The sequence below is a fragment of the Cellulomonas sp. URHE0023 genome (assembly GCF_000688475.1).
Taxonomy (GTDB): domain Bacteria; phylum Actinomycetota; class Actinomycetes; order Actinomycetales; family Cellulomonadaceae; genus Cellulomonas.
In genome coordinates this window covers 510,590-625,932 of record NZ_JIAN01000006.1, presented here as the reverse complement: position 1 = coordinate 625,932, position 115,343 = coordinate 510,590, and the positions used below count along the sequence as shown (strand labels likewise).

Below are 115,343 nucleotides of genomic sequence, written 5' to 3'. Positions count from 1 at the left end.
GAAGGCGGCGAGGATGGAGACGGTCACATCCTGCGTCCCGACGTTCTTCACCGTGAGCTTGCGTGGCCCCCCTGCGGCAAGCGCTGCCAGGACGTCCGTGTTGGCAACCAGAAGACTGCCCGCGACGACGAGCTTGGTGCCGACCGCAGATCCCTCCGGGGTGACCTCAACCTTTGCGGGGGACTGGTCGAGGTCGTTGCGCGCCTGGATCACCAGCAACGAGGCTGCACCCGTGGTGGGCAGGACCGAGACATCACCGGTGGCCGTCTTGGCCAGGGCGAGGCTGGCCACGACGTACGCGTCGGAGTCCACACGCGCACTCACCTTCACCAGCGGGCCGCCCTTCACGTTCACGGCGGTGGTGATCGTCACCTGCTCCATCGAACCCTCCTGCGATCTGGCTGGGCGACCTGTCTGACTCACCCGACCGTCGCTCGCGCGTGTCACGGGACGATCACCCGGTCGTCACGACGTCGACGCGACCGATCGCCGACGAGACCGATCGCCGACACGACCGATCACGGTGACAGCGACGTGACGCGCAGGGACACGCCCCCTTGACGCGGTTCGCACAGGATCGGTCCACATCGTGTTCGACGGGCCTCGGGGTCTGGCGACGTTCGAGGCACTAGGGGGACCGCATGGAGCCAGCGGAGGGTCGGTCCGGGCCGGCCGCGCGCGAGGGTGTGCGGCCATGATCGACCACGCCCTGGTCATCCTCCGCAACGAGCTCGACGCGTACCTGACGGCCGAGGGCAACTCGACACATGCCGCGCTCGGCAACGTGTGCGACATCGGCGTGTCCACGCTGCAGCTGCGGGAGAAGGTGCTGCTCTCGGTGGTCAACCTCCAGGAGGAGCGCACGCTCAAGAACACCCCCGCCTACGTGCGCGACGACGTCCGGATGCGGGTGCGCTACGAGAATCCGCCCACCTTCCTCAACCTGGCCGTGCTGGTTGCGGCGACCCACGCCGACTACCTCAGCGCGCTGCGGGCGCTGTCCCGAGCGCTGCTGTTCTTCCAGCACCGCAACGTCCTCACGCACGACAACGTCGCTCCGAGCTCGATCACGCAGGACGCACCCCCGCGTGACGTCGACCGGCTCTCCGAGTTCAAGCTGGTCCTCACCCTGTGGTCGCCCAGCTTCGAAGAGGTCAACGACATGTGGGGGATGCTCGGCGGCAAGCAGCTCCCCTTCGCGCTCTACTCCTTGCGCATGATCGAGCTGAAGTTCCGGGCGCCCCAGCGAGAGTCCGGCGTCATCACCGAGGTGGTCAGCGGGTTCAGCCAGAAGGTCACGGTGAGCTGACGTGGGAGAGCTGGTCCGCATCGGGTACACGCGGGTCCTCGACGTCCGCGTCCTGCATCACTTCTGGCTGGACGAGGGTCCGACCGACTTCGACAGGATCAGCGACCCGGTCAAGAAGGACGCGCGACTGCTCACCTACGACGTGCGGCGCCTGCTCTCGTTCGTTCCGAGCGTGGCCACGTCCGCCACCATCTCCGGCCTGCGCGGATTCTTCCGGACCACCGGGCTCGGGTTCCTGGTGGCTGTGCCGGACGACGCCACGCTGGCGATCGACTCGACCTTCGAGTTCTTCGTCGCCGTGGTCGCGCCGGACTACGCCAGCTACACCGCGCAGCCCCTGGCTCGCCCGGGCATCACCGATCCGACAGCTCGCTCTCTGAGCCCGCAGCCCACCGTCACCGTGATCGAGCCGCCGACCGACCCCGTCACCGGGTCGCAGCGGGTCCACCGGTACAAGGCGAACGTCCCCGTGCTCTCGAACACGACCGGGGTGGCACGCGGGTCGGGGGAGGCCGAGCGGCTGTACCTCTCCACCGACTACCCGAGCGCCGCCGCCGCCGACCCGGTCGAGGCTCTCGTCGTGGTGGGAGACGACCTCGGCCAACGCGTCGGTGATCCGCCCGACGCCCCCATCAACGTCCTGGGGGCACGGACCGATTTCCCGATCTTCGTCCACCAGGGCGACGTGCCGGCGATCAGCCCTCCGCCGGGGAGCAGCGGGGCACCGGCCTTCGGCATCGAGCTGACGGCCGACGCGCCACCGGACGTGTGCGCGGTGATCCGGCTGGTTCCGGTGCGGTCGGCCGGCAGCCCGTTCAACTTCGCGGATCAGGACGGCACCCCGCGCCCGCGGGTGTTCGAGGTCCACCTGCAGAACCGCCGGACCACCTGGCGGTACTTCAGGCGGAGCGACGGCCAGCCCATCCCGACCGCGACCGAGCCGCTGCCGCTCACCCACTTCGGCAATGCAGGAACGAAGCAGAAGCCGTCGAGCGCAGCGGTCACCGCCGAGCTCGACAACCAGAACCCGTCGAGGATCACGCGCTACGTGTCCGACATCTTCGTCTAGCCGAGCAGGAAGGAAGGCCATGGCAACGAGCTACAAGACTCCCGGCGTCCACCTCGAGGAGATCCCGAAGTTCCCTCCGAGCATCGCGCCGGTGGACACCGCCATCCCTGCGTTCATCGGCTACACGGAGCGAGCTGTCAGCAGGGACGGCAGCGACCTGACCCTGGTGCCGAAACGGATCGAGTCGCTCGTCGAGTACGAGCAGCACTTCGGTGGGCCAGAGCTCGAGACCAAGATCACGGTGACCATCGAGACGACCACCACCGCGACCGCGGGCGCTCCGGTCGGCGTCGCGGCAACAGCTGCGATCGACGAGCAGACCCGGTCGAAGCACATCCTTTACTACGCGATGCAGCTCTTCTACGCGAACGGCGGCAAGTCCTGCTACATCGTCTCGGTCGGCCCGTACCTGGGTTCCGTGGGCGCCGAGCTGGACGGCGTGGATCTGGGCAGTGGTCTGGAGCCGCTGTCGATGGTCGACGAGCCCACCCTGATCGTGGTGCCCGAGGCGCAGAGCCTGACCGTGGCGGCGGACTTCGGCACCCTGCAGAACAGCTGCCTGGCGCAGTGCGAGGACCTCAAGGACCGCTTCGTGATCATGGACGTGCACGGTGGCCTGGAGTCGATGTCCGACCCAGGAGCGGACTTCCTCGCAGCAGCAGCAGCCTTCCGCTCCACCGGACCGAACGACAACCTCAAGTACGGAGCCGCCTACGCGCCGAACCTCGAGACCACGCTCGACTACCAGTACGACCCCACGCGGGTGATGGTCACGGAGGTGCTGGACACGGTCGCCTCCCCGTCGGTGGCACTCGACAGCCTCACCTCGAACCAGACCAGCCAACGGGCCAAGGCCGCCATTCGTGCGCTGCCGCTCACGATGCCGCCGAGCGCAGCGATCGCAGGTATCTACGCGGCCGTCGATGCCAAGCGTGGCGTGTGGAAGGCGCCGGCGAACGTCGGTCTGAACGCCGTGGTCAAGCCCACGATCCAGTACACCAACACCACGAACGACGTGCTGAACGTGGATGTCACGGCCGGCAAGTCGATCAATGCGATCCGGCCTTTCGTCGGGAAGGGCACCCTCGTGTGGGGCGCTCGAACGCTCGCGGGCAATGACAACGAATGGCGTTACGTGAGCGTGCGGAGATTCTTCATCTTTGTCGAGGAGTCCACGAAGAAGGCGACGGAGCAATTTACGTTCGAGCCGAACGACGCTAATACCTGGGTCAAGGTCCAGGCGATGATCGAGAACTTCCTCACCACGCAGTGGCGGGCCGGTGCGCTACAGGGCATCAAGCCCGAGCACGCGTTCTACGTCGCGGTCGGCCTGGGCAAGACCATGACGGCCCTGGACATCCTGGAGGGCCGAATGGTGGTGGAAATCGGCATGGCAGCGGTGCGCCCGGCCGAGTTCTTGATTCTTCGCTTCTCGCACAAGCTCGCCGAGAGCTGACCCCGACGGCCGCGCCATGCGCCGCGGCCTCTAGTGAATGGAGGGCGACATGCCGCAGGAATATCCCATTCCCCGGTACCACTTCGAGGTGGACTGGGCGGGCACCATGATGAGCTTCACCGAGGTCACCGGGCTGGTGATGGAGCGCGAGAAGATCGAGTACCGGCACAGCGCGAGCAAGGACTTCAACAAGATCGCCATGCCGGGTCTCGTGAAGAACAACAACATCACCTTGAAGCGCGGAAAGTTCCAGAGCGACGTCGACTTCAACGACTGGTTCGACGACGTCGCCAACGAGCGCGTCGAGGAACGCCGCGACGTCACCATCAGGCTGCTGAACGAGAAGCACGAACCGGTTGCTGCGTGGACGGCCGCCCGGTGCTTCCCGGTGAAGCTCACCGCACCGGATCTGAAATCGGACGCGAACGAGGTCGCTATCGAGAGCATCGAGATCGCTCACGAGGGCTTGAAGCTCCTCCGGTGACGCTCTACTACCCGCCCTGGGCCTTCTACTACAAGGTCGAGTTCGGAAGCTCGAGCCAGCCGAACGAGGCCAACTTCCAGTCGGCCTCAGGCCTCAGCGTGGAGTACGACACCGAGGAGTACAAGGAGGGCGGGGAGAACCGGTTCACGCACAAGCTCCCCATCCGGACCAAGTACGCGGACCTCGTCCTGAAGCGCGGAATGCTTACCGGCTCGGACACCGTCCAGTGGTTCCTCGACGCCTTCCGGGAGCGGATCTTCATGCCCAAGCCGGTGAGCGTGATCCTCATGAACGAGAAGGGCGAGCCGCTCCGGACCTGGAACGTCGTGCACGCGGTGCCCAAGAAGTGGACCGTCAGCGACTTCAACGCCAGCGAGAGCGCGGTCGTCGTCGAGACGCTCGAGCTGACGTACCAGTACTTCACGGTCGCGTGAGGCCGACGCGGAGCGGGGGAGGACCACGGTGCCGATCGAGATCAAAGAGCTCCACATCCGCGTGTCGGTGACCGCGCCGGCAGGGACAGCGGCCCCGCCGGCCGGCGCCCCGACGACGACTCCGGGCACCGACGGCGCCTCCCGGCAGGCACTGGTGGCCGAGCTGGTCGAGCAGGTCCTGCAGGTCCTCGACGACCGAAAGGAGCGGTGAGCGGTGGCGGCGACCGGCAAGCTCGAGAAGATGCTGATCCTCGCCTTCGACTCGGCGCACGACGCGGAGGACGGAGGGAGGATCGAGGCCAAGGGCCAGTTCGAGGCCCTGATCAACCCTGAGACGTACACGCTCGAGTACAAGGTCAAGACGTCTGACGGCCAGGCCCAGGGGACCAGCAGCGCCCAGCCGAAGTTCGAGTACACGCTCCCCGAGGAGCTCGCCTTCGAGTTCCTCTTCGACAACACAGGGCTGATCGACGGCACACCGAAGCCGGACGGCGTCTTCGACCAGGTGAACGCGTTCCGCAACCTGCTCGTCGAGTACCAGGGCAAGACGCACGAGCCCTACCACCTGAAGCTCGTGTGGGGGAACCTCGTCTTCAAGGGCCGGGCGATCGAGGTCGGCATCACCTACAAGCTGTTCAACCCTGATGGTCAGCCCATTCGCGCGGTCGTACGGGTCAAGTTCAAGGGGTCGGTCGAGGAACGGAAGCGGGCCGCGCTGGAGTTCCGGCAGTCGCCCGACCTCACGCACCAGCGCACGGTCGCACCGGGCGACACGCTGCCCTACATGTGCTTCCAGGTCTACGGCGACCCCCGCCACTACCTGCGCGTCGCCGCCAGCAACGGCCTGGACGACTTCCGGAACCTCGAGGTCGGTCGGTCGATCCTGTTCCCGCCGCTCAAGCCCGAGGTGGTGCACCGATGACCGACACCACCGTGATCCCCACGCCGGCCAGCCCAGACGTGTGCTCGATGAGCCTGCTGATCGACGGCAGCGAGGTGTCGGGCGCGTTCTCCGTGCTCTCGGCGTCCGTGTCGAACGAGCTCAACCGCATCCCCTCCGCGTCCGTGCAGCTGCTCGACGGTGAGGCGTCCAAGCAGACGTTCGCGGCCAGCGACACCGACCACTTCGTGCCGGGCAAGGAGATCGAGATCAAGCTCGGCTACCGCGGAGACACCGAGACGGTGTTCAAGGGGATCATCGTGAAGCACTGCGTGCGCATCCGCCGCAACGGCACCCGGCTGTCGCTGGAGTGTCGGGACAAGACGGTGCGCATGACGAGGAGCTCCAGGTCGAGGTACTTCACGGACACCAAGGACAGCGAGATCCTCGACGACCTGCTCGACGAGTACCAGCTCGACGGCGATGTGGCGACCACCAGGCCGTCCCTCAAGGAGGTCGTCCAGTACGACGCCACCGACTGGGACTTCCTGATCTGCCGGGCCGAAGCCAACGGTCATGTGGTCGCCGTCCGCGACGGCACGGTGACGATCGGTCCGCCGTCGACGTCTGCCGAGCCGAAAGTGACGGCCACGTTCGGGACGACCGTGCTCGAGCTCGACGCAGAGATCGACGCCCGATGGCAGGTACCCGGCGTCAAGGCGACCGCGTGGAGCGCCACCGACCAGGAGCTCGTCGAGGCCGAGGCGTCCGAACCGTCGGTCACCGCCAGCGGCAACCTCTCGGCCTCCGACCTGTCCGACGTGTTCGGGGGCGACGCGCAGCTGGTGCGACACGGCGGGAAGCTCAGCGAGCCGGAGCTGCAGGCGTGGGCCGACGGGCTCCTGCTCAAGGGCCGGCTCGCCAAGGTGCGTGGCCGGGTGCGGTTCCAAGGCTTCGCCGGCGTCTCCGCCGGCGACGTGGTGGAGGTGGCCGGCATCGGCGAGCGCCTCGCGGGCCGGCAGCTCGTCGCGGGCGTCCGTCACTCGTTCAGCGACGGCAACTGGGAGACCGACGTCTCCTTCGGGCTCTCCCCAGAGCCGTACGCCGTCACCTATCCCGTGACGGCCACGCCTGCCGGGGGCCTGGTGCCGTCCGTCAACGGGCTGCAGATCGGCATCGTCACAGCGCTCAATGACCCTGACGGCGAGGGACGGATCAAGGTCCGTATGCCGCTGGTGAGCACCTCCCAGGACGGCGTGTGGGCACGGCTGGCCACCCTGGACGCCGGCGACGGGCGAGGCACCTACTTCCGTCCGGAGGTCGACGACGAGGTGGTCGTGGGCTTCTTCGACAGCGACCCGCGCTTCCCGGTGGTCCTCGGCCAGGTCCACAGCACCGCCAAGCCGGCGCCGGAGGCTGCCACGGACGCCAACGACCGCAAGGGCTACGTCAGCCGTTCGAAGCTGAAGCTGGCCTTCGACGACGACAAGAAGCTGGTCGTGCTCGAGACCCCGGCGGGCAACAGGCTGAGCCTCTCCGAGGACGGGAAGAAGGTCGTGCTCGAGGACCAGAACGGCAGCTCGATCACGCTCGACGATGGCGGCATCACCCTGAAGAGCGCGAAGGACATCACGCTGAAGGCGTCAGGGGACGTCAAGGTCGAGGGCACGAAGGTCCAGATCACAGGGCAGAACGTCAAGGCCCAGGGGCGGTCGGGCACCGACATCACGTCCAGCGGGACCTTGACTCTCAAGGGTTCCGTGGTCCAGATCAACTGAGGAGGCAGTGGTGTTCCCAGCCGCACGCGTGACCGACCAGATCGTGAGCACGGCAACCCAGGGCGCCCCGATGCCGATCATCCCTCCCGGGGTGTCGACGGTCCTGATCGGGAGCATGCCCGCGGCCGTCGTCGGCGACGGCTGCGGGGTCGACTCGATCGTCAAAGGCTCGGCGACCGTGACGATCGGCGGCAAGCCGGCAGCTCGGGCGACCGACCAGACAGCCGGCGGCGGAATCGTCCTGCCGCCCGGCGCCCCGACCGTGCTGATCGGCGGGTGAGATGGCGAACCTTCCGGAGAGCCCCGGTGACAGGCCGTTCCTGGGACGCGGCTGGTCCTTCCCACCCACGTTCGACCGCTCCGTCGGTGGGGTCAGGATGCTCGAAGGTGAGGACGACGTCGCCTCCAGCCTGCAGATCCTCCTGTCGACGTCTCGCGGTGAGCGGATCATGGTTCCGCAGTACGGCTGCAACCTGGACGAGCTCATGTTCGAGAACCTCGACACCCGTATGCGCACCCTGATGGAAGACAAGATCTCGTCCGCGATCCTGTACCACGAGCCCCGCATCGACCTGGAGCGGGTCGAGGTCGAGAACGACCCGACCGAGACGTTGGCGGGACGCGTCCTCATCGGCGTCACCTACCGCGTGCGAGAGACCAACTCGCGGTTCAACTTCGTCTTCCCCTATTACCGGGAGGAAGGCACCGACATCAACCTGACGACGACGGTCCAGCTCCTTCCGGACGTGCCATGAGCTGCGGGTGCTCGGCCTGCGCCGCGCAGGTGGACCCGCTCAAGCTGGTCCGCACGGGAACGGACCAGGTGCAGCGGTCCTTCGCGGCACCCGACGCGCCGGGCCTGCGAGTCGACGAGCGCCGGTCGGAACATGCCATGGTCTTCGCATCGGCCTATGCCGCCCACCTGCCGTTCCACGACCCCGACGGAGCCGAGGACGCCACCTGGGAGTCGTTCTTCACCGCCGACACCTCCGCGCGGTTCGCCGCTGCCGCCACGGAGGATGTCGCCGTCTACCGCACCACCGTGCAAGAGCTTCTGCGCCGGCTCGAGGACCCGGAGCTGCCCGCATCCGGGGCGGACATGAAGAGGGCGCTCGGCGCCGTCTTCGACTGCGTCGGCACGCTGGCACTGCGGCTCGACACGCTCGGGCAGCGTCTGGAGCGGGACGAACCCTTGCGTGCCACGCTGGCCAACCTGGTGCGGTCGCGGCTGAGCCCGGTGCTGCGGCAGCTGATCGGGTTCTATCTTGCCGGCGCCGCGCTCGGCGTCGTGGACCGCGCGGCGCAGCCCATCGAAGCCTCGCTCATTCTCGGGATGGGCATCGAGCCGTTCGACTCGCTCCTCACAGGCCCAGGGTTGTCGTCGGACTGGCCGCGCGGCGTCGGCCTGACCGGGTGGGGGAGCTACATCGCCGTCGACCTCTCCGAGCCCACAGGTGCCTACGGGGACGTCACGGACGACGTCGCCCGGGTCAATCACCTCGCCACCCACAACGTCTTCACCTCGGCCTGCGAGACCTTCCTCGCCGTGTACGCCCGGGCCGTCGACGACGCTGGCGCCGCGCTCCTGGCCAGCATCCACCAGAGCGGGCACCAGCCGCACTACGCACTCTTCCTCGCGTTCCTGCAGCTGCTCGACCACGCCCGCGCGGCGGTCAACACGTTCACGCAGAAGCATCTGGACTTCTACTACGAGCAGGTGCTGAGGCTCGGCAAGCACCCGGCAGAGCCGAGCCGGGCCCACGTCGTCGTCGAGCTGGCCAAGCACGTCGACTCCCATCTCCTGGAGTCGGGAACCCTCCTGAAGGCCGGTGCGGGCGTGCAGTTCAGCCTCGACCGCGACCTGGTGGCCAACAAGGCGACGGTGACCGCCCTGAAGAGCCTGTACCGCCATCGCGCCTCTTCGACGTCCGAGAACCTGCCCGAGGACGGCGGGCGGATCTTCGCGAGTCCCGTCGCTGACGACGTCGAACCCTGGCACCCGTTCGCGAAGCAGACCTACGCCGACGGCCGGCTGAGGTCGATCGACATGCCCGTCGCAGAGATCGGCTTCGCGATCGCCTCTCATTACCTGTGGCTCGCCGAGGGCACCCGCACGGTGACGGTGGACATCCAGACGACCACCGCCCTGCCGGACGACGCGTCCGACGGCCTGCAAGGCCAGCTCCGCTGCCGGCTGACCACGGAGAAGGGATGGCTCGAGGTCGACGTGCCGGAGGTGGCCGTGACCGACAAGCCCGGACTAGAGATCGTTCTCGCGGTCATGCCCAACGACCCTGCCATCACTGCGTACGACCCCAAGGTCCACGGCTACGGGTTCGACACCGCCCAACCCGTGCTGCTGGTCACGCTGCGCCACGACCGACGTCGGACCTCGTCGTACCCCGTGCTTGCTGCCGGCAGAGCGAAGTCGATCGCGTTGGCGACCCACGTGGAAGGCATCAAGACTCTGGTGCTGGCCAACGACCACGGCCCGATCGACCCGTCCACGCCGTTCCTGCCGTTCGGTTCGGCGCCCACGAGCAACAGCTCGCTCGTCATCGGTTCCAAGGAGGCGTTCCAGAAGTCGCCCACGGCGGTGGACCTCGAAGGCATCCTCATGGCCCGGCCGGTCGTGCATCCTGCCGGGAAGTCGGCGCCGACGATGTCCGTCGAGTACCTCGACGGCGGAACATGGCACTCGTTGCTCGACGCAGAGTCGATCGCTGTGTCGTCCGACGACGGAGGCGTCGAGAAGATGGCCGTCTCCTTGGGAGCCTTCGACCAGCCGCCGGTGACGACCCCGGACCTGACGCCGGGCACTCCCTACTCGCCCGCGAGCCGTGGTGGCTTCGTCAGACTCAAGCTCAGCGCCGGGTACGGGGTCGCCGCCTATCCCGTGAGCCTTGCCGCCTGGTTCGCCAGACCCGACGGCGCCCAGCCGATCGTGCCGGTCGTCCCGCTGCTCGGCTCGTTCACGCTCGGGTACGACGCCGTCCAGCAGATCGACCTCGCCGCGCCGTCGGAGGCTTCCGGGAGGTTCTTCCACGTCACGCCGTTCGGGTACGCCGAACAGAGCATGACGAACCCTTCGGTCGTGCCTCAGTTCGTCGCAGGTGCCAACGAGCCGTCGGAGGGCGAGCTGTACGTCGGGGTCGAGGGCCTCGTGCCCCCACAGAACCTCGCACTGCTGTTCCGGGTGGTGGAGGGAACCGCGTCTCCCCGCACCGTGAAGCCCGAGCACCACTTGCGGTGGAGCTACCTGCGCGGCACCCAGTGGGTCGGGTTCCCCGCCGACGCCGTCAGCGACCTCACCGACGGTCTGCTCGCCTCGGGCATCGTCACGCTGGCGCTCCCTGCGGACGCCACCACGGAGCACACCCTCATGGCTCGCGGCCAGCACTGGATCCGGATCGCGGTGGCATCGGCAACGGACGCCGTGTCCCATCTGCGTGGCGTGGCTGCCCAGGCGGTGCGGGCCACGTCCCGGGCGCCCGAGGAATCACCGACGCCGGCCGTCGACCTGCCGGCCGGAGCGATCAGCAAGCTCGAGACCCCGGACGCTGCTGTCAGGTCCGTCGGCCAGCCCGACGCGACCTTCGGTGGTCGGCCTGTCGAGGACGAACGAGCCTTCGCGACGCGAGTGAGCGAGCGACTCCGGCACAAGGACCGGGCGATCGCGCTGTGGGACTACGAGCACCTGGTGCTGGAGGCGTTCCCCGGCGTCTACCAGGTGCGTTGCCTCAACCACACCCTGTACGGGCCGACGTCGTGCGGCGCGGGCGAGTACCAGGAGCTCGCGCCGGGGCACGTCACCGTGGTCACGATCCCTGACTTGGCTGTGCCGGACCCGCGGGACCCGCTGCGCCCCTTCACGAGCCTGCGGGTGCTCCGCGAGATCGAACGGTTCCTGCGCGTGCGGATGTCGTGCTTCGCCCAGCTGCACGTGCGCAACCCCCAGTTCGAGGAGGTGAGCGTGGCGTTGCGGGTGCGCCTGCGGGACGGCTTCGACGAGACGTTCCACCATGACCGCCTCAAGCGGGAGATCGTCGAGTTCCTCTCACCGTGGGCGTACCGCGCGGGGGCCCGGCCCCAGTTCAACGGCACGGTGCACAAGTCGGTGCTGGTGAACTTCATCGAGGAGCGGCCCTACGTCGACTACGTCAGTGACGTCCGCCTGTACCGCAAGCTCCCCGACGCCGCGCCGGAGCACTTCCCCGAGACGGTCGTGGGTTCGACCGCCATCTCGATCCTGGTGTCGGCACCCGCTGACGGCCACACCGTCGAGGCGATCCCTGGCGGCGCTGCGGCCCTCGTCGAGGACTGCGGCTGCGAGGCGGTGGTGTCCTCATGACTCGCGTCCCTGGGGAGCTGCCCGCGGCGCAGGACTTCTACCGGCTCCGACGCGAAGGCGTCGGGCACATCGAGCAGGCCGGCAGCGACCACTGGACGGACTACAACACGCACGACCCGGGCATCTCGATCCTGGAAGCGCTGTCCTACGCGATCACCGACCTCGCGTACCGCACCGGCTTCCCGATCGAGGACATCCTCGTGTCCGCGGACTCGACGGCTGGCGGCGCGGACCCGTACCCCGACCAGACGTTCTACTCCGCCCGGCGGATCCTCACCGTCAACCCCACGTCGACTGAGGACTTCCGCCGGCTCCTGATCGATGTCGACCAGGTGCGCAACGCCTGGGTGCGGTGCATGACGTGCGGGTGCGACACGCCGCTCTTCGCGTGGTGCGAGGACGGGGAGCAGGTGATCTCCGACGACCCGTCCCGACGCAAGCACGACACGACGACTCTCTCGCGGATCGCGCCGCAGGGCTTGTACGACGTGCTGCTGGAGCTCGAGGGAGCCCCCGGACTGGGTGACCTCAACGATCGCAAGATCGTGCGCCGCCACAGCGTCCACGTGGACGGCCGGTTCCGACCGTTCACCATCGAGGTGCGGTTCCCGGCCTGGCCGCTGGCAGACCACGGCGAGCGCCTGAGGCTCGCCACGGACATCGCCCCGCTCGCCAAGGTCACGCCGGTCGGGCCGAACAACACCACCACCGGGGTCACGCCGGTCACCGACGACGAGCTGCGCCGCAACTGGTTCGACGTGCTCTACGTCGACTTCGACGTCGAGCTCTCCGACGGCACCACCATCCACATCGAGAACGCGTCCGTGCGGCTCTACGGCGACAGCTCGGTGCGTCGCCAGGCGACCGTGCCGGCTTTGCTCGACCTCCTCAAGGACCTCTCGCCGGACGGCTTCGTCGAGCCGTACCGCCGCAAGCTGGCGCTCACGGACGACGCAGTCGACGCCGCTCGTGGTGTCCTGGACGCTCATCGCAACCTCGACGAGGACTACTGCCGCCTCCGGCTCGTCGAGATCGACGACATCGCCGCGTGCGCGCAGATCGAGGTCGAGCCGGCCGCCGACATCGAGCTGGTGCAGGCGAGGATCTGGTTCGAGATCGAGCGCTACCTCGACCCGCCCGTCGACTTCTGGTCGCTGCAGGACCTCCGGGAACGCGGCGACACCGTCGACGCCATCTTCAACGGACCCGAGCTCAGCAACGGCTTCCTCACGGTCGACGGGCTGGCGGACAGCGCGCTGCGCACCGAGCTGCGCGTCTCCGACATCATCGACCGGCTCAGCGACATCGAGGGCGTCATCAGCGTCGCGAACCTCCTGCTGACCGCCTACGACGACACGGGCAGCCCGATCAAGGGAATCGCCGACCCGAGCTGGCCGAACGGTGCGCGGACGTTCGATCCGCAGCGGACCAGCGCGCAATGGCTGCTCTACCCGCCCTCGGACCACCGGACGCGGCTGCACCACGCGCTGTCGCAGTTCCAGTTCACGAGCCGAGGGCTGCCGTTCCAGCCCCGCCAGGACGAGGCCGAGGCGACCCTCGTCCAGCTGCACGGCAGCGCCGCGCGCCCGAAGCTGCACGTCACCGAGCTCGATCTGCCGGTTCCCGTCGGCACCAAGCGTGACCTGGAGTCCTACTACCCGGTACAGCACAGCTTCCCTCTGACCTACGGCATCGGCCCGGCCGGGTTGCCGTCTACGGCGACACCGCAGCGCCAGGCCCAGGCCCTGCAGCTCAAGGGATACCTGATGGTGTACGAACAGCTGCTGCGCAACGCGTACGCCCAGCTCGCCCACGCCGGCGACCTGTTCTCGATGAACCCGTCAGTCGACCGTACCTACTTCTCCGGGTCGCTGGACGGCGCATCGATCACCGACCTCAACCTCCTGGTCACGGATCTCGACCCCAATGCGCTCCAGGCGCTCGTCGAGTCCTTCGCCACGTTCAGCGAGCGACGCAACCGGTTCCTCGACCACCTGCTCGCCCGGTTCGGGGAGAGCTTCGGTGACTACGCGATGGCGCTCACCGATCTGGAGGGCCAGGGCCGGGCACGAGCCGACCTGATCCACGACAAGCTCGCCTTCCTCCGGGCTCTGCCACGGATCGGGCACGGCCGCGGCAAGGCGCTCGACCGGTCGATGGCACCGTGTGACCCCGACAACGCGCCCGGGCTCCACCAGCGGGTCACGCTGCTGCTCGGTCTGCCGGACTGGGCACTCTCCTATCGTGCGAACCGGTCGACGGGCGCCCCCGGCTTCGTTCACCGCCTCGATGCGGACGAGCTCGGCCATCCTGTCGCGACGTTCGACATCGCTGCGGCTGCCGGGGCTGCTCTGGCGGCGCTCATCACCGCACGCAACCTCGACGCCGCGGTCGACGACTGGTCGATCACGGGCACCGGCACGCGCCTGGAGCTGACGACCGTGGTCGCCGGCGACACCTCCACCGAGGTGCTTCCCGCCGACGACGTCGAGGCGGCAGCGCTCGTGCGCGAGCTCGACCGCGCCAAGCGCGGCCTGCTTTCCCAGCTGGTCGTGCGGGAGCGGTACACGCCGACGCCGTCCGGCCCGCAGTGGCGGCTCACCGTCGTGGACGGGAGTGGCGTCCACCTCGGCGAGACCGTCACGACGTTCCCCACCAGACGGCGCGCGACCGACTTCATCGCGGTGATGGCCACCTGGGCCGCCCACAAGCGTGCGATCGTCGTCGAGCACCTGCTGCTACGGCCCAAGTTCCCCGGCGACGCGTTGTACCCGGCGTGCGCGGAGCACGCGGACTGTGGAGGGTGCTGCGGCGGCTCCGATCCGTACTCGTTCCGCCTCACCTACGTCATGCCCGGTTGGACGGCGCCGTTCGCCACGAACCTGAACATGAGGGCCTACGCCGACAAGACGATCCAGGAGCAGACCCCCGCGCACCTGCTCGGCAAGACCTGCTGGGTGGGAAACGACGGATACATCACCGACCCGTGCGACCCGATGGTCGATCGGCTGGCTCGCACCCTCGCCGACAAGGTGGCCGACGCCGAGGACGCCTGTTCCTGCGCAGCCCAGGTCTACGCCGCCTACAGCGACGTCTTCACGCGGTGGCTCGATGCGCACCAGCTGATCCAGGACCTGCCGCAGGTGCTGGCGACGACCCTCGGCACACTGTTCGACGAGGAGGTCGAGCTGGGAACGGTCTCCTGCGCCGATGCGATGGACGACGACCTGCGGGCCGACGTCCAGGCCCAGCTCGTGGAGCACTTCGTCGAGATCGCGCGCCACGGCTACCAGTTCGAGCGGTTCGAGGACGCCTGGTGCGCCTGGGCCGAGGCAGAGGCTGTCATCGACTGGACCAAGGAGCAGCTCCAGGCGACCGTCGTCGAGCTACTGCGCCGGGGGACCCCACCGGAGACCGACAGCACGGTGCTCTGCGGGTGCGCCGCCGCGATCCTTGCCGCATGCGGAACCAGCTTCCGCGACTGGATGGAGACCAACCTCGCGGCAGGTACCGCTGTGAAGGACTTCACCGCCTTCGTCCCTCCCGCGCCCAGCTGCGCCGGTGCGGCGATCACCGACGAGCTTGCCGCCGAGATCCAAGCCCTTCTCGCGCAGCGCTACGCCACCTACGTCGAGGTCTCCTACCGCCTGCACCTCCTGGTCCGGATCCTCGGCGGCCTGAAGAACACCTACCCGCGAGCGACCCTCCACGACTGCGACGCCGGCTCCGACGTCAACCCCGTCCGACTCGGACACACCGCACTGGGGAGCAACTGACATGGACATCACCGAAGCGACGTACCCCATGTTCGAGGCCAACCAGGTGCTCACCAGCGCGCACCTCAACGACCTGTTCGAGTACCTCGACGAGCAGACCCGCCTGACCCGCGCCAACCTGGTCGGGATCGGCATCGTCTGCGGCTTGGACGTGTCGTTCGACGGAACGAAGGTCCGGCTCACCAAGGGCTGCGGCGTGACGTCGGAGGGCTACCTGATCCTCGAACCGGCCGACGTCACGCTCGTCGCTGTCCGGCCGTATGTGCTTCCGGTGGACTACGGCTACGCCCCGTTCGTCGACAACGCAGCACCACCCGTGCAGTACCCGTTGTGGGAGCTCCTCGAGGACGAGGACGAGACCGGCGGCGCGGTCCTGCTGACCGACTCGCTGCTCGACCTGCACCAGAAGGCCGTGGCGCTGTTCCTCGAGCTGCGCCTCGCGGGCCAGCGCACGTGCGCACCGAACGACTGTGACGACCGCGGCACCCAGGTCACCGCGACCCTGCGCCGGTTGCTGGTCGACGTCGCCGACCTGGACAAGATCATCGCCGCGAACCCGGTGCCAGGGCCCTACCTCGGCGCCGATCTCGCCGAACGGCTCCGGCTGCCCGACCTGCGCATGCCGCGCTTCGACGTCCCGAGCACCAGCCCGGTGGAGACCGCCCAGGTGCTGAAGGCTTTCCAGGAGACGTTCCGCACGCACAAGCTGGCCGCAGCGACCGGGGGCGCCCTCACAGCGCTCTACGAGGCGTTCAAGCCGTTGGTCGGCGACCTCTTCCCGACGAATCCCTTCAGCGCGTTCGTCACCCGGTTCGGCTTCCTCGACGGGACCCCCAAGACTCCCGGCCAGGTCCGTTTCCTGCCGTACTACTGGGACCTCTTCGACGACCTCCTCGCCGCCTACGACGAGCTGCGCTGGAAAGGCGTGGACCTGGTGTGCGCCTGTTGCCCGCCATCCGACCTGTTTCCTCGGCACCTGGTCGCCGGCGTCCTCGACACCCAGGCCGTGGACGGCGCCGCCTACCGCAACGCGTTCGTCCGATCGCCCGCCGTGGGCGACTGCGCGGAGCGCTCCCGTCAGGTGCGTCAGCTGTTCCGGCGGCTGGTCAGCATGGTCGCCAGCTTCCGCGAGGTGCCTGCCGACGACGGCATCCGGGCCACCCCGAGCCGTTGGGGCGACGTCCCCGTCTCGGCGAAGGCGATCCCCTTCTACTATCGCCAGGACGGCACGCCGCCCCTGTACGAGCTGTGGGACCCGGTCAAGACCGCGCGGCACCGGGCGAACCAGAACCTCAGCTATGCCGCAGGGGAGTACGTGCCGGCGCCACCCACCTTCGTGACAGACCCACTGCGCTACGACCTGGAGCCGAACAACTTCCTGCGCATCGAGGGCCACCTCGGCGTCGACGTGCAGACCGCCCTCACGTCACTGCTGACCTTGCGGAAGAGCCACCGACTGCCGTTCGAGGTGGTGGCGCTACGCACCGGGGCGTTCGACGAGAGCATGGCGCTCGACCTCCGCGCGGAGGACTGCCGGTTCCGGGATCTCGAGGCGTTGTACGACACGCTTCGGGCGGAGCTCGTGTGCTTCCTTGTCAAGCAGGTGGAGTACTTCTACTCCCTGCCGCTCCCCGTCGTACCCGGTGCGCCGGCCGAGGTCGCCGAGGATCCGAAGGTGCCGACCCTGGCCGTGCTGAGGAGGCACGACCCGGACTTCCGGGCACGGCAGGGAACGCTCGGCTTCACGATCGAGGCAGCCCTGAACTGGAAGCCGGGTCGGCCCTATCCGTGGTTCGCGGTTGCTCCCGGGGCTCCCGACCTGCTCGCTCAGGTCTTCGCCGTCGTCGGGGTGCTGTCCGACCTGTCGGTCCGGCTCACAGCGGACCTCCGCGAGCTCGACTTCGCGGCGATGGCCGGTCAGTACGGCCGACTCGTCGCGATCGCGTCGGCGATGGAGGAGCTCCGGCAGGCGGGTGCCATCGACGCACCCGGCTTGTCGGTCCGCTTGGACGACATCCTCTTCGGTTGCCGTCTGGACCCCTTCGAGTCACTCGTCGAGGAGTGGAGGCTGCGCCTGCGGGAGGCCAAGCAGGCGGAGTTCCTCGGGCACTTCCTGGCCGAGCACCCCGGCGTGCAGCACAAGGCCGGCGTGCCGCTGGGTGGCACGTTCATCCTCGCGTACCACGATCCGCCCGAGCCGACGTTCTCCGGCCCGGTGGTGCAGCCCGCGCTCGATCCCCTCACGTTCGGGGGCAACACAGGTGCGGAAGTCGTCATCGGGCCGGTTCCGCACCGGGCGGCGCTCGCGGAGGCACTCGTCCGGCTGCAGCGCAAGCCGGGGCTCGCCACCGACCCTGACCTCGACATCGCGCTGAGGGAAGTGACAGGGCAGGTCTTCCCGCCCAAGCGCGAGATCACGCGTCCGGCACGCGAGGTCTACGCCGCCACCGTTGCCGGACTGCCCGAGGGCACCGTCGTCGCCGACTTCTTCCTGCCGTACGTCTGTGGTCCGGGCTGTGCGACCGTCCAGTTCACCCTGCCGCCGACGAGGCTGCGCGTGACCACGAGCACCGCTTGCACCAACGTGGACGGGTTCGCCGCGGTCACCGTCGAGGCAGCCGGCGCCGCCGGATCTCTGTCGGTGCGGGTCGACGACCGGCCCTTCGAACAGCTTGCTGGTCCGCTGCTGCTGTCCGCTGGAACGCACACCGTCGTGGTTCGTGACAGCGACGGCGTCGAGTCGGTGCCGGAGACGGTCTCGGTACCGCCGCCCCTGGAGATCGTCGGGACCAGTGTCCAGGTCGACGATGCGGCTGGGACCTGGCAGGTGACGTTCGTGGTGGGCGGCGGCACACCGCCCTACCTCGCCGACCTCGGCGTCATCGTCGACACGACGTTCACCAGCCCGGCGCTCCCCGTGACCGATCGACTCACGGTCACGGTCACTGATGCTGCGCGGTGCACCATTCAGGCGGATCTCGAGTCGGGCGTCAGCCCGTGCGATCTGCCCTGCGACGGTGAGGCCGTCGGAGAGGGCTTCCGGTTCTGGCTACCTCAGGCGCAACGGAACCTTCCCATCAGCGGCTACACCGCCGAGGTCCGCAGCTTCGAGCTCATCGACCGCACCGACCCGGCGAACCCTGCCGGGAAGGTGTCCCAGCTCGGCGCCGACGTGGCGGGCCTCATCGAAGCCGAGCGCCCTCCCATGACGCCGGCGAGGTTCCGTGATGCCGTGAAGCGCTGGCTGACGGACATCAACCGGCTCGTCGCCGGCGTGCTCGGCTCCGAGGGCTGGCTGGTCCTTGCGTACAAGGAACCGGCCGGCAAGGGATCGACCGGCTCCCTGTTCGTGGATCGCCTGGCGTGCATCACGTTCACGTTCGATCTCGTCGTCTCGTGGGAACAGGGCGGGCACACGCGCAAGCAGCGGCTCGTGTACGACTCGCACGGCACGATGATCGAAGAGTCGGACTCCACGGCGTGGGTACCGGTCTTCGACGCCACGACGTCCAACAAGTGCCGCGGCGAGCGCCCGACGTCCGTCTGCGCGGGCACCGACCTGCAGGTCGAGATAGCCCGCGAAGGGGTTGCCCCGGATGTGATCGTGCTCTTTGCCAAGCTATCCGGGGGAGACCAGGCGGTAGCCCTCCTGTGGGAGGTCGACGACGGGATGCCCTCGATCGCCGGGGGCGAGACCGTGACGGTGACGTTCGACCCCATCGAGCCGGTGCACAGGCTGGTCCGCGTGACCGCGTACACGGAGCAGGGCTGCGCCGTGAGCCACGAGAAGCTCATCACCATCACAGAGCCCGAGGGGTGAGCCGGTGGCGCGGCAGGGCACGGTCACCATCAGGCGTCAGGTGCTGGAGGTCTCGCTCCAGGGCTCAGAGTCGGCCGGGCACGCCCTGCACCGCCGACTCTCCTCGGTGTGCGCGGGGGCGCTGCCCAAGGCGATCGAGTCGGCACTGGCCTCGATCGATCCGGGGAACGACTACCTGCGCCTCGACAGCATCTCGATCGACGTGGCACTGACGACGGTGGACGACCTCGAGACTGATCTTGCCGAGGCGGTGCGGCGCGAGATCGAGAAGCACGTCCACCTGTACCCCGTGAGCTCAGTCGGCGAGTCAGGGTCGGTGCCAGACGCCGACGTCGTCGAGCAGCAGACACCGACCCAGATGGCGGACCACGCCCTGGTCACGTTCCTGCGTACCGGACGACTTCCGTGGGCCCTGCACCTCCCGGAGGGCACGACGCTCGAGCAGCTCGTGCTGGACGTGTGGCGCGACGTCGGGGGCCACCGCGAACCGTCTCCCGCAGCACGGCAGGGGCTGGTCGCGGCGCTGGCCGCCACGCCCTGGGCCAGCGAGCGTCTGACCTTGCAGTTCACGCCTGCGTTCGTGCTCATCGTGCTCGGGAGCCTGTCACCTGAGCTCGTGGCCGGTGTCCAGGAGGTCGAGGCGGTCCTCCCGGAGGCACGTTCGGCGCAGACGGTGCGGCGCGCGTTTCATCGCACGGTTCGCGTCGTCGCGCTCCAGGCGGCTGCCGCGAGCCGGGTGCTGTCACCGGGCGCTCTGGCACGGCAGGCGTGGGTGGCGCTCGCTCCTGCCCAGCGCGCAGACCGTGACCTCGCTGCGGCCGTCGAGCGCCTCTGGCCCGCGACGGCCACGGACGACGTGGTGCCCGCGCCCACCGGTCCACGTGATCGGGCGTTCGCGGAAACCGCGGCGCAACCTGCGACGCAACCCGCGACGCAGGCCGATCGTGGCGAGGACCCCGGTCTGCTCGTCGACAGCGCGGGGCTCGTCCTGCTGCACCCGTTCCTACCCCGATTCTTCGAGACACTCGGCGTGGCGGTCGGGGACGACGTCGTCACCCCGGACCGGGGCCTGTGCCTGCTGCACCACCTGGCCACCGGCGAGGTCGTCGCACCTGAGCACCGGCTGACGCTCGCGAAGGCGCTGTGCGGGCTGCCCCTGGAGATGCCCAGCGCGGCCGATGTCGGCCTCACGGACGACGAGACCGCTGAGTCGGTCGCGCTGCTGGAGGCCGCGATCGGTCACTGGGACGCGCTGCGGGGCACCTCACCGGATGCCCTACGGCTGGAGTTCCTGCAGCGTCCGGGCGTCCTGTCGGTCACCGGTGACGGCGACTGGCTGCTGCGGGTCGATGCACGCACCGTCGACATCCTGCTCGACCAGCTGCCCTGGGGATGCTCCTACGTCCGGCTCCCGTGGATGGGCCGTCCGATGATCGTCGAGTGGCGGTAGGAGATGTCAACCGCCGCCCCGAAGAGCACGAGGTCGCACTCCGCGACGGTGGCGCGTTCGGGGAGCACCCTGGGCGGGTCTCGCAGCGCGGGCTTCTTCTCACCGGTCATGCGCACGTCGCGCCCGCCCGTGGGCGTGCAGCCAAGGCTCAGCGTGAGCCAGCCCACCGATCCGCTCGAGAGGGAGGCAGACCGCACCGCCGACAAGGTCGTTCGGATGCCTGACCCGCAGCAACGCGCGGCCGCCGCGCCCCCGGCGCAGCCGAGCGCGATGCCCGCAGCGGCGAGTCTTGTCCAGCGCTTCGCCGTGGGCCGTCCCGCCGCCGCGGCCAGCAGCAGGGCTGAGATCCAGCACGCAGCCACCGGCGGGCAGGCACTGCCCACCGACGTGCGGGCGTTCATGCAGCCCCGGTTGGGCGCTGACCTCAGCAGCGTGCGGGTCCACGCCGACGAGAGCGCTGCGAGTCTCAGCAACCACCTCAGCGCTCGGGCGTTCACCTACCGCGACCACGTGTTCTTCGGCCGCGACCAGTACCGGCCCGCGAGCACCGAGGGTCGCCTCCTGCTCGCTCACGAGCTCACCCACACCATCCAGCAGGGCGCCACACCGCAGCGCAAGGCCAGCCAGCCCGCACCCGAGGCGCAGCGCGCACAGACGACGCCCCAGGTCGCGTCCGGCCCGACCCCCGCCGTCCAACGTCTCGGGATGAGCGATGTGCTCGACTACTTCGCAGACAAGGCCAACTACATCCCGGGCTTCCGGATGCTGACGCTCGTGCTCGGGTTCAACCCGGTCAACCTGCGCCGCACGGACCGGACGGCCGCCAACTTCCTGCGTGCGCTGATCGAGCTGGTGCCAGGCGGCGCGGTGATCACCCGGGTGCTCGACACCCACGGGGTGATCAACCAGGCGGCGGAGTGGGTCGAGCAGAAGGTGAACGCGCTCGGAGACGTCGGCGGGCAGATCACCGATGCGCTCAGCCGGTTCGTCGACTCCCTCGGGTTCAGCGACGTCTTCAGCCTCGGGGACGTGTGGGACCGTGCGAAGCGGATCTTCACGGACCCGATCGGCCGCCTGGTCTCCTTCGGCGCGGGCGTGGTCGGCGAGCTGCTGAGCCTGGTCAAGCAGGCGATCCTGCGCCCACTGGCTGCCTTGGCCAACGGGACGGCCGGCTACGACCTCCTCAAGGCGATCCTCGCGCAGGATCCCATCACCGGTGAGCCGTTCCCGCGTACCGCCGAGACCCTGATCGGCGGCTTCATGAAGCTGATCGGTCAGCAGGAGGTATGGGAGAACCTCCGCCGGGGAAAGGCGGTCGAGCGGGCTTGGGCCTGGTTCCAGGGTGCGTTGTCCGGCCTCATGGCGTTCGTGATGTCGATCCCCGGACGGATCATGGCAACCCTGAGCTCGTTGACCTTCGAGGACGTGGTCACAGTCGTTGGCGCGTTCCGGAAGGTCGGCAGCGCCTTCCTCGACCTGGTCGGCCAGTTCGGGGGATGGGCGTTGAAGCAGGTGCTCAGCCTGCTCGAGATCCTCGTGTCCGTCCTCGCGCCGGGCGCCCTGCCCTACATCGCGAAGGCGAAGGCTGCGTTCGGGATCATCGTGAAGGACCCGATCGGGTTCGTGGGCAACCTTGTCCGCGCCGGGAAGCTGGGCTTCCAGAAGTTCGCCGGCAACATCCTGAGCCATCTGAAGACCGCGTTGATCACGTGGCTGGTCGGGCCCCTGGCACAGGCCGGGGTGTACATCCCGAAGTCGTTCAGCCTGCTCGAGATCGTCAAGCTGGTGCTGTCGGTGCTGGGCCTGACCTGGGCGAACATCCGCGCCAAGCTGGTGAAGATCATCCCCGAACCGGTGCTGGTGGTGCTGGAGAAGACGGCGTCGGTCCTCGTCACCCTGGTGACGCAGGGCCCTGCTGCGGCCTGGGCGGAGATCGTCACCGAGCTGACCGAGCTGAAGGACCAGCTCATCGGCCAGGTCACGCAGATGATCCAGACGGAGGTGGTCAAGGCCGCCGTCACCAAGCTGGTCATGATGCTCAACCCGGCCGGCGCTGTCGTGCAGGCGGTCGTCGCCATCTGGAACACGGTGTCGTTCTTCATCGAGAAGATCCAGCAGATCGGCGCCGTCGTCGCGTCCTTCATCGACTCGATCTCTGCGATCGCGTCCGGCCAGGTGGAGAACGCGGCGAAGAAGGTCGAGCAGACGATGGCCAGCACGCTGGTGGTGGTCATCGGCTTCCTCGCCAAGTTCGCCGGGTTGGGCGGGATCCCCGCCAAGCTCGTCGGAATCGTGAAGAAGATCCGCGCGCCGATCGACAAGGCGCTCGACAAGATCGTCGCGTGGCTCGGGAAGGTGCTCGACAAGCTGGTCGGCAAGGCCAAGAGCGCGGCAGGAAAGCTGCTGGCCTGGTGGCGCAAGAAAGTGCCGATCAGGGGCGCCGACGGGCCGCACACGCTGACGTTCACGGGTGAGAAGGGCGCGGCCAAGCTCGTCGTGCAGTCGAGCCCGACCGACCCCGTGAAGTTCATGACCCTGGTGGCAGACGAACGGAAGATCAAGGACAAGGGCGAGGACAAGGCCCGGACGAAGCCACTGGCCCAGACGGCGGGCCACACCACGGAGATCCGGCGCCTGCAAGCGACTCTCGGGAAGCTGGACAAGGACGACGGCGCCGCGGTCAGCGGCACGAACCGGAAACTTGCGAACACGGCATCCGGAGAGCTCGACGTCCAGATGACGCAGCTCGGAGCTCACTTCAGCACGACCTTTGCCGGTTGGAAGTTTGCGGATCCGATGGTCGACGAGTTCAAGATCCTTCGCGGCAGCTTCTCGGTCGACCACAAGCGGGCGATCGCCAAGGAAGCGACGCGCAACAAGCAGGGTGACCTTCTCAAGGCGAACTCCGACAACGAGGAGATCAACGTGAAGCCCGGGACCGCTCGCCGGCATGTCGTGTCCGCCTACGACATGCGTCGGCACTACATGGACGTCCTGAAAGGCAGAAGGGTCTCCGAGGCCAAGCTCTTGCTCGAGCAGCGCGGAACTAACTCGAAGGCCCGCATCACTCTGAAAGATCTGACGGCCCCGGCGGTCGTCGAGGCCGCCATCGAGCGGTACAAGAACTTCTTTGGCTACGCGAAGAACATCTTCCTGGGCGCCAGCAAGGAGAACAGCGAGATCCAGGAGAACCTCGACCAGGGCAACACGAGACTGGCCGAGAAGAAGCTGTGGGAGCACGTCGACCGCATCAAGCGCGGCTGGGCGCTCGACGGCGCCACGTTCAAGCTCTCCCAAAAAGGAAAGGACCCGGACCGGGAGTGAATACAGCGCAGCTTTCCGATCTCCTCGGCCGGCTTGCGGCCGTGGTGACTGAACGACTCGACGAGTCGCTGAACCCCGCAGCAGGTCCGGTGCGGGCACTGGCTGACCACGGGTTCGACGGCACGCACCTGGCCGACCTGACGGACGGCCCCGGTCCGACCCCCGCGGAGACCGTGCTGCTGATGCTGGCGCTCGCACCGCACCTGCATCCGGACTTCTTCGGGAGGCTGATCGCCGACCACCTGCCGGAAGGTGGCGACCTCCCCGAGTTCGGCGGGGTGCGCGGCGAGCATCACCGAGGCGTTCTGCCGACCGGCGAGACCGCGCAGTTCGTCCTCGCCGGCGACGATCTTCAGCGTCGGCTGGACGTGCAACGACTCCTGTCGCGCGAGCACTGGTTCGCGGAGCGCCACGTGCTCCGGCTGGATCCCGTGCGGGACGGGGAGCCGGTGATGAGTGGCCGGCTGATTCTCGACGCGGAGGTCGTCGAGCGACTCACCACGGGTTCGGTGAGCCTGCCCCGGTTCAGCACCGACTTCCCCGCAGAGCACATCGAGACCGAGCTCGACTGGGGCGACGTCGTGCTGCAGCCGGACACCCAGCGTCAGCTCACCGAGATCGAGCACTGGGTGCGCTTCAACGACACGCTGCTTGGCGACTGGGGAATGGGCAAGCGCGTGAAGCCGGGCTATCGGGCGCTGTTCCACGGCCAACCGGGCACCGGCAAGACCCTCACCGCGACGCTGCTCGGAAAGCACACCGGCAGGCCCGTGTTCCGGATCGACCTGTCACGCGTGGTGTCGAAGTACATCGGTGAGACGGAGAAGAACCTCGCGCGGCTGTTCGACCGCGCAGAGAACAAGAGCTGGATCCTGTTCTTCGACGAGGCCGACGCGCTGTTCGGCAAGCGCACCGAGATCCGTGACGCGCACGACAAGTACGCCAACCAGGAGATCGCCTACCTGCTGCAGCGGATCGAGAACCATTCGGGCCTGATCGTTCTGGCCACCAACCAGCGGGGCAACGTCGACGAGGCATTCCTGCGGCGCTTCCAGGCGGTGATCCACTTCCCTATGCCCAGGGCCGAGGACCGCTGCGACCTGTGGCAGCGCTCGTTCCCTTCGCAGGTCGTCGTGGCCGACGACGTCGACTGGCGCGACATCTCCACCCGGTTCGCCCTGACGGGCGCCGGCATCGTGAACGTCGCACACTTCTGCGCGATCGAGTACCTGGCCGACGCAACGCCGGCGGTGGACCGTCGTTTCCTCGAGTCGGCCATCGTCCGTGAGCTGGTCAAGGAAGGAAAGGTCGTGTGAGCGACACCGGAGGCGACTCGACCACCCGTGGCGGGCGCCCCGCGCTCACGATCGGACCACTGGTCGGCGTGGCGGCCGTCGCCTTGCTCGCTCTGGCGGGCCTGGTCGTTCTGTGGGCGAATGTCGACGACCTTGATGCGAAGGTCCTGTGGATGGAGGTCGCGAAAGCTCTGATCGCCATCATCGCCGTGGCGATCATTGGCGGAGTCGTCAAGCTTCTCCTGGATCGGTGGGGACGACAGCGCGACGAGCAGGCCGCTGCTGTGGCTCGTGACCAGGACAAGGTCGAGCACGAGCGCGCGTTCGTGCACGAGTCGATCGCGGAGCTGGAAAGCATTCGTAGCGGGATCGAGCACGCGCGCATCCTCATCGAAGCGCACCGCTCGTCCCTCTCGTACCGGGACCGCATGCAGGACGTCATCGCCCTCCGTGTCCGGCTGCAATCCCTTCGGCTTCGGCTCGAGGCACGCTGGGACGACTCAGATCAGTACGTGAGGCGGTTGGAGGCGTCGGAAGAGTACTTGACCGCTCTGATCAACGAGTACCGCGACGGCTACAAGCCGATAGCGGACATTCAGCGCTTGGACGAGGCGGTGGTGGCGGAAACCATCAAAGCCTACGCGGGCACACATCGCTCCTGGGTGCACGACATTGACCAGGAGATGATTCCGGCTCTCAACTGGAGCGCGTGGAAGCTTTTGTCGTCACAGGAGAAGTTTCCGCGCCTCTACGACTTTCGACGCGAGGGGCCCGAATACACGAGTGCTATTCACGCGAACTGTACAGAGCTTGCGAAGGACCTGCTCGAGCGCTTGGAACGGCCCCAGATGACGGGCGCCACGCCCATTACGCGCCCGACACCGGGAAATGCCGTGGGCGGCGCGCCCTGACAACGATGTCCTCGTAGTGTCGATCTCGCGTGACGGTCCTCCGCGGCGCAGGCTCACCCTGAGCGGGGGCATGGACGTTACAGTGCGGCCATGACCACGATGTCAACCCACGCGGCGCCCCATGAGGGTGAGCGGCCCGCGCCTGGGCTGCGACCACGCGCGACGATGCGTGACGTCGCCGCGCTCGCCGGTGTCGGGATCAAGACCGTCTCGCGGGTCGTCAACGGCGAACCCGGGGTGGCTCCCGCGACGGCGGAGCGGGTCAGCCGCGCGGCGCAGGAGCTGAGCTTCCAGGTCGACATGGTCGCCGGCAACCTCCGCCGGACGGGCAGGCGGACCCGCAGCATCGGCCTGGTGCTGGCCAGCGTGGACAACCCGTTCGCGGCGGCGATCCACCGTGCTGTGGAGGACGTCGCGGAGGCCCGCGGAGTAGCTGTCTTCTCAGCGAGCACCGACGAGCATCCGGATCGCGAACGTGCGCTCGTCGAGGCCTTCACCTCGCGGCGGGTCGACGGTCTGATCCTCACGTCCACCGGGGTCGACCAGCGCTATCTCCTGCGGGAGCTGGAGGCAGGGACCCCCATCGTGGCGATCGACCGACCCGCCGTGGGCATCGACGTCGACACGGTGGTGGCGGACAACGTCGAGGGCGCGCGCCACGCCGTCGAGCACCTCGTCGGCAGCGGACATCGGCGTATCGCGTTCATGGGCGACCTGGCGACGATCGCCACCGCGGTCCAGCGCCTCGAAGGGTTCCGGCAGGCGATGGCGGGTGCGGACATCCCGGTCGACGAGTCGCTGGTGGTCGAGGACCTGCACGACGAGGAGAGCGCGTTCAAGGCGGCGATGGAGCTCCTGATGCGCTCCGTGCGCCCGACCGCGATCTTCGCGAGTCAGAACCTCATCACGATCGGGGTGTTCCGGGCGCTGCGGACGCTGGGGGTGCACCACTCGATCGCCCTCGTCGGCTTCGACGACTTCTCGCTCGCCGACCTGCTCGACCCGCCCGTCACGGTCGTGGCCCAGGACCCGTTCGCCATCGGACGTGCTGCGGCCGAGCGGCTCTTCGGGCGGATGACCGACGGCGCCTTCCCACCGCAACGGATCGTCGTGCCCACCCGGCTCGTCGTGCGGGGTTCGGGGGAGATCCGACCACCCGTCGCGCGCGGGAACGGCTGACAGGGCCCTGACGCCGACCCTGCGACTTGGTTCATCGCTGTCGCGTCTGACAACGATGTCACGATTTGGTCTCGTTCAGACCGCCAACCCTTGACCGTTTCCCCCGGGGGAACTATCCATGGTCCTGACAACGTTGTTAGGCCGCCCCGGCCGAGTCATGAGGAGAGTTCAATGTCGAGATCTCGCATCCGCTCCGCCCGCCGCTCCCACCTCGCCGTAGCCGGCGCCGGCGCGTGCGTGTTCGCGTTCGCACTGACGGCCTGCTCCAGCTCCGACTCCGGCGACTCACCGTCGAGCTCGGACGACTCCGCGGTCGGCGTGTCGCTCATCGTCAAGACCACGAGCAACCCCTTCTTCGTCGCGATGCAGGAAGGGGCCAAGGCTGCGGCGGCCGAGAACGGCGTCGACCTGACGCTCGCGGCCGGCAAGGAGGACGGCGACGAGGACTCCCAGATCCAGGCGATCGAGAACTCCATCGCCAAGGGCGACAAGGGGATCCTGATCACTCCGAACGGCCCCTCCGTGGTCGACGCGATCGAGAAGGCCCGTGACGCCGGCCTGTACGTCATCGCGCTCGACACCCCGCCCGACCCGGCCGACGCCGTGGACATCACGTTCGCGACCGACAACCGCGATGCGGGCAAGCGCATCGGCGAGTGGGCGGCGGCAACGCTCGACGGTGACAAGGCCACGATCGCGCTTCTCGACCTGTTCAACGACAAGGTCGTCTCGGTCGACTACAACCGCGACCAGGGCTTCCTCGAGGGGATGGGCATCGACGTGGCCGACGGCGAGGCCAACGGCGACGAGGCCCCCACCGGCAGCTACAGCGGCGGCGACTACGAGATCGTCGGCAACGAGTCGACCAACGGCGCCGAGGACGGTGGTCGCACGGCGATGGAGAACCTGCTGTCCAAGAACCCGAACATCAACGTGGTGTACACGATCAACGAGCCCGCCGCGTACGGCGCCTACCAGGCGCTGCAGGCAGCCGGCAAGGAGAACGGCGTGATCATGGTCTCCGTCGACGGTGGGTGCGCCGGCGTCAAGAACGTGAAGGACGGGATCATCGGAGCCACGAGCCAGCAGTACCCGGTCCGGATGGCGCAGCTCGGGGTCGAGGCGATCGCTCAGCTCGCGACCGACGGGACGAAGCCGAGCACGAGCGCGGGTCTCGACTTCTACGACACCGGTGTCGCCCTCGTGACGGACAAGCCGGTCGACGGTGTCGAGAGCATCGACACGACCGAGGCCACCGACCTCTGCTGGGGCAAGTGAGTCCGGTGGCGAACAGCATCGCGCCCGCGGCCTCGGGACGGGGCCCCGCAGCCCCGCCACCCCAGGACCTCGCGACCGAGTTCCTCGACCGACGCAGCACGCTGGACAAGGTGAGGGGGACGCTGCACCGCTATCCGGCCCTGAGCCCTGCCATCGTGCTCGTCGCCTCGATCATCGTGTTCGGCCTGCTCAACGACCGGTTCCTCCAGCCGGGGAACCTCTCCCTGATCACCCAGCAGGTGGCCGTCGTCGGGACCATCGGCGTCGCGCAGACGCTGGTCATCCTGACCGCCGGCATCGACCTCTCGGTGGGTGCCGTGATGGTCCTGTCCGGGATGGTCATGGCCCAGACGGCGACGACGAACGGGCTGCCCGCAGTCGTGGCGATCGGGGTCGGCCTCGTGGTCGCCCTGGCGGCCGGGGGTGTGAACGGGCTCCTCGTCACTCGGCTCCGGCTTCCCCCGTTCATCGCGACGCTCGGAACGCTCAACGTCTTCATCGCGCTCACGCTCCTGTACTCGCAGGGCTCCACGGTGCGGGGTGGGGACATGCCGGCGCTGCTCACCTGGACGGGCACCACGTTCGACGTGGGCGGCGTGCGGATCAGCACGGGGGTGCTGCTGATGCTGGCGCTGTACGTGATCGTCGCAGCCATCCTCGGGCGAACCGCGTGGGGGCGGCACGTCTACGCGGTCGGTGACGACAAGGAGGCCGCGCGGCTGGCCGGGATCAGCGTCAACCGCGTCCTGATGAGCGTGTACCTGACCGCCGGCGCGATCCTCGCTCTGGGCGCATGGATCCAGATCGGGCGATCGAACGCGGCGAGCCCGAACGTGGGGGTCGACCTGAACCTGGACTCGATCACGGCCGTCGTCATCGGCGGGACGAGCCTGTTCGGGGGGCGCGGCACCGTGTGGGGGACGCTGCTCGGTGCGCTGATCGTCGGCGTCTTCCGCAACGGCCTGTCCCTCGCGGGGCTGGACGTGCTCTACCAGACGCTCGCCGTGGGTGTGCTCATCATCGTCGCCGTCTCGGTCGACCAGTGGATCAGGAAGGTGCGCAAGTGACTCTCGTCGACGGCGCGCAGACGCCGACCGCCAGCTCTGCACGTGTTCCTGTCCTGCAGGCTAAGGACCTGGTCAAGACCTACGGGCGTGTGGTCGGGCTCGACGGTGTGAGCCTCGAGCTCTACCCGGGCGAGGTCCTCGCGATCATCGGCGACAACGGCGCCGGGAAGTCGACGCTGGTGAAGTGCCTCACGGGGGCGGAGATACCGGACGAGGGGCAGATCATGCTCGATGGGCGGCAGGTCGCGTTCCGTCGGCCCCAGGATGCTCGGGCCGAGGGCATCGAGACCGTCTACCAGAACCTCGCGGTCTCCCCGTCGCTGGACATCGCGTCGAACCTGTACCTGGGGCGGGAGGTGCGCAAGCCAGGGATCCTGGGCTCGGTCTTCCGGGTCATGGACACGGCCGGCATGCGGCGCAGCGCCCGCGCCGAGCTGACAGACCTGGGGATCTCCACGCTCCAGGACGTGACGGTTCCGGTCGAGAACCTCTCGGGCGGCCAGCGCCAGGCGGTCGCCGTCGCGCGCGCCGCGGCGTTCGGGTCGAAGGTCGTGGTGCTCGACGAGCCGACGGCCGCCCTGGGGGTGCGGGAGTCCAACCAGGTTCTCGCACTGATCCGCACGCTGCGCGACAAGGGGATCCCCGTCATCCTCATCAGCCACAACATGCCGCAGGTGTTCGAGGTGGCCGACCGCATCCACGTCCAGCGGCTCGGCCGTTGCGCGGCGACGATCACCCCGGAGTCGCACTCGATGACCGAGGCTGTCGCCCTCATGACCGGAGCGGCCACGGCGTAGGCGTACCGCACCGGGCCCGCCGGGCTGCTCCGCGGGAGCCGCCCGGCGGGCCTTCTGGTGCGTCGGGCCGCGTGGTGTCGAGGTGCGGCGGCAGGCCCGGACGCCTCAGCCGCGACGCTCCGCCTTGCGCACCAACGACCGTGCCTCGTGAGGGTCAGGGAACGACGTCCGCGTCCGCACGGCATCCTCGAGGACCGAGCTCAGGTGCTGCGCGGCCAGGCTGATTCCGCCCAGGGCGACGGCCTCCGAGCCCAAGGTCGAGGCCACGACGGGCGGCGGCAGAGGGCAGATCGTGCCCAGCGTGTGCTCGAAGCGGGGGAGGAAGACGTCGGCGCCGGGGGCGCTGCCGCCGCCGATGACCAGCAGCTCGGGATCGATCGCGAGCGCCATGGCGGCGGCACCGGACGCCAGGTCGTCGGCGAACTCGTCGATCGCCGCGATCGCCGCCGGGTCTCCGGACCGGGCGAGCTCGAAGATCTGCTCGCGGGAGGGGCGTGGGCTCCCCAGGACGTCCTGCCCGTAGAGCTCGTTGAGCTCGGCCCACTTGAGCGCACGGATCTCACCGACCGTTCCGGCCGCGCCGTGCACGCCGCGGTGGACCTTGCCGCCGACGATGGCCGCGCCGCTGGTCCGGCGTCCGCACAGGATGTAGACCACGTCGGCGTGGCCCCGCGCAGCCCCGAAGGCCAGCTCGGCGTGGGCGCCCAGCGGCACGTCCCCTTCGACCAGCACCGCGCAGTCGAACTCGAGGGCGAACCTGTCGCGAAGGTTGAGGCCCACCCACCCCGGCATGCCCGTGCCGCCGAAGTGCAGCACGCGCCCGTCGGCCCCGATCGACCCGGGCGATCCCACGGTGACGATCCACGGAGCACCGCGGTCCAGCCCCGCGGCGCCGAGGAGCCGATCGCACAGCTCGAGGGTGGCGGCGATGCGGTCCTGCGCCGGGTCGGCCTCGGAGACGGACGCCGAGCTCTGCCCGAGCATGGCGCCCGTGAGGTCGGTCAGGACCGCGAAGACGTGGTTCGCGCCGACGTCGACCGAGAGGAAGCAGCCGACGTCCTGGGGCATCGCGTAGGTCACGGCAGGGCGTCCGACGCTGCGGACGGCCGGGGCGTCTGCGGCGCTGAGCCAGCCCATCGCGGTGAGGTCCGACGCGACGGCGTCGACGGCCGTGCGGGAGAGGCCCGACGACGTCGACAGGCCTCGCAGGGTCTGCGGCTGGGCCATGACGGACCTCAGGACACCGAGGGAGTTCATCCTGCGCAGCAGCGACCGGCTACCCATCGAGCCGGCTGAGGTGTCGACCATCGCCTCCCGGGACATTCCTGCTCCGATCCTCTTGCGTCTTATATCGCCACGTTGCATTATTAACTCCGCCAGCCCCACTGTAGTGGGGCTCACGCCCGGCCGCTGCACGGTTCGCCGGACACGTCACACCACGGATCGCGCCAATGACGGCCAGTCGGCTGGGCGCGGAGAGGCGCCCGATGACCGAGCTCTCATGGCAGCGCACAGCACCTGGGTCGCGCGCGGGTGCGTCGCCCGAGCGACGGCGCCGGCGGGGTGACGGACGGGTCGCCCTGTTCTTCATCGCGCCCGTCCTCATCGGCTTCGCCATCTTCTACCTGTACCCCACGGTGCGCGGCGTGTGGTGGTCGTTCACCGACTACAGCCTGCTGGCCAAGCCCGAGCCCGTCGGCTTCGAGAACTACGCCAACGTGCTGCGCGACCCGGAGTTCTGGAACTCGATGAAGGTGACGCTCTACTACGTCGTGGTGAACGTCGGCTCGCAGACGGTGCTCGCGCTCGTCCTCGCCGCGCTGATGCACCGGTTGACGCGCTCGGTGGTCCTGCGCACCACGCTCCTGCTGCCCTGGCTGGTGCCCAACGTGACCGTCGGCCTGATCTGGCTGTGGCTCCTCGACACCAACCTCGGGTTCGTGAACCACCTGCTCGGCTCGATGGGACTCGACACGGTGGGGTTTTTCACGGACCCGTCGCTGGTGATCCCCACGATCTCGCTCATCAACACGTGGGCGTACGTGGGGTACACGGCGCTGCTCTTCTACGCGGGGATGCTCCAGATCCCGCAGGACACGTTCGAGGCGGCGTCGATCGACGGCGCCGGCGAGCTGCGGACCTTCGCGCAGATCACGGTGCCGCTGCTGCGGCCGATCCTCGCCCTCGTACTCGTGGTCTCGTTGATCGGGTCGTTCCAGATCTTCGACACGGTCGCTGTCGCGACCAAGGGCGGACCCGTCAACGCCTCGCGCGTCATCTACTACTACATCTACCAGCAGGCGTTCACGTACTTCCACATGGGGTACGCGGCGACGATGGCGGTCTTCCTCGTCGTGCTGCTCGGAGTGCTCACCTTCATCCAGCTGCGCATGCTGCGCGCCTCCGAGTCTCAGATCGCCTAGGGGACCGACATGACCACGTCCGTGACCCTTCCTCCGGCCCCGCTCACCGGCGAGCCGACGTCACCGCCCGCCGTCCGGCGCCGGCCCCGCAGACCGCTGTCGCTCGGGCGGGCGATCGGGTGGAGCGTGCTCGCGCTCGCCCTCCTGGGGACGCTGTTCCCGTTCTACTGGATGGTGAAGTCGGCCCTCACACCGGCGTCGGAGATGATCGCGGACGCCGGAAGCTTCTGGCCGACGCACCCGACGCTCATCAACTTCCAGCGCGTCCTCGGACTCCTGTCCCCGGAGGAGACACGAGCCGCCGGGGGCAGCGGTGCGTCCATCAACTTCGCCCTGTACCTGTGGAACTCGGTCGTCTACTCGGCGCTCATCGGAGCCTTCCAGACGCTCTTCTGCGCGATGGGCGGCTACGCGTTCGCGCGGCTCAGGTTCCGCGGACGAGACGCCCTGTTCGGTCTGCTCATCGCAGCGCTGATGGTGCCCGGCATCTTCACGCTCCTGCCCAACTTCGTGCTCGTGCGCGATCTCGGTCTGCTGAACTCCGTGTGGGGCATGGTCGCGCCCTCGGTCCTCATGACGCCCTTCGCACTCTTCTTCCTGCGGCAGTTCTTCCTGAACATCCCCGCCGACGTCGAAGAGGCCGCGATGCTCGACGGCGCGGGGAAGATCCGCATCTTCTGGCGCGTCGTGCTGCCGATGGCACAGGGCCCCCTCATCACGCTCGGGCTGATCACGGTGGTGTGGTCCTGGAAGGACTACCTGTGGCCCTTGCTCATCGGCCGCGACGAGTCGGTGCGCACGGTCACGGTCGCCCTGGGCGTCTACCTGCAGCAGTCCCCGAACACCCAGCCGGACTGGACGGGTCTCATGGCGGCCTCGACCCTCTCCGTGGTCCCCGTCGCGCTCCTGCTGGTCTTCCTCGGCCGACGCATCGTCGAGTCGCTCAACTTCACCGGCATCAAGTGAAGACACCGGCCACTGCCCCCACCAGGTACACCCACGAAGGAGTGCGTGCTCACATGAGAAGCAAGAAGGCGCTGAACGGCGCAGGGATCGCCACGGCGATCGTCGTCATCGCGATGACGGCCGGATGCGGGTCAGGGAACGACGACACCGACACCAACAGCAGCGACGGCGGCGACGGCGCTGCGACGATCGACTACTGGCTCTGGGACGACGCACAGCTTCCCGCCTACCAGCAGTGCGCCGACGACTTCACCGCCGCGAACCCGAACATCACGGTCAAGATCAGCCAGTACGGCTGGGGCGAGTACTGGACGAACCTGGCGACGCAGATCGCGGCCGGCAGCGCCCCGGACGTCTGGGTCGACCAGGCGTCCTACTACCCGCAGTTCGTCGCCGACAAGCAGATCGAGGACCTGCAGCCGTACATCGACAAGGACGCCGCGGCGGTGGACTTCGACTCCTACGTGCCGGGCCTGGCGGACATCTGGGTCGTGGACGGGGCGCGCTACGGCCTGCCGAAGGACTGGGACACGATCGGCCTGGTCATCAACAAGGCGGCCGCCGCCGACGCCGGCCTCGACCCCGCCGCGCTGCAGGACCTGACGTGGAACCCCGACGACGGGGGGACGTTCGAGGACGCCATCGCCAAGCTGACCGTGGACGAGGCCGGGCACCACGGTGACGACCCCGCGTTCGACAAGAGCAACGTGGCCGTCTACGGCTTCCTGCCCGAGTGGGCGGACGGCTCGCAGGGCCAGAACCTGTGGGGCAACCTCGCGCACTCGAACGGGTTCTCCTACTCGGACAAGAACCCCTTCGGCACCGAGTTCCACTACGACTCGCCCAAGCTCGCCGAGACGATCGACTGGATGGCATCACTGGCCGACAAGGGGTACGCACCCCCGTTCGACCAGCAGTCGACACTGTCCCGGCTCGAGGTGCTGCAGTCCGGCACCGGAGCGATGACGAGCATGGGGTCGTTCAACCAGCTCATGTTCAAGGACGTCGCCGGCGACTACGCGTTCGCGCCTCTGCCGTCCGGTCCGGAAGGTCGCAGGTCCGCCATCAACGGTCTGAGCGACGCCCTGTACGCCGGCGGCAAGCACAAGGACCAGGCATGGGAGTGGGTCAAGTATCTGGCCTCGCCCGAGTGCCAGTCGGTGGTCGGAGCCACAGGCGTGATCTTCCCGGCGAACTCGGAGGCGTCTGACGCGTCCATCGCGAAGCGGGCCGACCTCGGGCTGGATGCGTCGGTGTTCCTCTCCTACGTCAAGGACGCGGACGGGACGTTCCTGATCCCCATCAACTACAACGGCAGCGAGATGTCCCAGATCGTCCAGGACGCCATCCAGAGCGTCGCCTTGGGCACCGATGACGCAGAAAGTGCGCTCAGTGATGCCAACGCCAAGGTGAATGCCCTCTTCAAGTAGGTCGGGAAACCAGAATGCTCACAGATCTCGCCAAGTTCTCCGGCGTCGTTCCGCTCGGAGACGTGTCCCTACCCATGGTCGCCAACGGCGCCCCGCATGCCCTCGGCGAACGGGAGTTCCTGATCCCGTCCGGGGACGTCACGATGGTCCACCCGTTCGAGACCACGGAGTTCTTCCGGCACGGATGGAACTCCTGGAGCCCGTCCGGTTGGAGACGGGTCGACGACGCACCGCTGCGCATCTACGGCAGCGAGCAGCGGCTGCTGACCGCCGACGACGCGAGGAACGACACACCGCACGCGCACTCCGGCAGCGCGGTCGGTGCCATCACGCTGCCGGACGGCGAGGTCATCCTCCTCGGGGCGCTCGGACTGGGCGCCCCGAGGGTGGGGGCCACCGGCACGACGCTGTGGGGTACCACCGAGGAGCTCGACGGCGAGTGGTACCTGGCGCGCGGACCGGAGACCGAGGTGTTCGCGCGCTACGCCGAGCTCGTCGCGGACCGGCTGGGCTCGCGCACCTCGTCGGCCGGACGCGTGTGGTGCAGCTGGTACTCCTTCTACGAGGACCTCGACGAGAACCTCGTGCGCGACACGGTCGACGGCCTCGCCGGCCTGCCGTTCGACGTCGTCCAGCTCGACGACGGGTGGGAACGGTCCGTCGGGGACTGGGAGGCCAACGACCGGTTCCCCACGGGGATGGCGGCGACGGCACAGCTGATCCAGAGCGCCGGGTTCCGTGCAGGGCTGTGGCTCGCACCGCTCATCGCGCTCCCGGACTCCGCGTTCGCCCTCGAGCGCCCCGACCTGCTCGTCCAGGGCCTGCACGGGCGTCCGCTCGTCGCGGGCTACAACTGGGGCGGTCCGTACTACGCGCTGGACACCACCCACGAGGAGGTCAAGGCGCACCTGCGCGAGCTGTTCAGGCGAGTGGTCGGGTGGGGGTTCACCTATCTCAAGCTCGACTTCCTGTACGCCGGGGCGCTCGAGGGTCTGCGGAACGCACCGGTCCACCGTGAGCAGGCGTACCGCGACGCGATCGACCTCATCCGCGACACGGTCGGCGACGACGTGTACCTGCTGGGCTGCGGCGCCCCGATCATCCCCTCGGCCGGAACGTTCGACGGCATCCGCGTCGGTCCGGACGTCGGCGCCTACTGGGAGAACAGCGAGCGCCCCGGAGACCCGACAGGCGTGGGCGCCAAGAACGCGTTCCTGGCGTCGATCCACCGTGCCTGGCTGCGGTCGGTCTACGAGACGGACCCTGACGTCGTGTACTTCCGGCGCCGCCGCAGCCTGCTGGACGACGAGCAGCGCCAGCTGCTCGAGGACGTCGCGACCATCCTCGGGTTCAAGTCGACCTCCGACCCCGCAGCGTGGCTCGCGCCGGACGAGATCTCCGACCTGCGCCGGTGGCTGGAGCGCGCAGAGACGGTGACCCAACGGGGCCGCTACGTGTTCCAGATCGACGACCGCATCGTCGACCTCGCGCCCTTCGTGGACTACAGCGCACCACCGAGCACCATCGCCAACTGAAAGGGAGGAAGGACATGACGACGTCGTCAGGTCGGCTCTGGGCACTCAGGTCGGCGGCCATCGCCGCGGCACTCGCACTCTCGATCGGCGGGGCCGTGTCCACGGCGACCGCCGGGGACCGTGCTCATCACGAGGACTGGAAGGCGCTGCGAGCCGGCGTGGAGCCCGACAGCAACCCGCTCAAGGGATTCATCCCGTTCGCGGGTGACTACCCGGGCTTTCCGCACTCGATGGAGTGGTCCTACTTCCCGCTCGACGCCGTGATGACCGGCCCGTCGACGTTCGACTGGTCCGCGGTCGAGGCGACCATCAACGAGGTCGCCGCCCGAGGGCACCAGACCACGATGCGGTTCTACCTCGACTACCCGCAGCAACCGTCCGGCATCCCACAGTTCCTCCTGGACGGTGGCCTCGTGACCCACGCCTACACGGAGTTCGGGAACACGACCAGCGTCATCCCGGACTACAACGACCCGAACCTGGTCGCTGCGCTCGACGCGTTCGTCGCAGCTCTGGGTGCCCGCTACGACGGCGACCCGCGGCTCGGGTTCGTGCAGGCGGGACTCATCGGGTTCTGGGGTGAGTGGCACACCTGGCCGTACAACGGCGACGGCCTGCCCGACTACATGCCCACCGAGGAGAACCAGCTCCGGCTGCTGGAGGACTTCGTCGACGCGTTCGACGCGACCGACATCGAGGTGCGCTACCCCAGCACGGCCAACGCCTCGCTCGACGTCGGATACCACGACGACTCGTTCGCCCTGACGACGAAGCCCAGCCCCTACGGCTGGTACTTCATGGACCAGATGATCGCCGCAGGCGCCACCGAGAAGTGGAAGACGAACTCGATCGGCGGCGAGCTGCGCCCGGAGCTGCAGGCCTGCATCTTCAGCGCAGCAGGGTGCCCCGTGATCCAGGAGGGGGGCGACAACGACTTCGCCGGGAGCGTCGCCGCCACGCACGCCAGCTGGCTCATCAACCACTACGCGTTCGCCACGGGCTACTCGGACGCCGATCGCGTGCGGGCCCTCGACGGCGCGCGCTCGCTCGGGTACTCGCTGCGCGTCACCCAGGCGAGGGTCGATCAGCCCCGCTCGCCGAGGCGCACCCTCGACGTGGGGATCGTCGTAGGGAACGTCGGTGTCGCGCCGTTCTCCTACGACTGGCCGATCACGGTCGCGCTCGCGGACGGTCGCGGCCGGATCGTCAAGCGGTGGACGACCAGCTGGAAGCTCGACCAGGTCCCTGCTGGTTCGGAGGTCCGCTTCGACGGCTCCTTCAGCTCGCGGGGCGTGCGAGACGGCATGTACACGGTGCTGGTCCAGGGGACGAACCCGCTCCCGAACGGGCAGCCGGTGAGGTTCGCCAACGCGGACCAGGACGGGGCCGTCGGAGGCTGGCTTTCCGTCGGCCGCACGCGCATCTCCGGCTGACCCGAGGACACGGCGGGGGAGTGGGACGCTGTGCGGCCCCACTCCCCGGCACCTCGGTGGCGAGGGCTCGGTGCACCCCGGACCCGTGGTGGTGGTGCCCGGTCGCGACCACTATGGAGGGGTCGGATCCGAGCGAGGAGAGGCACACACGATGAGCGTGTATCGAGTGATCGATGTCATCGGGACCAGCGCGTCGTCCTGGGAGGAGGCGGCCCGAGAGGCGATCAGCACGGCGGGTGGGTCGTTGCACGACCTCCGGGTCGCAGAGGTGACCAAGCAGGACGTCGTGGTCGGCGAGACCGGGGACCTGCTGTTCCGCACCCGCATCCAGCTGTCGTTCAAGTACAAGCCCGAGTAGGTCGCGCGCTGCCAGGTACGGCGAGCGGGTCGCTCACGCCGCGCGACCCGCTAGCCGGTGGCGTCGATGGTGCCGCGACGTAGTACGCGCCACACGGTCGGGAGCATGCGCCGGGAGGGGACACCCTTCATGATCCGGGCGATCTGCTTCCCGACGACGAGCACCCCGGCGAGGCCGACGATCGTCTGCACGACGATCAGCCAGATCAGCACGTCACGGCCGTCCAGACCGAACGCCTCCGCGATCACGGGCGCTGCCAGCCAGACGGGGATCCACCACAGGAAGACCAGGAACACACCTGTCCGCAGCCTCGTCGGTGAGACTGCGACCGCCTGGTCGCCACCGTCGTCTGACATCTCACCCCAGAGCTCTCGGGTCATCGCGTTTCCCACCGCGTGCGTGAGCGTATGCCCACCACGGCCCGACGAGCGGGCTGCGGCCTCGGCGATTCCCGGCTCGACTGCCCGGCGTCGCACGCTCGACCACGGCCCGTGCTCAGCGCGGGCGCGGGTCCTACACCACGAGACTGAGCAGCATCACGAAGATGAGCGCGGTCACCGACAGGACGGTCTCCATGACCGACCACGTGCGGAACGTCTGGCCGACCGTCATGCCGAAGTACTCCTTGACCAGCCAGAACCCGGCGTCGTTGACGTGGCTGAAGAACACCGACCCGGCACCGATGGCCAGCACGAGCAGGGCGACGTGCGAGGTGGACAGGTCGGCAGCCAGCGGGGCGACGATGCCCGCGGCGGTGATGGTCGCGACGGTCGCCGAGCCGGTCGCGAGGCGGATCAGGACGGCCACGAGCCAGCCGGCCAGCAGCGGGGAGATGGGCGCGTCGGCGAGCTTCTGGCCGAGGACGTCGCCGATGCCCGAGTCGACGAGAGTCTGCTTGAAGCCGCCACCCGCACCGACGATGAGGAGGATCCCCGCGATGGGTGCGAACGACAGCCCGACCAGGGTGCTCACCTCGTCGCGTGTGCGCCCGAGCGCGGTCCCGAAGGCGACGAGCGCCACCAGCGACGTGATCAGCAGCGCGACGAGCGGGGTGCCCAGGAAGACGAAGACCTCGCCGACCCCGGTGTCGTCCGCGCCACCGGCCTCGGCGATCGTCCGGGCGAGCATCAGGACGACGGGGAGCAGCACGACGGTGAGCGCGGTGCCGAACGACGGCCGCCTCGCGCCCTCGTCGTCGCGCGCCTCACCGAGGAGTGACTGCGGTGGCGGCAGCGGCACCCAGCGGTTCATCGGACGGGCGAGGAGGGGACCGCTGATCGCCACGGTCGGGATCGCGACGAGCAGCCCGAGGCCCAGGGTCACGCCGAGGTTCGCGTTGAGCGCGTCGATCGCGATCAGGGGACCGGGGTGCGGCGGGACGAGCCCGTGCAGGGCGGACAGGCCGGCGAGCGCAGGGATGCCGACGAGGATCAAGGAGACCCTCGACCGGTGAGCCACGAGCATCACGACGGGGATGAGCAGCACGACCCCGACCTCGAAGAACAGCGGGATGCCGATGATGAACGCGATGAGCGCCATCGCCCAGGGCAGGCGCTGGGCAGGGGTGTGCCCGAGGATCGTGTCGACGATCTGGTCGGCCCCGCCGCTGTCGATCAGCAGCTTGCCGATGATGGCGCCGAGGGCGATCAGCACGCCGACGCCCGCGACCGTCGTGCCGAGCCCCGCACTGAAGCTCGTGAACGCGTCCGGGTAGGAGATGCCTGCCGCGACGGCCAGGACCCCGGACCCGATCGTCAGCGCCAGGAACGGGTGGAGCTTGACCACGACGATGAGCAGGACGATCGTCGCGATGCCGATGAGCGCAGCGACGATGAGCCGCGTCTCGCTCACGTCCGGTGGGTCCACAGCCGCGACGAGCGCGCTGGCCGCCCCGATCATGACGGCACCCCGCGGGTGGCGAGGGCGTCGAGCACCCGCTGCGCCACGGCCTCGGGCGGCACGTCCACCGAGACGACGAACCCGTCCTCCGCGTCGGTCAACGGTTCGAGGGTCCGGTACTGCGACGGGAGCAGCTCGGGTGGCATGAAGTGGCCCGTGCGCAGCCCCATCCGGTCCTCGATGAGGGCCTCGGGCGCCGCGAGGTGCGCGAACTGCACGCGCCCCTGCGCCTCCCGCAGCACGTCGCGGTAGCCGACCTTGAGCGCCGAGCAGGTCACCACCGTGCTCTGCCCCTCGCGGGCGTGGGCGGTCAGCCAGTCGCGGATCGCTCGGAGCCAAGGCCACCGGTCGTCGTCGGTCAGCGGTGTTCCCGCTGCCATCTTCGCGACGTTCTCCGGCGGGTGGAACTCGTCGGCCTCGCCGAGCGGGCGGGCGAGCCGGTCGGCGAGGATCCGCGCCACCGTCGTCTTGCCCGAGCCTGCGACCCCCATGACGACCAGGTGCTGAACCTCTGCCACGTCGTCGCCCCGTTTCCCGTCGCGTCGGACGTGCGGCGCCCGCGACGGAGGTTGCTGCGGCCGTTCCCGTCGTCTCGAGGCGGCCGTGGTCACGTCGAGCGTGGCACCGCCGCGCGCCGCACGCATGTCGGGGCGGCGGCTCGTGCGCCCCGTCGCCCTCACACCGACCCGACCGGGCCCGGTCAGTGGGACCGAAGAGCGTCGACCAGCTCGGCCTTGGTCATCGACGACCGCCCGCTGATGCCGACCTCGGCCGCCCGCTTGCGCAGGTGCGCCACCGTCCAGTCGTCGTACGAGCCGGAGCGTCCCCCCTTGCTCCCGACCTCGCTCCGGCTCGACGCCGCGGCTGCGTTGGCGATCCGCGCCGACTTCTCCTTGCTGTTGCCCTCGTCGCGAAGGGACTCGTAGAGGTCCTTGTCCTTCACGCTCGGGCCAGGGTCGCGCTCCGGCATGGCACTGTCCTTCGTCCGTGTGCCCGCGGCCATTCCTCGACCTGTCACGAGCGTAGGTACTCCGCCTCGGCCTCGCGCGCGGACCGCACTCCGGTGGCGAGGTGCGGAGACCTTTGGCACGGTGTCTTGAACCCCACCCAGAAGGAGCTCGTCATGGCGTTGCCCAAGTACACCGTCCCGTCCCTGACCCCGCAGGAGGGCGCCGACGTCGCCGCGGTGCTCCAGCAGCGGCTCGACTCCCTGAACGACCTCGCCCTCACGCTCAAGCACATCCACTGGAACGTGGTGGGGCCGCACTTCATCGCTGTGCACGAGATGCTCGACCCGCAGGTCGAGGCCGTGCGGCTCATGGTGGACGCGATCGCCGAGCGCATCGCGACCCTGGGCGTCGCCCCCGTGGGCACACCGGGCGCTCTGGTGAAGAACCGCACGTGGGAGGACTACTCGATCGGACGGGACAGCGCGATCGCGCACCTCGGTGCGCTCGACGTGGTCTACGTCGGGGTCATCACCGACCACCGCAAGGCAGCGGAGGACACCGAGGAGACCGACCCCGTCACCAACGACCTGCTGATCGGGCACCTGCACGAGCTCGAGCTGTTCCACTGGTTCGTGCGCGCGCACCTGGAGTCCGTCGGCGGCGCGTTGAGCACCGGGTCCGCCACCACCGAGAAGGCGTCCGCGTCGAAGGCGGCGAGCAAGGACAAGGCCTGACCAGCGTGCAGCGCCCCTCGCACGTCTGGGCGCTGCACCCACGCTGACACGACCTACGCCTGGAGCGGGCCCCGCACGATGGAGTCGCCGGAGTGTGCGGGGTCCCCGTCGAGATTCTCCTGCGACACGTCGACCACCGAGTACTGGGTGAGGTCGAGCCCGTCGGGCACGTCGAACCGGCCCGACGCCCCCTCCAACGTGCCCAGGCTCACCAGGCCGCTGACGTCGGGCTTGAGCAGCCAGACCTCCTGGAAGGCGTTGCCGGACGGCACGCTGGTGGACAGGTCCACCACCAGCACCCGACCGCCGTCCGGCGACGTCTCCACGACGGCCGACCCGGCTGCGTCCCATCCGGGGAGCGGCTCGAGCGTCGCCGTGGCGAGCACCGTGGTCGACTGGCCGCGGTTGGCCAGCCACCAGGCACCGCCGCCACCCACGACGAGACCGACGGCCGCGGCACCGGCGACCCAGGACCAGCCGACCGGGCGTGAGCGACGCGGACGCAGGGGTACGACGTCGGCGAGCGGCTCGGCGGGCGGAGGCGGTTGGGGCGTCGACGCTCCGAGCGCGCGGGTGCCGGGAGCGAGCCTGAGCTCGTCGGCGACCCGGTCCCACACGGCGGGTGCGGGTGCGACGAGCCGTGCGCCCCCGGTGCCCGACCGCGCGAGCAGCACGACATCGCGCAGCGACTGGACCTCGTCGGCGCAGCGTCGGCACTGCTCGAGGTGGGCGTGGTCTGCCGTGGAACCAGCGTCCTCGCCGAGGGCGAGCAGCGCGAGCACGTCGTCGTCCACGTGCGAGTCATCGAACGACACCGTCGGCCTCCCATCTGGTCCGTAGTCGGGCGAGGCTGCGCCGGACGTGGCTCTTCACCGTGCCGAGCGGCAGGTCCAGCCGGCTCGCGATCTGGTCGTGGGTGAGGTCGTCGTAGAACGCGAGCCGCAGGATGGTGCGCTGCGGGTCGCCAAGCCGATCCAGCTCGTCGGCGATCACCACCCGGTCGACGACCCGGTCGTCGACGGTCGTCGTCACCTCCTGCGCCGACTCCGCGGACCTGTCGCGCAACCGCCGGTCACGGCTGCGCCGCTCGTGCGTGTCTGCGACGACGTGTCGCGTGATGCCGAGCAACCAGGCGGGCAGGCGGGCCCGGGCGGGGTCGAACCGTTCCCGGCTCCGCCACGCCTGGACGAAGACGAGCTGGGTGACGTCCTCCGCGTCAGAGATGCTCCCGAGCGACCGCAACGCGATCGAGTGCACGAGCGTCGCCCACCGTCGGTAGGCCTCCGCGAGCGCGCTCTCGTCGCCGCCGGCGAACGCGACGCCGAGCGCGTTGACTCCTTCGCCGTCCGGATCGCGGCCGTGCGGTCGCACAGTGTCCCCGGAGCCAGGCCCGGGTACGGTCACGGACGGCTCCTCCCACGTGTGCGCCAGTGTCACGTCGCTATCCATCGATCGGCTCGGCGGTGACGACGATGTTGTCCTCATAGTGCCCGATGTCCCGGCGGAACGCTCCGCCGCAGGTCACGAGCACCAACCGCGGGGCGCCGGTCCGCTCGAACCACTGCGCGACCGGTGCGGTGTCCTTGGCGACCTCCTGCCGGTCGACGACGCGGTAGGCGTGCTCGGTCCCGTCGCTCGTGGTGACCGTGAGGGTCGATCCCACGTTCAGCTCGCGCAGGCGTGCGAACGGCCCGATCCCGGTGAGCCGGCTGTCGACGTGCGCGGCCAGAACCGTGGTGCCTTGCGCATCGGACGGGGCCGGTCCGTACCGGTACCAGCCGGCGCGGTCCGCGTCCTCGGGGATCTGCATGGCTCCGTCCTCCTGGACGCCGACGGGATCCACGGCCATGTCCACCGAGACGTCCGGCACGACGAGCCGCACAGGTTCGGGTGCTGCGGCGGGTGGCGGTGTCGCGCCGAGGGCTGCGTCGCGGACGGGGACCGGCGGCACCGAGGGCGGGGGAGTCGGCCGTGGCGCCGCCGTGGAGGGCGACGGCACCGCGACCGACGGTCCGGGGGCTGGTTCCTGCGGGCTGCACGCGGTGGCGAGCCCGATCGCAGCGGCCAGGACGAGGAGCGCCCCGAGCCCCCTGCGGCACGCCGACGCCCGGGAAGGTGCTGGAGCCTTCCCGGGCGTCGGCCGACTGGTCGTCGACAGGGTCAGCTCGACCGGGTCGAGGCGCGCCGGGCGATGCCGAGGCCGATGATGCCTGCGATGGCCAGGGCGCCGACCGCGTACGGCCAGGCCGCCGTGTCGTTGCCCGAGACCAGGCCGACCTCGCCGGCGTTCACGCCGGAGGGACTGCCGTGCAGGCCGGTGATCGTCTGCGTCGCGAGCGCGAGCGTCGCGGGTGACGTGGTCGCGCTGCCCCAGGCGTAGACGATCGTGCTGGTGCCCTCGGCGACCGGCACGTCGGCCGGACCGAGCAGCGCAGGCGTCGTCGTGCCTGTCGCCGTGACGCTCGCCGAGACGGTGCCGGCCGGAAGGTTGAGCACCTTCTCGGTCGGGTTGGTGAGGTTGGTGATCACCGCGGTACCGCCGGCGAGAACGTCGACCCCGGGAGCCGCGGCGACGTGCCGGACGGTCAGCCGGCCCTGCCCGGCCGCCGTGGTGGAGATGTCGTTCGTGAACAGCGTCGCGGTCGGCTTGCCTGCCGCGTCGAGGTGCGCGACGGCCGTGTAGTTCTTGCCGGCCTCGAGGGCCAGGTCGACCGGCCCGATTGCGGGAGCGGAGGCGTCGACGGCGTCCGCGGCGGTGATGGCGACGGTGTACGTCCCGGCTGCCAGGTCCAGAGGACCTGCCAACGACCCGGGGGTGAAGTCGTCGAGCGTGCGCTCGCCGTTGACCCACACGTCGACTGTGAGACCGGGCACCCCGTGCAGGACGGAGAGCTTTGCGGGGTCCGCGGCCGATGCGGGCATCGCGGCAAGGGTGAGGAGTGCGAGGCTTCCGGCGGCGATGCCGGCGAACGTTCGTGCGCGCATGGTGCGTCCTTCGAGGACTGGCCCGTGAGTCCGGGCGGCCGATGTGCTGACACCCCTCCTTCGCACGTAGGCCTCTGCTCGGATGCACCTGGTGGACTCGTAGCTGTGATGCGCCTCAGGTGCGCAGTCCTGCCTTGCGCACGACTGCCACCGCCCGGGGGGCAGGCGGCGGCAGCGGTCCGTGATGCGCGGGGTTCAGTGGCGCGACTCGCGAGGTGACTCGTCGACGACGACGTCGGGGTCGATCCGGTCGGCCGTGCTCAGCCGTTCGTCGAGGTCGGAGCGGGCGCCGCTGGCCTCCTGCGCGTGCGCCCGAGCCTTGTTCTGGAGTGCGGCCGCGTCCGCGGCGCGGGCGTCCGCCTCGGCCTGCGCGAGCCTGGCTTCGGCGTCGAGGCGTGCCGCCTCGGCCTCGCGACGCTGCAGCTCGACCTGCTCGGCGGCGGCTTGCTCGCGGATCTGCTGCGCCTTGGCGCGCTGGGCTTCCTCGCGCCTGCGTGACCGTCCGCTGAGCGCCAGGAACGCGACCACGATCCCGATGAGCACGACGGCGGCGACGATGATCCAGAGAGTCTGGTCGTCCATTTCCGGCCTCCTTCGGTGGGCCCCCCGCACTTTTATTGGAGTGCGGTCCGGATGCGTCTGCAACCCGGGACGGCCGTCGAGGTCCCGTGCCATGCCTTCCTGCGGCGGCCTCAGCCCTGAGCGAGAACGGCCCGAGCAGCTCCTCGAGCGCGGCCGTGCGTCGTCGCGCCTCGCCCGCCAGCCAGCACGTCGGGCATGAGTAGGCCCACGAGCCGGCGGGGGCCTGGCCGACCAGACTGGACCGGTGATCGAACGCTACGACGGGCACATCCTGGGCCTGGCGACGTCCGACGGTCGGCGCGTGGTCGTCGGTCGCTGGCTCCGCTCGCCCTGGCCACCGTTCGCCGACGTCATGAGCGAGGACGCCGCCGGCTGGCGCACGCTGCTCGCCCCGACGCCCGCGGTCGCCGAGGAGATCTCGCAGACCTACGTCTTCGACGAGGTCGTCATCACCCCTGTGCGGCTCACGTGCGACCCCGCGGCTCGTGAGTGGCGCGTCGAGGCCGGACCGTTCGACGCCGTGGTGACCCTGGGCGGCAGGACCGCGCTCGGTGCGATGCTCACCGCTCTGCCACGCACGATCGCGCGGTCCCGGGCGTTCGCGACGGCGGCGGACCCCGTGGCGCGGGCTGTCTTCCCGGACGTCCGCACGAGGGGGACCGCAGGAGGCGGGCGGCGTGAGTGGTACGGCGCCCTGGGTCAGCACCGTGTGGTCGCCGTGCGCGCCACCTGGGACTCGGTGCCGTGCGGGGAGCTGACGGCGACCGTGCCGCCTGTGCGCTTCGGGTTCTCGTCCGTGCCCGGTCGTCCGACGGTCACCGCGGTGCGGACCACGATCAGCGGGGGAGGCTCGTCCAGAACGGTGGCTGGGTGAGGGCTTCGCAGCCTCTCAGACGAGCGCCGCGGCGTCGGCGCGAGCGCGGGACTCGAGGATCGCGGGAGCGTTCGCCTCGGACCACGAGCGCAGCGTCTGGACCGCGTCGAGGAGCGAGGTGCCCAGCGGGGTCAGCCGGTACTCGACGCGGGGTGGGACCTGCGCGAAGACCTGTCGCGTGACCAGCCCGTCGCGTTCGAGCGACCGCAGCGTCTCGGTGAGCACCTTGGGGGTGATGTCGGTCAGCAGACCGCGCAGCTCCGTGAACCGCAGGACGGACCGGTCGAGCGACAGCAGGATGCGCACGGTCCACTTCTCTCCGACGCGGGCCAGGACCATCCGGCTGGGGCAGGCGACGTCGAGGACGTCGTAGGGCACGGTTTCCACGAGGTGACCGACTTCCGTTGAAGTGACCAGTATCAAATCCATACTATCGGCGACGACGCAGATCAACCACGACAGACGGAGGTCCTCATGAACGTGCTTCTCACCGGTGCGACCGGCTACGTCGGCTCGAACGTCCTCACAGCACTCCTCGCTGCCGGCCACGAGGTGCTCGCCGTGACCCGCAGCGAGTCCTCGGCGCAGCAGGCCCGTGAGACCGGTGCGAAGGCCGTCGTGCACGATCTCACCGACACGGAGTGGCTGGTCGAGCAGCTCGGGACGGTCGACGCCGCGATCCACACCGCGGCGACGGGGGACGAGCAGGGCCCCGCGCTCGACGACGCCGTGGTCGACGCCGTGGTCACCGCGTTCGCGGGGACGGACAAGCGCTACCTGCACACGAGCGGCATCTGGATCTGGGGCGCAGGACGGGTCGCGGAGGACGGCCCGCTGGACCCGCCGGCGATCGTCGCATGGCGTATCGAGCGCGAGAACCGGGTGCTGAGCGCGGACGTCCGCGCGACGCTCATCGCGCCCGCCATCGTCTACGGGCACCACAGCGGAATCGTCGCGGGGGTGTTCGGTGAGGGCTCCCGGTCGCAGGACGGTGCGCTGCGACTCATCGGGTCCGGTGACCAGCACTGGACCACGGTGCACGTCGAGGACCTGGCCGACCTGTACGTCGCAGCGCTGACCGACGGTCCGCGGGGGCGGGTGGCGGCCGCGTCGGGGCACAACCCGAGCGTCCGCGAGATCGCTCAGGCGGTGGTCGGCGTCGACGGTGTCGTCCTGCCCGAGACCCCTGACGAGTCGCGGGCCAGGCTGGGCGCCGCTCTCGCGGACGCCCTGCTCGTCGACCAGCAGGCCGACGGTGCCCTCGCGCGGGCGACCTGGGGCTGGGTGCCGCGCCGCCCGAGCCTCCTCGACGACCTGGCGGTGTGAGGGCGAGACGCGTCTCACATGGAGCAGCCGTGGACGCCCGGGGCACGGAGCGCCGAACGTGCCCTAGTTTTGGGCCCGTGACTGCACCGAGCGAGGCCCCGCAGGGCATGGCCAACCACGAGGTACCCGAACCGCTGCGCAACGACGTCCGTGTTCTGGGCGAGTTCCTCGGTCGGGTGCTGCGGGAGGCCGTCGGCGATGACCTGCTGGCCGACGTCGAGCGGCTGCGCGAGCTGGCGATCCGAGCCCACAACGGGCCCGATGCCGAGGCGCTCGCGCAGGCCGAGGAGCTGGTGTCGGGCTTCACGCTGGCTCGTGCCGAGCAGGTCGCCCGGGCGTTCACGTGCTACTTCCACCTGGCCAACACGGCCGAGGAGTACCACCGGATCCGCGTCCTGCGCGAGCGTGAGGCGAGCCTGCAGCCGTCCCATCTCGCACCCGACGACTCCCTGCCGGCTGCGGTCGCCCAGCTGGCTCAGGAGGTTGGCCAGGACGTCGCGCGCCAGCGGCTGGCAGACATGGAGTTCCGTCCGGTCCTGACGGCGCACCCGACCGAGGCCCGTCGGCGAGCGGTCTCGGCGTCCATCCGGCGGATCGCGGAGCTCGTCGCCGAGCGGGACTCGCGCAGCGGCGGCGGCATGTCGCTCGCGGAGAACGACCGCAAGCTGCTCGGTGAGATCGACACGCTCTGGCGCACGGCGCCGCTCCGCGAGGCGAAGCCCACGGTTCTCGACGAGGTCCGCACGGTCCTGAGCGTCTTCGAGTCCACGCTCGCCGACACCCTGCCGGACGTGTACCGACGCCTGGACGACTGGCTGCTGGCCGACGCCGCGGGGACTACCGCACCCGCTGTGCGGGCGTTCGCGCGTCTGGGCTCGTGGATCGGCGGCGACCGGGACGGCAACCCGAACGTCACGGCCGAGATCACCCTGCAGGCGGCTCAGCTCTCGTCGGACAAGGTGCTCAGCGAGCTCGAGGCCTCCGCCCGGCGCACGGCAGGAGGGCTGACGCTCTCCGCCGACGACACGCCTGCATCCGCCGGGCTGGCTGCCCTCTGGGAGAGCCAGATCGCGCTCGACGGGGCGCTGGCCGAGCGCATCGCCGTCGACGCGCCGAACGAGCCGCACCGTCGTGTCGTGTACTTCCTGGCCGAGCGCCTGGCAGCGACCCGCAGCCAGGACGCATCCCTGGCGTACCCGGATGCGAGCGAGTTCGAGTCCGACCTGACCGTCGTGCAGCAGTCCCTGGCCGAGGCCGGGGCGACGAGGTCCGCGTTCGGCGAGCTGCAGCGGCTCATCTGGCAGGTGCAGACGTTCGGGTTCCACCTGGCCGAGCTCGAGGTCCGGCAGCACTCCCAGGTCCACGAGGGTGCGCTGGCGGACATCGCGAAGAACGGCATCGACGGCGAGCTGGAGCCTCGCACGCTCGAGGTGCTGGCAACGTTCCGCGCGCTCGGGGAGGTGCAGCGCCGGTTCGGCCTAGAGGCGGCTCGCCGGTACATCGTCTCGTTCACGCAGTCCCCGGAGCACCTCGCGGCCGTCTACCAGCTGGCCGAGATCGCGTTCGAGGGTGCGGACTTCACACCGATCATCGACGCGATCCCGCTGTTCGAGACCTTCGCGGACCTCGAGGCCAGCGTCGACATCCTCGAGGCGGCCCTGGAGTTCCCCCAGGTGCAGCGCCGGCTCGCGGAGAACGGTCGCCGCGTCGAGATCATGCTCGGCTACTCGGACTCCTCCAAGGACGTCGGCCCGGTGTCGGCCACCTTGACCCTCGATGCGGCACAGCGCCGGATCACGGAGTGGGCGCACCGCAACAACATCGTCCTGACCCTGTTCCACGGACGCGGTGGCGCGCTCGGGCGTGGCGGCGGCCCCGCCAACCGGGCACTCCTGGCGCAGCCGCCGGGCTCGGTCGACGGTCGCTTCAAGCTCACCGAGCAGGGCGAGGTCATCTTCGCGCGGTACGGCGACCCGGTGATCGCAGCGCGGCACATCGAGCAGGTCGCCGCGGCGACCCTTCTGGCCGGTGCGCCGTCGGTCGAGAAGCGCAACTCGGCCGCCACGGAGCGGTTCACCCCGCTCGCCGCGCGCATCGACGAGACGTCGCGCGTGCGGTTCCACAAGCTCGTCAAGTCCCCGGGGTTCCCGCAGTGGTTCGCGGAGGTCACCCCCCTGGAGGAGCTCGGCCTGCTGCCGATCGGCTCACGTCCGGCCCGTCGCGGTCTGTCGGTCGAGTCGCTCGACGACCTGCGTGCGATCCCGTGGGTGTTCTCGTGGTCGCAGGCGCGGATCAACCTCGCCGGGTGGTACGGCCTCGGTACCGCCCTGGAGGAGGTCGGTGACCTCGACGAGCTCCAGGCTGCGTACGCGCAGTGGCCGCTGTTCACCACGATGATCGACAACGTCGAGATGTCGCTGGCCAAGACGGACCAGCGGATCGCCGAGCGCTACCTCGCCCTGGGCGATCGTGCCGACCTCGCCGGCCAGGTGCTCGAGGAGATGGCGCTGACGCGCAAGTGGGTCCTGCTCATCACCGAGAGCGACGCGATCCTGTCCCGCCGCCGCATCCTCGGTCGCGCCGTCCAGCTGCGCAGCCCCTACGTCGACGCCCTCTCGCTCCTGCAGCTGCGGGCGCTGCGGACGCTGCGCACAGGTGCCGCGCCCGAGCAGGTCGACGACCTGCGGCGACTTCTGCTGCTCTCCGTCAACGGCGTCTCCGCCGGTCTGCAGAACACCGGCTGACGATCGCTGACGCCAGGCCCGGTTCCGACGTGCATCGTCCGGAACCGGGCCTACCGTCGTTGCATGACGAAGACGGCCCCCTGGTTCCCACCGCTCGCGAGCGACGAGCTCGACCACCTCGTCGGCGCCCTCGACCGGCTGCGCACGACGTTCCGCTGGAAGGCCGACGGCCTCGACGGCGCCGGTCTGGCACAGCACGTCGGTGCGTCCGCGCTGACGCTCGGCGGCCTGCTGAAGCACCTGGCCGCGGTCGAGGACACGACGTTCCGGTGGAAGCTCGCCGGACAGCATCCCGGCGAGATGTGGCACCCCGAGACCTGGGGGGACAACGACACCGAGATCCTGTCCGCCGCGCACGACACGCCCGAGCAGCTCTACGCGGCGTGGGACGGAGCGGTCGCCCGGTCGCGCGAGCGTCTCGACGCGGCCCTCGCCGACGGTGGCCTGGACCAGCGGGTGGCCGACGGTGACGGTGCGGGGAACCACGCCAGCCTGCGCCGGCTGCTGTTCGACCTCATCGAGGAGTACGGCCGGCACACCGGGCACGCGGACCTGCTGCGTGAGGTGGTGGACGGACGAGTGGGCGAGGACCCGCCCGTCGACTGGCGGCCGCAGTCCGGCGCGCCGCTGACCTGGATCCGCGAGTCGCCGGAGTAGGTCACGCGCCGGTCGGGCCGAACCGCTCGGTGCGGATGCGGTCCGGGTCGTGGCCGAGGTCGACGAGCGTGTCGGCGACGAGCTCCACGAACGGGGTCGGCCCGCAGACGAAGACGTGCGCGTTGAGGTCGGGCGGGAAGCACGCGTCGCGCAGGATGTCGGCGTTCACCCGGCCGATCGGTCCGAGAAAGCCGGGCGGACCCGTGCGTGTCCACACGCGGGTGACCGCGACACCGGGTTCCAGGGTGGCGAGCTCGTCGGCGTACAGGGCGTCACCAGGAGTCCGGACCGAGACCAGCAGCCGGAACGGGGAGACCGACGCGACGTCCCGCCGTGTCCGCAGCATCGACATCAGCGGGACGAGGCCTGAGCCTCCGCCGATGAGCTGCACGGGGTGCGGGTCGGTGGCGTGCCAGACGAACCAGTTGCCCACCGGGCCGCGGAGCTCGATCTGGTCACCGACCTGCAGGTCCTGCGTCAGGTAGGGCGACACCTCGCCGTCGTCGACCACCTGCACGGTCAAGGAGATCCGCTCGGACGTGACGGGTCCACCGGGCAGCCCCATGGTGCCGGCGGAGGCGAGCGAGTAGGAGCGCTGCGTGGAGTACCCGTCCTCGGCGGTCAACCGGACGTCGACGTGCTGACCGGCCATGGCGCCGCGCCAGCCCGGTACGTCGAGCTCGAGGGTCGCGGCCGAAGGTGTTTCGAACCGGCGGTCGACGAGCGTCCCGACGAGCCAGCTCAGGGCGTAGGGCTCAGTCACCCCAGTACCGCTGTTCCTTCCAGGGGTCGCCGTAGTCGTGGTAGCCGAGCCGCTCCCAGAACCCGCGGGTGTTCTCGGTCATGAGCTCGAGGCTGCGCACCCACTTGGCGGACTTCCAGAAGTACAGGTGCGGGATCAGCAACCGCGCCGGTCCACCGTGCTCGGGCGCGAGCGGTGCGCCGTCGTACTGGTAGGCGATCCACGCCTTGCCGCCCCGGAGGTCCGCGAGCGGCACGTTGGTGGTGTAGCCACCGTCGCAGTGCGCCATCGCGAACGCGTGGTCAGGATCGATCTCGACGTCCGAGAGGAGCGTGTCCAGCGAGATGCCACGCCACACGGAGTCGAGCTTGGACCACTTGGTGACGCAGTGGATGTCCTTGACCACGTCGTCGTGCGGCAGGTGCGTCAGCTCGGACCACGTCCACGTCTTGAGCGCACCGCCGTCGGCAGTGATCGAGAAGGTCCACGTGGACAGGTCGGCGCGGGGCGTCGGTCCGGCGGACAGGACCGGGAAGCCATGTTCGAGGTACTGCCCTGGTGGGATGCGAGGGTCGGTCTCGCGCTTTCCGCGGAAGCCGCGGGAGATGATCGCCATGCACGCTCCCAGTGCGTCGGAGAGTACCATCATGGCGGCTACCTGCACATATGCCAAAGGCCGGCCCGAGATGGGCCGGCCTCTGGTGAGGAGCTGGATCAGCCGCGCGAGTAGACGACGCGGGGGCCGCCGGACGACGACGCACCCGAGCCGCCGCCTGAGCCGCCACGACCGGAGCCACCCCGACGGCGACGCTGGCCCGACGGTGCGCCGGCCGACGCGCCGGCTGCTGCGGGCTGCTGCCTGCGCTGACCGCCCGACGAGGAGCCCGTTCCGGCAGCGGCCGAGGCCTGACGGCTCGACCCGTTGCCACGACCGGAACCGCGACGACCGCCACCGCCACCGCCGGAGGACTGCTGGGTGACGGGCGGCGCGATGTAGCGGACGGGCTCGGCCTGCTCGCCGACGAGCTTGGTCAAGGTGGCGTCGCCGGCGTTCACGGGCCTGGGGGTGGCCGTGATCTTCGCGGCACGCGTGAGCTGGCGGACGTCGCCGCGCTGCTCGGGGAGGATGACGGTGACGACGTCGCCACCCGAACCGGCACGGGCGGTACGGCCGGAGCGGTGCAGATACGCCTTGTGCTCGGCCGGCGGGTCGACGTGCACGACGAGCTCGATGTCGTCGACGTGGATGCCGCGAGCGGCGATGTCCGTGGCGACGAGCACGCGCACGGACCCGGAGGAGAACGCCTCGAGGTTCCGCTCACGCGCGGCCTGCGCGAGGTTGCCGTGCAGGTCCACGGCGGGGATGCCGTCCATGGTGAGCTGCTTGGCCAGCTTCTTGGCCTGGTGCTTGGTCCGCATGAACAGGACGCGGCGACCGGTGCCGGAGGCGAGGTGGTGGACCACTGCCTTCTTGGCGTCGGCGTCACGCACCTCGAACAGGTGGTGCGTCATCGCGGAGACCGGCGACTCGGCGCTGTCCACGGAGTGCTCGACCGGGTTGGACAGGTACCGCTTGACCAGCTGGTCGACACCCTTGTCCAGGGTGGCCGAGAAGAGCAGGCGCTGGCCGCGGGGAGGCGTCTGGTCGAGGATGCGCTTGACGACGGGCAGGAAGCCCAGGTCGGCCATGTGGTCGGCCTCGTCGAGAACGGTGATCTGCACGTCCTCGAGCGAGATGAGCTTCTGCTTCATCAGGTCCTCGAGGCGGCCCGGGCAGGCGACCACGATGTCGACGCCACCGTTGAGCGCGGACACCTGACGGCCCTGGGACACACCGCCGAAGATGACGGTGGTGTTGAGGCCGAGCACCTTGGCCAGCGGCGCGATCGTGGCGTCGATCTGGGTGGCGAGCTCGCGGGTCGGGGCGAGCACCAGCGCGCGGGGCCGACGAGCGACCTTGCCCTTGCCGGCGGCGGCGGTGCGCGCCACGAGCGGCAGGGCGAACGCGAGCGTCTTGCCGGAGCCGGTGCGGCCGCGGCCGAGCACGTCACGGCCTGCCAGCGAGTCGGGCAGCGTGGCGGTCTGGATGGGGAAGGGGGCGGTGATGCCCTGCTCCGTCAGAGCGGAGGACAGGGCGGTGGGCACGCCAAGTTCAGCAAAGGAAGTCATCGATGTCGGCCTCTCGGGCAGCGTTGTCATACGCACAGTTGGTCGGGGTCCGCCGCCAGAGCAACCAGAGCGGGTGCTCGGGGGACCTCCACGACGCGGGGCGCGCAGGTTCGCGCAGCCCGTGGTGCACCCACTGTCTCATACGCGTGTCTGAGAACGGGTTCGCGGTGGTGAGCGTCACAGGGTTGGATCGGGAGGAGCGCCTCTGCCGGGGCGTCTCGAGGGGAAGAGCAGGCATGACGAGCACGGTGATCGCCTCGGCGCACGAGCTGCGCAAGGTCTATGGCGCCGGTTCCACGGCGGTACGCGCGCTCGACGGGGTCGACGTCGAGCTCGCACGCGGTGAGCTGACGGCGATCATGGGGCCTTCCGGGTCGGGCAAGTCGACGCTGATGCACTGCCTGGCGGGCCTGGACAAGCCGACGTCGGGGACCGTCGTGGTCGACGGTGAGACGGTCAGCTCGATGTCGGAGCGCAAGCTCACCGCGCTGCGTCGCACGCGCGTCGGGTTCATCTTCCAGGCGTACAACCTGGTGCCCACGCTCACCGCGCTCGAGAACATCACGCTCCCGCTCGACATCGCGCGCAAGCCCGTCGACCGCGCGCACCTCGACGTCGTCGTCGCGACCCTGGGCCTGGCCGACCGGCTGAACCACAAGCCGAGCGAGCTGTCCGGCGGGCAGCAGCAGCGTGTGGCGTGCGCGCGGGCGCTGGTGAGCAGGCCCGCCGTAGTGTTCGCGGACGAGCCCACGGGCAACCTGGACAGCGCAGCGTCGGCGGAGGTCCTCGGATTCCTGCGACGCAGCGTCGACGAGCTCGGCCAGTCGGTCGTGATGGTCACGCACGACCCGACGTCGGCCGGGTACGCGCACCGCGTCCTGTTCCTCGCGGACGGTCGGCTGGTCGGCGAGCTGCGCGACCCCACGCCCGAGGCGGTCTTGGCGCAGCTCGCCAGCATGCGTGCGGTGAGCCCGTAGTGGTCCGCGTCGCGCTTCGGGGTGTGCGGGCTCACCTGGTCAGGTTCTGCTTGTCCGTCCTGGCCGTGGCTCTAGGCGTCGCGTTCGTGGCCGGCACGTTCGCGCTGCGCACGATGCTCGGTTCGACGTTCACGGACATCGTCGCGACGACGACGCTCGGCGACGCCTACGTGCGCGGCGCCGACGTGGTGGGCGGCACGAGCGAGCAGAACGTCATCGCCGGCAAGCCCCGCAACGCCGTCCCGCTGACGCTCGTGCCGCAGATCGAGCGTGTGGCAGGTGTCCAGGCGGCGATCCCGGACCTGTCCGGGCCGGTCGTGCTCGTCGGTGCGGACGGTACCGCGGTGCAGAGCACGCAGGCACCGAGCCTGGGGTTCGCGTACGACGCGCGCAGCCGGGCGACGGAGGTCGTCGACGGACGGGCGCCGACGAGCACGGGCGAGATCGGCGTCGAGACGTCGACCCTGCAGGCGTCGGGCTTGGCGCTCGGGGACGCCACCACGATCGTGGTCGGCGGCGAGCTGCGTCCGGTCACGGTCGTCGGCGAGATCGGCATCGGGTCCGCGCTCGCCGGGGCGACCGTCGTGTTCGTCGACCGTGCGACCGGGGAGGCCGCGTTCGCGCCCGACGGAACCGTCGACTCCGTGTCGGTGCTGGGTGACGCCGGCCTGACCGAGCAGGAGCTCGTGGACCGGGTCGCTCCGGTCGTGGAGACGGCCGACGCGCACGCCGAGGTGGTCACCGGCGACGCCATGCGGGACGAGGCCATCGCGAGCGTGCTGTCGCTCCTGGGCTTCATCACCACGTTCCTGCTGGTGTTCGCGGGCATCTCGCTGTTCGTCGGCGGGTTCATCATCGCCAACACGTTCTCGATGTGGGTGCGCCAGAGGACGCGCGAGCTCGCACTGCTCCGGGCCGTCGGAGCGTCCCCGCTGCAGGTGTTCACCTCGATCGTGCTCCAGGCCGCGATCGTCGGTCTGGTCGGCAGCGTCCTCGGCGTCCTGGGTGGCCTCGGGCTCGTCGTGGTGCTGCGCGGGGTGCTCGGTTCGGCCGGCATGGAGCTGGCCGGGCAGGTCCCGCTCGACGCGTTCACGATCGTCGTCTCGGTGCTCGTCGGGACGCTCGTGAGCGTGCTCGCGGCGGCCCTGCCCGCGCGCCGCGCGGCGCTCGTCCCGCCGGTCGAGGCCCTCCGCGACGAGGTCACCGTGCCCGAGCGGTCCCTGCGCCGGCGGGCGATCGTCGGTGCGGCGCTCGTGCTCGCCGGGGTGCTCGCCGTGCTGACGGCGCTGCTCGACCCGACGGCCGACCACGCGGGCGCGGTGCTCGGGTACGGGGCGGGCGCCGTCGTCGTCGGGGTCCTGGTGGCGTCCCCGATGCTGGCGCGGGGGATCCTGCGGGTGCTCGCGATCCCGTTCGACGGCTGGCGTCCGGTGGGTAGGCTCGCGCGCGGCAACGTCACGCGCAACCCGCGCCGCACCGCGAACACCGCGGGAGCGCTGATGATCGGCATGGCTCTGGTCGGCGCCGCGGCGGTCATCGCCGCGACGACGCAGGCGTCCACGAGCGCGATCGTGTCCCGTGAGGCCACCACCGACTACATCCTGCGCGGTGCGTCGCAAGGCCCCGTCCCGGCCCAGGCGATCGAGGACGTGCGCGCCTTGCCCGACGTGCAGGCGGCCGACACGTTCGCCCTCGCCTCCGTCCTGGTCGACGAGTCGCCGTTCGCGGTCACCGGCATCGACCCGGACGCGATCGGTCGCAGCATCGACACCGAGGTGGTCGAGGGGGCGTTCCAGGACGCGCTCGCGGCCGGTCAGGTCGCGGTTCAGCGCACCACGATGGACGACGAGGACTGGGCGCTCGGTGACAGGATCGCGGTCGTCGGGCCGACCGGGTCGGCGGACGTCACGATCGGGGCGGTCATCGACTCGCCGGCGTTCGGTGTCCCGCTCGTCGTCGGCCAGGCCTTGCTCGACGAGCTCGTGCCGACCGACCAGCAGCTCGTGACCACGGTGTTCGTGACCGCGGCCGACGGCGCCGATGTGGCCGCCCTGCGCGGCCAGCTGACCGCGACGGTCAAGCCGTACGTCGTGGTCGCCGTGATGGACAGCGAGGAGTTCGTGTCGCAGCTGGCCGACCAGGTGGACCGCGTGCTCGTGATCCTCTACGCGCTGCTCGCGCTGTCGGTCGTCATCGCGGTGCTCGGCATCATCAACACGCTCGCGCTGTCGGTCATCGAGCGGACCCGCGAGATCGGGCTGCTGCGCGCGGTGGGTCTCGGGCGCCTGCAGCTCGGCTCGACGATCACGGTCGAGTCCGTGCTCACCGCGGTGTTCGGGACGGTCGTCGGCCTCGCAGTCGGCGTGGCGCTGGCATCGACCCTGCCCACCGTGTTCTCCGACGTCGGGCTGCGCTCGCTCGCGATCCCCTGGGTGAGCCTGGGCCTGATGGTCGTGCTCGCGATCGTCGTCGGGGTGCTCGCAGCCGTGTGGCCGGCCATCCGTGCGGCGCGTCTGCCCGTGCTCGAGGCGGTCTCCACCGAGTGACGACTACCCTCGCAGGGTGAGCGACACCGGCTACGGCGACTTCGAGTTCGAGCGCCGGTTCTGGGTGCGGGACCTGCCCCGCGAGCTTCTCGACGCGTCCCCGGCGCTGATCGTGCAGAGCTACTTCCTCGCCGACGAAGGCTTCGCCATCCGGGTCCGCGTCCAGGCCACCACGGTGACCGGGCTCGTGCTCACCCCGGCGCTCGACGAGCTCACGCTCCTGGACGCCTACGCGGACCGCATGGACCTGTGCGCCATCACGGTCAAGGGGCCGATGAACGAGGGGACCCGGTACGAGGCCGAACGTGAGATCGACGTCTCGGTGGGGCTCGAGATGGTCCGTCGTGGCGGCTCGCGCGTGGCCAAGACCCGCCACTCGGTGTGGCTGGGCGAGGACGGCTGGGTGGTCGACACCTTCGCCGGCGCGAACGCTCCGCTCGTCGTGGCCGAGGTGGAGCGCGGGGGACCGGTGACCGACCTGACCATCCCCTCCTTCTGCGTCACCGAGGTCACGTCCGACTCGCGGTTCTCCAACGACGCACTGGCGGGCCACCCGTACGGCTCGTGGTCGGCGCGCTTCGAGGCCGAGCTCGCGTCCGACGGTCCGCGGTTCCTCCAGAGCCTCGGTCACAACCACCGACCCGATCCGGAATAAAGGTTGTAGCGTCAACCATTGAGGTGGGCATGTCGACCGCACCCACGCCCGGGCAGGGCGCCGCAGTCCCGCTCGCCCGCACCCCGACGCACGACTCGATCGCCGCCGGCACGGGAATGGATGCCGTCACGCTCCTCGTCGGCGACCTGGACCGGCAGCTGCGGTTCTACCGGGACGCGCTCGCGCTCGACGTCCTGGATGAACCCGGTGACAGGTTCGGCACCAGCCCCGCCTCGGTGACGCTCGGCCGTGGCAGCACGCCGCTGGTGGTCCTCCAGCACACGCCCGACCTCCCACCCGCCGCCCGAGGCTCCGCGGGCCTGTTCCACACCGCGATCCTGTTCGACGACGAGGCCGGCCTCGCCGCGACCCTCGCATCCGTGGCGCAGCGCGAGCCCACGTCGTACGTCGGCTCCGCGGACCACCTGGTGTCGCTGGCGTTCTACTTCACCGATCCCGAGGGCAACGGCGTCGAGCTCTACTGGGACCGCAGCCGGTCGCTGTGGAACCGCGACGCCGAGGGACGCATCCAGATGGACTCGTTGCGGCTCGACCCGAACGCCTTCCTGGGTCAGCACCTGACCGACGACCTCCTCGAGCAGCCCGGGGCCGGGGACGCCGTGGTCGGTCACGTGCACCTCAGCGTCGGTGACGTCCCCTCGGCGCGGGCGTTCTACGTCGACGCGCTCGGCTTCGACGTGACGGCGCAGTGGCACGGTGCCCTGTTCGTATCCGCCGGGGGATACCACCACCACCTGGCCATGAACACCTGGAACAGCGCGGGAGCCGGTCCGCGTGCCTCGGCGCTCGGGCTCGGTGAGGTGCGGATCGCCGTGCCCTCCGCCGACGACCTCGGAGCGCTCGCCGACCGCGTCGGCTTCGCTGGGTACCCCACCGCGCACGACGGCGAGACCCTGCGGTTCGAGGACCCCTGGCGCAACCTCGTCCGCGTCAGCGCGACGAGCTAGGGCCCCGCGTCCAGCTCCTGTGACCGCGTGCGGTGACGCGCTCGACGAGCGGACGGGCCCTGCGTTCGGCGTCGGCTGCGGACCGCTGCGCGAGAGCGTGCAGACGGCCGTAGGTGAAGGCCTCCTCGCCGTCCGCGACCGCCTGAAGACTCAGGCGGTAGAGCGTGTCCCTGCGCACGACGGCGTCGTGCTGCTCGCCCAGCACCCGTTGCAGGGCGCGTGCCCGCTTCGCGCTCTTCCTCGCCGGACGACCGAAGGCCGCCGCAGCCACCTCGCTGGCGTAGCGCGCGCGGCGGGCGGCCTTGCGCACCTCGTGCAGTGACTCGTCGAGCTCGTCGTCGGCCACGGTGCCCAGGGCGTCGACCGTGCGGTCCAGGCGTCGCCACGCCGAGCGCGCACCCGTGCGCAGGTCCCGCACGTGAGGCGGGGAGTCGGTGACCTCGTCGAGCAGCCGCACGAGATCGACCCACGCCCGCCCCAGCAGACCTCCGAGCAGGTCGAGCCCCGCCTGCCGGGCGGCCGTGAGGTCCTCGTCGATCCGCAGAGCGACGGGTCCCCGCACATGGTCCGGGTGCTCCGCGTCGAGGATCCGGCGCAGCGCGTGCAGCTCCACCGCCGGGTCCCGGGCGGCTCCGAGTGCGTGCCCGAGCTCCCGCAGTGCCGCGCGCAGCGGTTCCTGGTCGTCGCCGTAGGCGGCCAGGGCTGCCCGGATCCGCCGGGTGGCGGTCCGGGCGTCGTGCACCGCGTCGCCGTCCCCGGCGCGCAGCCCAGGCTCGCTGCGGACGAGCCGCCGGGCGTGACGGGCGAGGTACGCGCCCACGGAGTCGTCGGCGCGGCCCTCGTCGTTCTGCATCAGGACTCGCACGCACGCGTCATGGGACGAGCGTGCCAGGAGTGACGCGGAAGCGCGCCCCCCGGGCTAGCCCTCTCGGGGGAGCATCTGCTGGACCGCCCACCGGTTGCCGTCCGGGTCCGTGAAGAACGTGAACCGGCCCCAGGGGAAGTCCTGCACGGGCTCGGCCGCCACGCCGTTCGCGACGAGGTGGTCGTGCACGGCCTGGCTGTCGTCGACGACGACCTGGAGTCCTTGCACCGCTCCGGGTGCCATCGGCGTCATGTTCAGGTCGAGCACGATCGAGCATGCAGATCCGGGTGGTGTGAGCTGCACGAAGCGCAGGTTCTCGTCCACCGTGACGTCGTAGTCGTCGTGGAAGCCGACCTGGTCGACGTAGAACGCCTTGGCGCGGTCGATGTCGGAGACGGGGATGGGTACGAGCTGGATCTTCATGTCCATGCGTGGAGCATCTCGCCAGAAGAGGACATCCGCTGTCCTGTACGTACGCTCGAGCCATGACCCACGCCATCCGCATCGGAGTCCAGCTCCAGCCGCAGCACGCCGACTACGCCCAGATCCGCGACGCGGTCCGCCGGGCGGAGGACCTCGGCGTCGACGTGATCTTCAACTGGGACCACTTCTTCCCGCTCTCCGGCGACCCGGACGGCAAGCACTTCGAGTGCTGGACCATGCTCGGCGCCTGGGCCGAGCAGACGAGCGACGTCCAGATCGGTGCGCTCGTCACCTGCAACTCCTACCGGAACCCGGAGCTGCTCGCGGACATGGCGAGGACCGTGGACCACATCAGCGGCGGGCGGCTGATCCTCGGCATCGGCGCCGGCTGGTTCGAGAAGGACTACGACCAGTTCGGCTACGAGTTCGGGACCGCGGGCAGCCGGATCGCCGACCTGGCGCAGTCGCTGCCGCGGATCAAGGCCCGCTGGGCCGCGTCCAACCCGGTGCCTACGCGCGACATCCCCGTCCTGATCGGTGGCGGTGGCGAGCGCAAGACGCTGCGCGTCGTCGCGGAGCACGCAGACGCGTGGCACTCGTTCGGTGACGTGACCACCTTGGTACGCAAGAGCGCGATCCTCGACACCCACGGTGCCGAGGTCGGCCGGGACACCGCTGCCCTCGTCGAGCGCTCCGTCGGGGTCGGTGCTCCGCCGAGCGACGTCGCGGACGAGCTCGTCGCAGCCGGCGTCACCCTCTTCACGGTCGGTTCCAGCGGTCCCGAGTACGACCTGTCCCTGGTCGAGCAGTGGGTGACCTGGCGCGACGCGCGCAGGTGACGAAGCCAAGGCCCACGGCCGCGCCTAGGCTCGGGAGCGATGAGTCCGTCGAGCCGCGCTGAGACGAGGTGGGGTCGGCGGGTGCTGCTCACCCTCGGCGCGCTGCTGGTGGCGCTCGTCTTCGGGATCAGCACGGCGTCCGTCGAGAGCAGCCTGGGGCCGCACGAGGCACGGTACGACGTCACGACGGACGACACGATCACCGTGGACCTCGGGCCGTTGGGCACCCTGCGGATCGACTCGCCGCTGCCGCTCACGCTGGGCGTGCACGTGACCGTGCAGGAGATCCCGGCGTCCGTCACGCAGCTCAGCCAGGCGAAGACGCTCGAGGCGCTCAGCGGTGACCTGCAGTCCTACCTCCAGTTCTTCTCGGGACCCGAGGCCACCGTCCAGGACGTCGCGCGCGCCCTGCTGGTGGACGCCGCGCTGCGCGCGCTGCTCGCGTTCGGGGTGCTGGTCGGCGCGTGGTGGCTCCTGCGGGCCCTGGTCGGGGCGGCGCGCTGGCAGGAGCTGCGTGCGCGCGCCGAGCCGCACGGGCGTGCCCTGGCAGCGGGCACCGTGGTGATCCTCGTGAGCGCGATCGTGCTCACGTCGAGCGTGGGCTCCGAGGGCCAGCCGGTGGCGTCGCGGCAGACCTCACCGGTGTTCGACGGCACGCCGCTCGAGGGCGCGCAGGTCACCGGACGGCTCGGCGGTGTGATCGACACCTACGGAAGCCAGGTCATCTCGGAGCTGCGCAAGAGCCAGGAGTTCTACGCCAAGGCGAACACCTCGCTCGAGGTGGCCTGGGACGAACGTCAGGCGCTCATCGACGAGCAGAAGGAGCAGGGGGCCGGACAGGGACCGTCGGGCTCGTCCACGCAGTCCCCGTCGTCGGCGTCGGACGTCGAGGAACCGGCACCGTCCGACGATCCGGCGTCGTCCGAGGATCCGGCGCCGTCCGACGAAGCGGAACCTTCCGAGGAGCCCGCCTCGGACGACGACGACCTGCTGACCGTCGTCGTGGTCTCCGACCTGCACTGCAACGTCGGCATGGCACCGTTGATCCGCACGCTGGTCGAGCGCTCCGAGGCCCCGCTCGTCCTGGACGCGGGCGACACGACCGTGAACGGCACCTCCGTCGAGCAGTACTGCGTCACCACGTTCGCACGCGCGATCCCCAAGGACGTCGAGCTGGTGACGTCGCCGGGCAACCACGACTCGCGCGAGACGACGAAGTTCTACGCCAAGGCCGGGGCAACGGTGCTCGACGGGTCCGTCGTGACCGTCGACGGACTGCGGATCCTCGGTGACAGGGACCCGAACGAGACGCGGGTCGGTGCGGGCGGCACCGCCCAGGCGAGCACGGAGTCGGCCGCCGAGGAGAGCGAGCGGCTGGCCACGACCGCGTGCGACGACGACGACGGAGTCGACCTGCTGCTCATCCACACGCCGGCCGTGGGCGACGACACCCTGGACCAGGGCTGCTCGCCCGCGCAGATCTCGGGGCACCTGCACAAGCACGTCGGGCCGGCTCGGGTCGGTCGGGGCGTGCGGTACATCAGCTCGAGCACGGCAGGTGCGACTCTCGGTCAGCCCACGGTCGGACCCCTGCACGGCCCGGCCGAGATGACCGTGCTCCGGTGGGACAAGCGGACCCGCCACTTCCTCGACTACCAGCGTGTCGAGGTCCGGCCGGACGCGACGGCGAGCGTCGGGCCACGGCTGCGGTGGCCGTCCGTCGTCCCCCCGCCCTCCGTCCGGAACTCGCCCTGGGGTCCGGCGCCGGTCTGAGGCGACGGCCTGTCTAGGCTGAGCGCGTGAGCATCCCGACCACGCCCGAGCTGAGCGCCGTCACCCAGGACTACCTCAAGGTCGTCTGGTCGGCCCGCGAGTGGTCGGACCAGCCGGTGACCACCAAGATGCTGGCCGCCCGCCTCGGGGTCGGTCCGTCGACCGTCTCGGAGACGGTCCGCCGTCTCGCCGACAGCGGGCTGGTGACCCACGAACCGTACGGGGCCGTCGAGCTCACGGTCGACGGCGAACGGCACGCGCTCGCCGTGGTCCGCCGGCACAGGCTCATCGAGACGTTCCTCGTGGAGGTGCTCGGGTACGGCTGGGACGAGGTCCACGACGAGGCCGAGGTTCTCGAGCACGCGGTCTCGGACCTGTTCGTGGAGCGCATCGCCGCACAGCTGGGGCACCCGAGCCGCGACCCGCACGGGGACCCCATCCCGGCACCGGACGGGTCGATCCAGGTCCCGGCCGCAACGCTGCTTTGGGACGTGCTGCCCGGTGAGTGGGCGGTCGCGAGGATCTCCGACGCCGATCCCGAGCTGCTGCGGTACGTCGAGACCGTCGGGCTGGTGCTCGATGCGCCGGTGACGGTCGTCGAGCGGCGGACGGTGGCCGGGGTCATCTCGGTGCGGGTCGGCCCGGCGGGAGCCGACGGCCGCCGCAGCGTCGACCTGGGCGAGGTCGCGGCTCGGGCGATCTGGCTGGTCCCCGCACCGTGACGTAGGCTCGGTCCATCCACCGGAGTTGTCGACGACGCGTCTCCGCCTTGCTGTCGAATCGATTCGTTCCGGAGGATCCACGGTGCTCTCACCCGCACGCGCCCGCGCCGCGCTGTTCGCGCTGGCGCTCGGCGGCTTCTGCATCGGCACCACCGAGTTCGCGACCATGGGCATGCTCCCGGAGATCGCGACCGATCTCGGGGCGCCGATCCCGACCGCCGGCCACGCGATCACGGCGTACGCGCTGGGAGTCGTCGTGGGTGCACCGACGATCGCCGTGCTGGGCGCCCGGATGGACCGGCGCAGGCTCCTGCTCGCGCTCATGTCTGCCTTCGTCGTCGGCAACCTGCTCTCGGCGTTCGCGCCGACCATGACGTGGCTGGTCGGGTTCCGGTTCGTGGCCGGCCTGCCGCACGGCATCTTCTTCGGCGTGGGCGCCGTGATGGGCGTAGCGGTCGTAGGGATCGAGCGTCGCGGCAGGGCGGTCGCCGCGATGATGACCGGCCTGACGGTGGCGTGCGCGGTGGGCGTGCCGCTGACGTCGGTGGTCGGCGACACCGTGGGCTGGCGGTGGTCGTTCATCGGTGTCGGGGCGCTCGGGCTCGTGACCCTGGCGGCGCTCTGGGCCTGGACGCCGTCGCTGCCCGTCGCCGAGGGCACCACGGTCCGTACCGAGGTCCAGGCCCTGCGCAACCAGCGTCTGTGGATCGCGTTCGGTGCGGGCGCGATCGGCTTCGGCGGGATGTTCGCGGTCTACTCCTACGTCAAGCCGCTGCTCACGGAGGTGACCGGGCTCGACGTCGGCCTGGTCCCGGTGGTGCTCGCCCTGTACGGGATCGGCATGACGATCGGGACCGCCGTCGGCGGGCGCCTGGCTGACCGGTCCGTCCTGGGCACGGTGATCTGGAGCATGGTCGCGACGATCGTCGTCCTCGTCGCCATCGCGCTCGTCGGCTCGTACCCGGTCCCCGCGGTGCTCGCGCTCGTGATGCTCGGCGTGACGTCGCAGGTGCTCGGGCTCTCGCTCCAGACGCGGCTCATGGACGTCTCGCCGGCGGCCCCGTCGCTCGGTGCGGCCCTGTGCCACTCGGCGCTCAACCTCGGCAACGCCGCGGGGGCTTTCGTCGGCGGTCTCGTGATCGCCGGCGGCATGGGGTACCTGGCGCCGGCGTGGGTCGGTGCCGGGCTCACCGCGGCGGGTCTGGTCGTCGTGCTCGCGGTCGGCCGCGGGGAGCCGCCCTCGCTCGTCGGTCTGTCGGCACGGGCTCGTGCTGACGATGCCGCGCCTGAGCTCGCGCCGGCGCTGACCTCGCGCTGACCGACGGTCTGCCCGACGGCGGCTGGCCGTCGACCGTCCCGTGCCGACCGCCGTTCTGCCGCGGCCCCGGTAAACTCACCGGGTGACCTCGCAGGACGCCCCCGACAGCACAGCCACCACGACGTCCCTCGACGTCCCGTTCCGCTACACGGCAGACCTTGCGCGCGAGATCGAGCTTCGGTGGCAGGACGAGTGGGAGAAGCGCGGCACCTTCTACGCGGCGAACCCCGTCGGCGGCCTCACGGACGGCGAGGGCCGCAACGCGGACCCGTCCCAGCCGGCGTTCTTCGTCATGGACATGTTCCCGTACCCCTCCGGTGCCGGTCTGCACATCGGGCACCCGCTCGGCTACATCGGCACGGACGTCGTGGGCCGGTTCCGGCGCATGCAGGGTGACAACGTGCTGCACGCGCTCGCGTTCGACGCGTTCGGTCTGCCGGCCGAGCAGTACGCGGTGCAGACGGGCCAGCACCCGCGCACCACCACCGAGGCGAACATCGTCATCATGCAGCGACAGCTCCGGCGGCTGGGGCTCGCGCACGACTCACGTCGCTCGTTCGCCACCATCGACCCCGGCTACGTGCGCTGGACCCAGTGGATCTTCCTGCAGATCTTCGACTCCTGGTACGACGAGACGGCACCGCGGCCCGACGGTGGCACCGGCCGCGCCCGTCCGATCGCCGAGCTCGTCGCCGAGTACGACTCCGGCGCACGCGGGACCGAGTGGGCCGGCCTGGATGCCGTCGAACGCCGGCGCGTCCTGGACACGCACCGCCTGGCCTACGTCTCCGAGACCCCCGTGAACTGGTGTCCCGGCCTCGGCACGGTGCTGGCCAACGAGGAGGTCACCTCCGACGGGCGCTCCGAGCGCGGCAACTTCCCGGTGTTCCAGCGCAGCCTGCGGCAGTGGAACATGCGGATCACGTCCTACGCCGACCGCCTCGTGGACGACCTCGAGCACATCGACTGGCCGGACAAGGTCAAGGCGATGCAGCGCAACTGGATCGGTCGCTCCTCGGGTGCGCGCGTGCGGTTCGCGGTGCAGGGCGGCGAGCAGGTCGAGGTGTTCACCACGCGGCCCGACACGCTGTTCGGCGCGACCTTCGTCGTCGTCTCCCCGGAGCACCCGCTGCTGGACGAGGTCCCGGCGTCGTGGCCCGACGGCACCAAGGACGTCTGGACCGGTGGCCACCGTAGCCCTGTGGATGCGGTGGCGGCCTACCGCGCGGAGGCCGCGTCGAAGACCGCGATCGAGCGGCAGGCCGATGCCGGCAAGAAGACCGGCGTGTTCACGGGCCACCTGGCCACCAACCCGGTGAACGGTGAGCTCCTGCCCGTCTTCACGGCCGACTACGTCCTCATGGGCTACGGCACGGGCGCGATCATGGCGGTCCCCGGCGGCGACGTGCGCGACTTCGCGTTCGCCGAAGCGTTCGACCTCCCCGTCGTGTACACGGTCGACGCACCGTCGGACACGCCTCCCGGCGCGCGCACGGGCGACGGCCGGACGATCAACTCGTCGAACGAGGAGATCACGCTCGACGGACTGTCGGTGCCCGAGGCGAAGGCCGCGATCACCGAGTGGCTGGCCGCACGCGGCGTCGGCGAGGGCACGATCACCTACCGCCTGCGCGACTGGCTGTTCAGCCGTCAGCGCTACTGGGGTGAGCCGTTCCCGATCGTCTACGACGAGCACGACCTGCCGCTGGCCATCCCCGAGGCGGCGCTGCCCGTCAACCTGCCGGACGTGCCGGACTACGCGCCACGCACGTTCGACGCCGACGACGCGCACTCCACCCCCGAGCCGCCGCTGGGCCGGAACGACGACTGGGTCAACGTCACGCTGGACCTGGGCGACGGGCCCAAGGTCTACCGTCGCGACACCAACACCATGCCCAACTGGGCCGGCTCCTGCTGGTACTACCTGCGCTACCTGGATCCGACGAGTGACGTCACGCTCGTCGACCCGGCGCTCGAGCAGTACTGGATGGGACCTGGCCACGGGGAGCAGGAGCCCGGGTCGATCGGCGGCGTGGACCTCTACGTCGGTGGTGTCGAGCACGCCGTCCTCCACCTGCTGTACGCCCGGTTCTGGCACAAGGTCCTGCACGACCTCGGGCACGTCGCGAGCGGCGAGCCGTTCCACAAGCTCTTCAACCAGGGCTACATCCAGGCGTACGCCTACACCGATGCCCGCGGGGTCCACGTGCCGGCCGACGAGGTCGAGGAGACGCCTGACGGCTTCGTCTGGCGCGGCGAACCCGTCAACCGTGAGTACGGGAAGATGGGCAAGTCGCTGAAGAACATGGTGACGCCCGACGACATGTATGCCGAGTACGGCGCCGACACCCTGCGCGTCTACGAGATGTCGATGGGTCCGCTCGACCTGTCGCGTCCGTGGGAGACGCGTGCGGTCGTCGGGGCCCAGCGGTTCCTGCAGCGCCTGTGGCGCAACGTCGTCGACGAGGGCACGGGCGCCGTCGTCGTGACCGACGAGGCGCCGTCCGACGAGACGCTGCGGTTGCTGCACCGGACGATCACCGACGCCACGGCGGACTTCGCGGCCATGCGGGTCAACACCGCGATCGCGAAGCTCATCGTGCTGAACAACCACCTCACCACCTTGCCGACGACACCCCGGTCCGCCGTCGAGGCGCTCGTCCTCATGACCGCACCGGTGGCGCCGCACGTCGCCGAGGAGCTCTGGCAGCGCCTCGGGCACGATGCGTCGCTCGCGTACGCGCCGTTCCCGGTGGCCGACCCGGCCTACCTCGTCGAGGAGACGGTCACCTGCATCCTGCAGGTGCAGGGCAAGGTCCGGGGTCGCCTCGAGGTTCCGGTCGACTCCTCCGACGACGACCTCCGCGCTCTCGCGCTCGCCGACGCAGGCGTGCAGCGGGCCCTCGACGGTCGTGACATCCGCACGGTCATCGTCCGGGCGCCCAAGCTCGTCAACGTGGTGCCGGTCTGAGCCGCCGACCGCAGCCCGTCGCGTCCGTCGCCGTCGTCACCGACTCGACCGCATCGCTGCCCGAAGGGGTCGCCGAGCGCTGGGGGATCGGGGTGGTACCGCTCGGCGTGGTCGTGGACGGTGTGGAGCACGTCGAGGGTGTCGACCTGCTCTCGTCCGGGCTGCTCACGGCGCTCACGCACGGTTCGCGCAAGGTCACCACCTCGCAGCCGCCCCCCGCGGCGTTCGCTGCCGCCTACCAGCGTGCTGCCGCGGCGGGCGCGCGGGAGATCGTCTCGGTGCACCTCTCCGGCGAGCTCTCGGGCACCGTGCGCGCGGCGCAGCTCGCTGCGGGGTCCTCGCCCGTCCCGGTGCACGTCGTGGACTCGCGAGCGGTCGGCATGGCGCTCGGTTTCGCGGTGGTCGGCGCCGCCAGGCTCGCGGCGACACCGTTGCCACCGCACGCAGCACCGACGGGTCTGCTGGCCGGTGCGCGTTCGTGGTGGCACGACCGGCAGCGGGTCGAGCCCGTCCGGCCGACCGCGGACGACGTCGCGTCGTGCGCCCGACGCACCGCCGAGTCGGCGCGCGTGTGGTTCCTGGTCGACTCGCTCGAGCACCTGCGCCGCGGTGGCCGGCTCAGCGCTCCGGCTGCAGCGCTGGGCACCGTGCTCGGCCTGCGGCCGATCCTCACGCTGTCCGACGGTGGCGTGGCGCTGCTCGAGAGGGTTCGTACTCGGCGGGCCGGACGCGACCGCCTCGTCGCGCTCGCGCTGGCTGATGTGTCGGCTCGGTCCTCGGCTCGCGTCGCCGTGCACCACCTCGGCCAGCCGGAGGTTGCGCAGACCCTCGCGAACGAGCTCGTCGCAGCCCTCGGTGACCGGCTCGTGGAGGTCGTCGTCAGCGAGTCCAGCGCGGTGCTCGCCGCGCACGCGGGTCCGGGGGTGCTCGGGATCGTCGTCGCCGACGCGTGAGTCCGGCGCAAGCCGTCGCGTGACGTAGGTGCGCCGCCGGTCGAGCCGACCACAGCACCCTGCACAGCGTGCGGTGCGTGCAGGCGGCCCCCTGCCGACCAGCAGCCTCCTACGGTCACAGGGTGCCTCGAGACCGCGACCTGACCCGGACGGTCCAGCGGCGACTCGACACGCTCACCTCGCGGCACGTCGGGGCTACCCGGCCCGGGTGGGTTCCTGTCCTCGACGGCCGCGCGGCGCCCGGAACCACGTCGGGGCCGGTCCCCGAACTCGGTCCACCGTCGGTGCCACCAGCCGCGCGGAACGCGCCACCCCCGCCCCCCGCGCTGGTGCCACCAGCCGCGGGGAACGCATCGCCCCCGCCCACCGCACCACCGGAGACCCTGGTGCCGGTTGCACCGGTGGCACTCAACCCGCACATCGGACACCCGGCGGAGCGCACTCCCGGAAGGTCAGCCGGTGGGGGCATCTGGCCGCCTCTGCCAGGTCTCGCCGGCACGGGAGCCGCGGCCCCCGAGCCACGGTCCATGGCCGCGTTGCGCGTCGCCGCAGACGGCTACAGCGCCTCCCACGGTGCGCCGCACACCAGGCATCCTCGACGTCGGATGCGCTGGGCGCTGTCGTGGCGGCTGGTCGGTGTCGCGGGAGCGGCCGTGCTGCTGCTCGCAGGGGGCGTCGCGCTGCGGGCGGCTTCGGCGGCACCGGGGCCGCCGGTCGTACTACCGGTGCCGGCACCGGACGGCACGCCGACAGCAACGGCGGCGGCGACGGCGACGGGCGAGCAGACGCTCGTCGTCGTCGACGTGGTCGGTGCGGTGGCCGCGCCAGGCGTCGTGCGACTTCCCGCCGGTTCTCGGGTGGTGGACGCGGTCGCTGCCGCGGGCGGCCCTACGCCTGACGCGCAGGTCAGCACGCTCAACATGGCCCGGGTCCTGGTCGACGGCGAGCAGATCGTGGTGCCCCAGCAGGGGCAGGATGCCGTGGTCGGGGGAGTGCCCGCGGAACCGTCGGACGACCGCGTCGACCTGAACACCGCCGACGAGGCCGCGCTCGACGCGCTTCCGGGGATCGGACCGGTGCTCGCCCAGCGGATCGTGGCGCACCGCGACGACGGGCCGTACGCGTCGGTCGACGATCTGGGCGACGTGAGCGGTATCGGACCGACGTTGTTGGACCGCCTGCGCGACCTGGTCCGAGTGTGACGACTGAGGTGCTCCACCTCGATCCTGCGGCTGATGAGAGCGACGACCACGACCCGCCCGTCACGGTCGACCTCCGCCTCGTCGCACCCGCCGCCGGCGCCTGGCTCGCCGCGCTCCAGGTCGTGCGCGCAGAGCCCGTGGTCGCCGCCGTCGGCTCAGGAACCTGCGTGATCGTCGTGATCGTGGGTGCGCTCGTCCGCAGGCTGACCGCCGGGGACCGGGACGTGCACCGGGCCCCACGGAAGCCAGGAACCGGCCCCGCTCAGAGGCACCGGGACCTGCGGCACGCTCTGGCTGCGACGTGTGCGCTCACGCTGCTGACGGTCGGGGCGGTGCTCGGTACCGGGGCCACCCAGCTGGCTGCTCGCTCCCACGGCGTGCTGCCTCAGATCGCGGCGGCGGGGTCCGTCGGCACGTTCACCGGTCGGGTCCGCGAGTCTGCGCTCCTGCCGCCCGCGTGGCCGGGGGCACCGGCGCGAGCCCGGTGCACGATCGCGGTCGACACGGCCTCCGGCGGGGGACGGGCCTCGGACGCCGTCGGCCAGGTCCTCGTCATCGGACCTCCTGCGCTGGCAGAAGCACCGTACGGTGCGCGCGTCCGGGTCGTCGGGCGGGTGCAGGAGGGCGCACCCGGGGACCGGGTCGTCGCGGTTCTGCTCACCAGCTCGGATCCGGAGGTCGTCGCCGAGGCACCGCGGTGGGATGCGCTCGCGACGAACGTCCGCGAGGACGTCGCGGGGCTCGCGGCCCCGTTGCCGGGTGACGCCCGTGCCCTGCTGCCGGGAGTGACTGTCGGCGACACGAGCGGGGTGACCAGCGACCTCGCGGCAGACATGCGGGTCGCGGGCCTGACGCACGTCACCGCCGTCTCGGGTGCGCACTTCTCGCTCGTGGCACTGCTCGTCCTCACCCTCGCGACCGCTGTGCGACTCCCGCGCGGCGTGCGCGCCGCGCTCGTCGTGGCGGCGATGGCCGCCATGGTGCTGCTCGTCCACCCGTCGCCGAGCGTCGTGCGTGCGGCCGCGATGGGGCTCGTCGCCGCGCTCGGGCTGCTCGTCGGCCGGCCGCACCGCGCACCACCGGCACTGTGCGCTGCGGTCGTCGTCCTGCTGGTGCTGGACCCCTGGTTGGCCGGCGAGCTCGGCTTCCTGCTGTCCGTCCTGGCGACCGGTGGCCTGGTGCTCCTGGGAGGCCCGTTCGCGCAGCGCTGGTCGCAGCGGTGCGGACGGACGGTCGCTCAGGCTGTCGCCATGCCGGTCGCCGCCCAGCTCGTGTGCGCGCCGGCGATCCTGCTCGTGACGCCGAACGTTGCGCTCTACTCGATCCCGGCCAACCTGCTCGTCGCACCTGCCGTCGCGCCGGCGACCGTGCTCGGGCTCGCCGCAGCGGGCCTCGCGTCGTGGTGCCCGTGGGGTGCCCAGCTGCTCGCGCTCGGTGCGGGTGCGGCGTGCTGGTGGATCGGAGCGGTCGCGCGGCTCGTGGCGGCAGCCCCTGGGGCGCAGGTGACGTGGCACCCCGGTCCAGCGGGTATCGCGCTGGCCGCCGGCGCGAGCATGTGCACCGCACGGCTGCTCCTCGCCCGCCGGCGTCGGTGAGGTCTGGCAGGCTGTGCGCGTGCCTCCTGCAACTCGGTCCCCCAGAAAGGGCCCAGCACCCAAGACGGCAGGTGTCTCCTGGGACGCCGTCGAGCTCGCACCCGTACTGCTCGTGAGCGGTGCCGAGGGCCTGCTCGCCGACCGCGCGGTGGAGCGGGTGGTCGCCCTGGCGAGGGCCGCAGACCCGGGCGTCGAGGTGACCCGGCTCGACGGTGCCGACTACGTGGTCGGGACGCTCGGCGTCGTCGCGAGCCCGTCGCTGTTCGCCGAGGACAAGGTCGTGGTCGTCGACGCGCTCGAGAAGGGCCCCGACGAGCTCTTGTCGGATGTCACCGTCTTCGTCACCGCACCACCGCCGGGCGTCGTGCTCGTGCTGCGGCACGGGGGTGGAGTTCGCGGCAAGAAGCTCCTGGACCTGCTGCGCTCGACCGGTGTGCCCACGGTCGCGTGCGACGTCATCAAGTCGGACTCGGACAAGAGCGCGTTCGTCACCGCCGAGCTCCGGCGGGCGGGGCGTCGCGCCGACGCTGCGGCCGTGCGCGCGCTCGTCGACGCGGTGGGCAGCGACCTTCGCGAGCTCGCGGCCGCGTGCGGACAGCTGGTGGCAGACACGTCGGGGCTGATCGGCGCCGACGTGGTCGAGCGCTACTACGGCGGGCGGATCGAAGCCACGGGCTTTCGGGTGGCAGACGCCGCCGTCGCAGGAAACGCGGGGCAGGCGGTCGCGCTGCTGCGCCACGCCCTGGCGACGGGCGTCGATCCTGTGCCCATCGTCGCAGCGCTCGCAGCCAAGCTCCGGGTGCTCGCCAAGGTCGCTGCGGTGCGCGGTCGTGGTGCGGGTGCTGTCCGGGATCTCGGGCTCGCCCCGTGGCAGACGGACCGTGCCGTGGCTGACCTTCGGCGATGGACCCCCGAGGGACTCGCAGGTGCGATCTCGGCTGTCGCGCAGGCGGACGCGGAGGTCAAGGGCGAGGGCCGCGACCCCCAGTTCGCCGTCGAACGGGCCGTGCTGCGTGTGGCGGCGTCCGTCGGGAGCTGACCCGTCAGTCCGTCAGCGTGATGGCGGGCCCGAGGACGTCCCCCTGCAGCAGCTCGAACCCGAGCGCGAGGCACTCCTGCACGAGCGTGTCGTTCCAGACCCGCTCTGCGACGAGCAGTGCTCCGTGGCGGCGCGCGAGCTGCACGATCTGCGGGCCGGCTCGGGCGACGTCGCGGACGTCGATCTTCACGTAGTCGGCGTACGGGAGCATCGCGACCTGGTTGGGCTCTGCCGCGAAGTCGTCGATCGCGATCTTGTAGCCGAGCGCTCGGAGCCGGCCCAGTCCCTCGAGAACGTCGTCGTCGGCTGCGACGGACTCGACGATCTCGAGGACCAGGCGGCCCGCATGAGCAGGAAGCGGGCGGTCGTCGACGACGAACGAGCGGGTCACGTTGACGAACGCGGGGTGGTGGTCGCCGGGCGGACCGTCACCGAAGAGGACGTCCAGGACGGATGCGGTCGCGACGTCCTGACGGTCGGAGCGCCATCGGTCGACCTGCGCCGGCAAGCCGTTCGCGGACCGGTAGAGGAACTCGTTCCCGAAGAGCCGGCCGTCCGACGTCCAGATCGGCTGACGCGCGATCGGCAGCCTCGCGGGACTGCTCGGGGACAGTGCGTGCACGGACACACCCGATGAGAGGGCCGTTGAACGCACCTATGACGCCGTTCACCCGATCGGACGCATCGGGTATGACCGGGTGTGTCGACGAGGACGGGCCCGAACGGCTAGTGGTTCACGCGTGGCGCGCCGGCGCGGTCGAGGATGCCGGCTCGCTCCAGCAGGTTGCCCTGGAAGAGAGTGAAACCGAGGTCGCGCGCGTGCCGCAGCGTGTCCGCGCTCTCGACGAACTCAGCCACGAGCAGCGCGCCGTAGGACCGGGCGAGGTGGACCACCGGCGGCCCCTCGACGTCGAGGTCGCGGACGTCGATCTTGACGAAGTCGGCGTGCGGAAGGAGGCGTCGCTGGTTGGGGTTGCTGACGAACGACGGCACCGCGATGCGGAAGCCTTGCTCGCGCAGGCGCCGGACCCCGGCGATCACGGCCGGATCGATCGTCACACCGTCATTGATCTCGATGACCAGGCGATCCGGTCGGCTCGGCACGGGGAGCTCGCCGACCAGGTACGCGCGGGGGCAGCGGACGAACAGCAGTCGCCCGTGGGCGACGTGCTCGAGGTCGACGCGGCCGAACGTGGCGCCCAGGACGTGTGCCGTGGCCCGCTCGTGCTGGTGCGCGTTCCACGTGGTCGCCGTGGCGGTGTGCTGATCGGGGGAGCGGAAGGACAGCTGGTACGCGAACGGTCGGCCGTGCTCCGAGAAGATCCCCTGTCGGGCGACGAGCACCGGTTCGCGGGCGATGCGCTGCGACCACTCCTGGCGAAGAGCCAGGGGGATGGCGTCCTCCACGGCGGCCGCGAGCTCCGCGAACCTTCCGTCGGCGTCGTCCGGTGTCATGCGTTCTATGACATCACAAGTTCGAGCCTATGAACGAGGAAGGGTGGGTGGAATTCTCCTGAACAGGCGTGGGACCCCGGTCGGACGGGTGTCAGTACGGCCAGATTCACCCGATCGCCTCACGAAACGGGCATACAGGAGTCCCCGTCCGCGGACATCCGTCATCATGGTGTTGACCTGACCCCTTGAGTTTTTGACAGGAGAACCATCGTGTCCCGTTCCCTCAAGTCCGCCCTGGCCGTCGTTGCGGTCGCCCTCACGATCGGTGTGTCCGGCACCTCCGCCGCAGTCGCTGCCGATTCAGGGATCGTCTACACCAACGGGGGCGCCACGGGCTGCTGCCGGCTCCCCGTCTGAGCTCGCGACCCGCGACGGGCGCCCCTCTGCCCATTGATCACCCCGACGGGGTGGTGCATCGCGAGAACGTCACACATACAATGACTGACCATGACCACGATTGCTGACCGGGTGCGCGACGCCCGGCTCGCTGCGGGGCTGTCACAGACCGCACTTGCCGGGTCCGCGTTCTCCCCGAGCTACATCTCCTTGATCGAGGCGGGTCATCGCGAACCGACCGACTCCGCCCTTGCTGTGCTCGCCATCCGACTGGGCACAACCCTCGAGTTCCTCAAGCACGGCGAGGACGGACCGAACGAGGCGCGAACCCGGCTCGAGATCGACTACGCGCGGCTCGATCTGACCCAGGGCGACGCCCCCGGCGCCCAGCGGCGACTTGAGGCGCTCGACCTCGACATCGTCTCGCCCGCGCTCCGCGTCGAAGCCCTCACCACGCTGGCTCGCGCCCATGAGGGTCTCGGTGACCTCGAGTCCGCCGTCGCGATCCTGGAGCCGCTGCTCGAGGATGCACGCAGCCGGTCGCACCACGTGGAGTCCGCCAAGCTGGCCAACGCGCTCGTCGCGTCCTACCTCGAGGCTGGTGACCTGCACCGGGCCGTGGAGGTCGGTGAGCACACGCTCACGGACCTGGAGAGCGCAGAGCTCACCGGCACGGACGGGCACCTACGCCTGGCGTCGACGGTCCTGTGGGCGTACGTCGAGCGTGGAGACCTCCTCTACGCGACGCACCGGGCCGCGGAGCTCGTGCGCCTCGCCGAGTCGCTCGGGACGCCGCGTGGCCGGGGCAGCGTCTACTGGAACGCGGCCCTCGTGGCCGAGCAGCGCCGCGACTACGAGCTGGCGCAGCGGTACACCGAGCGCGCACTCGCGCTCCTCTCCGAGGGCGAGCCGGATCGCGACCTTCCGCGGCTGCGGCTCAACTACGCCTGGCTCCTGCTGCGCTCCGAGCCGGCGGAACCGAATGCGGCGCTCGAGCAGATCGAGCGTGCGGCACCTGACCTCGCGGTGCTGGGTTCGGAGCTCGAGATGGCGCGCGTCGACGTCGAGCGCTCCCGGGCGCACCTCCTGCTGGGGGACGTCGCGGCCGCCGAGGAGTTCGCGACCGCTGCGCTGACGCGACTGGGCGAGCCCCCGCGCGTCGAGACCGCCATCGCGCACCTCGCACTCGGGGACACCCTCCATGCACGGGGTGACCTGGAGGGATCCGCACGCGCCTACCGCCTGGCGGCCGACATGCTCGGCATGATGTCCGCGTCGCGGCAGTCCGCGGCGGCGTGGCGTGACCTCGGGGACCGGTACAGGCTCCACGGCGACAACGCTGGTGCCGCCGAGGCGTACGACCGCGCGCTGCGAGAGGCGGGTTTCCGGCCGACCGTGCCGCTGACCTCCTGGGAGACCTGGTCGCTGGCCTGACCGGACCGCACAGCACAGATCTGCACAGCACGAAGGCGTCCCCGCTGAACGGGGGCGCCTTCGCTTTTCCCCCAGCGGTCGGGGCCGCGACGACCGGCGGCATCGACGAGGTCCCGGGGACGACGAACGGGGCCGACCCGAAGGTCGACCCCGTCCGTGAAACTCAGAGCAGGCTCAGAGTGCGGCGACCGACTTCGCGAGCGCCGACTTCTTGTTGGCCGCCTGGTTGGCGTGGATGACGCCCTTGGAGACGGCCTTGTCGAGCTTGCGCGAGGCGGAGACGAGCGCCGTGTTGGCGGCGTCCTTGTCGCCACCGGCGACGGCCTCACGGACGCGGCGGATGTGCGTCTTGAGCTCGGACTTCACCGCCTTGTTGCGCAGGCGCGCCTTCTCGTTGGTGGTGATGCGCTTGATCTGGGACTTGATGTTGGCCACGTAGGGACTCTCTTGTGCGTTCGCCGAAGCGATCTGACAGGTCTAGAGGGCGCACACAGCTCCGGGACTGGGGCGTGGGGACACCCGCGGAGAGGAACTGGGCTTGTGCCCGCCGACCCGGGCGGACACGCGACTGGCAATACTACCAGGCCAAGGCCCCCAGACCGAAACTCCTCACCACCCCTTGCACCGCCGGAGCGCCACGGCGACCTGGTCGAACAGTGCCCGGTCCATCACGGCACCCTCCCGGCGGAACGCGGTCGGGTGCAGCTGGACCACCCGGTCGAGCCGGATCTCGCTCGGGCGACGCTTGGCGTCCCACGGCCCCGAACCGATGTCCATCCAGACGCGGCCGCGGCGAGCCTCACTGGCCGTGTTGCGGGTGTGGTCCTTGCTGGTGAGCATCAGGCCGAGCACCGCGCGGCCGTTGCGGGCGATCACCAGGACCGGTCGGTCCTTGCCCTGGGAGGCGTCTTCCTCGTACGGCACCCAGCCCCAGACGATCTCGCCAGGGTCTGCGTCGCCGTCGGGCCGCGGTGCGTACACCGGACGCACGACACCGCCGTGGTCGGGCAGGACCACGCGCCCGACCGATGGCGCCGCAGCCGTCGGGTGCGGCGCCCCGCGGCCGGTCAGCCGGCCCAGGAGCCTGTGCAGGGCCGTCCACCAGGTTGCGCGGGTCACCCGCAGAACCTATCGGGCACGGATCGCGCGGCCTCTGCGGTTTCCGTGCAGCGTCGAGCGGCGGCGAGCCCGTGCCTCACAGATCCGCTGGTCGGCTCCCGCGGTGCGTAACGCGCCGTTATCACCGGGCGGATACTGTCCGCACCATGGCGGACCTGTTCGACGACTACCCAGCGGGCGCAGCCTGGGACGAGATGATCGGCGCCGACGGCGGTTCGCGCGCCGCCTACAAGGGCGTGCACACGGCACTGTCCGAGCTGAGCGCAGGTGAGCTGCGCGGCCGCGCCGAGACGTTGGCCCGCTCGTACCTCGCGCAGGGCGTGACGTTCGACTTCGCCGGTGAGGAGCGCCCGTTCCCGCTCGACGTCGTGCCACGCGTCGTCGCCGGTGACGAGTGGGAGCAGGTCGCTCCGGGTGTCGCCCAGCGGGTGCGTGCGCTCGAGGCGTTCCTCGCGGACGTGTACGGCCCGCAGCGCGCGATCGCCGACGGCGTCATCCCACGGTCGGTCGTCGTGTCGTCGACGAACTTCCTGCGCGCGGCGCGGGGAATCACGCCGCCCAACGGGGTGCGGGTGCACGTCTCCGGGATCGACCTGATCCGCGACAGCCTCGACGGCTGGCGGGTGCTCGAGGACAACGTGCGGGTGCCCAGCGGCGTGAGCTACGTGCTGTCCAACCGGCGTGCGATGGCCCAGACGTTCCCCGAGCTGTTCGCGGCGCTGCGGATCCGACCGGTCGCCGACTACCCGCGTCGGCTCCTGGCCGCGCTGACCGCGGCAGCGCCGCACGGCGTCGACGAGCCGACGGTGGTCGTCCTGACGCCTGGCGTCTTCAACAGCGCCTACTACGAGCACTCGCTGCTCGCGCGGATGATGGGCGTCGAGCTCGTCGAGGGACGGGACCTGTTCTGCGCCTCCGGCAGGGTCTGGATGCGCACCACCCAGGGTCGACGCCGCGTGGACGTGATCTACCGCCGGGTCGACGACGACTACCTCGACCCGGTCGTGTTCCGGAGCGACTCGTTCCTCGGCAGCCCTGGTCTCATGACCTGCGCGCGCAACGGCACCGTCACGATCGCCAACGCGGTGGGCAACGGGGTTGCCGACGACAAGCTGGTCTACACCTACGTGCCGGACCTGATCCGGTACTACCTGTCCGAGGAGCCGATCCTGCGGAACGTCGACACCTGGCGGCTCGAGGAGCCGGAGGCGCTCGAGGAGGTGCTCGACCGGCTCGACGAGCTCGTGGTGAAGCCCGTCGACGGGTCGGGCGGCAAAGGGCTGGTCGTGGGTCCGAGGGCGTCGCAGCACGAGCTGGCGGCGCTGCGGGTGCGGCTCCGGGAGGACCCCCGCGGCTGGATCGCGCAGCCGGTGGTCCAGCTCTCGACGATCCCGACGCTGATCGGCGACAAGCTCCGGCCCAGGCACACCGACCTGCGGCCCTTCGCGGTCAACGACGGCGAGTCCGTGTTCGTCCTGCCCGGCGGTCTGACGCGCGTCGCGCTGCCGGAGGGTGAGCTGGTGGTCAACTCCTCGCAGGGCGGCGGCTCCAAGGACACCTGGGTGCTCGGCGGTGCCGTGCCGCGCCGGGCGGTCCGCCACGGGTCCGACCTTCCCCAGTCGGTCGCACAGGACGAAGCGGTGCCGATCGACTCGAACCCGAGCGACGTGCGCGCCCAGGTCATGCAGCAGCAGCAGGGACGGTCGTTCCCCGCCACGTCGTCGAACGAGCCAGGAGGTGGTCGCGCGTGCTGAGCCGGATCGCGGAGTCGCTCTTCTGGATCGGACGGTACGTCGAGCGGGCGGACGACACGGCACGTCTGCTCGACGTGCACGTGCAGATCCTGCTCGAGGACCCCTGGGCGGAGGAGGACCTGGCCTGCCGGTCGCTGCTGTCGGTCATGGACCGGCCCGCCGAGCCGAGCCACGTCCTGGTCGGCCGGGAGTACGTGCTCGACATGCTGGCGTACGACCGCTTCGCGCCGTCGTCGATCGCCGGCTCGCTGGTCTCCGCGCGGGAGAACGCCAGGCGCGCCCGCGAGACGATCTCGACCGAGCTGTGGGAGTCGCTCAACGCGACCTGGAACCAGCTGCCGTCGCACATGCGGCCGGCTCGGCCGCACGACTACTTCACCTGGGTGCGGGAGCGTGCGGCCGTCGTCGCGGGGATCACCGACTCGGCCACGTCACGCGACGACACGTGGAACTTCATGGTGCTCGGCCGCTCGATCGAGCGTGCCGACATGACAGCGCGCCTGCTGACGACCCGCGCGCTCGCGGGCTCCGCCGGACCGAGCTGGACCACCCTGCTGCGCTCGTGCGGTGCGCACGAGGCGTTCCTGCGGATGTACCGCGGCGCCGCGTCCGACGAGCGCGCCGCCGGGTTCCTGCTGACCGACCAGCTGTTCCCGCGCTCGATCGTCTTCGCGCTGAACCAGGCCGAGGCGTGCCTTGCGGCGCTCGAGCCGTCCGCCGACCGGGCCACGGTGGACGATGCGCGACGGCACATCGGCTACGTCCGGACCAATCTCGAGTACCGCCCGCTCATCGAGGTGCTCGACGCGCTGCCCAAGGAGATGGAACGCGTGCAACGAGCGTGCTCTGCGGCGTCGGACGCGATCCGGGGCCGGTACTTCCCGAGCGGCTCCGCCACGAACTGGGTGGGTGAGGCACTGTGAGCGCCCGAGCATTCGCACCGGAGGAGGACCGATGAGTCGGCTGCGAGTGGTGCACACGTCCACGTTCCAGTACGCCAGCCCGGTGCGGGCGTCCTACAACGAGGCGCGGATGACGCCGCTGACCCAGCTGGGGCAGACGGTGCTCGAGTCCAGGATCGACGTGCACCCGAACACGGGATGGTCCGAGTACCGGGACTACTGGGGCACCGCGGTCTCCGCGTTCGAGGTGCTGATCCCGCACGAGTCGATGATCGTCACGGCCGAGCACCTGGTCGAGGTGGCCGAGCGGCAGCCGGTGCGCAACCCCGCGGGCTGGGAGACCTTGCACGGTGCCGAGCTCCGCGACCGCCTCGCGGAGTTCCTCTCGGACACGCCGACGACCGCGCCTCCCGAGGACGTCGTCGAGCTGGCCAGGCGGGTCGCGGCCGACCTGCCGCCGGCCGAGGCTGCGCTGGCCGTGTGCAACGCGCTGCGCGACCAGGTCGAGTACATCCCGGGAGCGACGACCGTGCACACGCCGGCCTCCGAGGCGTGGGGCAAGCGCGCCGGGGTCTGCCAGGACCTGGCGCACCTGACCTCGGGTGCCCTTCGTTCGATCGGCATCCCCGCCCGGTACGTCTCGGGTTACCTGCACCCGGACGACGAGGCCGCGATCGGCAGCACCGTGAGCGGCGACTCCCATGCGTGGGTCGAGTGGTGGGTGGGCGAGTGGTTCGCGTACGACCCGACCAACCGCGCGATGGTGGGCGACCATCACGTCGTGATCGCGCGCGGACGCTCCTACGACGACGTGCCGCCGCTGCGCGGGATCTTCGCAGGTGCCGGCACGCAGGAGACGTCCGTCACGGTGGAGATCACACGGGAGGCCTGACCCGTCGCCGTCAGGGAGTCAGCGAGCGGCCCAGAGCGTCGTCGAGCGCTGGACGGTCACCGTCGACCCGCAGGCCCGGGTCGTCCGGCGTGCGGCGACCCCAGAGCAGGAGGGCGAGCTCGCTCGCGGTCCCGTGCACGCGCACGGCCGGTTCCGTGCCGCCTCCGAGGAGCCACGCCCGGTCGCCGTCGGTCGCGTGCAGAGCGACCGGTGCCTGCAGCGGCTCCATCCGGCCCATGCGCTCCTGCCTGGGCTGCATGACCGTGACGACCTCGTCGACGCTGTCCGCCCAGACGGCCGTCTCGACCGTGAGCTCGAGCCCGCCGGCCGTGCGCAGGTCCCACAGGTGCACGAGCGTCTCGTGGGTCTGCCGACGGTGCCAGAAGGACGCCGGCCCGTCGCCCAGGAGAGTCCACGACACAGCGTCCGGCCCCAGCTCGTCGAGCGTGTCCCGCAGCTCGGCGGCGCACGCGGCGTAGAGGTCGGTCAGGACGAACGGTCCCCCTCCCAGCGGCGTCTCCTGCCGGCGACTCGCCTGTGCCGCAGCCCAGTGGTGGATCTGGGCCACGTGCACCACCAGGTCCTTCACGCGCCAACGACCGCACCACGGGACGCGCGTCGTCGGGTCCACCGCGGGGATCGTCGCCAGGAACTGGGCCTGGAGGTGGCCGAGGACCGCTCGATGATCCAGGGCTGCCGGGGGCGCTGCGGCATCGGAGTCAACGTGTCGCGTCGTCATGGGACCATGGTGGTACCGACCGCACGTGACCCGACAGGGCGACGACGGTCACCGTTCGTCGCGACGGCGCCAGCAGTGCCCTCGAGCGCCCCGCAACTCGATCTCAGGAGCCAGTCAGCTTGTCCCCGATCCCCGGTGCCGCCGCCTCGTCGCGCATCCACCCTGCGGCGACGCCGCCGGAGCTGCTGCGCAACTTCTGCATCATCGCGCACATCGACCACGGCAAGTCGACGCTGGCGGACCGCATGCTGCAGCTCACGGGCGTGGTCGACGCGCGCGCGATGCGCGCGCAGTACCTGGACCGGATGGACATCGAGCGTGAGCGTGGCATCACCATCAAGTCGCAGGCGGTCCGGATGCCGTGGGGCGTCGGCGAGGACGCGTTCGCGCTGAACATGATCGACACGCCCGGGCACGTCGACTTCACGTACGAGGTGTCCCGGTCGCTCGCAGCGTGCGAGGGGGCCGTGCTGCTGGTCGACGCCGCGCAGGGCATCGAGGCGCAGACGCTGGCCAACCTGTACCTCGCGCTCGACAACGACCTGACGATCATCCCGGTGCTCAACAAGATCGACCTGCCGGCCGCCCAGCCGGAGAAGTACGCGGAGGAGCTGGCCAAGCTCATCGGCGGCGACCCCGAGGACTGCCTGCGCGTCTCCGGCAAGACCGGCGCCGGCGTCACCGAGCTGCTGGACCGCATCGTCGAGCTCGTCCCCCCGCCCACGGGCGACGCGGACGCACCGGCGCGCGCGATGATCTTCGACTCCGTCTACGACACCTACCGCGGCGTCGTGACCTACGTCCGCGTGGTCGACGGCAACCTGAACCCGCGCGAGAAGATCGTCATGATGTCGACCCGCGCGACGCACGAGCTGCTCGAGATCGGCGTGATCTCCCCGGAGCCGGTGCCGACCAAGGGCCTGGGCGTCGGCGAGGTCGGCTACCTGATCACCGGCGTGAAGGACGTGCGCCAGTCGAAGGTCGGCGACACCGTCACGAACTCCAGCAAGCCCGCCGCCGAGGCGCTCGGCGGGTACTCCGACCCGAAGCCGATGGTGTTCTCGGGGCTGTACCCGATCGACGGCACCGACTACCCGGTGCTGCGCGACGCGCTGGACAAGCTGAAGCTCAACGACGCCGCGCTCAACTACGAGCCCGAGACGTCGGTGGCCCTCGGGTTCGGGTTCCGCGTCGGCTTCCTCGGCCTGCTGCACCTCGAGATCGTGCGTGAGCGGCTCGAGCGCGAGTTCGACCTGGACCTGATCTCGACCGCTCCGAACGTCGTCTACGAGGTCACGCTCGAGGACAAGAGCATCGTCACGGTGACCAACCCCAGCGAGTTCCCGTCCGGCAAGATCGGTGCCGTCAACGAGCCGATGGTCAAGGGCACGATCCTGGCGCCGAGCGAGTTCATCGGCGCGATCATGGAGCTCTGCCAGACCAAGCGCGGCGAGCTGCAGGGCATGGACTACCTGTCCGAGGAGCGCGTCGAGCTGCGCTACGTCCTGCCGATGGCGGAGATCGTCTTCGACTTCTTCGACCAGCTCAAGTCCAAGACGCGCGGCTACGCGAGCCTCGACTACGAGCGCATCGGCGACCAGGAGGCCGACCTGGTCAAGGTCGACATCCTGCTGCAGGGCGAGACGGTCGACGCGTTCAGCGCGATCGTGCACAAGGACAAGGCGTACGCGTACGGCGTGATGATGACCGCCAAGCTCAAGGACCTCATCCCGCGCCAGCAGTTCGAGGTGCCCATCCAGGCGGCGATCGGCGCCCGGATCATCGCTCGCGAGACCATCCGTGCCATCCGCAAGGACGTCCTGGCCAAGTGCTACGGCGGCGACATCACGCGCAAGCGCAAGCTCCTGGAGAAGCAGAAGGAGGGCAAGAAGCGCATGAAGACGATCGGTCGGGTCGACGTGCCGCAGGAGGCCTTCATCGCCGCGCTCTCCAGTGAGCCCGCGGGCAGCGCCGGCGGCAAGGACGCGAAGAAGAAGTGAGCCCGGCCCTCCCTGAGGGAGATGCCGCACCGGACGACGGCCGGCTGCCGCCGTCGGCGTTCGAGGGCGTCTCGGACCGCACGTTCGGGGTGTACCTGCACGTCCCGTTCTGCACGGTGCGCTGCGGGTACTGCGACTTCAACACGTACACGGCCACGGAGCTGGGCGGTGGCGCGAGCCAGAACGCCTACGCGGACACGGCGCTCAAGGAGATCGCGCTCGCCGCGCAGGTCCTCCCGCCGCGGGCGGTGCAGACGGTGTTCGTCGGTGGGGGCACGCCGACGGTCCTGTCCGTCCCGGACCTGTCGCGCATGCTCGCCGGCGTGCGGGACGCATGGGGGTTCGCCGACGACATCGAGGTGACCACCGAGGCGAACCCCGACTCCGTGACGCCGCAGTCGCTGCAGGCGCTCGCTGACGCAGGCTTCACGCGCGTCTCCTTCGGCATGCAGTCGGCCGTGCCGCACGTGCTGGCGACCCTCGAACGAACCCACGACCCGCGGCGCATCCCGGACGTCGTGCGCTGGGCGCGCGACGCGGGTCTGGCGGTCTCGCTCGACCTCATCTACGGGACGCCGGGGGAGTCGGTCGACGACTGGCGCACGAGCGTGGAGACCGCGCTCGACACGGGCGTCGACCACGTCTCGGCCTACGCTCTCGTGGTCGAGGCGGGCACCCGGATGGCCGTGCAGGTGCGGCGCGGCGAGCTGGAGCTGCCTGACGGCGACGACCAGGCGACGAAGTACGAGCTGGCGGACGACCTCTTCGAGTCCGCAGGGCTGCACTGGTACGAGGTGAGCAACTGGTCGCGCACGCCCCAGACGGCGTGCCGGCACAACCTCGCCTACTGGCGGGGCGACGACTGGTGGGGGATCGGACCCGGGGCGCACAGCCACGTCGGCGGAGTGCGCTGGTGGAACGTCAAGCACCCACGCGCGTACGCGGACCGGCTCGACCGCGGCCTGAGCCCCGCGGCCGGTCGTGAGACCGTGACCGGCGAGAGCGCAGTCCTGGAGCGGCTCATGCTCGGCGTACGGCTCTCGACCGGTCTGCCGCTCGACGTGCTGCCCGCCGGGGCGCGTCGCGGGGTCGCCGGACTGATCGCGGACGGTCTCGTGGACGGTTCCGCTGCTCTGGGCCGGGACGCCGCCGTCCCGCGGCTCGTCCTCACCCGCCGTGGGCGGCTGCTCGCGGACGCGGTCGTCCGGAGCCTCGCTGGTTGACGGTCGTCTGTGTCGACATGCCGGGTTTGGGTGGGGTTCCTTGACACGGGTGATCCCCTTCGGTTCGCTGGCGCCTGGGCGACGACCGCCCGTGACCAGGGAGGCCACGCATGAGCGAGAACCCGGGCGGAACGCCGCCGACAGATGGCGAGCCCGTCACGCCTGAACCACAGCAGCCCGTGCAGCCCTCCGAGCCGCCCGCAGCACCACCACCGCCACCCGCCCCGCCTGCGGCACCTCCGGCGCCACCCGTGGCGCCGCCGGTCGCCCCACCCGGCCCGCAGTACGGCGCCCCTCCGGCGCAGCAGTACGGCGCGCCGCCAGCCCCGCCGTACGGTCAGCAGGCGCCCGGCGCGTACCCGCCACCCGCGCCGCAGTACGGCCAGCCGGCCCCCGGCTACGGTCAGCAGCCGCCAGGTGCGTACCCGCCGCCGCCACCCGGCTACGGCCCCCCCGGGGCCTACCCCCCGCCCGCGGGCGGGTACGGGGCGCCGATGGTCCAGCCGTCGCCGATCGGCGAGTCGTTCTCGTACGGGTGGCAGCAGTTCACGCGCGCCGGTGGCCTGTTCATCGGCGCCGCGCTCGTGTGGTTCCTGATCTTCATCGTGGCCTCATCGATCGTCGCCGCGGTCTTCGGCGGGCTCGACAAGGTCTTCCGGGTGTCCTCGGGCGGTCGGATCGGGTTCTCGCTCGGGTTCGTCGTGCTGTCTCTGGTCGGCTACCTGATCGCGTACCTGATCCAGGCGATCTTCATCAAGGCGGCTCTGGACGTCACCGGGGGCCGGCAGGTCGGCTTCGGTGACTTCTTCCGGTTCGTGGACGCCGGTCCCGTCGTTCTGACGGCCCTGATCCTGACGGGCATCTCGGTGGTGCTGGGCCTGGTGCCGGTCCTCGGGGGACTGGTCTCGATCGTCGTGAACTTCCTGCTGTTCTTCACGTTCTGGTTCGTGATCGGCAAGCAGCTCGCACCGGTGGACGCGATGAAGTCGAGCTACCAGCTCATCACGGCCAACCTGTCGACCACGATCCTGTTCTACCTGCTCGCTCTGGCGATCCTCATCGCGGGCGCAGCCCTGTGCGGCATAGGTCTGCTGGTCGCGGTCCCCGTCGTGCTCCTCGCGACGGCGTTCCTGTTCCGTCGGCTGCTCGGTGACCCGATCGCACCCCCCGTCTGAGAGCAGGACCACGGCGCCCGGTCCCCGACTCCTCGGGGGCCGGGCGCCGTCACGACGTCACGAAGTCGATGAGCTCCTCGACCCGACCGAGCAGGCTCGGCTCCAGGTCGGCGTAGCTGCGCACCGAGCGCAGGATGCGCTGCCACGCCCGTGCGACGTCTGCCTGGTCCGCCGCGGGCCAGCCGAGCTCGCGCAGGATGCCGTGCTTCCACTCGGTGCCACGTTCGATGGTCGGCCAGGCCGTCAGCCCGATGCGCTCGGGCCGCACCGCCTGCCACACGTCCACGTACGGGTGCCCGAGCACGAGCACGGTGCCCGCAGGGGCGAGCCGGACCGCCTCGGCGGCGATCCTGCTCTCCTTGGCGCCGGCCACGAGGTGGTCGACGAGCACGCCGACGCGCCGTCCTGGGCCCGGCGCGAAGTCACGTATGGCGTCGGGCAGGTTGTCCACACCGTCGAGGAGCTCGACGACGACCCCCTCGATCCGCAGGTCGTCGCCCCAGACCTTCTCCACCAGCTCCGCGTCGTGCTTCCCCTCGACCCAGATCCGGCTCCCGCGGGCGACCCGCGCCCTGGCGTCGTGCACGGCGACCGAGCCTGATGCCGTCCGGGTGGGCTTGGCCGGTGCAGTCACGCGAACCGGGGCGGTCAGCGCGACGGGCTCACCGTCCAGCCAGAAGCCGCGGCCCAGCGGGAACGTCCGAGTACGCCCACGCCGGTCCTCCAGGACGACGACGTGGATGCCGCCGGACTTCTCGACCCGCACGACTGCTCCCACCCAGCCTGTGGTGACCTCCTCGACCACGAGGCCCGTCTCGGCAGGCTGGGGCCGGCTCGTGCGTGCGGGTCGGTGGTGGGCCGAGCCCGTGGCCGGGCCGGAGCCCCCCAGGACGTCGGAGCCGTAGCGGTCAGAACTCACCCCGGAAGCGTAGGTGTCCGACGTGGGCGCGTCGCGAGGCACGCCGGTTCCGCTCTGGGCGGACCGCCCGACGGTGTCGGCGGCGCGGCGTAGCATTGGCACTCCCGTCCGGGGAGTGCTACCCGGACGCTGACACGCGTGCGGGAGGAGGCGAGATGAGCGACGACAGACGGCTGGACGTGCTGCGGGCGATCGTCGAGGACTACGTCGCCACCCGGGAGCCCGTCGGATCGCGTGCTCTGGTCGAGCGCCACTCGCTGGGCGTCTCGCCGGCGACGATCCGCAACGACATGGCCTCCCTCGAGGAGGGCGGGTACATCGCCCAGCCGCACACGTCGGCGGGGCGTGTGCCCACCGACAAGGGCTACCGGCTCTTCGTCGACCAGATCTCGAGCGTGAAGCCGCTGTCCAGCCCGGAGCGGCGCGCGATCGGCACGTTCCTCGAGAACGCGCAGGACCTCGACGACGTCGTGGACCGGGCGGTGCGACTCATCGCGCAGCTGACCCAGCAGGTCGCCGTCGTGCAGTACCCGTCCCTGCGTCGCTCGGCGCTGCGGCACGTCGAGCTCGTGCCCGTGGGTCGCCGGCACCTTCTCGTCGTGCTGATCACGGACACGGGACGTGTCGAGCAGCGCACGATCGAGCTGGACGCCGACGTCGACGAGGCCGTGGTCGCGCTGCTGCGTGCCCGCCTCAACGTCAGCGCAGCAGGGCGCCGCCTGTCCGAGCTGCCCGTGGCGCTCGCCGACCTCGCACCCGCCTTCAGCCCCGCCGACCAGGGCCTCGTGCGCGGCGTCGTCGCGGTGCTCGAGGAGACACTGGCCCAGGAGAGCGAGGAGCGCGTGGTGCTCGCGGGGACCGCCAACCTCGCGCGTGCGGGCGGAACCGACGTGCGGTCGATCGGGCCCGTGCTCGAGGCGCTGGAGGAGCAGGTGGTGCTGCTGCGGCTCCTCTCGGAGATGGCCGAGGACACGCAGGCGGTCACCGTGCGGATCGGCCGCGAGACCCAGCACGACGGTCTCGTCGAGACGAGCTTCGTGACCACCGGCTACGGCGACGAGGGAAGTGGCTCCGTGGCACGCATCGGCTCCATCGGCCCTCTGCGCATGGACTACCCGGCCACCATGTCCGCGGTGCGCGCCGTCGCGCGGTACCTGACCCGGATCCTGGCGCAATGAACAGCACTCCCACCGGAAGCGAGCAGATCCTCCCGTGACCGACTACTACGAGATCCTCGGCGTGCCACGCGACGCGACGCCCGACCAGATCAAGAAGGCGTACCGCAAGCTCGCTCGTGAGCACCACCCGGACGTCTCGGGCGCGGAGGCAGGCTCCGAGGACACGTTCAAGGACGTCTCGCGGGCCTACGACGTGTTGGGGAACCCCGAGAAGCGCCGCGCGTACGACATGGGCGGCGACCCGTCGGCGCCCGGCGGCGGCATGGGTGGCGGCTTCGGCTTCCAGGACATCTTCGAGACGTTCTTCGGTGCCGCGACCGGGGCCGCGCAGCAACGGGGCCCGATCCCGCGGGCGCGGCGGGGACAGGACGCGCTCGTACGGCTCGACCTCGACCTGTCGGAGGTGACGTTCGGCGTGCACCGTGAGGTGCCGGTGGACACCGCCGTCGTGTGCCCCACGTGCTCGGGCACCTGCTGCCGACCCGGTACGTCACCCCGCACGTGCGAGGTCTGTGGCGGCCGCGGCTCCGTCCAGCGGGTCGCGCGCTCGTTCCTCGGCCAGGTCATGACGACGCAGCCGTGCGCGGTCTGCCACGGGTTCGGCAGCGTCATCCCCGAGCCGTGCACGGAGTGCTCCGGCGAGGGGCGGGTCCGGTCCCGCCGCACCCTGAGCGTCGACGTGCCCGCGGGTGTGGACACGGGAACACGCATCAAGCTCACGGGCCAGGGCGAGGTCGGCCCCGCAGGCGGACCGGCGGGTGACGTGTACCTCGAGGTGCGCGAGCGCAAGAACGACACGTTCGTCCGCCGTGGGGACGACCTGCACGCGACGCTCGAGGTGCCGATGACCGCTGCGGCGCTCGGCACCGTGCTCACGCTCGACACCCTCGACGGACCGCGTGAGGTCGACCTGCGTCCCGGGACGCAGCCGTCGCAGATCGTGACGCTCAAGAACCTGGGCGTAGGGCACCTGCACGTCGGTGGCCGCGGCGACCTGCACGTGCACGTCGACGTCCAGGTCCCGACCGCGATGGACGACGAGCAGGTCGAGCTGCTGCGCAAGCTCGCGGCGCTGCGTGGCGAGGAGCGGCCCGAGTCGCGGTTCGCCGGGTCGAGCACGGGCGTGTTCGCGAAGCTGCGCGACAAGCTGGCCGGCCGCTGAGCGGCCCCCTGCATGAGCGCGCCCGTCTTCATCGCCGACCACGGCAGCCTCCGGGATGTCGTGCCCGGTGGTAGCTACCTGCTCGACGGCACCGAAGGCCGGCACGCCGGCGTCGTCCAGCGGCGTTCGCCAGGTGAGCGGGTGGACGTCGTCGACGGCCACGGGACACGTCTGATCGGCGTCGTCGAGGCGGTGACCGGCGACGGTGTCGTCGTCGCCGTCAGAGAGGTCGTGGTCGAGACGGAGCCGTCCGTCCTGCTCGTGCTCGTGCAGGCCCTGGCCAAGGGCGACCGCGACGAGATGGCGATCGAAGCCGCGACCGAGGTCGGCGTCGACGCGGTGATCCCGTGGCAGGCGGAGCGCTCGATCGTGGTCTGGCGCGGGGACCGTGCCGTCAAGAGCCGGTCGCGCTGGTCGAGCACCGTGCGGTCCGCCGCGAAGCAGTCGCGCCGCGCCCGGGTACCGGAGGTCGAGCTTCCGCTCGACGGCCGAGGCCTCGTCGAACGCGTCCGGTCGGTCGTCGACGCCGGCGGTGTCGTGCTGGTCCTGCACGAAGAGGCGACCGAACCGATCGCGGACGTCACGCTGCCGGAGCAGGGGGAGTGCCTCGTCGTCGTGGGCCCGGAGGGCGGGATCGGCGAGGTCGAGCTGACACGGCTGACGGACGCGGGAGCGACCGCTGTCCGGTTGGGTCCGCACGTCCTGCGCACCTCCACCGCAGGGCCCGTCGCGGTTGCGGTCCTGGCGCAGCGGCTCGGTCGCTGGGCATGACCGGGATGTTGTGGGCGAGGGCTCGTAGACTGCTTCCTTCACGTTCTCACCACTGTTAAGGAGCGACTGGCGCACGCCGAGCTCATGGCCGAATCCACACCCGCAGCCCGCGCGCACGGTGCGCCGGCTCGCGTCGAGCACCGGATCACCGTGCCGTCGGACATCGCCATGGTCGAGCTGCTCGGCCCGCAGGACGAGGTCCTGCGCGCGATCGAGGCGGGATTCACCACCGTGGGCATCCACGTACGTGGCAGCGAGGTCAGGCTGGAAGGTCCGGTCGGTGACGTCGCGCTCGTCTCCCGGCTCGTCGACGAGCTGGTCGAGATGGCCGCGGGTGGGACACCGCTGACGCCCGACATCGTGACCCGGTCGGTGACCATGCTCACGGCCGCGTCGACGGCTCGTCCGGCGGACATCCTGTCGTTCAACATCCTGTCCAGCCGCGGACGGACGATCCGGCCCAAGACCTCCGGGCAGAAGGACTACGTCGACGCGATCGACCGGCACACCGTGACGTTCGGCATCGGGCCCGCCGGCACCGGCAAGACGTACCTCGCGATGGCCAAGGCCGTGCAGGCGCTCCAGGACCGCAAGGTCCAGCGCATCGTGCTCACGCGTCCCGCGGTCGAGGCGGGGGAGCGCCTCGGTTTCCTGCCCGGCAGCCTGTCGGACAAGATCGACCCGTACCTGCGCCCGCTCTACGACGCGCTGCACGACATGGTGGACCCCGAGGCGATCCCGCGGCTCATGGAGGCGGGGACGATCGAGGTCGCACCGCTCGCCTACATGCGTGGTCGCACCCTCAACGACGCGTTCATCATCCTCGACGAGGCCCAGAACACGACCGTCGAGCAGATGAAGATGTTCCTCACCCGCCTGGGGTTCGGGTCGAAGGTCGTCGTGACCGGCGACGTCACGCAGGTCGACCTGCCGTCGGCCACCACGTCGGGTCTTCGTGTCGTCGAGCAGGTGCTCTCGGGCATCGACGACGTATCGTTCTGCCGCCTCGGGTCTTCCGACGTCGTCCGGCACCGGCTGGTCAGCGAGATCATCGACGCGTACGCACGCTGGGACAGGAGCTGAGATGAGCGTCGAGGTCAGGAACGAGTCCGGGTACGACGTGGACCTGGCGGAGTTCGCCTCGCTCGGTCGGTTCGTCATCGACGCGATGCACGTGCACCCCCAGACCGACCTGTCGGTCACCCTGGTCGGCACGGACGCCATGACCGACCTGCACGTGCAGTGGATGGATGAGCCCGGCCCGACCGACGTGCTCTCCTTCCCGATGGACGAGCTGCGGCCGGGCAGGGAGGGCGAGCCGACGCCCGCCGGTCTGCTCGGGGACGTCGTGCTGTGCCCGGAGGTCGCCGCGCAGCAGGCGCGCACCGCGGGGCACTCGACCGAGGACGAGCTGCTGCTCCTCACGACGCACGGGATCCTGCACCTGCTCGGCTACGACCACGTCGAGCCGGACGAGCACAAGGAGATGTTCGACCTGCAGCGCCAGCTGTTGCTGAGGTTCCTGGCAACCCGATGACGGACGCCCCGGTCGCCCTGCTCGTCGTGCTGGCGGTCCTCGGCATCGCCGCAGCCGCTGCGCTCTCCGCGGGCGAGATCGCGGTCGTGCGGGTGTCCCGGGCAGCCGTCACGGAGCTCGTCGCCGAGCGTCACCCCGCGGCCGGACGAGTCCGCGCGCTCACCGAGCACCCGAACCGGGTCGCGGCGGCGGCTGCGTTCGTGCGCTTGTTCATGGAGATGACCGCGACCGTCTGCATCACGCTCGGCGTCGGCTCGGGCGAGCTGCCCTGGTGGGCGGTCCTGCTCGTCTCCGTCGCCCTGTGCGGCCTGGTCGCCTTGCTCCTCGTGCGGGCCAGTCCTCGCACGTTCGGCCGGCGGCATCCCGTCAGGACCCTCGCGGCACTCTCGAGGCCGCTCGTCGTCGTGACCGCGGTCGCGGGCCGGCTGGGCGCGGTCGGGCGGCCGACCGTCGGCTCCGTCGAGGAGGAGGAGGACGAGCTGCGCGACATGGTGCAGAGGGTGAGCGAGTCCGACGTCATCGAGGACGAGGAGCGGGAGATGTTCCGCTCGGTGCTCGAGCTCGGCGACACGCTCACCCGTGAGGTCATGGTTCCGCGCACCGACATGGTCACCGCGCCCGACGACACCCCCGTGCGCAAGGCGCTGGCTCTCCTGCTGAGGTCCGGGTTCTCGCGGGTTCCCCTGACCGGCGAGTCGGTCGACGACCTCAGGGGTGTCCTGTACCTGAAGGACGTGGTCCGACGGCTGCCGATGGCGCCCACCGGACGCTCCAACACCAAGGAGCAGCAGGCCGTGCTCGACGCGCCCGCCAGCTCTCTGGCCAGACCGGCCGTGTTCGTACCCGAGTCCAAGCCGGTCGACGAGCTCCTTCGTGAGCTCCAGGACGGGTCGTCGCACATGGCGATGGTGGTCGACGAGTACGGCGGGATCGCGGGTCTGGTCACGATCGAGGACGCACTCGAGGAGATCGTGGGCGAGCTGACCGACGAGCACGACCCGACGGCGCCCCTGGTCGAGGACCTCGGCGAGGGGGTCTACCGCGTCCCGGCCCGCCTGGGGCGCGACGAGCTGGGCGAGCTGTTCGGCCTCGAGGTCGAGGACGAGGACGTCGACACGGCCGGCGGTCTGCTGGCCAAAGCCTTGGGTAAGGTTCCACTGCTCGGGTCGGCGGGGGACATCCACGGGCTGCACCTCGTCGCGGACCGCGTCGAGGGGCGGCGCCGCCGGCTGGCCACCGTCCTGGTCAGCCAGGTCCTGCCCGAGTCCGACAACGAGCACGAGAACGAGAACGCGGCCTCTTCGCCCAGGTCGCACTCGTCCGACAACAACGGAGCGACCCGATGACCTTCCGATCCGGCTTCGCCTGCTTCGTCGGACGCCCCAACGCCGGCAAGTCCACGCTCACCAACGCGCTCGTCGGCCAGAAGGTCGCGATCACGTCCGGACGCCCGCAGACGACCCGGCACACGATCCGTGGCATCGTGCACCGCCCCGACGCACAGCTGATCCTCGTGGACACCCCTGGGCTGCACCGGCCGCGGACGCTTCTCGGGGAACGGCTCAACGCGCTGGTCAAGGACACCCTCACCGAGGTCGACGTGGTCGGCTTCTGCCTGCCGGCCGACCAGCGCGTCGGCCCGGGCGACCGGTTCATCGCCGAGCAGATGAGCGAGCTCGCGCGCGACGGCCGGGGCACGCCCGTGGTCGCGATCGTCACCAAGTCCGACCTCGTCGGCAAGGGCAAGCTCGCCGAGCACCTCCTCGCGGTCCAGGGACTGGGGGACTGGGCGGACATCGTGCCCGTCTCGGCGGTCGGCGGCTACCAGGTCGAGGTGCTCGAGAAGGTGCTCATCGGGCACCTGCCCGAAGGTGCGCCGCTGTACGCGGAGGGCGAGCTGACGGACGAGCCCGAGGCCGTGATGGTCGCCGAGCTGGTCCGAGAAGCCGCGCTCGAAGGGGTGCGCGACGAGCTGCCTCACTCGCTCGCGGTCGTCGTCGACGAGATCGTGCCGCGAGACGAGCCTGCCGCGAACGGGGTGCCGATGCTCGATGTGCGCGTCCACCTGTTCGTGGAGCGCGACAGCCAGAAGGCGATCATCATCGGCAAGGGTGGTGCCCGGCTGCGTGACGTCGGCAGCGAGGCCAGACGCGGGATCGAGGCGCTGCTCGGTGCGCGGGTCTACCTGGACCTGCACGTCAAGGTGGCCAAGGACTGGCAGCGCGACCCCAAGCAGCTCGGGAAGATGGGCTTCTGAGCATGCTGCGCTCGGGAGAGCGGTCGTCGAGAGCACCGGAGACCGTCAGCCGGCGCCGGACCGCGTACCGGATCACGGCGAGCACCGTCCTGGGTGTCGTGCTTCTCGCCGTGCTCGGAGCGGTCATGGGCCCACAGTGGGACCCGGTCCCGATGAGCGACCCGTTGACTGTGCAGACGGCCTCCACCGTGATCGGCGACGCGGGCGAGGTGGGCACCTACGAGGTCAAGACGTCGATCGTGACCGTCCAGCTCGAGGGCACCACGATCGACGCGCAGATCAGTGAGCCGGTAGGCCTGGCCACGCCGAAGCCGGGCGTCGTGTTCATCCACGGAGCGGGCACGGGGCGTTATGACGTCGCGTTCCTCGCCCAGGCGCATGCGCTCGCCGCGTCAGGCATCGTCGCGATGGTGCCCAACAAGCGGCTGGACACCTACACGACGCGGCACCGCAACTACGTGTCCATGGCCGACGACTACGACGCCTCCGTGAACCTGCTGCAGAGCTACCCGGGAGTGGATCCCTCGAGGGTGGGTCTCTACGCGGAGAGCGAAGGTGGCTGGATCGCCCCCGTGATCGCGGCACAGGACCCCGACGTCGGCTTCGTCGTGCTCGTGTCCTCGCCCGTCGTCCCGCCCCGGCAGCAGGCGGCGTTCGCCGTCGACTCCTACCTGCGCAACACGGGCGTTCCGCACGGGGTGTTCAGGGCGATCCCGCGAGCGGTCGGGATGTCGTTCCCCGGTGGTGGGTTCGAGTACGCGGACTTCGACGTGACGCCGTACCAGCGCAGGATGCACCAGCCCGTCCTCGTCGTCTACGGCACGGGCGACGCCTCGATGCCCCTGATCCAGGGCGCCCTGCAGGTGATCGACGACACGGCGCTCGCCCAGAACAGTGACGTGACGGTCCGGTACTACGCCGGCGCGAACCACGGGATCCGGGTCGGCGGCGTCGTCGACAGCGACTTCTTGCGGGACCTGTCCGGGTGGGTGCTGGCGTTGCCGGCCACGGCTGCCTCCGAGCCGCGGATCGCGGGTGACCAGCCCACGCAGACCTACCTCGCGTCACCGGTCCCGCAGCCGCGGTGGAACGGTGACGTGGCGCTCGCACTCATCGCGATCGGTGTGGCGCTCATCGTTCTCGGCCCGCTGGCCGTCGGCATCGCCCGGGGTGTGGAGGCCGCGGTCGACGGCGCCCGACACGGCCCTTCGCTGCCGGGTCCCAGGTTCGCGCGCGGGGTGCTGCCCCGGCTCGTCGCCGTCGGTGGTGGCGCGATCCTCACCGTCATCGCCCTGGGTTGGTACGTCATCTCCGTCGCACGGCTCGCCCTGAACTACGAGCGGAACGACCTGGTGGTCCAAGGGGGCTGGCTGCTCGTCCGCCTGCTCGGCATCGCGGTCGTCCTGGCAGTGGTCCTGCTCGTCCGGAGGTACAGCTCGGCGCGGTCGGCGGGCGTACGACCGGCACCGGGCGTCCTGCGGACCCTCGTCCTGTGGGGTGGCGCCGTAGGCTCAGGGATCCTTCTGGTGGCGCTCGCATACTGGGGTGTGTACCAGCTGGGCATCTGATCGCACGGCGGCCGCTGGTGGTGGTACCGGAGGCTCAGGTAAGGGACGATGTGCGCCGATGATGACAGGAGGCACCTGATCGGGGTGCCACCTGGTCGCGCCGAGAGCGAGGGGGAACGCAGGTGCGGACGTCGTGGGGTTCGGCGACTGATCGTGGCCTCGTGCGCGACGTGAACGAGGACGCGCTCCTGGCGTACCCGCCGGTGTTCCTGGTAGCAGACGGCATGGGTGGTCACGACGCGGGCGACCTGGCGAGCCGTATCGCGGTCGAGGAGTTCGCGCAGCTGGCCGGCCAGGCCGCGGCGAGCTCCGACGACGTGCACGCGTGCTTCGTGAGAACGGCGGCACGGATTCGCAGCGAGTTCACCGGTGGGCGCCAGGGAGGCACCACGGTCGCGGGCGTCGCCGTGACCGAGCACGACGGCGGCTCGTACTGGTTGGTCTTCAACGTCGGTGACTCGCGGGTGTACCGGTGGGACGGCGACGAGCTCCAGCAGGTGAGCGTGGACCACTCGGTGGTCCAGGAGCTCGTCGACCTGGGTGAGATCGAGGTCGCCGAGGCCGAGACGCACCCCGAGCGGCACGTGCTGACCCGCGCGCTCGGCACGGGAGAGGCGCCGGAGCCTGACTACTGGCTGCTGCCCGCGGGCCTGCGCGACCGGTTCCTGATCTGCACCGACGGCCTGACGCGGGAGCTGCAGGAGTCGGCCCTCGAGGAGGTACTGGTGTCCACCAGCGACCCGCAGGACGCCGCTGCCCTGCTCGTACGGCTCGCCCTCGAGCACGGTGCGCGGGACAACGTGAGCGCCGTGGTGGTCGACGTCGCGACGTCGACTGGCGCGGACGAGGACGTGCACATCACGGTGCCGCGGGTCGACTCCGACCTCGGTCCGCACCAGTGGGACGAGATGCTCAACGGCGCGACCGTCCCGCGGTTCTATGCTCCGGGCTCGTCGCCGAGCGGTGCGCGTACGTCTTACGAGGAGGACCCGTCATGAGTGTTCCCGAGTACTCCGCAGGCGACTGGACGGCGATCGTGCGACCCGGGTTCGTGGCGCTCCTCGGCCCGACCGCGGCCGACTCGACCGTCCGCGACCTCTGGCAGGCGACCGGTGAAGGCGTGTTCGCGGGCCTCGCGCTCCTGGCCCGCGACGGATTTGCCGGTCTACCTCCCTTCGCGCTCGTGTCTGTCGACAAGCGCCGGGTGCACGCTGCCCTGCGCGGTGATGTCGAGGTGGTCCTCGACCTGGACGGCCGGCTCGAGACGCTTCGGTCCGGTGAGGTCAGCACGTGGACCGAACGCGTCCTCGAAGGGGTCACCTCGGTCGCCGTGCAGGTCGACGGTGCGGCAGCCCACGCCGCGAGCCTTCCGGTGGCGGACGGCGTCGTGCGCGCCTCGTGCGTCCGCATCTCGCTGGCGGTCGCCGACGAGGTGGTCGAGGTCGTCGAGGACATCGACGTCGTGCCCGCTCAGGTCGTCGAGAACATCGACGTCGTGGCTGCTCAGGCGGTCGAACCGGTCGAGCAGGGGCCGCGCACGAACGTCTTCGACTCGCCCGTCCTGGCGCCGTCGTTCGCGGACGAGCGCGTGGGTCTGGTGCCCGTCGCAGAGGGCGAGCCGGAGCCCGGGCCGGAGCAGGCCGACGGTACCGGCCCTGTGCCGGTCGTACCCGTCGCCGGCGACCATGGCGACCCGTCAGGTGTCGTCGCGGCGGCGGAGGCGTTCCTGTCGCACTCCGCGTTCGAGGAGAAGCACGGCACCGGGTCGCAGAACGTCCCGCTGTCTGGTGCCTCGCTCGACGACCACGACGGCCTGACGATCCTGTCCGCGGACCTGGCAGACATCCGTGACCAGCTGCCGTCGTGGGCTGCGGACGACGCGCCGGGACCGTTCCGTGCACCGCAGCGCGCCCCGATGCCGGCGAAGCTCGTGCTCTCGACCGGCCTCGTCGTGCCACTCGACCGGGCCGTCCTGCTGGGCCGCGCACCGCAGGTCGCGAGGGTCTCCAACCGTGAGCTCCCGCGCCTCATCACGGTCCCGAGCCCGCAGCAGGACATCTCACGCACGCACGCCGAGGTGCGCGTCGAGGGCGACCACGTCCTGGTGACGGACCTCGACTCGACGAACGGCGTCCACGTCGCCCGACCCGGTGAGGGAGCCCGTCGCCTGCACCCGGGTGAGCCCAGCGTGGTGGGTCTGGACGAGCTCGTCGACCTCGGGGACGGCGTGACGTTCTCGCTGGAGCGGGGTTCGTGACCGCACGCCGCGAAGCCTCGACCCCGCCGCGCCTGCCGGGGTACGAGCCCGTCCGCGTGCTTGGCCTGGGTGGCTTCGCGGACGTCTTTCTCTACGAGCAGCAGCTTCCGCGACGCGAGGTCGCCGTCAAGGTGCTGCTCGCAGGGAGCCTCGACGACGACGTGCGGTCGCGGTTCCAGACCGAGGCCAACCTCATGGCCCAGCTGTCCCACCACCCGTCGATCGTCACGATCTACCACGCGGCGATCGCTGCGGACGGTCGTCCGTTCCTGGTGATGGAGTACTGCTCGCGGCCAGGTCTCGCGGACCGCTACCGGCAGGAGCGGATCTCGGTTCCCGAGGCGCTGCGCATCGGGATCCGCCTCGCGTCCGCGGTCGAGACCGCACACCGTGCCGGGATCCTGCACCGCGACATCAAGCCCGCGAACGTCCTCACCACGGACTTCGGCTGGCCCGCGCTCACCGACTTCGGCATCGCCGCGACCACGGGCCAGGGCGGTGGCGCCACCGTGGGCATGTCGATCCCGTGGTCGCCCCCCGAGCTGCTCGGCGAGCACCCCTCGGGTGACGAGCGCTCCGACGTGTACTCCCTGGCTGCGACGATCTACTCGCTGCTGGCCGGCCGCACACCGTTCGAGATCGCCGGTGGCCGCAACAGTGCCCAGCAGCTCGTGGCGCGGATCGAGCGCTCGCCGTTGCCCCCCACGGGTCGCGACGACGTGCCGCCGGCGCTCCACCAGGTGCTGGACAAGGCGATGGCGAAGGTGCCGGCACGCCGGTACGACAGTGCCGCCGCGGTGGCGCGCGCCCTGCAGCAGGTGGAGAGCGACCTGCGCCTGCCCGTCACGCCGCTGGACCTGACCGAGGACGCCTTCGCCGGTCCGCAGCGCGAGCAGGGGCCGCAGACCGGTGGACCGCAGGGTGGTGGCGAGGACGACGCGACGCGGCTCCGCTCGATCGTGAGCGTGACCCCGCAGGAGGCGCCCGCGGTCCGGGAGCCGCAGCCGACCGTCGACGCGGTCCCCGGCGAGGACGACGCCACGCGGGTGCGTTCCATCACGACCGTGCCCTCGACGCCGTCGGCAGCCTCCCCGGGGCGATCCCCGCTTCCCACGTTCATCGCGCCGCAGGAGCCGGTCACCACCGACGACGTGACGGCTCCCGGACGCCGGCGCACCGGTCCGCTGGTGGGCGTCGTCTCGGGTCTGGTCGTCCTGGCGGCCGTCGTGACGCTCGGTGCGGTGGCGCTGCGCGACGACGCACCCGACGAGCGACCGAGCTCCGGGTCGGAGTTCAGCCCGGCCCCGGCACCCACGGCGATCGACGACGTCGTGCCTGCACCGCACTCGCTGCAAGGCACGCGACAGCCCGACGGCACCGTGGTGTTCACCTGGCAGAACCCCGACCCCCAGGAGGGGGACAGCTACCTCTGGGGCGTCCTCGAGGCGACGGGCGAGCCTGAGCTCGAGCTCATCGACGTGCCGACGGTCACGGTTCCCTCCGACGGCTCGGCCGAGGTCTGCATCCAGGTCGCGATCGTCCGCGCCGACCGCCGGTTGTCGGCGAGCCCGGCGCAAGGCTGCGCCGCGTGAACGTCGCCAGCCTCCGCCAGAAGGCCACGGCGACTGCCGCGGTGGTCGTCGTCCCCGTCCTGGTCGCCGTGCTCGCACTCGTCGACCAGGGCTTCCCGCTCGCGCGCCTCGACCTCAACGACGGAGCCGTCTGGCTGACCGCGACGAGCCAGAGCCAGCTCGGCCGGTACAACGCCACGGTCGAGGAGCTCAACGGGGGCCTGGTGGCGGACGGCACGGACTTCGACGTCCTCCAGGACGAGGGCGACATCCTGCTCGTGGAGCAGGGGCAGGTGTCGGTCGTCGATCCCGCGTCCGTCACGATCACGACGCAGGTTGCGACCCCGGGGGCCACGGTCCGCATGGCCGGCGGGACCGTCGCCGTCGCAGACGCGGACGGCAACGCCTGGGTCCGGGCGATCGGCGACCTGGACGGACTTCGGATCGGCACGGACGCGCCGGACCTCGAGCTCGGCTCAGGGGGCAAGGTCGTCGTCGCCCAGGGCGGAGCGGTTCTCGGGGTGGCAGCCGACGACGGCGCGGTCACGCGCGTCGACCTCTCCGGTGGGTCGGTCCAGTCCTCGTCCGTCGGCACCCTCGGGACCGGGGAGGTCGACCAGGTCACCGCGGTCGGCGACCAGCCCGTGACTCTCTCCGGGAGCACGGTGCGCACGTTGCACGGCGCGGTCGAGGTGCCGGGTGACGGTCTGCGCCTGCAGCAGCCCGGTCCGGCGTCCTCGGTCGTCCTCGTCGCCAGCACGACCGCGCTCATCGAGGTTCCGCTCGACGGCGGCGACGTGGTCGAGCACCCGACGGATGGGTCGGGAAAGCCCGCCGAGCCCGTCCGGGTGGGCGCGTGCGCGCTCGGCGCGTGGGCGACCGGCAACGGGTCCTACCTCGAGCTGTGCGACGGCGCGAAGGCGAAGGTGAGCGACCTCGAGGGCATGTCCAGCTCGGACGCGCTGGCGTTCCGGGTCAACCGGCAGGTCGTCGTGCTCAACGACACGCTCCGGGGCCGGCTCTGGCTGCCGCTTCAGGACACCGACCTGCGCGTGCCCAACTGGAACGAGGTCGTGCCGCAGGAGGACCCCGAGCAGACGGAAGACCAGTCCCAGAGCACGGACACGACGCAGGAGCTCGTCACGGAGTGCTCGAACGAGTCGGCGCCGCCGACCGCCGCCGACGACGCGTTCGGGGTGCGGCCGGGTCGCGCGACGATCCTGCCGGTCGTCGACAACGACTCGTCGTCCGACTGCGGCATCCTCTCGATCTCCCAGTTCGACCAGGTGCCACCCGAGTTCGGGACGGTGGCACTGATCTACGGCGGGCGAGCCCTGCAGGTCCAGGTCGCAGCCACGGCGGTCGGTTCGGCCGAGCTCACGTACACGATCAGCGACGGTCGCGGCACGACGGCACCGTCGACCGGGCACGTCGTGCTCACGGTCCATGACGAGAGCACGGATGCGCCACCGATCCAGGTGAGGACCGGCTCCCTGACCGTCGAGCAGGGCGGACAGGCCGACCACCAGGTCCTCGCGGACTTCGTCGACCCGGACGGCGACGACCTGCTGCTCATCGGTGCCGTCGCAGACCCGGCCGCCGGCTCGGCGCGCTTCCGGCAGGACGGGACCCTCACGTTCAAGGCGGACGGGCCGACGCTCGGGCGCACGCGCGTCACGCTGCAGGTCTCCGACGGCCGCACCACGACCGAAGGCGTCCTCGACGTCGACGTGCGCCCCGCGGGTTCGATGGCGCCGCAGATCGACCCGGTGTTCGCCGTCACCTACGTCGACATGCCGGTCACCCTGCACCCGCTGGACTCGGTGCGCAGCTCGTCGAGCGAGCCGCCGCGGCTCGCCGGCGTCGACGAGGTCGTCGGGGCGACCGTCTCGAGCGACCTGCAGGCGGGCACCTTCACGTTCAGCGCCGCGCGCGCAGGCAGCTACTACGTGCCCTTCCTCGTGACCGCATCACCGCAGCAGGCCACCGGGCTCGCGCGCATCGACGTGAAGGAGTGGCCCGAGACGGCCGAACCGCCGGTCGCGGTCCGTGACCGGGCGTCGCTGCCGGCCGGTGGCGAGGTCACGATCGACCCGCTCGACAACGACTCCGACCCGGCGGGCAAGGTGCTGGTCCTGCAGTCGGTCGAGGTGCCCGAGGGGTCGGGCCTGCGCGTCGCGATCCTCGACCACCACCTGGTGCAGATCCGCTCCGAGCGCACGCTGACCCTGCCGGTCGTGCTGCGCTACTCGGTCTCCAGCGGTCAGTCGTCGGCCGTGGGCGAGATCATCGTCCAGCCCGTGCCCGCGTCGACGTCGTCCCAGCCACCTGTCGTGCCCAACGTCGAGGTCGACGTCCGGACAGGGGGCGTCGTCACGATCCCGGTGCTCGACGGCGCGTTCGACCCGGACGGCGACCGCCCGGTCCTGGTGCCCGAGCTGGCCGAGCCGCTCGGTCCGGGCGAGGGTCTTCTGTTCGTGTCCGGGGACGTGCTGCGGTACCAGGCGCCGCCGAACCCGCTCACCGCGCGGGCGACGTTCTCCGTCATGGACGCGACGGGCAACGTCACGGCCGCCACCGTGACCGTACGGGTCCACGAGTCCGATGCCGGGACCAAGGCGCCGCCGCGGCCCCGCGACCTCACGGCCCGGGTGTTCGAGGGCGACAAGGTCCGGATCGTGGTCCCGCTGGTCGGGATCGACGCCGACGGTGACGGTGTGACGCTGCTCGGCATCGCGTCGTCCCCGTCGCGTGGCCGGGTCACCGCCGTCGGACCCGACTGGCTGGAGTACCAGGCGCTGCCTGACGAGCTCGACACCGACGAGTTCACCTACGCGGTCGAGGACTGGACCGGGCAGCGAGCGGTGGCCAAGATCCGCGTCGGCATCAGCCCGAGGCCCACCAGCGCCGCGCTGGTGACGGCCCGGGACGACCAGGTCACCGTGAAGCCCGGCCAGCGCGTCGAGGTGCGTGTCCTGGCCAACGACGTCGACTCGAGCGGTGGCGAGCTCACGCTCAACCCGCTCCTCGACATGGCCCCCGGGACGGACGCGCAGCCCGACGGGCGTCGCATCATCGTGCACGCGCCCGACGCGCCGACCGTGCTGCAGATCGGGTACACGGTCGAGAACAGCCGCGGCGGCCGGGACACCGCAGTGCTCACCGTCACGGTCGCTGCCGACGCGCGGGTCCTGCCTCCGATCGCTCGGGACGTCGTGGTGAACGCGCTGGACACGCTGGGGCGCACGGAGGTCAGCGTCGACGTGCTCGCGGTCGCGCAGAACCCCAGCGGCCCGCTGAGCGACCTGGTGGTGTCGGTGCCGGGCTCGCTCGCCGACGTGGCCTCGGTGGTCGGCGGCAAGGTCGTCGTGACGCTCGTCGACCACTCCCAGACGGTTCCGTTCCTGCTCACCAACAAGACGTCCACCTCCGCGGCGTCGTACGCGTTCATCACGGTGCCCGCGCTCGGGTTCTTCCCGCCGACCGCCCGACCCAAGGCACCGGAGCTCCGGGTCGCCTCGGGCGCCCAGCTCGTGATTCCTCTGGACGAACAGGTCCAGGTGGCTCCGGGCCGCACACCGACGGTCGCGGACCCCGCGGGGCTCAGCGCCACGAAGTCGGACCGCACGAGCCTGCTCAAGGACGACAGGACCCTGCAGTTCACGTCCGCCCCGGGCTACGCGGGCCCGGCGTCGATCACGGTCCCCGTCACGGACGCGTCCGGTCCCGCCGACGCGTCGGCGCGCACGGCGATCATCACCTTGCAGATCACCGTCTACGCGATCGACGACCACCCGCCGACGTTCACGCCGTCGACGATCGACGTCGCGCCCGGCGAGGCTCCGCTGCCCGTCGACCTGCGTTCGTTCACGACCGGTCCGGAGGGTGACACCGAAGACCCCTCGAAGGTTCGGTACTCCTACCAGATCAACTCGGCGGTGCCCGCCGGGTTCACCGCGACGATCGAGAACGGCAGCTTCCTGACGGTGTCGGCCGCCGAGACGGCGACCAAGGGCCGCACCGAGAAGCTCGCACTGAAGATCGGGTACGGCCGCAGCGGCTCGCTCGACCAGTCGGTCGACCTGCGGGTGATCGCCAGCACGCGGCGGATCGCCCAGGTACAGGACGTCCAGATCGAGGGTGTCGAGGGCAAGGAGAGCACCGTCCAGGTGCTCGAGAACGCGTACAACCCGTTCAGCGAACCCTTGACCGTCGTCGGGGCCACCGTCGAGACGCCCGGCGCCGGTACGGCAAGTGCCACGTCGAGCTCGGTGAGCGTCCGACCTGCCGCCGGATTCATCGGCCAGATGGTCACCCGCTTCCGCGTCCGTGACGTGACCGGTGACCCCGATCGTGAGGTCGAGGGCCGGATCTACACGGTCGTGCGGGGCAAGCCTGCGACACCGACGGCCCCGCGGATCGGTGAGATCCGCGACAAGACGGTCGTGCTGTCGTGGGATGCGCCGGACAGCCGCGGTGCACCGATCCTCGGGTACCGGGTCGTGGCCAACCCCGGGAACATCGTGCGTTCGTGCGTGAGCACGACGTGCACGATCGACAACCTGACCAACGACACCGAGTACACGTTCACCGTGGCCGCGCAGAACGTCGTCGACTGGTCCGACGCCAGTCTCGCCTCGGCACCCGCCCGGCCCGACGCGGTGCCCGGCCAGCCCGGCATGCCGGTGCTCGAGTTCGGGGCCGCCTCCGTGCGCGCGACGTGGACCGCGCCGGTCCAGACGGGATCGCCCATCACCGACTACACCGTGGAGATCTCGCCGACGCCCCCGTCCGGTTCTGCGAGCGTCTCGTCGGCGACGACGAGCTACACGTTCTCCGGTCTCAAGAACGGGACGGCGTACTCGGTGCGCGTCCGGGCGCATAACAAAGCGCCGGACCCCGGGCCTTGGTCCGACTCGTCGCTGCCGATGGTCCCGGCTGCTGCGCCGGACGCTCCGACGGTGGCTGCGTCGCGCAGCGAGACCGGCTGGTTCGGTGCGCCGCAGATCACGGTCGGCTGGAACCTGCCGGACGGCCACGGCGACGCGGTCCGCGGCTTCGAGATCTCGGTCGACGACGGGACGCCGGTCGGGCTCGACGCCGCCACGCTGGCGTACAGCTTCCCGGCGACCCGGGGGCACACCTACCGGATCGGGGTCCGTGCGCTCAACAAGGCCGGATCGTCGCCCTGGGGAACGGCCCTTGGTGAGACCTGGAGCCAGCCGACCGCACCGACCGCACCCTCGTCCGCGCCTGTGCTCAACGGCGCGCCCTGGGGAGCCGGCTCGGTGACCCTGGCGTGGGCGCCCCCCACCGAGACCGGGGGCGTCGGCGTCTCGATCGACCACTACGAGATCCAGCTCGACGACGCGGCCCCGACCGCGGTCGCCGGCACGGGGACGACGATCCAGAACCTCGTCGGCGGCGCCTCGGTGACGTACCGGGTGCGGGCCGTGAACTCCCGCGACCTCGCGGGGGACTGGCTCGACCTGCCCACGGTCACACCCGTGACGCGCCCTGCCTCCCCGGTGGTGGCGGTCACGACGGGTGGCGTCGACCAGGTGAAGGTGACCTACGCGCTCGGCGCGAACGGCGGGGCTGCGATCGACGGCCAGCAGGTCAGCGTCAACGGTGGCCCCTGGCAGGACGTGGCGATGGGCTCCGCCCTTCCGGCGACCATCGACACCACACCCCCGACGCACGCGGTCACGGTCGACTACCGGGTGCACAACTCCCAGGGCTGGAGCGAGCCGGGCTCGAGCTCGGCCCCGGTGGGTCTGCCGTCGGCGCCCGCGGCGCCTGTGCTCAGAGCGACCGTGAGCGCGGATGGCACGAAGGCCACCATCGCGTGGGACGCGCCCGACAGCCATCACCGCCGCATCACGGCCTACCGGTGGACCGTGACGGGTGATGTCGAGGCTGACGGCACGCTCCCGGAGGACAAGCTCACCTTCGATGTGGCCGTGACACCCGGCACCACCATCCACGTCGAGGTGCAGGCGCAGAACTCGCAAGGGTGGGGACAGCCGGGCGTGCTGGATGTCTCAGTTCCCTCGCCGTAGGTGCCGACACCATGAGCAGGACCGCAACCGACCATGACCTGTTGAACGACCACCTGGAGATCGCGCACATGGACCCCGAACAGAGCACCTGGTTCGCCGAGACCTTCGAGGCCCTGGTGTCCAACGTGGGGCTCGCGCTGCTCGGCAAGGACCACACCGTCCGGCTCGCGCTGACCGCGATGATCGCCGAGGGGCACCTGCTGCTCGAGGACGCCCCGGGCACAGGGAAGACGTCGTTGGCCAAGGCGCTTGCGGCCACGGTGCAGGGCAGCCACCACCGGATCCAGTTCACGCCCGACCTGCTGCCGTCGGACGTCACGGGCGTGACGATCTACGACCAGGGGACGCACCGCTTCGAGTTCCACCCGGGCCCGATCTTCGCGTCCGTCGTGCTCGCCGACGAGATCAACCGGGCGTCTCCCAAGACGCAGGCCGCGCTCCTCGAGGTCATGGAGGAGGGCAACATCACGGTCGACGGTGTGACCCACCCGGTCGGCCGTCCGTTCATGGTCATCGCGACGCAGAACCCGATCGAGCAGGCCGGCACGTACCGCCTGCCCGAGGCGCAGCTGGACCGGTTCCTGATCAAGACCTCGCTCGGCTACCCCGACCGGTCGTCGACGATCGAGATCCTCGCGGGCGCGAAGGACCGCACCACGAACCTGCAGGCGCGCATCACCACCGAGGCCGTGGGGACGATGGCGGACCTCGCGCAGACCGTGCACATCGACGACGTGGTGCTGGACTACGTCGCACGCCTGACCGAGGCGACTCGCGACGACCCGCAGACGGCGATCGGCGCGAGCATCCGCGGTGGTCTGGCCCTGGTCCGCACGGCCAAGGTCTGGGCTGCCGCGGCGGGCCGCGAGTACGTCATCCCCGACGACATCAAGGACCTGGCCCAGCCTGTCCTCGCGCACCGGCTCATCCTCGACACCGAGGCAGAGTTCGCAGGCGTGACCGCGGTCGACGTGCTGGCCCGCATCCTCGAGACGACGGCACCGCCTGCCCTGCGGGCGGCCTGAGCACCATGGGTCTGCGAGTCTCACCGGTCGGCTGGGCAGTGGCGGTCCTGTCCGTCGGCTGCCTCGTGCTGGCCCGCTGGCTCGGGTGGCTGGAGGTCGCGGCGATCGGCGCGGCCCTGGCGGCGGTGCTGATCGTCGCGGTGCTCATGACGGTCGGTCGCTCGCGGTACGAGATCACGCTCGACATGGCGGACCGGCGCGTCCGCGTGGGCGAGCGTGCGCTCGGTCGGCTGGTGGTGCGCAACATCGCACGACGCAGGTCCTTGCCTTCGCGCGTCGAGCTGCCTGTCGGCGCGGTCACCGCCGAGTTCTCGGTGCCCGCACTGGCCTCCGGCGTTGAGCACGACGACCTGTTCGCCATCCCCACGGCGCGACGTGCCGTCATCGTGGTCGGACCGGTGCGCTCCGTCCGGGGCGACCCGTTCGGGCTGGCGCGGCGCAGCGTGCGCTGGACCCGACCGGTCGAGCTGTTCGTCCACCCGCTGCTCGTCTCGCTGGCCGGAGCAAGCTCAGGACTCCTGCGGGATCTCGAGGGGCAGGCCACGCGTGACCTGTCGGACTCCGACCTGTCGTTCCACGCGCTGCGCGACTACGTGGCAGGCGACGACCGCCGGTACATCCACTGGCGGACGACCGCTCGGCGCGGCAGCCTCATGGTCAAGCAGTTCGAGGACACCCGGCGGACGCAGACGGCCCTGGCGCTGGCCACGGACCCCCGGGACTACGCCGACGACGACGAGTTCGAGCTGGCGGTCTCGGTCGTCGCCTCGGTCGGTGTCCAGACGCTCCGCGAGGAGCGCGAGCTCGCCGTCCTCGCGGGGCCTGGGACGCTCCGGGTGGAGACGCCACCGCTGCTCCTGGACGACTGCTCCGGGCTGCAGCTGAGCTCGAGCGGTGCCGGCATGGCGCTGCTCGGCCGACGCGTCGCCCGGGAGGCACCCGAGGCGTCGGTCGCGATGCTGGTGACGGGCTCGGTCCCCACTGCGGCAGAGCTGCGGCTCGGGTCCCGCCATGTTCCGACCGGGACGCGGACCGTCGTCCTGTGCTGCGAGCGTGGCGCCGACCTGTCGGTGCGCACGCGTGGCTCGCTCAGCGTCGCGACCCTCGGCGCGCTCGACGACCTGCCCCGCCTGCTGCGGCGGGTGACGGCATGACGACAGCCGCTCGCCCGCGCTCGCTGCGGGCAGGGTCGACGGACACCGCGGTGCTCGTCGCCATGCTGGGACTTGCCCTGCTGCCGCTGCTGTCGGTGTACGGCGAGCAGGCTGCGGTCCCCGCGCTCGTGGGAGGGCTGGCACTCGGCGTCGCGGTCGCCGGTGTCGGTGCGTGGCGCCGGTGGTCGGCCGTGACCGTGGTGGCGGTGCTGGTGCTCGTGTTCTTCGTCGCCGGTGGACCGTTGGCCGCACCGAACAGCACGATCGCCGGCTTTCTGCCGACGCCGAGCACGATCACCGAGCTCGCCAGCGGTCTGGCGTCGACGTGGAAGCAGATGCTCACGCTCCAGCCTCCGGTCGGTACGAGCGGGACGCTGCTCGTCGCGATGTTCTCGATGGCTCTCGCCGGCGCAGCCATCGCCGTCACGCTGGCCCTGCGGGCGCGCCGTCCTGCGGTCGCGGCCTCGGCCGCCCTGCTCCCGGTCGTCGCCGTCGTGGGTGCGATCGTGCTCGGCACCCGGACGCCGTCGATCCCTCCGGTCCTCACGGGAACCGTGCTCGCCGTGGTCCTGCTCCCGTGGGCCGCATGGCGGTCCGGTGGTCTGCGGGCTCGACGCCTGGTCTCGACCACGATGCTGCTGGTCGTCGCGGTCGCGGCGGGCACGTTCGGGGCGCCGGCGGTCGTGGCGTCGACCGAACGGTTCGTGGTCCGCGACGAGATCGTGCCGCCGTTCGACCCCCGCGACTACCCGAGTCCGCTCTCGGCGTTCCGGGACTTCGTGAAGCAGGACGCGGACACGCCGTTGTTCACGGTCGCTGGTCTGCCGGACGGCGCACGGGTCCGGCTCGCGACGATGGATCGCTACGACGGCATCGTCTGGAACGTCGCCGGTGACGGCTCTGCGGAGGCGTCGGGGGAGTTCAGGCGCGTCGGGGACGTGATCGAGACCAGCGCGCGCGGTCAGCAGGCGAAGGTGACGATCCGCGTCGAGGACCTTCAGGGCGTGTGGCTGCCGACCGTCGGGCAGGCGACCTCGTTCGACGTCACCGACCCGGCCGCGGCGAACGGCCTGCGGTACAACGACGCGACCGGTGCGGCCGTCGTCACCGAGGGCGTGCACAGGGGACTCACGTACGAGGTCGACGTCATCGTGCCGCCGGTGGCCGACGCGGAGACCGTCGGTCGTGCACCGGCCGCGGACATCGCTCAGCCGGCGCCGTCCGGCGTCCCGGACATCGTCTCGATCACCGCGGCCGACGTGGCGCGCGATGCCGGCAGTCCCGTGCAGATCGCATCGGCTCTCTCGAGCTGGCTCAACGAGCAGGGCTACTTCAGCCACGGCAACGTCGACGCCGGCGACTACCCGTCGCTGTCCGGCCACGGGGCGGACAGGGTCACGTCTCTGCTCGGCGCGGACGTCATGGTGGGCGACGGCGAGCAGTACGCGGCCGCGTTGGCGCTGATGGCGCGCGACATGGGGCTGCCTGCGCGTGTGGTGCTCGGCTTCGTGCCCTCGATCGACGCGGACGGTGAGTCGGCCGACGGCTCGACGACGGTGACCGGCAAGGACATCCAGGCCTGGGTCGAGATCGCCTTCCAGGGGTACGGCTGGCTCCCGTTCGACCCGACGCCGCCGCCTGAGCAGACGCCGCAGGAGAACGACCGGGAGAAGCAGTCCGAGCCGAACCCGCAGGTGGTCCAGCCGCCGCCTCCTCCGCCCGGTGACGTCACGCCGCCGGACGAGGACACGGAGCAGCCCCAGGTGGACGACTCGGAACCGACCGACGACGAGGCACCTCTGTGGCTTCGCGTGACGCGCCTCGCCGGTGTCGTCAGCATCCCGTTGGTCGTGCTCGTGTCCCCGTTCGTCGTGATCGTGCTGCTGAAGGTCCGTAGGCGCCGGCGTCGGCGGCGGACCGCGGACCCTGTGGCGCGGGTCGCTGGGGGATGGGACGAGCTTCTCGATGCTGCGCGTGACCTGCGGCATCCGACGGGCGGCCTGGCCACGCGCAACGAGTCGGCAAGAGCCCTCGCGGCGTCGTTCGAGGACGTGCCCGACGGAGCGCTCGTCGCGTCGCGGGTGGGTGCCCTGGCGCGGTCGGCCGACCGAGCGGTGTTCAGCCCGGCGACTCCGGCTCCGGAGCAGGTGGCCGCATACTGGTCGGACGTCCAGGTCGCCGTCGCAGCCATGGCGCACAGCGTGGGATGGCGACGTCGTGTCCGTGCGCGGGTCTCGACCGTCTCCCTGCGAGACGAGAAGCGGCGACGTCGTGCGGCTCGCCGCTCGACCGCCCGCCGGTAGCCCGCGGTGTCCGCCCACCCATGCCCGAACGCCCGCTCGATCTCGAAGGAGCACAGGTGAACGCCCGGTCCGCGCGCCTGAACGCAGCGCCGCCCGCGTCGATGGGCCGTAGGTTCGTCGCCGCGTCGCTCGACGTCGTCGCCTGGCTGGTCGCCGCCGGCTGGCTCGTGGTCGTCGGGGTGGTCGCGTGGGCCCGTGCCGAGCCGTCGACCGCCGCGTCCCAGGACGCCCTGCGGCTGGTGACGATCGGGATGGCCCTCACGGGCGGCGTCGTGATTGCGCACTGGTTGCTGCACGGACGGTACGGGTGGACCCTCGGGCGGCTGGCGATGGGCGTGCGTACCCTCGACGTCGAGACGCGTGAACCGGTCGGCCCTGCGCGCATCTTCGTGCGCACCGTGGTCGTCCTGGCGGGTGCAGCGGTCCTGCTGGTCGGCGCCGCGGTCGTGCTGGCCTCCCCGTTCTTGGACCGGACCCGCCGCAACCGCGGCTGGCACGACCGCGCCGCCGGCGACGAGGTGCTGGACGTCCGCCGGTCGGCCCTCGCGCTCGCCGAGCGGCCACCATGGCGCAGCCCGCAGCGAGCCGCCGAGCCGTCGACGCTGACGCGCGGGCCTGCGCCCCTCCCCGAGTGGGCTGCCACGCTCAGCCCCACGGCGGTCCGGCAGCCGTCCGCTCCGCCGCTCCTGCTCTCCCCGGTCACCCCGCGCCGCAGCAGCCCGGACCTGGACACCCGGACCATGCCGGTCGTGCGCCAGGGGCTCGCCTACGGCCTGACGCCCGAGCTCGAGCTGACCCGTCCGGCGGCGCCGCGAGCAGACCTGCCGGCCGTTCCGCCGCCGGCCACGGACCGCCCGGCCGCGGAGTTCGAGCTCTCGGACGGGCGCCACGTGAGCATCGAGCGGACTGCGCTCGTGGGACGCAACCCGGCCTCGGACGCCCCGGTGCAGCTCGTCCGGGTCGCGGACCCCACGCGCTCGGTGTCCAAGACCCACCTCCAGATCGGCGTCGAGCCGTCGGGCGTCTGGGTGGCGGACCGCGGGTCGACCAACGGCACGGTCGTGAACCTGCCCGACGGCGGTCAGGTCGTCTGCGGGGTCGACCAGCAGGTCCGCATCAGAGTCGGTTCGACGGTGGTGTTCGGCGACTGCTCGATGCGGCTGGTGCGAGTACCCACGACCGGCCCCACAGCCTAGAGGCGGCCTAGAGTCGGTTCATGGCGCAGCGACGCCTGGCCGAACGGCCGGTGATGCAGCTCGTAGGACTGGACGACGACGCGACGGTCGGGTCGGCGCCCGCCCGGTCCGCGCCCGAACGCCTGCACGAGGCGGCCGCGCACGTGCGGACCTGGGCGTCGCGCCGGCCGGCGACCGCCGGGGTGATCGCCGTGGTCGCGGTCGTCCTTCTTGCGGGCGGGGTGGCTGCCGGGCCGCACTGGCTCCTCGAGCGGGAGCGCGCCCGGGTGCTCGGTCCGGCGTCCTTCGTCGGAGCGGTCGACTCGTTGCGTTCGGTCCCGGAGGTGCCGTGGACGGCGGACGTCGACGGTGGCGTCGCTCCGGTGCTGGTCGGCGACGTGCTCGTGGTGACCGCAGGGTCCGTGGACGCGGGCGACCGCCGGGTCGTCGGCCTCGACGCGGTCACCGGCGCGACACGGTGGGCGGTTGCGCTGGGCGCTGACCCCATCCCTGACGCGGTCGCATGCCGGTCGGCAGGAACGCTCGTGACGTGTGTCGCCGGTCCGTCACCTGCACCGGACCCGCGCGGCCTCGCCCAGGTCCCGGACAGCCCCGTCGGGGTGTCGACGCTCTGGGCGATCGATCCCATGGACGGCGCGGTGCGGTCGCAGCACCCGATCAGCGGCTGGGTCCAGGCGACCGCGGCGGCCGGTGCGGACCTCGTGGTGGCGACCTACGCGTCCGGGCGGTTGGCGATCAGCCGGATCGAGCCGGTGACAGGCCGGCAGGTCTGGCACTCGCAGTGGTACGCCTCGGGCCGGACCAAGATCAACGGCCGTCTGCGCATGGTCGTCGCAGGCGGTCTGGTGCTGGTCTCGGGCGCCGACACGTCGGTCCTGCTCGACGAGGAGACCGGCGAGAGACCGGCGCCCTCGACCGAGCCCAGAGTCGACGAGACCCGGCTCACCGCGGACGGGACCCTGGTGCGCGAGCACTACCGGGTGCTCGACTCCGCGATCGTCGCGCGCTCCTCGTTGTCCTCGGGCCTCGGCGAGCCGTGGTTGACCGCGGAGGGTTCGGTGCTGCCCGTGGACGTGTCCGACGGGTCGTCGGCTCTCACGTTCACCTCGGACGGGCTGGGCGTCGACGGCGTCCGGGCCTACCGCGCTGGCGCCGACCAGCAGGTCTGGCGCACGACGACCAAGGCCACGCGCGTCTCGGTCGACGTGGCTGGTCGTGTGGTGGTGCGCAGCGGGGGGACGCTCGCCGGACTCGACACCTCCGACGGCTCGCTGGTCTGGGTGAGGGATCTGGGGGCGGTCTCCGGGTCGGCGGTCTCGGACGGACGCCGGGTGGCGGTGCTCAGCGGCGGCGTCGACGACCACCCCGTGCTGGTGGCGCTCGACCTCGCCGACGGAGGCGTCGAGTGGCGGCTGCCGCTGCCGGACGGGACGTCGCGCGTGGTCCGGCTGGGCACCCAGCTGTACGCCCTGGGCGACGACCTCCTGGTCGCGCTGCGGTGACGCGACCGGTCTCGCACTGAGACCGAGGTTGCGGTGGAGGTCCGTGTTCGGGGTACGGTGAGTTCGTGCTCGGGATCACCCTCCTTCTTCGTTGCCGCGACGAGGCCCTCTAGGCCGCATCCTCGTCGCGGTGTCGCGTGTGCCGGCTGACCCCCCGCCGAACGCCCCGAAGGACGAGGACCCCATGAGCTATCTGGAGACGAGCGCGCAGAAGCCGTCGTCGATGCCGGTGCACAAGTACCGCCCTTTCGACGAGCAGATCCGCGTCGAGCTGCCCGACCGGCAGTGGCCGGACCGCCGCATCACCAAGGCCCCCCGCTGGTGTGCCGTGGACCTGCGCGACGGCAACCAGGCGCTGATCGAGCCGATGAATCCCGCCCGCAAGCTCGAGATGTTCGAGCTGCTGGTGCAGATGGGCTTCAAGGAGATCGAGGTCGGCTTCCCGTCCGCCTCCCAGACGGACTTCGACTTCGTCCGCAAGCTCATCGAGGACGACCTGATCCCCGATGACGTGGTCATCCAGGTGCTGACGCAGGCGCGTGAGCACCTGATCGAGCGGACGTACGAGGCGATCGCCGGCGCCAAGCAGGCGATCGTGCACCTCTACAACTCCACGTCCACGCTGCAGCGCGAGGTGGTGTTCCGGTCCGACGAGGACGGGATCGTGGACATCGCGGTCTCCGGTGCCCGGTTCTGCAAGAAGTACGAGGAGCTCGTCCCGGACACGGACGTGTACTACGAGTACTCGCCCGAGTCGTACACGGGAACGGAGCTGGAGTACGCGCTGCGGATCTGCAACGCGGTGCTGGACGAGCTGGCGCCGACGCCCGACCGCAAGGTGATCATCAACCTGCCGGCCACGGTCGAGATGGCCACGCCGAACGTCTACGCGGACTCGATCGAGTGGATGAGCCGCAACCTGCGCTACCGCGAGAGCGTCGTCCTGTCGCTGCACCCCCACAACGACCGGGGCACGGCGGTCGCCGCGGCCGAGCTGGGATACCTGGCGGGCGCGGACCGCATCGAGGGCTGCCTGTTCGGAAACGGCGAGCGCACGGGGAACGTCGACCTGGTCACGCTCGGCATGAACCTGTTCAGCCAGGGCGTGGACCCGGAGATCGACTTCTCCGACATCGACCACATCCGTCGCACCGTCGAACGCTGCAACCAGCTGCCTGTCGGCGAGCGGCACCCGTACGGCGGTGACCTGGTGTTCACGGCCTTCTCGGGCTCGCACCAGGACGCGATCAAGAAGGGCCTGAGCGCCATGGAGGTCTCGGCCGCGGCGCAGGGCGTCTCGGTCGACGACCTCGTCTGGGCGGTCCCGTACCTGCCGATCGACCCGAAGGACGTAGGGCGGTCCTATGAGGCGATCATCCGCGTCAACTCCCAGTCCGGTAAGGGCGGCATCTCCTACCTGATGAAGTCCGAGAAGGACCTGGACCTGCCGCGCAGGCTGCAGATCGAGTTCTCGCAGGTGGTGCAGAGGCACACCGACCAGCACGGCACCGAGGTCACGGCCGACGAGCTGTGGCACATCTTCAACGACGAGTACCTGCCGGTCGAGGAGGGCAGCCCGTTCGCGCCGTGGGGCCGGTTCTCGCTGCGTGGCACCCGGGGCACGAGCGTCGAGGACGGCCCGGACACCCTGGAGGTCGACCTTGTCGACCGTGAGGTCCGGCGCACGCTGACCGGTTCGGGCAACGGCCCGGTGGCCGCGTTCGTGTCCGCGCTCAAGGACCTCGGCGTGAACGTCGCGGTGCTCGACTACGCCGAGCACGCGCTCTCCGCGGGCGGTGACGCAGCCGCGGCTGCGTACGTCGAGTGCGCGATCGGCGACGAGATCCTGTGGGGCGTCGGCATCGACCCGTCCATCACGACCGCCTCGCTCAAGGCGATCATCTCGGCCGTCAACCGGCACGAGCGCTGACGGACGCCGCTTCGTCCCGGAGCGGCGCCATCCCCGCCGGCTCCGGGCGTGTGCAGCGTCGTCTCGGCGACCCCGTCGACCGCTGTGCGCATCCTCGCGCCGCTGACCCCTGCCCCGCCTTCCGTCACCACCCCTCGACGGAACGCGTATCCCAGGTGTCGGCGGCGCGAGCGACGTACGGAGGCCGGCAGCGTGCCGGACCTGGGCGGCGCCCTGACGCGTGTCGGCGGTCCGGCGTAGCGTCGGCGGCATGAAGTTCGGTGTCACCGCGTCCTGCGGCTCGGCCGCCCAGTCGATCGAGATGGCGGTCGCCGCCGAGGAGGCCGGCTGGGACGGGTTCTTCGCGTGGGACGGCATCAGCGTCGGTGCGATGGACACCTTCGACCCGTGGACGCTGCTCGGCGCGGCCGCGGTCCGGACCCGTCGGATCACGCTCGGCGCCATGGTGTTCTCCTTGCCGCGACGCAAGCCGTGGGAGGTCGCCCGGCAGGCACTGACGGTCGACCACCTCTCCGGTGGCCGGCTCGTGCTGCCCGTCGGGCTCGGTGCCGTCGACGACGGCGCCTACAGCCGCGTGTCCGGTGAGAGCGTCGACGTCAAGGAGCGGGCGG

95 protein-coding genes (2 of these 95 running past the window's edge) are annotated in these 115,343 nt (G+C 70.7%); 72 read left to right on the top strand and 23 right to left on the bottom strand.

The annotated features are described in order from the left end of the window. Positions 1–381, bottom strand: the 5' portion of a protein-coding gene (locus N553_RS0112125) for a hypothetical protein (RefSeq protein ID WP_028046745.1). The gene continues 9 nt to the left of window position 1, outside the view; 381 of the gene's 390 nt are visible here — the first part of the coding sequence; its start codon is at positions 379–381; the stop codon falls past the left edge of the window. Between the two features lie 313 nt (positions 382–694). Between N553_RS0112125 and N553_RS0112120 the strand changes: the two genes are divergently transcribed. From N553_RS0112120 to N553_RS0112020, 21 genes are all read left to right on the top strand, one after another. Further along, entirely contained in the window at positions 695–1,309 is a 615-nt protein-coding gene (locus N553_RS0112120; RefSeq protein WP_028046744.1) for a DUF4255 domain-containing protein, read from the top strand. A 1-nt stretch (position 1,310) separates the two neighbouring features. After that, a complete protein-coding gene (locus tag N553_RS0112115; protein WP_028046743.1) occupies positions 1,311–2,378 on the top strand; it encodes a hypothetical protein in 1,068 nt (355 codons plus the stop codon). A 19-nt stretch (positions 2,379–2,397) separates the two neighbouring features. After that, entirely contained in the window at positions 2,398–3,834 is a 1,437-nt protein-coding gene (locus tag N553_RS0112110; protein ID WP_028046742.1) for a phage tail sheath C-terminal domain-containing protein, read from the top strand. A 37-nt stretch (positions 3,835–3,871) separates the two neighbouring features. Then, positions 3,872–4,318, top strand: a complete 447-nt coding sequence (locus N553_RS0112105) for a phage tail protein (protein ID WP_197030036.1) — start codon at positions 3,872–3,874, stop codon at positions 4,316–4,318. Then, entirely contained in the window at positions 4,315–4,752 is a 438-nt protein-coding gene (locus tag N553_RS0112100) for a phage tail protein (protein ID WP_028046740.1), read from the top strand. The genes N553_RS0112105 and N553_RS0112100 overlap by 4 nt, the downstream gene beginning before the upstream one ends. Positions 4,753–4,780: 28 nt before the next feature. Next, positions 4,781–4,963 carry a DUF5908 family protein gene (locus tag N553_RS0112095; RefSeq protein ID WP_028046739.1) on the top strand — a complete coding sequence of 61 codons (183 nt, stop codon included), beginning with the start codon at positions 4,781–4,783 and terminating at the stop codon, positions 4,961–4,963. Positions 4,964–4,966: 3 nt separating this feature from the next. After that, the gene (locus N553_RS0112090; protein WP_028046738.1) at positions 4,967–5,674 is read left to right on the top strand and encodes a hypothetical protein; all 708 of its coding nucleotides are present in this window, start codon (positions 4,967–4,969) and stop codon (positions 5,672–5,674) included. Then, the gene (gene vgrG / locus N553_RS0112085) at positions 5,671–7,410 is read left to right on the top strand and encodes a type VI secretion system tip protein VgrG (RefSeq protein ID WP_028046737.1); all 1,740 of its coding nucleotides are present in this window, start codon (positions 5,671–5,673) and stop codon (positions 7,408–7,410) included. Before N553_RS0112090 ends, vgrG begins: the two co-directional genes overlap by 4 nt. A 10-nt stretch (positions 7,411–7,420) precedes the next feature. Further along, positions 7,421–7,690 (top strand): PAAR domain-containing protein, encoded by a 270-nt coding sequence (locus N553_RS0112080; RefSeq protein ID WP_028046736.1) that lies wholly within the window; start codon positions 7,421–7,423, stop codon positions 7,688–7,690. A 1-nt stretch (position 7,691) separates the two neighbouring features. Further along, the gene (locus N553_RS0112075) at positions 7,692–8,165 is read left to right on the top strand and encodes a GPW/gp25 family protein (RefSeq protein WP_051640109.1); all 474 of its coding nucleotides are present in this window, start codon (positions 7,692–7,694) and stop codon (positions 8,163–8,165) included. Further along, the gene (locus N553_RS22440; RefSeq protein WP_051640108.1) at positions 8,162–11,761 is read left to right on the top strand and encodes a baseplate J/gp47 family protein; all 3,600 of its coding nucleotides are present in this window, start codon (positions 8,162–8,164) and stop codon (positions 11,759–11,761) included. Before N553_RS0112075 ends, N553_RS22440 begins: the two co-directional genes overlap by 4 nt. Then, positions 11,758–15,537, top strand: coding sequence for a hypothetical protein (locus N553_RS0112065; protein ID WP_034621835.1), 3,780 nt, complete (start codon positions 11,758–11,760; stop codon positions 15,535–15,537). The genes N553_RS22440 and N553_RS0112065 overlap by 4 nt, the downstream gene beginning before the upstream one ends. 1 nt (position 15,538) lies before the next feature. Continuing rightward, positions 15,539–19,357, top strand: a complete 3,819-nt coding sequence (locus N553_RS0112060) for a hypothetical protein (protein ID WP_028046733.1) — start codon at positions 15,539–15,541, stop codon at positions 19,355–19,357. Positions 19,358–19,361: 4 nt separating this feature from the next. Then, positions 19,362–20,807, top strand: a complete 1,446-nt coding sequence (locus N553_RS0112055; RefSeq protein ID WP_028046732.1) for a contractile injection system tape measure protein — start codon at positions 19,362–19,364, stop codon at positions 20,805–20,807. Between the two features lie 216 nt (positions 20,808–21,023). Then, a complete protein-coding gene (locus N553_RS22435) occupies positions 21,024–24,131 on the top strand; it encodes a DUF4157 domain-containing protein (RefSeq protein WP_197030032.1) in 3,108 nt (1,035 codons plus the stop codon). Between the two features lie 44 nt (positions 24,132–24,175). After that, positions 24,176–25,447 carry an ATP-binding protein gene (locus N553_RS0112045; protein WP_231505249.1) on the top strand — a complete coding sequence of 424 codons (1,272 nt, stop codon included), beginning with the start codon at positions 24,176–24,178 and terminating at the stop codon, positions 25,445–25,447. Next, positions 25,444–26,337: a hypothetical protein gene (locus tag N553_RS0112040; RefSeq protein ID WP_028046730.1), complete on the top strand. Its 894-nt coding sequence runs from the start codon at positions 25,444–25,446 to the stop codon at positions 26,335–26,337. Before N553_RS0112045 ends, N553_RS0112040 begins: the two co-directional genes overlap by 4 nt. Before the next feature lie 90 nt (positions 26,338–26,427). Beyond that, the gene (locus N553_RS0112035; RefSeq protein WP_028046729.1) at positions 26,428–27,516 is read left to right on the top strand and encodes a LacI family DNA-binding transcriptional regulator; all 1,089 of its coding nucleotides are present in this window, start codon (positions 26,428–26,430) and stop codon (positions 27,514–27,516) included. A 171-nt stretch (positions 27,517–27,687) separates the two neighbouring features. Then, on the top strand, positions 27,688–28,794 hold the full coding sequence (locus tag N553_RS0112030; RefSeq protein ID WP_051640106.1) for a substrate-binding domain-containing protein: 1,107 nt from the start codon (positions 27,688–27,690) through the stop codon (positions 28,792–28,794). A 5-nt stretch (positions 28,795–28,799) separates the two neighbouring features. Then, on the top strand, positions 28,800–29,861 hold the full coding sequence (locus tag N553_RS0112025; RefSeq protein ID WP_231505248.1) for an ABC transporter permease: 1,062 nt from the start codon (positions 28,800–28,802) through the stop codon (positions 29,859–29,861). Further along, the gene (locus N553_RS0112020; protein ID WP_028046726.1) at positions 29,858–30,658 is read left to right on the top strand and encodes an ATP-binding cassette domain-containing protein; all 801 of its coding nucleotides are present in this window, start codon (positions 29,858–29,860) and stop codon (positions 30,656–30,658) included. The genes N553_RS0112025 and N553_RS0112020 overlap by 4 nt, the downstream gene beginning before the upstream one ends. 105 nt (positions 30,659–30,763) lie before the next feature. Here the strand turns inward: N553_RS0112020 and N553_RS0112015 are convergent, their stop codons facing one another. Then, a complete protein-coding gene (locus N553_RS0112015) occupies positions 30,764–31,981 on the bottom strand; it encodes an ROK family protein (RefSeq protein WP_231505247.1) in 1,218 nt (405 codons plus the stop codon). Between the two features lie 164 nt (positions 31,982–32,145). Between N553_RS0112015 and N553_RS0112010 the strand changes: the two genes are divergently transcribed. From N553_RS0112010 to N553_RS0111985, 6 genes are all read left to right on the top strand, one after another. Beyond that, positions 32,146–33,081, top strand: a complete 936-nt coding sequence (locus N553_RS0112010; protein ID WP_028046724.1) for a carbohydrate ABC transporter permease — start codon at positions 32,146–32,148, stop codon at positions 33,079–33,081. Positions 33,082–33,090: 9 nt separating this feature from the next. Next, positions 33,091–34,047 carry a carbohydrate ABC transporter permease gene (locus tag N553_RS0112005; protein WP_081844528.1) on the top strand — a complete coding sequence of 319 codons (957 nt, stop codon included), beginning with the start codon at positions 33,091–33,093 and terminating at the stop codon, positions 34,045–34,047. 53 nt (positions 34,048–34,100) lie between these two features. Next, positions 34,101–35,477: a sugar ABC transporter substrate-binding protein gene (locus N553_RS0112000; RefSeq protein WP_028046722.1), complete on the top strand. Its 1,377-nt coding sequence runs from the start codon at positions 34,101–34,103 to the stop codon at positions 35,475–35,477. A gap of 14 nt (positions 35,478–35,491) precedes the next feature. After that, positions 35,492–37,012, top strand: a complete 1,521-nt coding sequence (locus tag N553_RS0111995) for a glycoside hydrolase family 36 protein (RefSeq protein WP_051640105.1) — start codon at positions 35,492–35,494, stop codon at positions 37,010–37,012. 14 nt (positions 37,013–37,026) lie between these two features. Beyond that, the gene (locus N553_RS0111990; protein ID WP_028046720.1) at positions 37,027–38,445 is read left to right on the top strand and encodes a hypothetical protein; all 1,419 of its coding nucleotides are present in this window, start codon (positions 37,027–37,029) and stop codon (positions 38,443–38,445) included. Between the two features lie 151 nt (positions 38,446–38,596). Next, complete coding sequence (locus N553_RS0111985) at positions 38,597–38,803, top strand: dodecin family protein (RefSeq protein ID WP_028046719.1); 207 nt, start codon at positions 38,597–38,599, stop codon at positions 38,801–38,803. A 50-nt stretch (positions 38,804–38,853) separates the two neighbouring features. On the opposite strand, the gene N553_RS0111980 is transcribed toward N553_RS0111985, so the two are convergent. From N553_RS0111980 to N553_RS0111965, 4 genes are all read right to left on the bottom strand, one after another. Beyond that, on the bottom strand, positions 38,854–39,183 hold the full coding sequence (locus N553_RS0111980; protein WP_197030026.1) for a hypothetical protein: 330 nt from the start codon (positions 39,181–39,183) through the stop codon (positions 38,854–38,856). 133 nt (positions 39,184–39,316) lie between these two features. Then, entirely contained in the window at positions 39,317–40,702 is a 1,386-nt protein-coding gene (locus tag N553_RS0111975) for a gluconate:H+ symporter (RefSeq protein ID WP_051640104.1), read from the bottom strand. Further along, positions 40,699–41,220, bottom strand: a complete 522-nt coding sequence (locus N553_RS0111970; protein ID WP_028046716.1) for a gluconokinase, GntK/IdnK-type — start codon at positions 41,218–41,220, stop codon at positions 40,699–40,701. Before N553_RS0111970 ends, N553_RS0111975 begins: the two co-directional genes overlap by 4 nt. 182 nt (positions 41,221–41,402) lie before the next feature. Further along, positions 41,403–41,672 carry a Rho termination factor gene (locus tag N553_RS0111965; protein ID WP_028046715.1) on the bottom strand — a complete coding sequence of 90 codons (270 nt, stop codon included), beginning with the start codon at positions 41,670–41,672 and terminating at the stop codon, positions 41,403–41,405. A gap of 153 nt (positions 41,673–41,825) precedes the next feature. Between N553_RS0111965 and N553_RS0111960 the strand changes: the two genes are divergently transcribed. Continuing rightward, the gene (locus tag N553_RS0111960) at positions 41,826–42,386 is read left to right on the top strand and encodes a Dps family protein (protein WP_028046714.1); all 561 of its coding nucleotides are present in this window, start codon (positions 41,826–41,828) and stop codon (positions 42,384–42,386) included. A gap of 53 nt (positions 42,387–42,439) precedes the next feature. Here N553_RS0111960 and N553_RS0111955 read toward each other — a convergent pair whose 3' ends face one another. From N553_RS0111955 to N553_RS0111935, 5 genes are all read right to left on the bottom strand, one after another. Continuing rightward, a complete protein-coding gene (locus tag N553_RS0111955) occupies positions 42,440–43,201 on the bottom strand; it encodes an anti-sigma factor (RefSeq protein WP_028046713.1) in 762 nt (253 codons plus the stop codon). Next, positions 43,188–43,790 (bottom strand): RNA polymerase sigma factor, encoded by a 603-nt coding sequence (locus tag N553_RS0111950; RefSeq protein ID WP_231505246.1) that lies wholly within the window; start codon positions 43,788–43,790, stop codon positions 43,188–43,190. Before N553_RS0111950 ends, N553_RS0111955 begins: the two co-directional genes overlap by 14 nt. Positions 43,791–43,827: 37 nt before the next feature. Continuing rightward, positions 43,828–44,385: a class F sortase gene (locus N553_RS0111945; protein ID WP_231505245.1), complete on the bottom strand. Its 558-nt coding sequence runs from the start codon at positions 44,383–44,385 to the stop codon at positions 43,828–43,830. A gap of 161 nt (positions 44,386–44,546) precedes the next feature. Beyond that, complete coding sequence (locus tag N553_RS0111940; protein WP_028046711.1) at positions 44,547–45,371, bottom strand: DUF4397 domain-containing protein; 825 nt, start codon at positions 45,369–45,371, stop codon at positions 44,547–44,549. Between the two features lie 195 nt (positions 45,372–45,566). Further along, entirely contained in the window at positions 45,567–45,953 is a 387-nt protein-coding gene (locus tag N553_RS0111935) for a hypothetical protein (RefSeq protein WP_028046710.1), read from the bottom strand. Positions 45,954–46,197: 244 nt separating this feature from the next. Between N553_RS0111935 and N553_RS22430 the strand changes: the two genes are divergently transcribed. Further along, positions 46,198–46,827, top strand: a complete 630-nt coding sequence (locus tag N553_RS22430) for a hypothetical protein (RefSeq protein WP_034621830.1) — start codon at positions 46,198–46,200, stop codon at positions 46,825–46,827. A 15-nt stretch (positions 46,828–46,842) separates the two neighbouring features. Here the strand turns inward: N553_RS22430 and N553_RS0111925 are convergent, their stop codons facing one another. After that, positions 46,843–47,214, bottom strand: coding sequence for a helix-turn-helix domain-containing protein (locus N553_RS0111925; RefSeq protein WP_028046709.1), 372 nt, complete (start codon positions 47,212–47,214; stop codon positions 46,843–46,845). An 87-nt stretch (positions 47,215–47,301) separates the two neighbouring features. Between N553_RS0111925 and N553_RS0111920 the strand changes: the two genes are divergently transcribed. The 3 genes from N553_RS0111920 to N553_RS0111910 all read left to right on the top strand — a co-directional run bounded on the left by N553_RS0111920 (position 47,302) and on the right by N553_RS0111910 (position 51,554). Next, complete coding sequence (locus N553_RS0111920) at positions 47,302–48,153, top strand: NAD-dependent epimerase/dehydratase family protein (protein ID WP_028046708.1); 852 nt, start codon at positions 47,302–47,304, stop codon at positions 48,151–48,153. 107 nt (positions 48,154–48,260) lie between these two features. Then, positions 48,261–50,897 (top strand): phosphoenolpyruvate carboxylase, encoded by a 2,637-nt coding sequence (locus N553_RS0111915; protein ID WP_051640103.1) that lies wholly within the window; start codon positions 48,261–48,263, stop codon positions 50,895–50,897. A gap of 63 nt (positions 50,898–50,960) precedes the next feature. Next, positions 50,961–51,554: a DUF664 domain-containing protein gene (locus N553_RS0111910; RefSeq protein WP_028046706.1), complete on the top strand. Its 594-nt coding sequence runs from the start codon at positions 50,961–50,963 to the stop codon at positions 51,552–51,554. A 1-nt stretch (position 51,555) separates the two neighbouring features. Here the strand turns inward: N553_RS0111910 and N553_RS0111905 are convergent, their stop codons facing one another. From N553_RS0111905 to N553_RS22425, 3 genes are all read right to left on the bottom strand, one after another. After that, positions 51,556–52,317 carry a ferredoxin reductase gene (locus N553_RS0111905; protein WP_028046705.1) on the bottom strand — a complete coding sequence of 254 codons (762 nt, stop codon included), beginning with the start codon at positions 52,315–52,317 and terminating at the stop codon, positions 51,556–51,558. Beyond that, positions 52,310–52,912, bottom strand: a complete 603-nt coding sequence (locus N553_RS0111900) for a sulfite oxidase-like oxidoreductase (protein ID WP_028046704.1) — start codon at positions 52,910–52,912, stop codon at positions 52,310–52,312. Before N553_RS0111900 ends, N553_RS0111905 begins: the two co-directional genes overlap by 8 nt. A 98-nt stretch (positions 52,913–53,010) precedes the next feature. Then, complete coding sequence (locus N553_RS22425; RefSeq protein WP_051640102.1) at positions 53,011–54,465, bottom strand: DEAD/DEAH box helicase; 1,455 nt, start codon at positions 54,463–54,465, stop codon at positions 53,011–53,013. Positions 54,466–54,701: 236 nt separating this feature from the next. Here N553_RS22425 and N553_RS0111890 point away from each other — a divergent pair, with 236 nt between their 5' ends. Genes N553_RS0111890 through N553_RS0111875 form a run of 4 tightly spaced genes read left to right on the top strand, consistent with a single transcriptional unit; the run spans position 54,702 to position 59,611 of the window. Beyond that, a complete protein-coding gene (locus N553_RS0111890; RefSeq protein ID WP_028046703.1) occupies positions 54,702–55,442 on the top strand; it encodes an ABC transporter ATP-binding protein in 741 nt (246 codons plus the stop codon). Positions 55,443–55,492: 50 nt separating this feature from the next. Further along, positions 55,493–57,988, top strand: coding sequence for an ABC transporter permease (locus N553_RS0111885; RefSeq protein ID WP_369796709.1), 2,496 nt, complete (start codon positions 55,493–55,495; stop codon positions 57,986–57,988). Between the two features lie 16 nt (positions 57,989–58,004). Beyond that, the gene (locus N553_RS0111880) at positions 58,005–58,643 is read left to right on the top strand and encodes a CYTH domain-containing protein (protein ID WP_028046701.1); all 639 of its coding nucleotides are present in this window, start codon (positions 58,005–58,007) and stop codon (positions 58,641–58,643) included. A 29-nt stretch (positions 58,644–58,672) separates the two neighbouring features. After that, entirely contained in the window at positions 58,673–59,611 is a 939-nt protein-coding gene (locus tag N553_RS0111875; RefSeq protein ID WP_081844527.1) for a VOC family protein, read from the top strand. Here the strand turns inward: N553_RS0111875 and N553_RS22420 are convergent. Together N553_RS22420 and N553_RS0111865 are read right to left on the bottom strand one after the other, a co-directional pair. Beyond that, positions 59,595–60,464 (bottom strand): CHAD domain-containing protein, encoded by an 870-nt coding sequence (locus tag N553_RS22420; protein WP_051640101.1) that lies wholly within the window; start codon positions 60,462–60,464, stop codon positions 59,595–59,597. The two genes, N553_RS0111875 and N553_RS22420, sit on opposite strands and share 17 nt — an antisense overlap. 66 nt (positions 60,465–60,530) lie before the next feature. After that, positions 60,531–60,905 (bottom strand): VOC family protein, encoded by a 375-nt coding sequence (locus N553_RS0111865; RefSeq protein WP_028046699.1) that lies wholly within the window; start codon positions 60,903–60,905, stop codon positions 60,531–60,533. Between the two features lie 56 nt (positions 60,906–60,961). On the opposite strand from N553_RS0111865, the gene N553_RS0111860 reads away from it, so the two are divergent. The 9 genes from N553_RS0111860 (at position 60,962) to holA (ending at position 73,311) form a co-directional block, all read left to right on the top strand. After that, entirely contained in the window at positions 60,962–61,738 is a 777-nt protein-coding gene (locus N553_RS0111860) for an LLM class F420-dependent oxidoreductase (RefSeq protein ID WP_028046698.1), read from the top strand. A gap of 39 nt (positions 61,739–61,777) precedes the next feature. Next, entirely contained in the window at positions 61,778–63,511 is a 1,734-nt protein-coding gene (locus tag N553_RS0111855; protein WP_028046697.1) for a metallophosphoesterase, read from the top strand. 26 nt (positions 63,512–63,537) lie between these two features. Beyond that, positions 63,538–64,233 carry a metal-dependent transcriptional regulator gene (locus tag N553_RS0111850; RefSeq protein WP_028046696.1) on the top strand — a complete coding sequence of 232 codons (696 nt, stop codon included), beginning with the start codon at positions 63,538–63,540 and terminating at the stop codon, positions 64,231–64,233. A gap of 82 nt (positions 64,234–64,315) precedes the next feature. Further along, positions 64,316–65,551 carry an MFS transporter gene (locus N553_RS22415; protein WP_197030023.1) on the top strand — a complete coding sequence of 412 codons (1,236 nt, stop codon included), beginning with the start codon at positions 64,316–64,318 and terminating at the stop codon, positions 65,549–65,551. A gap of 82 nt (positions 65,552–65,633) precedes the next feature. Next, on the top strand, positions 65,634–68,522 hold the full coding sequence (gene leuS / locus N553_RS0111840; RefSeq protein ID WP_028046695.1) for a leucine--tRNA ligase: 2,889 nt from the start codon (positions 65,634–65,636) through the stop codon (positions 68,520–68,522). Beyond that, a complete protein-coding gene (locus N553_RS0111835) occupies positions 68,519–69,475 on the top strand; it encodes a DegV family protein (RefSeq protein WP_028046694.1) in 957 nt (318 codons plus the stop codon). The genes leuS and N553_RS0111835 overlap by 4 nt, the downstream gene beginning before the upstream one ends. Positions 69,476–70,002: 527 nt before the next feature. Continuing rightward, positions 70,003–70,677: a ComEA family DNA-binding protein gene (locus N553_RS0111830; RefSeq protein ID WP_081844525.1), complete on the top strand. Its 675-nt coding sequence runs from the start codon at positions 70,003–70,005 to the stop codon at positions 70,675–70,677. Then, positions 70,674–72,272 (top strand): ComEC/Rec2 family competence protein, encoded by a 1,599-nt coding sequence (locus N553_RS24295; protein WP_051640100.1) that lies wholly within the window; start codon positions 70,674–70,676, stop codon positions 72,270–72,272. Before N553_RS0111830 ends, N553_RS24295 begins: the two co-directional genes overlap by 4 nt. A gap of 19 nt (positions 72,273–72,291) precedes the next feature. After that, a complete protein-coding gene (gene holA, locus N553_RS0111820; protein ID WP_028046692.1) occupies positions 72,292–73,311 on the top strand; it encodes a DNA polymerase III subunit delta in 1,020 nt (339 codons plus the stop codon). A gap of 4 nt (positions 73,312–73,315) precedes the next feature. Here holA and N553_RS0111815 read toward each other — a convergent pair whose 3' ends face one another. Both N553_RS0111815 and N553_RS0111810 read right to left on the bottom strand, forming a co-directional pair. Continuing rightward, positions 73,316–73,933: an EAL domain-containing protein gene (locus N553_RS0111815; RefSeq protein ID WP_028046691.1), complete on the bottom strand. Its 618-nt coding sequence runs from the start codon at positions 73,931–73,933 to the stop codon at positions 73,316–73,318. Positions 73,934–74,037: 104 nt separating this feature from the next. Further along, entirely contained in the window at positions 74,038–74,766 is a 729-nt protein-coding gene (locus tag N553_RS0111810; RefSeq protein ID WP_028046690.1) for an EAL and HDOD domain-containing protein, read from the bottom strand. Positions 74,767–74,976: 210 nt separating this feature from the next. On the opposite strand from N553_RS0111810, the gene N553_RS25100 reads away from it, so the two are divergent. Both N553_RS25100 and N553_RS0111800 read left to right on the top strand, forming a co-directional pair. Beyond that, positions 74,977–75,123, top strand: coding sequence for a hypothetical protein (locus N553_RS25100; protein ID WP_156043813.1), 147 nt, complete (start codon positions 74,977–74,979; stop codon positions 75,121–75,123). 90 nt (positions 75,124–75,213) lie between these two features. Continuing rightward, positions 75,214–76,536 (top strand): helix-turn-helix domain-containing protein, encoded by a 1,323-nt coding sequence (locus N553_RS0111800; protein WP_028046689.1) that lies wholly within the window; start codon positions 75,214–75,216, stop codon positions 76,534–76,536. A gap of 174 nt (positions 76,537–76,710) precedes the next feature. Here N553_RS0111800 and rpsT read toward each other — a convergent pair whose 3' ends face one another. Next, positions 76,711–76,971: a 30S ribosomal protein S20 gene (gene rpsT / locus N553_RS0111795; RefSeq protein ID WP_028046688.1), complete on the bottom strand. Its 261-nt coding sequence runs from the start codon at positions 76,969–76,971 to the stop codon at positions 76,711–76,713. Positions 76,972–77,145: 174 nt separating this feature from the next. Continuing rightward, positions 77,146–77,655, bottom strand: coding sequence for a type II toxin-antitoxin system PemK/MazF family toxin (locus N553_RS22405; RefSeq protein ID WP_231505244.1), 510 nt, complete (start codon positions 77,653–77,655; stop codon positions 77,146–77,148). Between the two features lie 146 nt (positions 77,656–77,801). On the opposite strand from N553_RS22405, the gene N553_RS0111785 reads away from it, so the two are divergent. From N553_RS0111785 to N553_RS0111775, 3 genes are read left to right on the top strand one after another with little or no spacing between them, the layout of a single operon-like run. Further along, the gene (locus tag N553_RS0111785; RefSeq protein ID WP_028046687.1) at positions 77,802–79,409 is read left to right on the top strand and encodes a circularly permuted type 2 ATP-grasp protein; all 1,608 of its coding nucleotides are present in this window, start codon (positions 77,802–77,804) and stop codon (positions 79,407–79,409) included. Then, on the top strand, positions 79,403–80,332 hold the full coding sequence (locus N553_RS0111780; protein ID WP_028046686.1) for an alpha-E domain-containing protein: 930 nt from the start codon (positions 79,403–79,405) through the stop codon (positions 80,330–80,332). Before N553_RS0111785 ends, N553_RS0111780 begins: the two co-directional genes overlap by 7 nt. Positions 80,333–80,363: 31 nt before the next feature. Beyond that, the gene (locus N553_RS0111775; RefSeq protein ID WP_028046685.1) at positions 80,364–81,203 is read left to right on the top strand and encodes a transglutaminase family protein; all 840 of its coding nucleotides are present in this window, start codon (positions 80,364–80,366) and stop codon (positions 81,201–81,203) included. Positions 81,204–81,213: 10 nt separating this feature from the next. Here N553_RS0111775 and N553_RS0111770 read toward each other — a convergent pair whose 3' ends face one another. Continuing rightward, positions 81,214–81,942, bottom strand: coding sequence for a maleylpyruvate isomerase family mycothiol-dependent enzyme (locus N553_RS0111770; RefSeq protein WP_051640099.1), 729 nt, complete (start codon positions 81,940–81,942; stop codon positions 81,214–81,216). 119 nt (positions 81,943–82,061) lie between these two features. Between N553_RS0111770 and lepA the strand changes: the two genes are divergently transcribed. From lepA to N553_RS25400, 3 genes are all read left to right on the top strand, one after another. Further along, on the top strand, positions 82,062–83,942 hold the full coding sequence (lepA, locus tag N553_RS0111765; RefSeq protein ID WP_028046683.1) for a translation elongation factor 4: 1,881 nt from the start codon (positions 82,062–82,064) through the stop codon (positions 83,940–83,942). Then, the gene (gene hemW, locus N553_RS0111760) at positions 83,939–85,165 is read left to right on the top strand and encodes a radical SAM family heme chaperone HemW (RefSeq protein ID WP_028046682.1); all 1,227 of its coding nucleotides are present in this window, start codon (positions 83,939–83,941) and stop codon (positions 85,163–85,165) included. The genes lepA and hemW overlap by 4 nt, the downstream gene beginning before the upstream one ends. A 110-nt stretch (positions 85,166–85,275) precedes the next feature. Beyond that, the gene (locus tag N553_RS25400; RefSeq protein ID WP_197030021.1) at positions 85,276–86,340 is read left to right on the top strand and encodes a hypothetical protein; all 1,065 of its coding nucleotides are present in this window, start codon (positions 85,276–85,278) and stop codon (positions 86,338–86,340) included. Between the two features lie 49 nt (positions 86,341–86,389). Here N553_RS25400 and N553_RS0111750 read toward each other — a convergent pair whose 3' ends face one another. Beyond that, positions 86,390–87,259, bottom strand: coding sequence for a DUF3097 domain-containing protein (locus N553_RS0111750; RefSeq protein ID WP_028046680.1), 870 nt, complete (start codon positions 87,257–87,259; stop codon positions 86,390–86,392). 155 nt (positions 87,260–87,414) lie between these two features. Between N553_RS0111750 and hrcA the strand changes: the two genes are divergently transcribed. From hrcA to N553_RS0111655, 19 genes are all read left to right on the top strand, one after another. Further along, positions 87,415–88,437, top strand: a complete 1,023-nt coding sequence (gene hrcA, locus N553_RS0111745; protein WP_028046679.1) for a heat-inducible transcriptional repressor HrcA — start codon at positions 87,415–87,417, stop codon at positions 88,435–88,437. 34 nt (positions 88,438–88,471) lie between these two features. Further along, complete coding sequence (dnaJ, locus tag N553_RS0111740; protein ID WP_028046678.1) at positions 88,472–89,599, top strand: molecular chaperone DnaJ; 1,128 nt, start codon at positions 88,472–88,474, stop codon at positions 89,597–89,599. 12 nt (positions 89,600–89,611) lie between these two features. Beyond that, positions 89,612–90,370, top strand: coding sequence for a 16S rRNA (uracil(1498)-N(3))-methyltransferase (locus N553_RS0111735; protein ID WP_028046677.1), 759 nt, complete (start codon positions 89,612–89,614; stop codon positions 90,368–90,370). A gap of 84 nt (positions 90,371–90,454) precedes the next feature. Beyond that, on the top strand, positions 90,455–91,453 hold the full coding sequence (locus tag N553_RS0111730) for a PhoH family protein (RefSeq protein WP_028046676.1): 999 nt from the start codon (positions 90,455–90,457) through the stop codon (positions 91,451–91,453). 1 nt (position 91,454) lies between these two features. Next, positions 91,455–91,907: an rRNA maturation RNase YbeY gene (gene ybeY, locus N553_RS0111725; protein ID WP_028046675.1), complete on the top strand. Its 453-nt coding sequence runs from the start codon at positions 91,455–91,457 to the stop codon at positions 91,905–91,907. Continuing rightward, positions 91,904–93,253 (top strand): hemolysin family protein, encoded by a 1,350-nt coding sequence (locus tag N553_RS22400; RefSeq protein ID WP_051640098.1) that lies wholly within the window; start codon positions 91,904–91,906, stop codon positions 93,251–93,253. The genes ybeY and N553_RS22400 overlap by 4 nt, the downstream gene beginning before the upstream one ends. Continuing rightward, the gene (gene era, locus N553_RS0111715; protein ID WP_028046674.1) at positions 93,250–94,164 is read left to right on the top strand and encodes a GTPase Era; all 915 of its coding nucleotides are present in this window, start codon (positions 93,250–93,252) and stop codon (positions 94,162–94,164) included. Before N553_RS22400 ends, era begins: the two co-directional genes overlap by 4 nt. A 2-nt stretch (positions 94,165–94,166) precedes the next feature. Then, entirely contained in the window at positions 94,167–95,732 is a 1,566-nt protein-coding gene (locus N553_RS0111710; RefSeq protein ID WP_028046673.1) for a S9 family peptidase, read from the top strand. Positions 95,733–95,893: 161 nt separating this feature from the next. Continuing rightward, entirely contained in the window at positions 95,894–96,730 is an 837-nt protein-coding gene (locus N553_RS22395) for a PP2C family serine/threonine-protein phosphatase (protein WP_231505243.1), read from the top strand. Continuing rightward, positions 96,727–97,989, top strand: a complete 1,263-nt coding sequence (locus N553_RS0111700; RefSeq protein WP_028046672.1) for an FHA domain-containing protein — start codon at positions 96,727–96,729, stop codon at positions 97,987–97,989. Before N553_RS22395 ends, N553_RS0111700 begins: the two co-directional genes overlap by 4 nt. Then, positions 97,986–99,581: a serine/threonine-protein kinase gene (locus N553_RS0111695; protein WP_028046671.1), complete on the top strand. Its 1,596-nt coding sequence runs from the start codon at positions 97,986–97,988 to the stop codon at positions 99,579–99,581. The genes N553_RS0111700 and N553_RS0111695 overlap by 4 nt, the downstream gene beginning before the upstream one ends. Then, on the top strand, positions 99,578–105,622 hold the full coding sequence (locus N553_RS0111690) for an Ig-like domain-containing protein (RefSeq protein WP_028046670.1): 6,045 nt from the start codon (positions 99,578–99,580) through the stop codon (positions 105,620–105,622). The genes N553_RS0111695 and N553_RS0111690 overlap by 4 nt, the downstream gene beginning before the upstream one ends. Positions 105,623–105,690: 68 nt before the next feature. Next, a complete protein-coding gene (locus N553_RS0111685) occupies positions 105,691–106,647 on the top strand; it encodes a MoxR family ATPase (protein WP_028046669.1) in 957 nt (318 codons plus the stop codon). Between the two features lie 5 nt (positions 106,648–106,652). Beyond that, on the top strand, positions 106,653–107,801 hold the full coding sequence (locus tag N553_RS0111680; RefSeq protein ID WP_028046668.1) for a DUF58 domain-containing protein: 1,149 nt from the start codon (positions 106,653–106,655) through the stop codon (positions 107,799–107,801). Beyond that, positions 107,798–110,104, top strand: a complete 2,307-nt coding sequence (locus tag N553_RS22390) for a transglutaminase domain-containing protein (RefSeq protein ID WP_051640097.1) — start codon at positions 107,798–107,800, stop codon at positions 110,102–110,104. Before N553_RS0111680 ends, N553_RS22390 begins: the two co-directional genes overlap by 4 nt. Before the next feature lie 56 nt (positions 110,105–110,160). After that, the gene (locus N553_RS0111670) at positions 110,161–111,300 is read left to right on the top strand and encodes an RDD family protein (RefSeq protein ID WP_197030019.1); all 1,140 of its coding nucleotides are present in this window, start codon (positions 110,161–110,163) and stop codon (positions 111,298–111,300) included. Between the two features lie 20 nt (positions 111,301–111,320). After that, positions 111,321–112,802 (top strand): PQQ-binding-like beta-propeller repeat protein, encoded by a 1,482-nt coding sequence (locus N553_RS0111665; RefSeq protein WP_028046666.1) that lies wholly within the window; start codon positions 111,321–111,323, stop codon positions 112,800–112,802. A gap of 184 nt (positions 112,803–112,986) precedes the next feature. Beyond that, positions 112,987–114,732, top strand: a complete 1,746-nt coding sequence (gene leuA / locus N553_RS0111660; RefSeq protein ID WP_028046665.1) for a 2-isopropylmalate synthase — start codon at positions 112,987–112,989, stop codon at positions 114,730–114,732. 250 nt (positions 114,733–114,982) lie between these two features. Next, positions 114,983–115,343: the 5' portion of an LLM class flavin-dependent oxidoreductase gene (locus N553_RS0111655; RefSeq protein ID WP_028046664.1), read on the top strand. Its footprint extends 464 nt past the window's final position; only the first 361 of its 825 coding nucleotides appear in the window; its start codon is at positions 114,983–114,985; its stop codon lies beyond the right edge, outside the window.

Bases quoted from the DNA above. Each gene is read 5' to 3' on its own strand.
- N553_RS0112120 (WP_028046744.1), top strand. From the start codon at position 695: ATGATCGACCACGCCCTGGTCATCCTCCGCAACGAGCTCGACGCGTAC.
- N553_RS0112110 (WP_028046742.1), top strand. From the start codon at position 2,398: ATGGCAACGAGCTACAAGACTCCCGGCGTCCACCTCGAGGAGATCCCG.
- N553_RS0112105 (WP_197030036.1), top strand. From the start codon at position 3,872: ATGGAGGGCGACATGCCGCAGGAATATCCCATTCCCCGGTACCACTTC.
- vgrG (WP_028046737.1), top strand. From the start codon at position 5,671: ATGACCGACACCACCGTGATCCCCACGCCGGCCAGCCCAGACGTGTGC.
- N553_RS0112075 (WP_051640109.1), top strand. From the start codon at position 7,692: ATGGCGAACCTTCCGGAGAGCCCCGGTGACAGGCCGTTCCTGGGACGC.
- N553_RS22440 (WP_051640108.1), top strand. From the start codon at position 8,162: ATGAGCTGCGGGTGCTCGGCCTGCGCCGCGCAGGTGGACCCGCTCAAG.
- N553_RS0112065 (WP_034621835.1), top strand. From the start codon at position 11,758: ATGACTCGCGTCCCTGGGGAGCTGCCCGCGGCGCAGGACTTCTACCGG.
- N553_RS0112060 (WP_028046733.1), top strand. From the start codon at position 15,539: ATGGACATCACCGAAGCGACGTACCCCATGTTCGAGGCCAACCAGGTG.
- N553_RS22435 (WP_197030032.1), top strand. From the start codon at position 21,024: ATGCCTGACCCGCAGCAACGCGCGGCCGCCGCGCCCCCGGCGCAGCCG.
- N553_RS0112035 (WP_028046729.1), top strand. From the start codon at position 26,428: ATGACCACGATGTCAACCCACGCGGCGCCCCATGAGGGTGAGCGGCCC.
- N553_RS0112030 (WP_051640106.1), top strand. From the start codon at position 27,688: ATGTCGAGATCTCGCATCCGCTCCGCCCGCCGCTCCCACCTCGCCGTA.
- N553_RS0112015 (WP_231505247.1), bottom strand. From the start codon at position 31,981: ATGTCCCGGGAGGCGATGGTCGACACCTCAGCCGGCTCGATGGGTAGC.
- N553_RS0112010 (WP_028046724.1), top strand. From the start codon at position 32,146: ATGACCGAGCTCTCATGGCAGCGCACAGCACCTGGGTCGCGCGCGGGT.
- N553_RS0112005 (WP_081844528.1), top strand. From the start codon at position 33,091: ATGACCACGTCCGTGACCCTTCCTCCGGCCCCGCTCACCGGCGAGCCG.
- N553_RS0112000 (WP_028046722.1), top strand. From the start codon at position 34,101: ATGAGAAGCAAGAAGGCGCTGAACGGCGCAGGGATCGCCACGGCGATC.
- N553_RS0111995 (WP_051640105.1), top strand. From the start codon at position 35,492: ATGCTCACAGATCTCGCCAAGTTCTCCGGCGTCGTTCCGCTCGGAGAC.
- N553_RS0111990 (WP_028046720.1), top strand. From the start codon at position 37,027: ATGACGACGTCGTCAGGTCGGCTCTGGGCACTCAGGTCGGCGGCCATC.
- N553_RS0111985 (WP_028046719.1), top strand. From the start codon at position 38,597: ATGAGCGTGTATCGAGTGATCGATGTCATCGGGACCAGCGCGTCGTCC.
- N553_RS0111980 (WP_197030026.1), bottom strand. From the start codon at position 39,183: ATGACCCGAGAGCTCTGGGGTGAGATGTCAGACGACGGTGGCGACCAG.
- N553_RS0111975 (WP_051640104.1), bottom strand. From the start codon at position 40,702: ATGATCGGGGCGGCCAGCGCGCTCGTCGCGGCTGTGGACCCACCGGAC.
- N553_RS0111965 (WP_028046715.1), bottom strand. From the start codon at position 41,672: ATGCCGGAGCGCGACCCTGGCCCGAGCGTGAAGGACAAGGACCTCTAC.
- N553_RS0111960 (WP_028046714.1), top strand. From the start codon at position 41,826: ATGGCGTTGCCCAAGTACACCGTCCCGTCCCTGACCCCGCAGGAGGGC.
- N553_RS0111940 (WP_028046711.1), bottom strand. From the start codon at position 45,371: ATGCGCGCACGAACGTTCGCCGGCATCGCCGCCGGAAGCCTCGCACTC.
- N553_RS0111935 (WP_028046710.1), bottom strand. From the start codon at position 45,953: ATGGACGACCAGACTCTCTGGATCATCGTCGCCGCCGTCGTGCTCATC.
- N553_RS0111920 (WP_028046708.1), top strand. From the start codon at position 47,302: ATGAACGTGCTTCTCACCGGTGCGACCGGCTACGTCGGCTCGAACGTC.
- N553_RS0111915 (WP_051640103.1), top strand. From the start codon at position 48,261: ATGGCCAACCACGAGGTACCCGAACCGCTGCGCAACGACGTCCGTGTT.
- N553_RS0111910 (WP_028046706.1), top strand. From the start codon at position 50,961: ATGACGAAGACGGCCCCCTGGTTCCCACCGCTCGCGAGCGACGAGCTC.
- N553_RS0111900 (WP_028046704.1), bottom strand. From the start codon at position 52,912: ATGGCGATCATCTCCCGCGGCTTCCGCGGAAAGCGCGAGACCGACCCT.
- N553_RS22425 (WP_051640102.1), bottom strand. From the start codon at position 54,465: ATGACTTCCTTTGCTGAACTTGGCGTGCCCACCGCCCTGTCCTCCGCT.
- N553_RS0111890 (WP_028046703.1), top strand. From the start codon at position 54,702: ATGACGAGCACGGTGATCGCCTCGGCGCACGAGCTGCGCAAGGTCTAT.
- N553_RS0111875 (WP_081844527.1), top strand. From the start codon at position 58,673: ATGTCGACCGCACCCACGCCCGGGCAGGGCGCCGCAGTCCCGCTCGCC.
- N553_RS22420 (WP_051640101.1), bottom strand. From the start codon at position 60,464: ATGCAGAACGACGAGGGCCGCGCCGACGACTCCGTGGGCGCGTACCTC.
- N553_RS0111865 (WP_028046699.1), bottom strand. From the start codon at position 60,905: ATGGACATGAAGATCCAGCTCGTACCCATCCCCGTCTCCGACATCGAC.
- N553_RS0111860 (WP_028046698.1), top strand. From the start codon at position 60,962: ATGACCCACGCCATCCGCATCGGAGTCCAGCTCCAGCCGCAGCACGCC.
- N553_RS0111855 (WP_028046697.1), top strand. From the start codon at position 61,778: ATGAGTCCGTCGAGCCGCGCTGAGACGAGGTGGGGTCGGCGGGTGCTG.
- N553_RS0111830 (WP_081844525.1), top strand. From the start codon at position 70,003: ATGGCCGCGTTGCGCGTCGCCGCAGACGGCTACAGCGCCTCCCACGGT.
- N553_RS0111810 (WP_028046690.1), bottom strand. From the start codon at position 74,766: ATGACACCGGACGACGCCGACGGAAGGTTCGCGGAGCTCGCGGCCGCC.
- N553_RS0111800 (WP_028046689.1), top strand. From the start codon at position 75,214: ATGACCACGATTGCTGACCGGGTGCGCGACGCCCGGCTCGCTGCGGGG.
- N553_RS0111785 (WP_028046687.1), top strand. From the start codon at position 77,802: ATGGCGGACCTGTTCGACGACTACCCAGCGGGCGCAGCCTGGGACGAG.
- N553_RS0111775 (WP_028046685.1), top strand. From the start codon at position 80,364: ATGAGTCGGCTGCGAGTGGTGCACACGTCCACGTTCCAGTACGCCAGC.
- N553_RS0111770 (WP_051640099.1), bottom strand. From the start codon at position 81,942: ATGACGACGCGACACGTTGACTCCGATGCCGCAGCGCCCCCGGCAGCC.
- N553_RS25400 (WP_197030021.1), top strand. From the start codon at position 85,276: ATGAGCGAGAACCCGGGCGGAACGCCGCCGACAGATGGCGAGCCCGTC.
- hrcA (WP_028046679.1), top strand. From the start codon at position 87,415: ATGAGCGACGACAGACGGCTGGACGTGCTGCGGGCGATCGTCGAGGAC.
- N553_RS0111735 (WP_028046677.1), top strand. From the start codon at position 89,612: ATGAGCGCGCCCGTCTTCATCGCCGACCACGGCAGCCTCCGGGATGTC.
- N553_RS0111730 (WP_028046676.1), top strand. From the start codon at position 90,455: ATGGCCGAATCCACACCCGCAGCCCGCGCGCACGGTGCGCCGGCTCGC.
- ybeY (WP_028046675.1), top strand. From the start codon at position 91,455: ATGAGCGTCGAGGTCAGGAACGAGTCCGGGTACGACGTGGACCTGGCG.
- N553_RS22400 (WP_051640098.1), top strand. From the start codon at position 91,904: ATGACGGACGCCCCGGTCGCCCTGCTCGTCGTGCTGGCGGTCCTCGGC.
- era (WP_028046674.1), top strand. From the start codon at position 93,250: ATGACCTTCCGATCCGGCTTCGCCTGCTTCGTCGGACGCCCCAACGCC.
- N553_RS0111710 (WP_028046673.1), top strand. From the start codon at position 94,167: ATGCTGCGCTCGGGAGAGCGGTCGTCGAGAGCACCGGAGACCGTCAGC.
- N553_RS0111700 (WP_028046672.1), top strand. From the start codon at position 96,727: ATGAGTGTTCCCGAGTACTCCGCAGGCGACTGGACGGCGATCGTGCGA.
- N553_RS0111685 (WP_028046669.1), top strand. From the start codon at position 105,691: ATGGACCCCGAACAGAGCACCTGGTTCGCCGAGACCTTCGAGGCCCTG.
- N553_RS0111680 (WP_028046668.1), top strand. From the start codon at position 106,653: ATGGGTCTGCGAGTCTCACCGGTCGGCTGGGCAGTGGCGGTCCTGTCC.
- N553_RS22390 (WP_051640097.1), top strand. From the start codon at position 107,798: ATGACGACAGCCGCTCGCCCGCGCTCGCTGCGGGCAGGGTCGACGGAC.
- N553_RS0111665 (WP_028046666.1), top strand. From the start codon at position 111,321: ATGGCGCAGCGACGCCTGGCCGAACGGCCGGTGATGCAGCTCGTAGGA.
- leuA (WP_028046665.1), top strand. From the start codon at position 112,987: ATGAGCTATCTGGAGACGAGCGCGCAGAAGCCGTCGTCGATGCCGGTG.